Below are 115,343 nucleotides of genomic sequence, written 5' to 3'. Positions count from 1 at the left end.
TGTTTCCGTTGCAGGAAACGATTCTCCATAGAAAGGAGGTGATCCAGCCGCACCTTCCGATACGGCTACCTTGTTACGACTTCACCCCAATCATCTATCCCACCTTCGGCGGCTGGCTCCTTGCGGTTACCCCACCGACTTCGGGTGTTATAAACTCTCGTGGTGTGACGGGCGGTGTGTACAAGACCCGGGAACGTATTCACCGCGGCATGCTGATCCGCGATTACTAGCAATTCCGACTTCATGCAGGCGAGTTGCAGCCTGCAATCCGAACTGAGACCGGCTTTGTTGGGATTGGCTCCATCTCGCGATTTCGCAGCCCGTTGTACCGGCCATTGTAGTACGTGTGTAGCCCAGGTCATAAGGGGCATGATGATTTGACGTCATCCCCACCTTCCTCCGGTTTGTCACCGGCAGTCTATCTAGAGTGCCCATCCGAAATGCTGGCAACTAAATATAAGGGTTGCGCTCGTTGCGGGACTTAACCCAACATCTCACGACACGAGCTGACGACAACCATGCACCACCTGTCTTGAATGTTCCGAAGAAAAGGTACATCTCTGCACCGGTCATTCAGATGTCAAGACCTGGTAAGGTTCTTCGCGTTGCTTCGAATTAAACCACATACTCCACTGCTTGTGCGGGTCCCCGTCAATTCCTTTGAGTTTCAGTCTTGCGACCGTACTCCCCAGGCGGAGTGCTTAATGTGTTAACTTCGGCACCAAGGGTATCGAAACCCCTAACACCTAGCACTCATCGTTTACGGCGTGGACTACCAGGGTATCTAATCCTGTTTGCTCCCCACGCTTTCGCGCCTCAGCGTCAGTTACAGCCCAGAGAGTCGCCTTCGCCACTGGTGTTCCTCCACATATCTACGCATTTCACCGCTACACGTGGAATTCCACTCTCCTCTTCTGCACTCAAGTCACCCAGTTTCCAGTGCGATCCGGGGTTGAGCCCCGGGATTAAACACCAGACTTAAATGACCGCCTGCGCGCGCTTTACGCCCAATAATTCCGGACAACGCTTGCCCCCTACGTATTACCGCGGCTGCTGGCACGTAGTTAGCCGGGGCTTTCTTCTCAGGTACCGTCACCTTGAGAGCAGTTACTCTCCCAAGCGTTCTTCCCTGGCAACAGAGCTTTACGATCCGAAAACCTTCATCACTCACGCGGCATTGCTCCGTCAGGCTTTCGCCCATTGCGGAAGATTCCCTACTGCTGCCTCCCGTAGGAGTCTGGGCCGTGTCTCAGTCCCAGTGTGGCCGATCACCCTCTCAGGTCGGCTACGCATCGTCGCCTTGGTGAGCCGTTACCCCACCAACTAGCTAATGCGCCGCAGGCCCATCCCCAAGTGACAGATTGCTCCGTCTTTCCAGTTTCCTTCAGGCGAAGAAAACAATTATTCGGTATTAGCTACCGTTTCCGGTAGTTGTCCCAAACTTGAGGGCAGGTTGCCTACGTGTTACTCACCCGTCCGCCGCTAACCATCAGAGAAGCAAGCTTCTCATCAAGTCCGCTCGACTTGCATGTATTAGGCATGCCGCCAGCGTTCGTCCTGAGCCAGGATCAAACTCTCCAATAAAGTATTGAAAAGAGCGATAAGCTCATTTTGAATCTGACGAGATTAAAAATCTCATTTGTGCTCCAGTCGATTCAAGCCAAGGCTCGTCTCAACTTTCGCGTTCATTCTGCAAGCAGAATGTTTACTCACTCGTTGTTCAGTTTTCAAAGATCAAACTTGTTTCGTTATTTATTGTGTTTCCCGTGTCAGCCGTGTGTTTCAGCGGCGACTTAAATAATATATCATACGGCTGAATGTAATGCAACAGTTTTTTTCATTTCTTTTCTTTAGTAGTTTTACATTAGCTAAAGTTATCATATCCGTTCCCTATCTTGTCCTATCATATTAGGTCATGCTCATAGGGTACAAATATTTTAACACATTTATGAAAGGGTTTACAATAACTTCTTAATAAAATACTTTCTATCATTTCCTGAGCAACTATATCTCCGTTGTGTGCAACTCAATGTTCACTCAGGTAAGCGGGAAGCCAGCTCTCTATTGCAGAGCTGGCTTCCCGCTTATATAACAGGTACCTCACTTATTCATCAATCGCAATCCTCAGGTTAGTTCTGTATCCATGGATTACGACGCTTTTTATCGGATTTCCGTTGGTTGGAAGTAGCCGCACCCTCTCTGGATGTTTTCCCGGACACGGATACCTTGGATTTATTCTTCAGAGGAGCCTTGCTTGTTCTGCGTTTTCCAGCTGCCGGCTTATTCCCCGCTTGCTTGGACTTCCCTTCCGAGTCTGATCCTACCTCTTCAATTGCTACCTGGCTTAAGTTAGCGTCTTCACGCCCCCCTTTTTTACCACCCTGGCCTTGCCCTTGAGGAGGATACATTTCACCAAATGCTCCAAGCGGGGACGGCGGAACCATGTTCTGAGTAGGGTACGGATTCTGATAAGCGTACTCTATTGGCTGGTTTGGCATTGTTGATGTGGACATTTCAGGCGGCATACCGTACGAAGGACCATACATATTCCAAGCCGGATCCTGATAGCCATGAGAAGGATAAGTATACTGAGGCATATGTGTATGTGAGCCACATCCGCATGGAGGGTACGGAAGCATTGAGTATGGAGATATGAACGGCGGCTGATGATTCATATGACTAGGCGCCACATACGTCGGGAATGGACTATTCACTTCGCTAGCTGGCGCAATCGGAAATGAGTTATTTTGCATGTCTGCGGACAGATTCGGCATAACGTTATTGTGGTTATAACCCTGCTCTGCGCCAGTCCACGGACTGTTAGGCAGATCAGTGCCACTATAAGGACTAACTTCCGAAATCCCTGGAAACGACGCATTGTTACTCGCTCCTGCCGTGTACATGTCTTGCTGAGCACCATACACCTCTTGTACAGGAACCGGGATTTGAACATAAGGGTGCTCGGCTGGCGCATGATGCAACTTATTACCACAACCACAAGGCTTTTTCGTTGCTGGTGCAACCTCAGTTGGAGACTTTGTATTAGGCATTACAGGCAAAGGCATAATTTCAGGCGAAAGATTAGGCATTGTGTATTTCTTGGATTCTGCTACCGGTTTTACATGAACTTCGGGTTTAACCTCTTCTTTTTTGTACGTTTCCTTTTCAGGTTTCACTTCAGGAAGCTCCGGTAACTGCGGCAGTACCTCCAGTTCAGGCTTCACATTCGGCTTCTCCGTATTGGCTGGTGGTGGAGCAGGCACAGGGACTGGAACAGGAACCTCTGCTACCGGAGCAGGAGGAGTTGGCATAACTGGCGCCGGTGGTTCCGGTTCTTTGACTCCCGTGTATTCCTTACCTTCAGGTGACAACTTTTCATGAGCAGCAATGTTGCCGGCACCCGAATTAGATGTGCTGTTTCCTTGTGCGTGCATAGATGGAATATAAACTGTCTCCCCCACCAGCAGAGCGTTCGGATTTTTCAACTGTGGATTGGCATTGATCATATCTTTTAAAGGAACTCCCCAGGCTTGTGCCAACTTCCATAACGAATCTCCTTGCTGCACCTTGTGACTGTGGAGCACACCCTCCGGCTTCGGTGTTACTGGTTCTGCAGGGATTTTGATCTTCATGCCGATATCCAACTTGTCGGGATTTGTGATTTGCGGATTAGCCGCGATCAATTTGTCCAGCGCTACATTGTATTTTTGGGACAGCAGATATAATGTGTCGCCTTTTTTCACCATGTGTATTTTCACAGGGAACTAACCTCCTAGACGTCATACTTGGGCAGTACATTCGCCCATACCGTTACTACATCCTATGCAGAAACCGGGCTAATGACATCAACTAAACAAAAAAAATCCTCCTGTCTCTAAAATCCCCATACACCAGGTATGCAGAATTTTATCGGACAAGGAGGATTCCTGTTCCCTATGTTATGCAATTCTAACTTAAGATTCCCACACTTTATATCCATCTTTGTCAACAATCTGACGGAATGCTTCCAGCAGTCTCAGCGTTACTGGACCTGCTACTCCCGTGCCAATTGTTCTTCCATCCACTTCATATGCAGCGATAACTTCCGCAGCTGTCCCGGTGAAAAAGACTTCGTCTGCGATATACACATCATGCAGGGTGAATGGCACTTCTTTCAACTCAAGCTCCAGTTCGCCACATAGATCGATAATGGCTTGACGTGTAATCCCTTCAAGTGCTCCGAGATAACAAGGCGGCGTATACACTACACCATTTTTGATGATGAAGATGTTATCACTTGAACCCTCAGTTACGTAACCTTGGGAGTTCAGCATAATTGCTTCACCAGCACCTGAATAGTTAGACTGGATTTTAACCAGGATGTTATTCAGATAGTTCAACGATTTAATTTTTGGATTCAATGCGTCCGGAATGTTCCGGCGTTGGGATACGGACACGGCTTTCAATCCAGTAAGATACGCTTCCTCCGGATAGATCGCCAATTGCTCCACGATAATAATTACGGATGCCTTAGGGCAACGTAACGGGTCCAACCCCAGGTTACCAGGGCCACGCGATACAATAAGACGAATATAACCATTACGCATATCATTGCGGCGCACCGTTTCAGCCATGACTTCCAGCATCTCATCAATGGACAGCGGGATGTTCAAACTGATGGATTTCGCCGAATCATACAAACGATCCAAGTGGGCCTTACATCTGAAAATATTTCCGTTATAGATCCGAATACCTTCGAAAATCCCGTCTCCATACAAAAATCCATGATCATATACCGAAACGGTTGCGTTCTCTTTGGTCACATACTGACCATCCAAATAGATCCATTGTTCTGCCACCGATGACTGCACCTCCATAAAATATCCATTAACTGTACTCCGAAACGTTTATTAACCCGTTCATTGTACACCAAAATGACAAGCCCTTACTTGTTCACTCTACCCAGAATTATGACAACCTTCTAACAATCACAACCAGCATAAAGGTCGATTACCTCGAAGGATATGTATAACAAGGATAGCTACCAAGAACGCGCACCTGACAATTCAATGCCTCAATCTCCCCCATGGCTGCGGTGAGCAATACCGAATCCACCGTTTCCACAACGTCAATGTAGAAATAGTAACTGCCCAATTGTTTCTTCGTTGGACGAGATTCAAGTCGGGTCAAATTCAGCTTCCGCCAGGCAAATGCCGACAATACCTGATGCAACGCACCCGGTGCATCTTCTGGCAACGTCACCAGCAAGCTGGTTTTCACATGATCCGGTTCACGTGGAATGTTCACAGGTTCATGGCCGATGAGCACAAAACGGGTATAGTTGTTGTCATGATCTGTAACCCGTTCAGCCATAATGTCCAGACCATGCTTCTGAGCAGCAAGCTTGGTACCGATGGCTACCCAGCCCTTACCCGGATTTTTTTTCACAATTTCTACAGCTTCGGCTGTACTGTTCACACCTTCAAGGTTTGCCCCAGGCGAATGCAGCCGAATAAAATTCTGACACTGCGGAATAGCCACAGGATGAGACATGATCTTGGTAATTTTACTAAAATCATACTCGCCGCTCTCCGTCTTAAATTCCGAGCCATGTCCAATGACATTTTGGATGGATGGGTATACCCACTCCGCTTGCATTGGAATGTCGACTTCATTCACAAGCCAGTCCATATGCAGACTAACGGAACCCTCAATGGTATTTTCAATCGGAATGACACTGTATTGTGTAGTCCCGCTATCCGTTGCTCTAAACACGTCCGAAATCAGCTTGGAATGAAGCAAATCTAATGGTTCTCCGTTGAAAAGGAAATCAATTGCCTCATGAGAGACTGAGCCTTCAGGTAATACTGCAATTCGTTTCATGCATTAACTTCCCCTTTGATTCTGTCCAGAAAAGGACGTTTGTCTTGATCAGGCAGCACGGTTACACCGTCCAAATCCGGATCGAGCCACAGTGCAGAAGCAGATATGCCCTCCCGCTCCATAGTGTCCAGCAAATATTGTTCCAATCCCGCTTTCCGGGTGTCATGACGATCTACCAAAGTCAATACAGTCGGTCCAGCTCCGCTCAGGGCAGCTCCCAACGCTCCATGATCGACAGCATGTTCCAATATCTCAGCCATGCCTGGCACCAATGATGCCCGATATGGTTGGTGAATTCGATCTGACATCGCCTTCTGAATCATATCCAGTCGTCCACTCGCCAAAGCGGCAACGAGCAGTGAGGATCTGCTAATGTTATGCACCACATCAGACATGCCAAATTGCTCTGGAATGATATTCCTTGCTTTTGAAGTAGACAGCTGGAATTCAGGTACAATAACCAAAGCCTGCAGATCCTGGTGTGGTTCAATACGTATATGATCTACCTGTTGACCATTCCATGCAGCCGTAATAATACCGCCATACAGAGATGCTCCCACATTATCAGGATGCTTCTCAAGGGATGTGGCCATATCCAGAAGCTTCGCATCGGATAAAGGAGCACCAATTAATGCATTCGCTGCTGCCAATGCACCAACGATGGCCGATGCACTACTCCCGAGCCCCCGCGTAAGCGGAATATCGGAATACATGGAAATCTCCAATTCAGGTACGGACACACCAGCTTCATCGAATACCATCTGGGCCACTTCGTAAATCAAATTCGATTTGTCTGTAGGCAGGCCTGTCAAATGATTGCCGTGAAGATGAAATGTCGTCTGCTCGGCAGGTTTCATTTCCAACCAGGCGTACAAAGACAATGCCATGCCCAGGGTGTCAAACCCCGGACCGAGATTGGCTGTGCTTGCAGGTATTTTTACGGTTACCTTTTCACGCAAACTCATACAGATTGCTGCTCCAGTTGTGCAATAGCGGCCATTACTGCTTCTTCCGTATCTTCAACAACAAGTGGCTCAGTCGCTACTGTTTTGATCGCAATATTAGGATCTTTCAGGCCATTACCTGTCAGTACACAAACTACAGTCTCTCCGCCTTTAAAGTACCCTTCACTCTTCAGTTTGTATACACCGGCAAGGGAAGCCGCAGAAGCAGGTTCAGCAAAAATTCCTTCACGAGAAGCAAGTGTGCGATACGCTGTCAGGATTTGTTCATCCGTTACATAGTTGATCTGTCCACCAGATTCCTCAGCTGCAGCTACTGCCGTTTTCCAGCTCGCCGGATTACCGATTCGAATTGCTGTTGCTACCGTTTCAGGTTCAAGGATCGGCTCACCTTTGACAATGGCCATCGCACCTTCTGCTTCGAAACCAACCATACGTGGAAGCGTGTTGGATTTACCTGCCTCTTTATATTCCTTGAAACCTTTCCAGTAAGCCGAGATATTTCCCGCATTACCGACTGGAATAGCCAGAACGTCAGGCGCTTCGCCAAGTTGTTCAATTACTTCAAACGCTGCTGTCTTCTGTCCTTCAATCCGGAACGGATTCACAGAGTTTACAAGCGTGATCGGATGTTTGGCTGTGATCTCACGCACAATCTCCAGTGCACGGTCAAAGTTACCATTGATCGCGATCACCTTAGCTCCATAGATCATGGCTTGGGCCAGTTTACCCAGTGCAATGTTGTTATTCGGGATTAGCACGATACAATTGAGGCCACCACGTGCGGCGTAGGCTGCTGCAGCTGCTGACGTATTACCTGTGGATGCACACATGATCGTACGGCTGCCCTCTTCCATAGCTTTGGCAACAGCCATAACCATACCGCGGTCTTTGAAAGATCCCGTAGGGTTCAAACCTTCGTATTTGAAGTAAACATTCAAGCCAAGTTCCTCAGACAGATTCTCTGCATGAATCAACGGTGTATTTCCTTCCTGAAGCGTAAGCAGGGGTGTATTTTCATTAACCGGAAGGTGCTCTCTGTACGTTTGCAAAAGTCCTTGATATCTCATTGTGGGTAAACTCCTTTATGTTTTAATAATCTGAAATGATGACCTGTTGAACCGGATATGATTAACTTGAACGTTATAACTGAAATAATTGAGATGCCGTATGGGATAAGGAGAATTATCCTTCGACCCGGTAAACACTCTTAATGCGGCGAATGACGCTGAGTGATTCAAAATGTTTTAACACTTTATCCATGCTTGCCTTACTTGCATTATGTGTAACGATAATGATCTCAGCATCCGGGTTGTGCTCATTCGGCTGTTGAACAACCGACGCCAGACTGACATCATATTCTGCGAAAATTTGTGTGATTTGTGCCAATACACCGGCTTTGTCGTCTACGTGTAGTAAAATAAAGTTTTTCGACACGATCTGCTCGTCGCTTTGTAGTCGCTTAATTTTATAAGGCACAATTGCTTTGAGACCGTTCACGCCAAGTTTAAGGTTTTTGGTAACCGCCACAATGTCAGCTACAACCGAAGTTGCCGTTGGAAGTTCTCCCGCACCCGCACCGTAGAACATCGTCTCCCCTACAGCTTCACCGTGTACATATACTGCGTTGAACACACCGTTGACTGAAGCAATCGGGTGATTCTGTCTAACCATTGTCGGCTGAACGCTGATCGTGATCTCATCGCCAATACGGTCCGCAATACCAAGTAACTTCATCTCATATCCCAATCTTTTGGCATACATAATGTCTTCACGAGTTACGGAGGATATTCCTTTAACGGTTACATCCTTCAACTCCACATTGGTGCGGAAACCGAGTGTACTCAAGATCGCCATTTTGCGAGCTGCGTCAAGTCCCTCCACATCGGAAGTTGGATCCGATTCGGCGTATCCCAGAGCCTGTGCTTCAGCCAGTACTTCTTCATAGGATGCACCTTCCTGACTCATTTTGGTCAGAATAAAGTTCGTTGTTCCGTTCACAATCCCCATAATGCGGGTAATCCGGTCAGAAGAGAACCCTTCAATCAGCGTACGAATGATCGGAATCCCTCCAGCAACACTCGCCTCATAGAATACGTCACATTGCTTCTCCTGGGCCTTCGCCAAAATCTCTGTACCATGCAGTGCCATGAGATCTTTGTTTGCTGTTACGATATGTTTCCCACGTTCCAACGCTTCAAGAATATACTCCTTCGTCTGATCAATGCCGCCCATGACTTCAACGATGACATCAATATCCGGATGACGAATGACTTCCCAAGGATCTTCCGTAAGCTTGGCACGATCTACAGCAATAACACGTTCTTTCTCTGTATTTTTCACTGCGATCTTCTCGATGACAATCGGCGATCCAACCTGACTGCTCAGATCCTCCTGATTCCCTTCCACAATGCGAACGACTCCCGTTCCGACAGTTCCCAGGCCCAACAATCCGACTTTTACTGGTTTCACTAACGATCTACCCCCTAATGTCTATTCTTGTCCATCAGTCCTGTATGTTAAAGCCTAATTACCCTTGGCCTACAATACGTGTACGTCTTACGCCAGGCATATCTTGCATTCGATCCAGCATTTCACCAATTTCACCGTGAAGATGTGTCGTTTCCACCGAAATGACAACATTGGCTCTTCCTTGAAGCGGGATACTCTGATTAATCGTGAGTACATTAGCTCCATAACCAGCTACATGTCCAAGTACACGTGACAAGATACCCGACTGATGCTCCAGATCAATGGAGATCGTTACAATTCTCTCGCGCTCAAGCTGGTTGATCAGATGGATTCCATCTTTGTACTTGTAAAAGGCACTCCGGCTTAATCCGACCTGTTCAACCGCCTCATGCACTGTTTTAACATCACCAGAAGCCAGTAGTTCTTTTACCTGCATGGTCTTCACCACAGCCTCTGGTAAAATATCTTCCCGTACTAAGTAATAGCGTTCGTTCACAGAACGTCCTCTCCTCAAAGACTCATGTATTCATATAGTGGACATTATATAGGATCTATGGCAAAAGGGCAATACATGACACGCCTATTTTTTGAAATACGTTCCTCACAGTATACAAGTTTATCCCTCTCTCATGTCAGGAAAAAACAAAAAAAACGCAGAGTTGCGGGTCAACTTCCCACTTCTCTGCGTTCCTATATCGATCTGTCTCTCCACGGAAGACGGCTACTTAATAGTAACTGCTGCCTTCCACGAATTCGAATTCAAAGTCTCCAATACGCACGATGGTGCCTTCTACAGCCCCGCGCTTACGCAACTCAGCGTCCACACCCATATAACGAAGTGTACGTGCGAGTTTCAGTATAGCTTCATGCGAGTTCAATTGCATCCGTTTCATCATGCGGTCAATCTTGGCACTTTCGACAACGAACATTTCGTTCTCACGCACAATTTTGAAACCATCATCTTCTTTTTTGTCCAGACTGTATACTTTACGTTCAGATACATCTGCTACCTCTTCAACCACTCGCTCGTCTGGAACCTGATCCAGCAGATCAGCTGCACGATAGAGAAGTTCTTGAATCCCTTTCCGGGTCAAGGATGAAATTGGCATCACTTCAATATCAGGTTGAACCTCACGAACTTGCTGTAAAAATTGCTCCAAGTTCGCTTCAGAGTCTGGCATATCCATCTTGTTAGCTGCTACAATTTGCGTTCTCTCGGCGAGAAGCGGATTGTACAACTTCAATTCGTCATTGATTTTCTGCCAGTCTTCAAAAGGATCGCGTCCTTCCGAACCCGACATATCTACAACGTGAACAATAATGCGAGTACGCTCGACATGACGCAGGAACTCATGTCCCAGTCCGACTCCTTCATGCGCACCTTCAATCAGTCCAGGCAAATCGGCCATGACAAAGCTTCGGCCTTCTCCTACACCGACCACACCCAGATTCGGTGTAATGGTTGTGAAATGGTATGCCCCGATCTTTGGCTTGGCTGACGAAACGACAGAAAGCAATGTGGATTTCCCGACACTCGGGAAACCAACCAGACCAACATCTGCCATAACTTTCAGTTCGAGTACGATGTAACGCTCTTGTCCTTCTTCACCGTTCTCAGCAAGTTCAGGTGCAGGATTGTTCGGTGTAGCAAATCGGATGTTACCCCGTCCGCCCCGACCACCACGAGCAATAACAACCTGTTGACCGTGACGTGTCATATCCGCCAGTACTTCTCCACTGTCTTCATCCAAGATGATAGTTCCTGGTGGAATGCGCACAATCATGTTCTCCGCATTTGCACCATGCTGACTTTTATTACGTCCCTTCTCACCACGTGGGGCCTTGAAGTGGCGCTGGTAACGGAAATCCATCAACGTACGCAAACCTTCATCCACGCGGAAAATGATGTCAGCTCCTCTGCCTCCATCGCCCCCTGCAGGTCCGCCGTTTGGTACATACTTCTCACGACGGAACGAAATAATTCCGTCCCCTCCGTCTCCGGCTTTTACATAAATCTTCGCTTTATCTACAAACATTGGTTAACCCCTTCTTCCTATATTCCACACGGCATTCTGAATTGTATAAACGTGTCCTCAGACGGAAACTGCTCCGTTCTGACTTTTTTTCCTTTGAGTACGGCAGTAAGCTGCCGCAGTGTTTCCGGATCGGGTGTTTGATCCCCATCCAGTCGGACAACCACATCTCCATGATCCTGTCCGAAGTTTAAGGTCAGTTTGCGAACCTCTCCCCAAGAAGACCGGCCGCCGCCATATTGATAGGCCCTGATTGCATCCGCAATCGCCCCGGTAAGTGACTCGCCATCCTCGGGAGAGACCAGAGCACTAAGCTGCAACTCATCTTCTATTTCCACATGCAAGTCCAGCGCAATTCCACTGGCGCGAAAAGACTGAAGATAAAATACGAGGGAAGGAATACCTAATCTGGAGATTCGGCTTTCTTCTGTAACCCGCTCTTTTATTCTTTCCACACATTGCAAGGATTTATCAAGTTTGCCCAGCCGAAGATATCCATATAACACCTGAAGGTCGTTCATCCAGTCGTGTCGATGATGATTTAATGAAGCAATTGCTGTTTTTTCCATGGATTGTATGATGGCTCTACGTTCCGCCTCCGCCTGTTTCTTCATCGCATTCACAGAAATGAGCAATACTGCGACGGACCACAATGCGCACACGACGCTTGAGATCATCGCCGGATACAACATAACGAAAACCAAAGGAATCAGAAGTGAACATGCCGCAATCCACGGCACTCTTTTCCAAGATTTCATGGCTTCTCCCCGTTCTACAAAACTCGGTTGGTCTACACCCACCGTAACCAAGTATAACATGTCTTTTCTGCCAGTTCATTATCGAATAACCGTTGAATACAAAAAACCTTCGGCAAAAATGCCGAAGGCTCCTTAGGCGGAATGCCGATATTACGCTTCTACTGCTGCTGCTACAGGAGCAACATTAACAGGATAGATGCTTACTTTTTTGCGGTCGCGTCCCCAACGTTCGAATTTTACAACGCCGTCGATTTTCGCGAACAAAGTGTCATCTTTACCGATGCCAACGTTAGTTCCTGGGTGAATTTTCGTTCCGCGTTGGCGAACGAGAATGCTACCACCAGTTACAGTTTGACCATCAGCACGTTTAACACCCAGACGTTGAGCATTACTGTCACGTCCGTTCTTCGTGGAACCTACACCTTTTTTCGATGCGAATAACTGAAGATTTAATTTCAACATGATTGGTTGTCCTCCTTCTTTGCTTATTTGAATTGCTGTATTTTAATATACTTCCCGTATGACTCTGCAATATTAGAGAGCATAACCACCATGGATTCGAGTAACAATTGTACCTGGGACCAGGTTTCCCCTCTCTCTAACAAAGGTAAAGAACCGCTTAAAAAGCCATTCTTCATCTTGGCATCCATTTCGACACCGGTCAATGTTTCAATCGAGTTCACCGTACCCACTGTAACAGCGGATACCCCGGCACATACGATGTCTTCTCCCCGCTTGGCAAAATTAGCATGCCCTTCAATGGAAAAACGTTCGATGTTCCCGTCCTCATCACGAAAGATTTGAACGATAATCACTTATCGCACCTTCTTTACGCTTTGATTGTTTCGATAGTTACTTTAGTGTACGGTTGACGGTGACCTTGCTTCACATGGTAGTTCTTTTTAGGTTTGTATTTGTATACGATAACCTTTTGTCCTTTGCCATGTTTCTCCACTTTAGCCGTTACAGTAGCTCCGGAAATCAATGGTGTACCTGCTGTCAAACCTTGATCGTTAGATACAGCCAGGACACGGTCGAACGTTACGCTTTCGCCATCGTTCGCAGTCAATTTCTCGATGAACAGAACATCGCCCTCTTGGACTTTGTACTGTTTGCCGCCTGTTTCAATAATTGCGTACATTTGCCTTGCACCTCCTCATGTCTCAGACTCGCCCGTTCTCAGGTGACAGTGTCCTTGCGGAACTGTTCTTATACCCGGCCAGTGCGGTTACAGCATGTGCAAGACCATTAGGCTAAACACATACTTGAAGATTATATCACGCAATATATCAAAAATCAATGCAAAGGTGAAATATATCTTTTTCCCGTTCCATGGCAGGAAGAACACGGCTCCACATAGGGCAACGTACTTTCTTCCCGCACTTTCTTACGGGTAAGTTCGAGCAAACCCAGCTTGGTCCAACCCATTACAAACGCTTTGGTCCGATCCTTCTTGAGCTCACCCTCCAAGGTTGCCGCGACTTCATGCCGATTCGAAGCTTCCTCCATATCAATGAAGTCGACAATAATCATGCCACCGATATCTCGCAGACGCATCAGACGAGCAATCTCCACTGCTGCCTGTATGTTGGTCTCTGTCACGGTATCTTCCAGACTGTCACCGCCAGCTCCCGTATATTTGCCTGTGTTCACATCCACTACAGTCAGAGCTTCGGTATGATCAATGACAATGTATCCGCCTCCGGGCAACCACACTTTTCGGGCAAAATCCTTATTCAACTGTTCCTGCACACCATAGGCAGCAAAGATGGATTCTGTTCCCCGATACACCTGTACTTTGGGTTGATGACCAGGACTAATCTCTTCAAGCAATGCTTTTACCTCACGGGCTTGTCCTTCACTATCAGTGATGACTTCGTCACTCCCTGGCGTATACACATCTCTGATGATTCGCTGTACCATGCTATGATCCCGATGCAAGAGGCTTGGTGAAGGCAAACTGTCCGCTTTTTCACGAATCAGATACCACTGCGCGCGTAATGTTTCCAAGTCCGACTTAATGGCTTCATGCTGCTCTTCTCCAGATACGGTCCGAATAATAAGTCCTTCTTCATCCCGCCTCAGTTGCTCCCCAAGTGCCTTAAGACGGGAACGATCCCCTTCACGGGCAATTTTCTTGGATACCGCTACATAGTCAGCAACAGGCATGTAGACAAGCCAACGGCCCGGGAGTGAATAATGAGTCGTCACCCGGGCTCCCTTGCCTCCTACCGGTTCTTTCAGAACCTGAACAATGACTTCCTGACCCGGACGAAGCAACTCCGAGATGGAAGGCTTCACCTTGGGCTGCTTCTCCAGATGGGGATGCAACACATCGTCCACATAGAGAAACGCATTTTTTTTCTGACCGATATCCACAAAAGCAGCCTGCATACCTGGTAACACATTCACGACCCGTCCCTTGAAAAAGGAACCCAGCAGTCCACGCTCGCGTGTACGCTCTGCCGTAAATTCCACAGCTTTGCCTTCTTCCAGAAGCGCCATTTGCATGAGGTTATGTTCATTATGTACTATCATTTGTTTCATGGCTTCACCTCTAGAAGACAATTCAATTCATCCACATCCATTTCAATATCTTTTCAATTCTCATTGTACATGTATTAACCCATTTTAGAACAGGTCCACCAGAACTCTACAATTTATCACCATTTTGTTGAAAATAGGAACCGATAATCCGTTGCTCAGGCAAGACGGCCATAATTCGACCCTGTCTGTTCATCACGTATACCATATGGTATCTTTCTCTCTTTAATAGACGCAAAATAGTGTCCAAAGGTTTCGCCGGAAATGAGATTATTGGCTGCGCCAAACTGCCGGTAGCCGCATGACGAGCGAACACACCCTCGCGATTCATGAGAAAACGGATGAAGCGATAGGGCACATTTCGGTAATCCGTTACGTTGGAATAGAACAAAAAAAGGCCGATTAACAGAATGTTGAGCGGTAAGCCGTAGTCCCCAGTAAACCATCGGCTGATAGCATATAAAATAACCCCTACGCTACATAGAATGCTAATTCTGTAAGTCCACATTAATGTTGTATAGTAGGGTGCCCACAGACTGACAAGCGCCTGAACAATTTTACCTCCGTCCAGAGGAAGTACAGGCAGCAGATTAAATAGGGCAATGAGCAGGTTCCCCTGAATGATATAGTTGAGAAAAACCGGCTCGCCCAGATTGCCATACTGCAACAGCAAAACCACACCAACCATCAGCATGTTTTGTAATGGACCTGCCAGAGCAATGATGATTTCCCGGTAGGCCGTGATCGTACCTCCATCTTCGATAACCGCTACTCCTCCAAAAGGAAGCATCTGGATCGACAAGACACGATAGCCCAGAAGGGCAGCAGCCGCAGCATGTCCACATTCATGAATAAATACGATGGCAAACAACGTAATAAGCTCAATAAAATGTCCAGTCAGAAGGGAGGCCATCATGATAATTACAAAAAACGGATGAAACGTAATGCGTACTCCCCATACCCTAATCAAGGGCAACGACTTCCGCCGGGTCTACGTACTCCTCACCCTCTTTGACTGCAAAATAGAGCGTGGCCGGTTGTTCACCACCCGTAGCCTTAAGACTCCCCACTGGATTCCCCGCTTCCACCCAGTCATTCACGTTCACTTCACTTTCGTTCAGCCGACCGTATATTGCCGTGACATTGCCTGTATGCTGGATGACAACTGTGAACCCACTTGCTGCATCGCCGATAACCTCCATGACACGTCCAGCATCAGAACTTGCGACCTGTATAAGTTCTGCACCTGCGGCATCCGGAACGATCTCAATTCCCTTCATGCTCAGCGCGAATGGCTGAACAACTGTGCCTGAGATCGGTTTCCCCAGTAACTGCCTTACTTTCAATCCGTTCACGGCATCCGTCGTATGTCCGAGGACCGGAAGAAACGAAGGTGTTCCTCCAAAGTGCCGTTCATACCAGGCCGCGGCTGAGGCAAAATCCATATCCCGATGGAGTGCATCCGCAATTACTGTTTTGGGTGATGTCGTCCACGATGTATCCAACTGAAATAGCCCCCACACTCCGCCAAATATCAAAGCGCTAATAACCGTCCGTTTGAGAAGTGACTTGAACAGGTTGAATCTCGAATGCCCCCCTGGAACGAAATGACCATTCTCTTTTTTCCATAACCATTCCGGATCTCTTTCCTGTATCCCCTCACTAGGCGCAAATGGTTTCGGGTGTATGATCTCATTCTTGTCCAACAGTGAACCTACTTTTTGCTCCTGTAAGACCTCCACAGTGGCACCATCCATCAGTCGCCGAATGCGTTCTTCTCGTCTCTGCTTAATTCTGAGTTTCGTGTTCATGGAATATCCTCCCGCCGAGGCTTGTTTACTACATCCTATGAAGAGGTGGTTGATAATATGAACAAGCCTGCCAGCAGGTAACAAAAAAAGCCGGGCTATAAGCCACGGCTGTCATGTAATCAGATAATGAATAAGTCCATTTAAATGAATTAACCCATTCCGAAGAACTTTTTGAAACGAGTGAAAGCTCCCTTTTTTTGCTCCAGCTGCATCAATGGAACCGTATCTCCCAAAATGCGTCTTGCAATGTTACGATAGGCAATCGCCGCAAGTGAATCCGGATTCATGACCGTAGGTTCTCCTGAATTGGCAGCTTTGATGACCAGTTCATCATCAGGCACGATGCCAATCAGGTCAATATTAAGTACTTGTAAAATACCATCGATATCTAACATGTCACCCGATTTAACCATATTATTGCGAATTCGATTCACCACCAGCTTTGGTGATTGAATGTGTGAACTCTCCAGCAGGCCGATGACACGATCCGCATCACGCACTGCAGCATTTTCCGGTGTAGTAACCACGATGGCCTGATCTGCTCCTGCTACCGCATTTTTGAAACCCTGCTCTATGCCGGCTGGGCAATCAATAATGACGTACTCAAAATCTTTTTTCAATTCAAGGATAATATCCTTGACCTGTTCTGGCGACACTGAGTTTTTGTCTCTCGTCTGCGCAGCAGGCAACATGTATAATTCTTCGAAACGCTTGTCTTTGACCAAAGCCTGATTCAGACGGCAGCGGCCGTCCGCAACGTCGCACAGATCGTAAATAATACGGTTTTCGAGTCCCATCACGACATCCAAATTACGAAGGCCGATATCGGTATCTACCAGACAAACCTTTTTGCCGAGCAGCGCCAGCGCTGTCCCGATGTTTGCCGAGGTGGTTGTTTTACCCACGCCGCCTTTACCCGAAGTGATCACGATCGCCTCTCCCATGAGCTACACTCCTTTAAACACATTAAAATCTCGGCGTAACCGAACGATATTGCTCATTTTGTCTATCTGCATCTGATTGTCCTGTAAGTAAGCAAATTCCATTCCGGTCTCTCGGCTCTCCCATTCATCGGGAGGACGACTGATGATATCCGCAATCCGTAGCTGCGTCGGTGCAAATACCGAAGCGGCAATGATCGCTTCCTCGTCCCCGCCAATTCCGGCATGAGCCATACCTCTGAGTGAACCCAACACATATATATCTCCGGTACACGTCACTGTGCCCCCCGGATTGATATCCCCAAGAAACAGGAGATTTCCTTCATGATGAAGCACCTGACCTGAACGCACCATACCACACATGGTTACAATCGGCGGCGGTCCTTTAACCTCCGGTTGGAGTGCAGGTGAGTCGATGGATCGAATAAGCAGATTCCCTTTTTGCTTCAATATATCGAGGATTGCTTCTTTCTGGTCCTCTGTCACTTCGCGGGCACCCAACTTGATATCCACATGAACAATCGGTCCGGTCAAAATATTTTGATGGCTGTGTTCCAGCTTATAGCGGAGCTCATAGAGCAATTCCTCGAATTCACATTGATCGTCCAACAGGAAAACCAGGCCGTCTCGGATGCCTTTAATCGTTACGTGATTCGATTTTACCGTCATAAGCCTGTCCCTCCCATCTCATTACATTTCGTGCCCGGGGCCCCAAGTTCCTGCTTTGCGCTCCATAAATGTATTTAGGAAGCTTCCTCTGTCTTGCTCCGTCTCTTGCCGATCCGCTCCAGTTGTTTCCGAAGGGGGACATATATGATCAAGGCAAACACAAAATGAATGAACAAATTAGGAATCATGTATTCAATCAACGCCCAGTCAAAGGTCACGTGGTTAAGTTGGAAGAGCTTGTACAGGAAAAATAGCATGGTGTCATTAAGCAGACTTCCCAAAATGACAACCGATACCATAACCGGCAGTGGTGCACGTGGTGCTTGAAAAATGAGTCCCATCATGTATGCCGATAAACCCATCGAGAATCCATAAGGTCCAATCATCTCGCCATAGAATACGACATCATGCAATAGTCCAAAAAATATACCGAGTACTAGTGCCGTGTGACGATGATGATATACAGCGATAAACAAAATGACGATATAGACCAGATTGGCAGAAATACGCATCTGCCAGCCAGAAGGGATGAGCAGCGGCAAAATTGTGCCTTCCGCAATGAACAAAACGAATAGTAACAGGAACAAAACTTGCTTACGTGTTACCATTATTCTTTTACCTCAGGCGGGATAATGACAATCAGCTCTTTCCAATCAAGGAAACTGGCGTATGGTTTGATAATCGCAGTCCGCGTTAAACCGTACTCCCCAACTTCAACCTTTTCCACTTCACCAATCCGCATATACTTGGGAAAGTTATTGATAATCCCTGAAGAGATGATCTCATCACCCTTTTTGATGTTTGAATCCTCCGAAATTTTGGTCATCTTGAGCATGCCCGTCTTCGGATCGTAGCTCTCAATCATACCAAATACTTTCTCTTTACCTACTGCCGTTGCTGCAATGGCATTGGATGTCGGATCATTGGCATCCATGGACGTTAGCAGATTAACCGTTGATGTATATGAGCTGACATGACTGATCACGCCGACCAGCCCTTCCTGGGAGGTAACGGCCATCCCCGGCTTGATTCCCGCATTTTCACCGATATCAATGTTAATGGTTCTGCTATTCGGATCCGAATTGGCACTGATAACCTGAGCAATTCGTGAACCGTAATTATAGCGATTCTTCTGTTCTTCTGTGAAATTGAGCGCTTTCTGAAGCTGCTCATTCACTTGCTCCATATCATTGTACTTCAGCCGATCCCGGGTATAGTGACCCATCGCGATACGAAGCTCTTCATTCTCTTCATATACCGTACGCATGTTCGCTACATCTTTGAAAAAGCCCGCTACATAGGAAGCGGGCTTGTAAAATACGTATTGTACAAATCCAACTGAATCCTTCAGGAATTTCTCCGGCCAGGATAGAGTGGTTCGCGGACTGAGCGTAAAGCCCATTAACGCGATAAATGTAACAAGGCCCACCAGCAAAACAAAAAGTCTTTTGTTGCCTAGCAGTTTAAACAGTTCGAACACCCTCTAACATCCATATTCTCTTCCGAGCCATGCCCGGCGGGGAGACTGTCAGACCTGTAGTCCCTGCGAGAATATCAGCCGATCCTCCCCTGTTAAGCGGGTAATAGCTCATCCCCGGGGTTAACCGGGTCCTCTATAAAGATATCTTGCCACTTGGTCGCTATGCCAAGTTAGGCAAATACCAATTAACGTTTGGAACGAACGGCCGAACTGCTTCTGCTTTTGAACAAATGAATATTCTCTAGCGCTTTACCTGTTCCGATTGCTACACAATCCAGCGGGTTCTCAGCCACAATGACAGGCATTCCTGTCTCACCAGCGAGAAGCTTGTCCAGGTTGCGAAGCAACGCCCCACCACCTGTAAGAACGATACCCCGATCCATGATATCGGCAGCAAGTTCAGGCGGGCATTTTTCAAGTGTTACTTTTACCGCTTCAACAATTGCATTCACGGTATCAGCCAGCGCTTCACTGATCTCGTCCGAAGTAATCGTAATTGTCTTCGGCAGACCTGTTACAAGGTCACGTCCACGAATTTCCATCGTTTCTACTTGTTCCAATGGCATAGCTGATCCGATGTCCATCTTCAATTGCTCCGATGTACGTTCACCGATCATGAGATTGTATTGGCGTTTGATGTACTGGATAACGGATTCATCCATCTCGTCACCTGCTACACGAACCGAACGGCTCGTAACAATACCACCAAGAGAGATAACAGCCACTTCCGTTGTACCGCCACCAATATCGACAACCATACTACCTGTTGGTTCCCATACAGGCAGATCTGCACCGATTGCAGCTGCAAAAGGCTCTTCAATTGTATAGGCTTCACGTGCTCCAGCCTGTTTGGTTGCATCTTCAACCGCACGTTGTTCTACTGCTGTGATCCCGGATGGTACACATACCATTACGTTTGGATGACGTTGGAACATGGAGCGCTGTTTCTGCGCCTCACGGATGAAATATTTGATCATTGTTGCCGTTGTATCGAAATCGGCAATAACGCCATCTTTCATTGGACGAATGGCACGAATGTTACCAGGTGTACGTCCAATCATTTTTTTGGCGGCTTCACCTACTGCCTCGATGCTATTTGTATCTGTCCGTATAGCGACAACCGAAGGTTCTCGCACCACAATTCCTTTTCCTCGTACATAAACCAACGTATTTGCTGTCCCCAAGTCAATACCCAAATCTTTCGTAAAACCACCAAACATAACATAATCTCCTTTTCTGCCTCATATAGCCGCTCCATTATGATCCAGAGCGTAATAATTTCATTCCCACGCAACACGTGGAGCTAATATTCGCATTTGTTTTTTTGCATTAGTAAAGTGAACCTATCTTTTACGGACAACGCCGTTAACATTCATAGGAAAACATCAACGCCAACCATTATATTATACTAAGCCCTTCTCCTTCAAACTTACGTACGTTCCATCTCCGATAATAATATGATCAAGCACGTCAATGCCAACAATAGCACCTGCTTCAATCAGTCTCTTGGTTATTTGGATATCCTCCGGACTGGGCGTAGGATCACCACTCGGATGGTTGTGTGCGCACACAATCGATGCGCTGCTGCATTTGATGGCAGCCCGGAACACTTCACGTGGATGTACAATCGAAGCGTTAAGGCTGCCCATGGAGAGTGTTTCCTGGGCAATAATATGATTTTTGCTATTCAGAAAAAGACACACAAAATGTTCTTTTTGCAAGTAACGCAATTGTTCGATCAGAATGTCAGCTGCATCACGGGGTGTACGAATTGAAGTCGACTGCGTGAGTCTGCTTTTGGCAATCCGATGACCCAGCTCAATGCCAGCTTTCAATTGCACAGCCTTGGCATTGCCGATTCCTTTCATCGCGGTCAGTTCTTCCAGACTCAAATCCATCAACGAGCGAATGCCACCCGCTTCGGCCAGAATCCGCTGTGCCATATGCACCGCGGATTCCTGTCTTGTGCCTGTTCGAAGTAAAATCGCCAGCAATTCAGCATGGCTTAAGGCGCCCGCCCCGTATTCCATCATGCGTTCTCTCGGGCGTTCTTCCTGGGGGATGTCGCGCATCATGTATTGAGGCGACTCCATATGTTCCCTCTTTTCATTTCACAACATTTGGCTTCATTCATGTTCGTGGCAACACATGTACGCCGAACCCGTCCAACATATCACTTAGCAAGGATAGCGGCAAGCCAACCACATTAAAATAACATCCTTCAATGCGGTCGATCAGTGAAGCACCAATGCCCTGAATGGCATATGATCCTGCCTTATCTGAAGGCTCACCCGTCTGCACATAGGCACGGATGGTCGCATCCGTCAGCTCTTTCATCGTTACATCGGTCTGGCGGTAATGAACTAACGACTGTCCATTGCCCGCATCAATACAAGCGACACCCGTAAACACCCGATGTACGCGGCCCTGCAGCCGGGATAACATACGTTCAGCATCCGCTTCGTCTAAAGGTTTGCCTAGAATCTCACCATCCAGAACAACAACAGTGTCACTACCAACAATAATGGCTTCCTGCTCACGGCCTTCAAGCCCGCGATACACGGCAAGCGCCTTGCGCAAAGCAAGCTCCTGTACCGTCTGTTCAGGTGTCCACTCTGGTGGTGTATCTTCATTGGCATGACTTGGTATTACATCAAACGCTAGGTGGAGTGATGCGATCAGTTCTTTGCGCCGAGGCGATGTGGAGGCCAGAATAATAGGGCGCTGTTGAGTGTTATCCAAAATGAACGGCTCCTTATGCCACGGCAACATCCTGTCCGGATCACGATAATAGATGTCACTGGTTTAATTTTTTTTCGTCATAACTCGTCATTCTCCTACAGTCTGCGATACAGCCACACAGCGGCAATCATACCGATCAGACTCAGAAGGCTCATTTGAAATTGAAGTGAAATATCATAACTGATAATATCCAGATCAGCCTGCGGCGACCAACGTATGGTCGTGGCTTTCGTAAGAAAGGCTACTGCCTTAACAGGCTGCAGTGCCTTGGCGATCCACGCTCCGGCCATCCAGCCGAGCAGCAGAAACAGCAATAACATGCCGAAGTTTTTTTTCATCGGTAATCTTCCCTCGCCATTTTTTGACACCCACATTATTATACGGGGTTTTGTACGTCAATACAAACACAAATCCGGCAAGGGGAACTATTTCCAGTTCCTTGCCGGATAGGTATTTCCAAGCGTTGTTATGGGAAAGAGCATGTTACTGCTTTATCGCTTCGAGCCATTTTTTCTGCTGCAGTACATATTCCATCAGATCGGACTGCACGGACCACATGTGCACATCATCCGGGTTTTTGTTGTACTCCGAGATAGCCGTAATTGCACTGTTCATTGATTTCTCCATTCCGCCAATAATAGGTTGTACATCTGCGGTCAGACCAGGTGTAATACTATTCAATCCCGTCATCCATGACTGATGCTTATTCTGAATCGCGGTCATCGTTTCTGTAGAGACTGCTGCCGGAGCAGACTGTCCCAGCTGTTGAATGGACAAGGTAGATAATTGTTCGACCAGTGCAGAACTGTTTGTGAAGAAAAGCTGCACATCCTCTTGCTTGCCACCGAATATAGCCGGATTGATCTCAGGGTTCACGATCTCCTTGACGTACAGTTCAACTCCTTGGGCTTTTAGCCTGGAGCTAAGTAGCTTGGCCTCTTCACGATCAGCCGAAATGCCTGCATATACTCGATTGCCATCTTCAGGATCAGAACCTGCGGCTATACCTGCCTGAGCCAGCTCAAGCTTGGCCTGCTCAGCTCGTTCAGGAGAACTGAATACACCGTATTGGAGTGCATAATACGTGCTGCCAGTCGTAGCTGTCTGAAGCTGTTGCTCTGTACCAGCAGCCCCCTCCTGACCCGTCACGGTGGAAACCGCCTGATTGACGGGAAGAAGATCACCTGGCTTGGCGGCTCCTTCTTTATTAAAAAATGAGAGAATAACCATACCAAAGAGTGCTCCGGTAACAAGCGCCCCGGTAACAGAACCAATCATTTTCCATCCCCTTGGAGGGCGATTGCGTTTGTACGAATAGTTCTCCGAATCTGCAAGCCAGTCGTGGCCTTGATCATCATGGGTATTGGACAGATCACAACGCTCTTCCTCCGGATTATCGGTGTGATTAACATAACCGTAACCGGAACGGTTCCCAAAATAATGGGCCTCATCCAAGTTCAAGTTCGAATCATGGCTCACCCGCTCGTCAGGTTCAGGTACAGTAGAGCTTGTCAGCACCGTCTCTCCCCAGTCTCCGGGGATATCCTCAGGCGTCCATGATGGGGTTGTATCCATCTGCTTAGGCGTTAGCGGTTGATTATGCGGTAATTCTTCACTTAACGTCACCAATGGACTGGACGCGGATATCCTCTTGTTTTCAGGCTTGTCCGACTCTTGATCCCCGAAGCGAAACGTCATTCTAGCATTGCTCACCCGTACCCTCTCCTTTGTCCCATTTATATCAGCTATATGCAGAGACTGGAGAATACATTCCATATAACGCAAAAAACGCCTGCTTCGTATCGAAGACAGGCGATTTCTCAATTGATTTATTTCAAACCTTTGGCAAGTGTATCGCCGACTTTCCAAATATCACCTGCACCCATCGTAATCACAAGATCTCCTGGCTGCAGACGATGCTGCAGGTCAGCTACAACTTCTTCTTTTGTAGGAAGGTAACGTGCAGAAGCATTACTGTTTTGAACGATCAGTTCAACCAGTTTGGCTGAGGTTACCCCTTCGATCTGCTTTTCGCCCGCAGGAGAATAGATATCCGTAATAAGCACCTCATCCGCTTCCGCGAAAGCACGACTGAACGCATCCAGCAGGAAGAACGTCCGCGTATAACGCTGTGGCTGGAATACCGCAATAATGCGTTTGCCTGTTGCTTTGGCTGCACTAATCGTAGCTTCAATCTCAGTCGGGTGATGAGCATAATCATCAATGATTAGCATATCACGCGCCTCGCCCAATACCTGGAATCTGCGTTTGGCTCCGTGGAACTGGATAATAGCTGCCACAATCTTCTCAAATGGAATGCCTGCTTCCAGACAGGTAATCACCGTAGCCATCGCATTATAAACGTTATGCTTACCCGGCACTGATAACTCAACCGTGCCCATAGCAACACCCTGATGATTCATCGTAAAGGAAATCCGGCGATCACCCAGTACAATATCCGTTGCCGTATAATCCGCAGCACGATCAATACCATAGGTTGTAATACGTGACTTGAGTTCAGGCAAAATCGCTTGAACATTCTCGTCGTCAGAACACACAATCGCTGTTCCTTCCGGACGAATCTGGCTCAGGAACTGCACATAAGCCTTTTTGAGCTCCTCAAAATCACTGTTGTAATTCTCCAGATGATCTGCCTCAATATTGGTTACAATACCGAGCCATGGATGGTACTGCAAAAATGAGCCATCGCTCTCGTCTGCCTCAGCGACTACCCAGTCGCCCTGGCCTGCCTTGGCGTTGGTGCCCACATTCATGATTTCTCCGCCAATGATATATGTCGGGTCCGTATCACATTTATCCATAACAAGTGCAATCATGGATGAGGTGGTTGTTTTACCGTGAGCTCCAGCCACAGCCACACCTTTACGTTCGTTCAACAAACGTGCAAGCATCTGGGAACGATGCAGAATCGGAATGTTCAGCTCTGCAGCTGCTACCCGTTCCACATTATCAGCAGGCGCTGCCGTAGAGTAAACAACCAAGTCTGCTCCAGTGACGTGCTCTGCCGTATGTCCGATATATATTTTCGCTCCCTTGGCTGCCAACTTCTCGGTCAACTCCTGTGAAGCGACATCCGATCCGGTAACGGTGTATCCCATTTCCAACATAACTCTTGCGATGGCACTCATGCCATATCCGCCAATCCCTATAAAATGAACGTGTTCCGATGTATTTAACAAAACTTTCACCAACCTTTTTCAGAATCGGTTTGATGCAAAAGGGCTGCCCGCACATCCGCAATCAGGTACAGTGTGCCGGAGACCACCCCCAGATCTTCCGCTTCCGTCCGTGACTTCAATAGATCAAGTGCCTTTGCCCATTCGGGCTCGACGATGATTTCCAGTTCCTGCTTCGCAATGGCGGGACGTACCCGTTCGACAATCTGCAGCAATTCGGCTGCATCCATTTTGCGTCGGAAATCTGGCTCGGTCAGGATCAGCGTATCCACTAGTGGCAGTATATGCTGCAAATACGCTTCGTGATGCTTATTTGCCAACATACCCATCATCAAAATTAACTTGTTGTGAGGATAGACATCCGTAATGCTCTTGGCCAGTGATTCTGCCCCTTCCGGATTATGTGCTCCATCGAGCACAATTCGGGGTTCATCGACGACTTTTTCGAATCTTCCTGCCCAGAAAGCATTCTCCAGTCCAAGTGCAATATCGTTGTCATCCAGCATAAATGCCATGTATTGTCTAAGCAATTCAAGCACCATAAGTGCGGCCGCTGCATTGTCACATTGATGTGAGCCCTGCATGCGTATGCGAACGTCCAGATCACGAAACGGGCCTGTAAAATGAAAAGATTGTCCGTTCTCATTGCTGTCCAGTCTATGATAAGAGAATTGATCTCCAGCCAAATACACGCTTGATTGAAGCTGCTGTGCTTTCTCCTGAATCACCTTCACAGCTTCGGGTTGAGTCGCGCAAGTCACAACGGGTACTCCCGGCTTGATTATACCTGCTTTTTCCCCAGCAATCTGCTCAATCGTATCTCCAAGCACATCCGTGTGATCCATACCAATGTTGGTGATGACGGACACAACAGGTGCGACAATATTCGTTACGTCCATCCTTCCCCCTAGCCCCGTCTCCCATACCACAACGTCAGGGTAACACTCCTCTGCATAGTACAGAAGCGCCAGAGCCGTGGACACCTCAAACATCGTGGGTGATCCAAGCGGAGTGGAGGCCATTTCCATGACCAGTGGATGTAATCGGTTCGAGAGCTTAAGCAGGATTTCTTCAGGAATATCCTCACCGTTGTATTGAAAACGGTTTGTAAACTTGGTGATATACGGCGACGTAAAGGTACCCACATCATATCCAGCCTGAAGAAGCACTGACGTCAAAAAAGCGCAAGTCGAACCTTTGCCGTTCGTTCCCGCGACATGAATAAATTTGAGACGTTGGTGTGGATTGCCTAACATGGACATCAGACTCTCGATTCGTTCCAATCCAGGTCGGATGCCAAAAGGAATAAGGCCATTGATCCAGTCCACGGCCTCGTTATACGTAAGTAAAGGAGCTGCTGCATCTGTCCCGTCTAATTCCGTCATCTGATTCACCTTCGGTCCCGAGTTTGAGTGAAAAAAGCGGCCGGATGGCATAATGGCTCTCCATCCGACCCAAATATATTAACCTTTAAGTTCCTTGATTCTTGCAATCACTTTATCCCGTTTATCGGAATAATCTGCTTGCTTGGCGCGCTCTTCCTCAATAACTTTGGCAGGAGCTTTGGCTACAAAGCCTTCGTTCGCCAGCTTTTTCTCTACACGGAGAACTTCGCCCTCAAGGTTCTGCAACTCTTTCTCCAAACGAGCCACTTCCTGCTCGATATCAATAAGACCTGCGAGCGGCAAGTATAGTTCTGCCCCCGTAATGATCGCAGTCATCGCCTTATCCGGTGAGCTTAGATCCAGCCCACTATCGAACTCGGACGTATTACAGAAACGTTTGATGTAGTGACTGTTACGCTCAATGATGCTGGACGTCTCAGCACTATTTGCTTTGACCATCAACTCAATCTTTTTGCTCATCGGCACGTTCACTTCTGCACGAATGTTTCGAACTGCTCGAATGGTATCCATGAGCAGGTTCATCTCGGCAACAGCCTCTGGGTTCTCAAGAGCAGGATCATATACCGGCCATGATGCCAGCGTAATGGTCTCACCTTCATGCGGCAGATGCTGCCAGATCTCTTCGGAGATGTATGGCATAAACGGATGAATCAGGCGCATGGTCTGATCCAGCACATAAGCAAGCACGGATTGTGTTTTCTTCTTGGCAACCGGATCTTCCCCATAGAAGGACAGCTTAGCAAACTCGATGTACCAGTCACACAGGTCATCCCAGATAAAGTTATACAACACACGACCCGTTTCCCCAAATTCATACGCTTCGATTAGACGCGTAATATCGCGGGAAGTTTCGTTCAGACGGTGCAAAATCCAATAATCCGCTGTACCAAGCTCTCCACTGATGTCACGTTCCTCATAGGTGAATCCTTCCAGATTCATCAATGCAAAGCGCGAAGCATTCCAGATCTTGTTGGCAAAATTACGAGCCTGCTCTACCCGTTCCCAACGGAAACGGAGATCCTGACCTGGCGTGCTGCTGGTTGAGATCATGTAACGCATTGCATCTGCGCCATATTTCTCAATCACATCCAGCGGATCTACACCGTTGCCCAGTGATTTGGACATTTTGCGTCCATCTGCATCACGAACAAGACCATGCATCAGCACATCCTTGAACGGAATCTCATCCGTGAATTCCAGTGCAGTGAAAATCATACGTGCAACCCAGAAATATATGATGTCATACCCTGTCACAAGTACACTTGTCGGATAATAACGTTTCAGGTCTTCCGTATCTTCCGGCCAGCCTAGTGTGGAGAATGGCCATAAGCCGGAGCTAAACCAAGTATCGAGTACGTCTTCGTCCTGTCTGAGCTTGCGTCCAGCATACTCTGGCAGCGTTGTTGGATCTTCAGCAGATACGATGATTTCACCTGTTTCTTCATCATACCAGGCAGGAATACGATGTCCCCACCACAGTTGACGGGAAATACACCAGTCACGAACGTTTTCGATCCAGTTCAGATAGGTTTTCTCAAAACGATCTGGAACAAAATTAACTCCTTCGCCGCTCTGTTGTTTCTTAATCGCTCTCTCTGCAAGTGGCTTCATCTCAACGAACCACTGTGTAGACAGATACGGCTCAACAACAGCTCCGGTACGCTCACTGTGTCCAACCTGATGCGTGTGATCCTCGATATTGATCAATACGCCCTGCTCTTTCAAGTCAGCAACAATCTGCTTGCGGCAGTCACTGCGATCCAGTCCCTGATACTTGCCAGCCTCAGCATTCATTGTGCCGCTCTCATCCATTACCGTAATTTGAGGCAGATCATGACGAAGACCTACTTCAAAGTCATTTGGATCATGCGCAGGCGTGATTTTAACAGCACCACTTCCGAACTCTTTATCCACATAATCATCAGCGATAATTGGAATTTCGCGTCCAATGATAGGCAGTACAAGTACTTTACCAACCATATCTGCATAACGCTCATCCTTAGGATGAACAGCAACCGCTGTATCACCCAGCATCGTTTCAGGACGCGTTGTTGCCACTGTAACGTAGCCACTTCCGTCTTTGAGCGGGTAACGCAGATGGTACAAGTGACCCTGTACCTCTTTATATTCAACCTCAATGTCGGACAGAGCTGTCCGGTTCACCGGATCCCAGTTGATGATGCGTTTGCCTCGGTAAATAAGGCCTTTTTCATACAGCTGAACAAATACTTTGCGAACGGCTTGGGACAGACCTTCATCCAGCGTAAAACGTTCACGTGAGTAATCAAGCGACAATCCCATTTTGCCCCATTGCTGACGGATGGTAGTGGCATATTGATCTTTCCAGTCCCATACTTTCTCCAGAAATTTCTCACGTCCCAGATCATAACGAGTCAGACCTTCTTCACGCAGCTTCTGCTCCACTTTGGTTTGGGTAGCAATACCTGCATGGTCGGAACCCGGAAGCCACAGTGCGTCATAACCTTGCATCCGTTTGGTGCGGATCAGAATATCCTGCAGTGTAAAATCGAGCGCATGCCCAATGTGCAGCATCCCGGTCACATTTGGGGGTGGAATTACAATTGTATACGGCTCGGCATCTTTACGCTGACCGGCTTTGAAATATCCACGCTCCATCCAGGTGGAGTACCATTTATCCTCTGCCGCCTTAGGATCGTAAGTGGTCGGCATTTCTGTTGCAGCTGATTTTTTTTCCTCAGACATGTGTCATTCCTCCGTTACTTCATCATCTTCGCCAAAAAAAACAAAAAAAACCTTTCATCCATCAAAGGACGAAAGGTTAGCTTTCGCGGTACCACCTTTGTTTCACGCCTACAACAAGATAGACTTCACCCTCTGTACATAACGTGACACTTCAAGCAGATAACGGCTGCTACCGGCCCATCCTACCTCAGAAATAAATGACGATAGATCTCATTCATCTCTTGTATTCAAACAGGCAACTCCCGGGCGACTTCGATCAGTTGGTTCCTGCGGAATCTCACAGCGCTGCAATTCCACTCTCTGAAAGGTCATACTGTCTACTACTCCCGTTCCACGTTGTTCTTCAAAAAACCTACACACATCATACCTTGCTCGTGCGCGATAGTCAACCTGACAACAGCGGATAAAGAGCGCTGGAATGAAGGTTTAGGACGAATCATGCAAAAACCCGCAATCCTCAAGGGGATCACGGGTCGTAACGAAGGCTTTAACTACGGATTAAGGGATGTACAATATCTGACCTTCTTCCACAACCTGCTCAGATAATCGGTTATACAACTGAAGTTCCCTCGTACTCAATTGATATCGATCTGCAATGGCATCCAGTGTATCTTCTCGCTGAACGATGCACAGTTTCACCTTGCGGAATGGGGTCTGGTCCACGATCGTTCCCAGGAACAGGTTCTTCCATTCCACATCATCAGCTGGATACGTTTCTTCCTGTACCACACCCGCAGGAACTTCATCGCCTCGCTCCACTTCAGCATCGCGTGCCGCTCTGCCCGAGGATAACAAGGAAGAGATACCTACGCCCTCTTCTTGCCGTGGTGCGGATTCCTTTTTGCTGCCAAAAGCAACCTTCAGCTCCGGCTTGTCTTCCGTCTCAGCCACAGGTTCAGGAACAAATGCTTCGTTCTGCACGAACTCGTCTACCCCAGTCGCTTCAAAAGACGGTCGGTCTTCCTCAGCATTGTCTGGTTCGGACGAAGCAAATACACCTTGCCAGTTCTCCGCCTGTGATTCGACCGTGACATCGGCAACTGCCTGATTCTCCTGCTGAGGTACAGATCTCGCTGATTCGAAGTGCCATACCTCTGGTGCGTCCGGTACATCCGGTTCTGCCAACTCATTAGATGATTGAGCTGCAGGCTCTGAGACTGCTTGATCTCCACCTCTCGGGTTCGCAGGCAATGCATCCACGGAAGGCTCGGACCAACCCGAAGACTCATCTTCCAGAGGCAGCAATGGTTCCGACTCAGGGTAAGAAGCTAATCGATCTGCGGTCTCAGCCATAAATGACGAGATCGGAGAAGGTTCGCTGTATTGCTCATGAGATGCCAATTCATCTCCATTCGCTGTCAGAGATGCGGGATCTTCGTTTGCATCAGGTTGTCTGTTTTCGTTAGCGTACTCCGCGCTTTGCTCCTCGGATTGAAGTGGCTCGGCCGATGACGAATCCGCATATTCTTGCTGCCATTCTTCGCTATTCCTTAATGTCTCTTCCCTTGTAGACAGGTCAGCGAATTCCGGGGCACCATATGCAAGTTCTGCTGCATTCGCAAGTCTCTCTTCCTCACTCCGCTGGAGCAGGTACTCTTGTGCAAATGTGTTGGGGTCGCTGCCTGTCTGTGCTACTTCATCGGAACGGTTGGATTGCTGAGCATCAGGTGAATGAACAACTGTAAACTCATCTGCTGACCACACTTGTGGCTCTTCAACAGGAAAGCCCTCGATGCCTCGCAACGACAACACGCCTGTAATGTTCAGACTGCGATTGGATAATAGATCCACGTCAAAATTTTCGATCTCGATGGAAATATCCTCAATCGATCTGACCCGATTCAGCGGCACCGTGATCTCCACAGGAATGAAATGTTTGAGCTCCTCTGAAACCTCATTTTCTCCTCTGTACGCACCTGTAAGTAATAGATGTCCTCTTAATGTGGCATGATCATCCTGCCCTATGACTTGAATGCGCGGGTATAGTTCAATCTCCTCCAATTCCTCAATCGCAGGGACTCCCTCAGACAAATGAACGCGCTCATAAATATCGAACCGCAAACCATAAGGTTGATTCAACAAAGGTGGCGTCCTCCTTTCGGCATATGTTCACCATGATCCTTCTCATGGGACTGATCCATGGTCCAAATCCTTCGTTACCCATCTATATGCCTTGAATGAGATGAGCATGCCACCTTTTGAAAAACCTTGTTATATATGTTCAACTCATGGATATTTACACTGTCACTCCAATGACAGAACAACCCTCTGATCACTGTTTTCCCCAGATTTTTTTGATTCCCTTCTTCAAAGGGAAAATCTTGGGATAACTTATGCTTCCGAAGCAGCTTTCTTTCAGAAAGCTTTTAGGCGAACGCTCCGCTTCTTCACGTTATTTCTGTCCTCTCCGTTCTCGTGTAACTAGTCAGTCAAACTTATATAGTGTATTAATAAATTAACTCTCACGCTCTGCCAATTGTGTGAAATCGGACGGCCAATGATCATTCACTTCAATCATCGCTCCAGTTAACGGGTGGCTAAACTTCAGCACCTCTCCATGAAGTGCTTGTCGCCCAATGGCATCCGCTCTACCTCCATACAACGCATCACCAATAAGCGGGTGTCCCGCGTAACTTAGGTGTACACGAATTTGGTGTGTGCGTCCTGTATCCAGCTTTAATCGTACAAGGGTTGCTCGTTCCCATACTTCGGCGATCTCCACATGAGTAACAGCTTCCTGTCCACCTTCGGAGACACGCCTGCGCTGTTTGTGATGTCTGTCCTTGCCAATTGGAGCATCAATTTTGCGGAGTTCAAGGGGGATTTGTCCACCTGCAATAGCTACATAATGGCGGCCAATTTCTTTGCGACGCATCGCTTCATCCAGTTTGGCGAGGGCAAATGCATTTTTGGCATACAGGACAGGTCCGGTTGTATCCTCATCCAGTCGATGAACATGGCGTACGCTCGCCTGTATTCCGTTCATTTCATAATAAGAGGCAACCACATGATCCAGCGTGATGGCCTGATCAGCACGGCTTCCATCCGGATGCAGTTTCATGCCTGCCGGTTTGTGCATAACCAGACAGAAATCATCCTCATACAACACATCCACATCAGCCCAGCGTGGCTCCACATCGATTGGCTGGGACGCAAAAAGGGCCAGCCGAAGCCGGTCCCCTGCAAGTTGTATTCCTCGGTTTGCTTTCAGCTGACGGAGCAGTTTCTCCGGAAACTGAAGTTCAGACAATAGCCATTGCTCTGCAGCCATAGGTTTGTCCGAACTGCTTGTTACGGCTTTCCCTGGCATCAGCTCAAGCCATTCCCCGCGGCGTTTCCAACTTTTGATGGTCATAACGATTGAAGAGCTTTACGATTCGCCTCAATCGTATCGTCAATATCCTGCTCCGTGTGCACACCAGAGACAAACATGCCTTCGTATTGCGAAGGTGCAACACTCACACCTTGATCAATCATGGCCGCAAAATAACGACGGAATTGATCCAGATTGCTTTCTTTGGCAATATCATAATTGGTTACGGGAACGGCACTAAAGAATGGACAAACCATGGAACCCACACGGTTAATGGTTATTGCAATACCCGTCTCAGCTGCATTTTTCTCGAATCCGGCTTGCAGACGTGCAGACAATGTCTCCAGACGGTCATAGACCTCTGGTGTTAACAATTTGAGCGTCGTATATCCTGCTGCCATAGCCAGCGGGTTCCCGCTAAGTGTACCCGCCTGATAGATCGGTCCTGTTGGAGCAATCTGTTCCATCAGATCACGACGACCGCCATAAGCACCAACCGGGAGTCCGCCACCGATCACTTTACCCAGACAAGTCAGGTCAGGTGTAACCCCATACCGTCCCTGAGCACAGTTCAACCCTACGCGGAAACCGGTCATGACTTCGTCAAAAATAAGCAGGCTGCCATATTGGGTCGTCAAACTGCGCAGGCCTTCAAGGAAACCGGAAGCCGGAGGTACAACCCCCATGTTACCTGCCACTGGTTCCACAATAACAGCGGCCAGCTCTTCACCATAACGTTCAAAAGCAAGCTTCACGGACTCCAGATCGTTATAAGGTACCGTAATTGTATTCACAGCTACACCTTCAGGTACACCTGGACTATCCGGTAGACCCAGTGTTGCAACACCTGAACCCGCCTTGATCAGCAAGCTGTCGGCATGTCCATGATATGATCCTTCAAACTTCAGAATTTTACTGCGTCCGGTTACCCCGCGTGCCAGTCGAATGGCACTCATGGTTGCTTCCGTACCGGAATTAACCATCCGCACGATATCGATAGAAGGTACACGCTCACAGACCAGTTTTGCCATCTCGGTCTCCAGCAAGGTAGGTGCACCAAAGCTTGTTCCTTTAAGGGCTGTCTCACGCAAAGCCTCAACAACGTCAGGGTGTGCATGTCCCATGATGAGTGGGCCCCACGATCCCACATAGTCAATAAAAACATTGCCATCAATATCGTAGATTTTGGATCCTTCGCCGCGCTCAGCATAGATCGGAGTAAGTCCCACCGATTTGAATGCGCGCACAGGGCTGTTCACCCCCCCGGGTATGTACTGCTTCGCTTCCTCAAACGCGCTGCGTGAGCGCTCATCATTGCGACGATTACCTTGTTGTGCAGTCATGAATATCCTCCTTCATGTAATTTATTTTATTTCTCAGCCAGCCAGCGTGAAGCGTCTTTTCCGTAGTAGGTAATGATCATATCTGCACCTGCGCGTTTCATGCTGAGCAGGATTTCCATGGCGACTTTTTTCTCATCGATCCAGCCTTGAATCGCCGCTGCTTTAACCATGGCATACTCGCCACTTACATTATAGGCAACAAGCGGAAGATCAAATTGATCCTTGATGGTGCGCATAACATCCAGATAGGAAAGGGATGGTTTTACCATCAACATGTCCGCTCCTTCCAGCACATCCGTTTCGGCTTCCCGCAAAGCTTCACGTGCATTGGCCGGGTCCATCTGATACGACTTGCGGTCTCCGAATTGGGGTGTGGAATCCGCAGCTTCACGGAATGGACCATAGAATGCCGACGCGTATTTTACAGAGTAGGACATGATCGGAATATGACTGAATCCATTCTCGTCCAGCCCGGCACGGATCGCTTGTACAAATCCATCCATCATGTTGGATGGTGCAATAATGTCCGCTCCTGCTTTGGCTTGGGACACTGCCGTTTGCACGAGCAGATCAAGGGATTCGTCATTTAACACATCTCCGCAGATGTGACCGTCAATCTCCACGGTGTGTACCATACCGCAGTGACCATGATCCGTGAATTCGCATAGACAAGTATCTGCAACAACCAGCAGTTCTGGGTACCAGGATTTGATCAATCTTGTCGCTTCCTGCACAATGCCATCTTCAGCAAAGCCAGATGAACCAACACTATCCTTAGTCTCCGGAATACCAAACAATAACACCGCTGGAATTCCCAGCTCAGCAATTTCTGTTACTTCTTCCTGAAGACGATCCAGCGAGAAGCGGAATACCCCAGGCATGGATTTGATTTCGGATTTTACATTTTCTCCATACGTTACATAGATCGGTTGAATAAAGTCGTCCACGGTTAAATGGGTTTCTCTAACCATATTGCGAATACCTGTGGATTGGCGTAAACGGCGATGCCGTACAATTGGAAAACTCATACGTGTAAAACCTCCTTGAAAGTTAAATAGAGCAAAAAGGGAAGCGCGCTGGTATCCTATCGAATTCAGCACGCTTCATATATTGACATGATTACATGTGTATTAATTTCGAAGAGCGCCTTCTTTGGTGCCTGTCCGTTTCCAGTCGCATAGCACGGTGATCAAGCTATCCATCGTTGCTTCCTCTGCCATCAGTGTAACCTTTAGTCCAGCGGCTTCTGCCGTCTTTGCTGTAACAGGTCCGATACACGCAACCTCCACATCTTTCAATAAAGGCAGAGGATCTTGCAACCCCATACGTTTCAACATACTCATGAAGTTGGTAACCGTCGATGAACTTGTAAAGGTCACCGCATGAATTCCACCTTCTTCGAGTAGCTTAAGCAGTTCATCATCATCCTCACCAGCGAGGATCGTATCGTAGGTGATGGCTTCGGTGACCTGAAGTCCTCGTTCTCTCAACTGATCACGTAACCATGTACGTGCCAGATCCCCGTGCGGAAGCAGTACTTTCTGACCTTCCTTCAATTCACTTTCAAAAGCCTCAAGCATGCCTTCGGCCTGGAAAGGACCTTTGACAACCTCTGCAACGATGCCATGTTTGCGCAAAGCATCTGCTGTGGAAGGTCCTACGGCAGCAATTCTCGCTTGATGAATCGAGCGAATATCCTTGCCTTCCTGTTCCAGATGGCGGAAGAAAAACTCCACGCCGTTCACACTTGTGAAAAACACCCAGTCATAGGTATTTAAAGCACTGAAGGCGTCTTTGACACTTTGCTGCGCAGATTCAGTAGACGGCATGACCGTCTCAATGACCGGAAACTCATACGGTTCCCCGCCGAGTTCCTCAATGCGATTCACCAGTTCACTCGCCTGACTGCGAGCACGGGTCACCAGAATTCGTTTGCCAAACAGTGGCAGCGCTTCTGCCCATTTCAATTGTTCCCGTTGATTTACGACATCCCCCACCACAATAACAGCTGGTGGTTGGAAATTGGCCGCAATCACTTTCGCTTCTATATCTTCAAGGGTACCTGTAAGGGTATCCTGTTCCGCTCGTGTTCCCCAACGAATCAGAGCTACCGGTGTTTGCGCTGGACGACCATGACGAATCAATTGTTCGCTGATATATCCAATTTTGGCAACCCCCATCATAAATACCAGTGTACCCGTTGCATTCGTCACTTTATCCCAATGGATACTGCGATCAAGCTTGTCCGGACTCTCGTGCCCCGTAATAATAGAGATGGAAGATGCATAGTCACGGTGAGTCACAGGAATTCCGGCATACGCAGGTACACTTATCGCAGCGGTTACCCCAGGCACAATCTCAAACGGAATCCCGTTTTTGTACAGCAAACCTGCCTCTTCGCCCACGCGTCCAAAGATCGTTGGATCGCCACCCTTAAGCCGAACCACAACCTTGCCTTCAAGAGCCAGATCAACCAACAGTTGATTGATCTCTTCCTGTTTCATCGTATGCCGATCCGGGCGCTTGCCCACGTAAATCTTGACTGCGCCGGATTTCATTTGTTTCAACAATCTCGGACTTGCCAAACGATCATAGACTACAGCATCGGCTTTACCGATGGATTCCCACCCTTTTACCGTAATCAGCTTTGCATCCCCAGGACCTGCTCCTACCAAAAAGACCTTTCCCACCATGTCTTCATCCCCTAACTTCTGCCAGTATCTGCTCTGCTCCCCGTTCAATCAATCTCCAAGCCACTTCTTCACCCAGACGAACCGGGTCTTTGCCGATCAGAGCTTCCTTAAGAATCAGTCCACCATCCGGCGTGCCGACCATACCTGTTAATTGTAACGTGTTTTCACCATTCAGGGAATCCGCATCTTCCTGAGGCAGCCATACCGCATGAGCACCAATTGGAACCTGACAGCCCCCATTCAATACACTGAGAAAACGGCGTTCCGCCTGTACAGGAAATGCTGTCTCCGGATCGTTATACAGCTGCAGCAAGTGCAACAGTTCCTCATCGTCTTCACGACATTCGATACCAAGCGCGCCTTGACCCACTGCCGGAAGGCAAGCTGTTTCCGTCAGGTACTCTGTGATCCGGTCTTCCCAGCCCATACGGTACAATCCTGCAGCTGCCAGAATAATCGCATCGAATCCTTCGGTCTCCAGTTTCCGCAGACGGGAATCAATATTGCCGCGAATCGATTCCAATTGCAAATCCGGACGATAGGCCTTTAGTTGACTCGACCGGCGCAGACTGCTTGTTCCGACTCTAGCTCCTTCTGGCAGTTGATCCAGAGTAAGTCCACCATTGGAGATCAGCGCATCCCGTGGATCTGCACGACGGGGAATAGCACCATTGATTAATCCTTCGGGTAACTCGGAGGGCATATCTTTCATGCTATGCACAGCCATATCAATCGTACGATCAAGCATCGCCTGTTCAATCTCTTTGACAAACAAACCTTTGCCTCCGACTTTTGACAACGTTACATCCAGAATGAGATCTCCCTTGGTAACAATCTTATGTACTTCAAAGTCAAAAGCTAATCCTTCCCGCTCACAAATATCACGTAAATCCTGAATGACATGGCCTGTTTGGGTTAGCGCAAGCGCGCTCTGTCTACTTCCAACTTTAATTGTACGCATATCTACACTTCCTCCTGATTACGGGATATCCAGTCCCCGATTTCTTCTTCGGTCCACCACCGAAAATGGCCTGTACGAATATCTTCTAATATGTGCATTTCAGTTAATTGCCGAAGCAACGCACTTCTGAGACTTGAAGATGATACGCGTGACTTCACCTCGGTCCTCATCTGGTGCAAAAACTCAAGGTACGTCTCATACTCATCACCGAATTGTCGTTCGAGAGTGGCACGTATCTCCGCAGCTGCTGCCGGTCCCGCTCCTGCTGTGGATATCGCTATGCTTAATCTCCCACGCCTTACCACGCTTGGCGTAATAAAGCTGCTGTGCTCCGAAGACATTGCGTTATTCACCAATATGCCCGCAGCCTCAGCATCCCGAACCACAGTTGAATTGACCTCTGAATGGTCAGTCGCTGCATATACGAGAAAGGCCCCCCGCAAATCTCCATTGCGGTAGGACCGGTCTATCCATTGAATTCGGAATTCATGATGCAGTTGTTTTAATACGGGGGTAAGCTCCGGACTAATGACCGTAATCTGTGCCTCGGCATGCAGTAATCCCTTAATTTTACGTTCGGCAACACGTCCACCACCAACCACGCAGCACTTCTTGCCTGAAGTATTCACAAATATCGGCGTGTAACGGTCCATCCCCTTCACTCTCCCGTCCAACGATGAAACGCTGAATACGCATTGGATAAAAAACTTATAATGACAAATCCGTACCCAATCAGTGTCCATCTTGCCATGATAATTGTAGAGAACTGTTTCCTTCTCTTAGATACGAAGTACCCCACATAGATGGCTATAGCAAGACCTGTCGCAATAACTTTGAGATCCAAGAGTAGAATCCAGCGTCTTTCCGCCACAATGGATAATACGGCAAGCATCACAGAAACGCCAAGGAGCGGTGTACCTATGAAATTAGCACCATCCATGTATTTGCCGATCACTTCCAGGCTTGGCAGCCGTCGCATCGTATCATTCCACTTTTTTTTCTTCAACTTACGGTGCAGGAACAGATATAACATGGCAAATACCGTAGCAACGGTTAACGCCGCAAAACCAAGATTCGCCAAGGTAATATGCATAATGAGTAATCCATGTACCGTTTGCCAGTTATGCAGTGATATCTCTCCGGCCGTAAACCACAGTCGGTTTAATACCGTAACGGAAAAACCTACAACATTCAGCAACAAAATCACAAATTCGGAACGCTGGATGCGAGTCATGACAAGAGACATCAGCACAATACTGAATGAAAATATAAACAAAAAATCAAAGGTGGTATAGATGGGGAAATGGCCTTCAGTCCACATCCGCAATATGACATGTGTTACCTGCAATCCCCAAACAACGACAAGAAACCCTGTGCCTGTCCGCTTCGCCCCCGCATTGCGTCGAATGCAGTCCGAGAAATAGAACAGTAGGCTCAGGGCATACATATAGATTAGAGCTTCATAGACTTGTTCAGCAAGGGTCAAGCTGCCCACCCGCCTTATACGCCTGCCGGAGCATAAGCCGGCACGGGGTCTTGCCGGTTTTCGTTAAGGTGAGCGGCTGGTTTCGCCAGAGCTGTGGCATCACTCTGACTCACTTTTTCAGCGGCCACCTCTACTGCATCTTCCAGAGCGAAAATCTGAGTAAACATGCGCAGAGCTTCATCACCTTGCTTCGTGCCTGCCATTTCCTTAATCCGATTAATCGGATCTGTCGTCATTTGGTTCACAATACTCTTGGTCAAACGACGAATGACTTTACGTTGATGTTCATCGAGCTCAGGCAGTTTATTAAACAGGCTATCCATCGTTTCTTCATGAATGGAGACACCTTTTTCCTGCAAAGCGCGAATAACGGGACGAACACCCAACGTTTTGAGCCAATGGTAATAATCCTCCATCTCAAGCTCAATCATTCTCTCAATCTTGGCAGCTTCCACCTTACGCATCTCCAGGTTGCTCTCCACAATTCCTTCCAGATCATCAATGTCATAGAGAAATACGTTGGATAATTCACCAATCGCCGGATCAATATCCCGTGGAACCGCAATATCAATCAGGAACAATGGACGAGATTGACGACGCTTCATGCTCTCCCGTACCACTGCTGCATCCATGACATAACGTTCAGCTCCAGTGGAACTAATCACAATATCAACTTCATTAAGTCGATCTAATGCCTGTTCCATGGTACAAGGTGTGCCCCGGAACTTGGCTGCCAATTCTTCAGCTCTTGCGAGCGTACGATTCGCCACGATAACCTCGGATGCCCCGTTGGCGTAGAGATGTTTCACGGTAAGTTCACTCATCTTGCCGGCACCCAAAATGAGCACCTTCTTGTCTGTGAACATGCCAAAAATCCTCTTACCGAGTTCAACAGCAGCATAACTGACAGATACGGCGCTTTCCCCAATGGAAGTCTCCGAATGTGCCCGTTTGCCCAATGTAACTGCCTGCTTAAATAACTTATTAAACCATGTACCTGTTGATTTCTCTTCCTGCGCTTTAAGAAAAGCCTGTTTCACCTGTCCAAGAATCTGAGTCTCACCAATGACCATGGAATCTAGTCCGCAGATGACGCGGAACAAATGGCGCATGGCTTGATCATCTTCATATATATATAAGTGTTGCGTAAATTCTTCCCGTGGTACATTAAACCATTGTTCCATGAATGTTCGAATAAAATAACCACACATGTGAAGACGGTCCACCACAACATACAACTCGGTACGGTTACATGTGGCTACGATTACACCTTCCAATACACTCTTGGTCAGCTTGAGCTGCTGCAGCGCTTCAGACAAGTCCTTTTCTGCAAATGTGAATCGTTCCCTAACCTCTACAGGCGCCGTGCGATAATTCAAACCAACGACAACGATGTGCATTGCAAGTTCACCTGCCTAATAAATTTCCAATCAAAGTGCTTACTGCATATGTCTATCCATTTATGATTGACATGGTTAATTATATCACACATCATAGCCGTGACCGGGTCATTTTTATGAAATGTTTATGAAATCACCATGTTCATCATCATATGCACTGTCATTTATTGTAGTGTCTCACCAAAGTTCACCGTTATGCGTTAAAAAGTGTCGATTATGAATTTTCATAACGATACGCATATTAAAACAAATAGCCATGGAATTATTCCATGACTATTAGAGTTTGGGAGGTTATGTGTCCATCCCGATATGTGAACATTGTATATGCAATATACTTTTATTTAAACCCGTTCAGTCTGGTTGTTCATGTCTGGTGTTTCAACTTGCAATTCGCCCAATCCACGTACCAACTTCTTTGCATACGTTTTTTCAGGCTTTAATACGGATACCAGGTAGTCAATAGCAAGCTGTGGATCTACAGTCTCCCCACAAGTGTAACAATCAATCGCAGCAAAACCTCTCTCAGGATACGTATGAATGGAGAGATGGCTCTCAGACAATAGTACAAGTACGGTCGCTCCCTGTGGATCAAACTGCTTGGACTGCACGGACATCACTGTCGCGCCACATGCCTCCGCTGCTTCAACCATTTGGGATTCCAGATACTCTGCATTGTTCAGTAGATTAAAGTCGACACCCCATGTATCAACAGCAACGTGTCTTCCGAAAGTTGAATATTCCATCCTTCGGTTCCCCCTTCCTAGGAATAAAATGTTTGAAAAATTTCATCCGCTAGGACCTACGTCATTCACTTCCCGAGGGAAAAATCTCTCGCAACATATAATGTCCTGAGTGAATCCTGGTTCCTATATTGTTTTCAACGAGATTAAAAATAACATTGAATCAGAGTGAAATCAACCCTTTTCCAGAAGATTGTAAAATAAATATTTTCAATTCGGAATATTCCATCTCACATTAAAAAATCCCCTGAAACCTCCACATTGGCGAGTGCCACTGCCCGGAAGATACAAGGGAATTCATTACATTCATATACGTTTATAAACATACAATTTTAAGTTAATAGGCTTCAAGCTCAAACAACCGTTTTTGATGTCGAGCAAGGGTCTCATCAATCTGATGGAGCTGATCAGCAGTCGCATCTTTTCTAGTGTCCAGCAGTGAATCGATCTCGGCATACACACGGTTGATTTCGCGTTCTACATCTCTGGCCTGGAATAGATGTTGCAATTCAAGCAACGTATTTTTGTATTCATAGATCACTCGGGTGTTCTCCCCGGTTTTCTCCACAATTTTACGGACAGTGCCTTGAGCATAAACATACGTCATGGTGAACCCTTTATAGATCCGATGAACGACCCCGTCACCTTTGAAAGTCACAAAGAGCTTCCGCACAACGTTGGTCAAATGCAGATTCACCAGGCGGCAAGATAACTCACAGATATAAAACCCTTCTATGCGGTCAAAAGGGAAATGCACTTCTTCTCCACTTACATCCCCCAGCACAACCTCCTGACAACCATTGTCCAACACCTTAACCCGATGATGAAGCCTGCCGTCTTCTGTCATGCGCAAAAACTGATGCATCTGGGGTTCTGACAATTTCATAGTGGCCTTAACATACTCTGTGGCTAACCGCTGAGCCATACAAATCCCTCAATTCTTTCCCGATTGTTTTGTCTTCCTGCACATGTAGCAGTCATCTCAAAATTCTTCAGGCCGGCAAGGCCGGTATTTTTGGTACTGTTGGCAATATGCACCTATGCTCATTATACACTACCCTAACGCTATTTTTCTCCAGACCCAGATGATGAATTCTCACGAAATCCCATAAAAAACCGGATTAATCTGGATCTCATCAAAGATTCACTTAGCATGCTCACTTTCCTGCACTAAAACGGTATACTATCTCGGTTATCCGTTAATTTCGTTGGTTTCTTCCTCATCAGAAGCACCCTCTGCTTCCAGCACTGGTGCATACTTATCTATGCGGGCATGGCGGGTAATGATGTCCCATAACTCTTCTTTCCCCAATCCCTCTTCGGATGAAAACGGCACAAACAAATCCCCTGAACGAAGACCCAGTGATTCTTTAATGACTTTGATATGTTTGGCTCTGCGTGTTTTTGGAATCTTGTCCATCTTGGTTGCAACGACAACCAAAGGCAATCCGTTATGACGAAGCCATTCATTCATCATCTTGTCATCCTTGGATGGCTCATGTCTCATATCCACCATCTGCATAACCAGTTTCAACTCTTCGCGTCCGAGCAAGTATTTCTCCATCATTTTGCCCCAGGCAAAGCGTTGCTCCTTGGAAACTTTAGCGTAGCCATATCCCGGGAAATCGACGAAGTAGAGATCCTGATTAATTTTATAATAGTTAAGTTGCTGTGTCTTACCCGGTGTTGAGCTCGTCCGAGCCAGATTTTTACGATTGATCAAACGGTTGATCAGGGAAGATTTTCCCACATTGGAGCGTCCCGCCAAAGCAATCTCTGGCAGACCGTCCTCGGGGTATTGTTCAGGCCGAACGGCACTGATAATAAATTCAGATTGATTTACTTTCATATTGTATCTTTCCTCTCTTGAACGCCTGTGCTATGCATCACCTGTTGAAGGTATTATGCCATGGATTGTTCTATCATACCAAAAAAACCGTTCCAGCGGACGCCGAAGCCTCCGCAGAACGGTCTACTCTTCATACGAACCTTTCGGATACGTGGATTACAGGTGAATTCCTGCCTGCTCAACAAGTGCATGCTGCAATACCTGATCCATATGGGCTACAGGGACAAACTCCACATCTTCCTTGATGCTGTCTGGAATGTCACGCAGGTCCCGTTCGTTATCCTTAGGCAATAATATTTTTTTATAGCCGGCACGATGGGCTGCCAGTGATTTCTCTTTCAGACCACCAATCGGAAGCACACGTCCACGCAGTGTTATTTCACCAGTCATCGCGATATCCTTGGACACATGTTTGTTCGTCAAGGCTGAGATTAACGCTGTTGCCATCGTAATCCCGGCAGATGGACCATCCTTCGGAATTGCTCCTTCCGGAACGTGGATATGAATATCGTTCTTCTCATGGAAGTCAGGCGATATCCCAAGCTGTGTAGCTTTGGAACGGGTGTAACTGAATGCGGCTTGTGCCGATTCCTTCATGACATCCCCCAGTTTACCTGTGAGAGTCAATTTACCTGTTCCAGGCACAACTGTCACTTCAATGACAAGGGTATCTCCACCCACTTCAGTCCACGCCAGACCCGTTACAGTACCAATCTGATCTTCCAGTTCGGCCATACCATAACGGAACTTGCCAGGTCCAAGGTAGTCTTTGATCTCATCTGATGAGATGTTAATCTGACCTTCCACACCAGATACGATATTTTTGGCAGCTTTCCGGCACAACGAAGCCATCTGCTGTTCCAGATTACGCACACCGGACTCCCGTGTATATTCACGAATTACACGCAACAACGCGTCATCCGGAATTTCCAATTGCTCTTCTTCCAGACCATGGTCCTGCTTCTGTTTGGGCAACAAATAGTTTTTCGCAATTTGCAGCTTCTCCAGCTCCGTGTAACCAGGGATGTTGAGCATTTCCATCCGATCCAGCAATGGACGCGGAATATTGTGCACCGTGTTGGCAGTTGTTATAAACATAACGTTGGATAAGTCAAACGGCAATTCTACAAAGTGATCACTAAACGTATTATTCTGTTCCGGATCAAGGACTTCAAGTAACGCTGCAGAAGGATCTCCGCGGAAGTCTGAAGCCATCTTATCAATCTCGTCCAGCAGGAATACCGGATTCAGTGAACCTGCCGTTTTCATCCCCTGGATGATACGCCCAGGCATGGCGCCTACATAAGTGCGTCGGTGACCACGAATCTCAGCTTCATCACGTACGCCGCCAAGAGATATTCTTACAAACTCCCGACCCAGTGATCTGGCGATCGAACGGGCAAGTGATGTCTTACCGACCCCTGGAGGTCCAACCAGACAGAGAATTGGCCCTTTGAGCTTCTTGACGAGCTTCTGGACAGCCAGATATTCAAGCACACGCTCTTTGGGTTTTTCCAATCCGTAATGATCTGCATTGAGCACATCTTCGGCTTTTTGAATATCCAGATCATCCGCTGTCATCTGACTCCAAGGAAGGCCAAGCAGCCAATCCACGTAGTTGCGAATGACTCCGCCCTCGGCTGAACTCGCAGGCATTTTCTCCAGTCGATCAATTTCTTTCTCGACCTTTTCTTTCACCTTGTCCGGCAAGCCGAGTTCTTCCATCTGAGTGCGAAGTTCCTCGACCTCACCCGCACGGCCTTCTTTTTCACCCAGTTCTTTCTGGATCGCTTTCATTTGCTCGCGCAAATAATATTCCTTCTGCGTTTTCTCCATCTGTTTCTTCACACGTTGGCTGATCTTGCGTTCAAGCTCCAGCACTTCGCGCTCATTATTCAGGATATCCAGCAATTTCTCCAGACGTTCCCGAACGTCGATGGTCTCCAGAATTTCCTGTTTATCCTTGATCTTCAAGGACAGGTGACTCGTGATGACATCGGCCAGACGCCCTGGTTCTTCGATGTCAGACACCGCTGCGAGTGTCTCTGGTGTCACTTTTTTGGACAGATTAATATAATTCTCGAACTGGTTCAGAACGGTACGCATCAAGGCATCCGTCTCCGGATGGGTGTTCTCCTCTTCAGGCAGCTCTTTAGCCAGTACTTCATAATATTCCTCGTTGTCCGTATATTCAATAATTTCAGCCCGTTCCAAGCCTTCCACGAGTACACGAATCGTACCGTTCGGAAGCTTCAGCATCTGTCTGACCTTGGCCACGGTTCCGATTCTGAAAATGTCCTCTTGTGTTGGTTCTTCAATATTTACTTCGGCTTGGGAACATAGGAGAATCAGATGTTCTTCTACCATCGCTTTTTCTAAAGCCTTGACCGATTTCTCCCGGCCCACATCGAGATGCAGTACCATACTCGGGTAGACGAGAAGTCCTCTTAAAGGCAGTAAAGGAAAACGACGACCTTTCGCTTTGCTCGGTCCCATCGCTTTCGCACCTCCAATGGCTCTCAGGTTGTAGTCATTCATTATTCTATCAAATGTTCACATAAAAAACCAATGAAGGGAAGCGCTTAGCAGCTTCCCGAATCTGTAACCTGTCCTGGACGAGGCACGTCCGCACGCAAATAGGAAGCGGATGCCGGTGGGAAAATCTCCGGTGCAGGTGCAACTGTCTCCTCTGCAAGCTTCGTTTGTTCCATCTGTTGTGATTCCGGAACCCAGGCGAACACTTCACGGAATACGTCCTGTACCGTATCTACCGGGATAACACGCAAGCCATCCAGATTCTCGAAAATGGACTGCCAGTTCTCCGCGGGAATAATAACGGTCTTCGCTCCTGCCTGAAAGGCAGCCTCCACCTTGGCCAGTACGCCACCAATAGGCTTAACCCGACCATGAATACTGATCTCGCCAGTCATCGCTGTCTCATGATCCACAGGGCGTCCCTGAATGGCTGATGTAATGGCAGTCGCCATCGCAATCCCGGCGGATGGACCATCAATAGGCGTCCCACCTGGGAAATTCACGTGTAAATCGTAATCATTCGGACGAATACCCATGGCTTTTAATACGGTTAACACATTTTCAACCGAGCCTTTGGCCATACTTTTTCGCCGGAGTGTACGCGAACCGCCTCCAATCTCTTCTTCATCCACAACGCCTGTAATGTTGATTCGGCCTTGATCTTTAAGAGCCGGAACAGCAGACACTTCGATCTCCAAAATGGTTCCCATATTCGGTCCGTATACCGCCAAGCCGTTAACAAACCCCACCTGCGGCTGTGTAGGGACCTTCCGATCAGGGCGTGGCTGAATCTGACTGCTACCCGCCACCCACTCCACATCAGACGCCTGAAGCGTCTCACGCTTCTCTGTCAGCGCAAGTCCAGCAGCCAGCTGGATGATATTGACCGCTTCACGTCCATTGGTTGCATATCGCTTGACCACATCAACGGCATCCGGACATGGACTAAACCCTATTTTCTGAACAGCATCCTCTGCAATTCGCCCAATCTCCTCAGGCAACAAAGGACGGAAATAAACTTCCATGCAGCGGGAACGCAAAGCAGGTGGCAATTCATGCGGCGAACGTGTCGTTGCTCCAACAAGGCGGAAATCGGCCGGCAGGCCATTTTGAAAAATATCGTGGATATAAGCAGGAGTATGCGTGTCTTCCGAGTTATAGTACGCACTCTCCAAAAACACCTTGCGATCCTCCAACACTTTCAACAGCTTATTCATCTGTATCGAATGTAATTCACCAATTTCATCTATAAAAAGCATTCCCCCATGCGCTTTCGTCACAGCGCCCGGTTTTGGTTGGGGAATACCAGCAACGCCCATAGCTCCTGCTCCCTGATATATCGGATCATGAACCGAACCAATTAAGGGGTCCGCAATACCGCGCTCATCAAAACGGGCTGTTGTTGCATCCAGCTCCGTGAATTTGGCGTCTGGCTTGAATGGAGAAGATGGATTCTTCTTGGCCTCTTCCAACACGACCCTTGCGGCAGCTGTCTTCCCGACTCCGGGAGGGCCATAAATGATAACATGTTGCGGATTCGCACTGCATAATGCAGCTTTAAGGGCACGTAGCCCGTCTTTTTGCCCAACAATATCGTTAATGGTAGCTGGACGCGTCTTCTCCGACAGCGGCTTGGTGAGTGAGATCGAACGCAGCTTGCGCAGCTTCTCCAGTTCCTTGCGAGATTCACGCTCAACGGCACTGCGGTTTGTTTTCTGACCACGCAGCAGGTTCCAGAAATACAAACCAATCACCACTCCAAAAAATAACTGAATCAACATGATGACCATACCAAATTCCATGTCTTCACATCCTCCTATTTTGTCGCTATTCTCATATGAGATCATGCTAATACTTGGTAGTATAGCCTTTTCAACGCGACGTAAACGGGCGATGCGGAATTTGTATGCGAGAAAATAAAAAGCCCGCCATCGCTGGCGAGCTTTTGCTGTAACAAGATATGAATCAATCAGTGCGAACGACCAGGAATAACACCTGTCTCTTCGTAGGCTTCGACGATTTTGTCGATCTCTTTTTTTAATTCCTCAACCATGATTTCTTCAGGCACTTTACGGATCATCTTACCGTGACGGAACAAGAGACCTTCTCCACGAGCACCGGCAATCCCGATATCCGCTTCTTTAGCCTCACCTGGACCATTAACCGCACAACCCAACACCGATACTTTAATCGGCACCTTCAGTTTGGAGATATACTCTTCCACTTCGTTGGCAATGGAGAACAGGTCGATATCCAAACGTCCACACGTTGGGCAGGAGATCAATGTGGCTGCATTTGTAATGAGTCCAAATGTTTTGAGCAGATCACGAGCAACCTTGATTTCTTCTACCGGGTCCGCACTCAGTGAGATCCGCATCGTTGAACCAATACCCATCGACAACAAGGCTCCCATACCTGCGGAGCTTTTGATCGTACCCGAGAACAGTGTACCCGCTTCGGTAATTCCGAGATGCAACGGATACGGAATGATTTGAGCTGCTTTGGTATACGCCTCAATCGCCATCGGCACATCCGATGCTTTGAGAGATACGATGATATCATGGAAATCAAGCTCTTCCAAAATACCAATGTGATACAATGCACTTTCTACCATAGCATCTGCCGTAGGATATCCATACTTCTCAAGGAGATGGTTTTCCAGAGACCCCGCATTTACTCCAATCCGAATCGGAATGCCGCGGTCTTTACAAGCCTTAACCACTTCTTCCACTTTTGCACGTTTACCGATGTTACCTGGATTAATCCGAACTTTATCGATGCCGTTCTCAATCGCAAGTAAAGCCAGCTTATAGTTGAAATGAATGTCCGCTACGAGCGGTATATGAATGCGTTTTTTAATTTCCTTGATGGCTGCGGCAGCTTCCTCATTATTCACCGTTACACGTACCACTTGACAGCCCGCTTCTTCCAGTCGCAGAATCTCTGCAACCGTTGCTTCAACGTCTGCCGTTTTGGTTGTACACATACTTTGGATAATGACTTCGTTACTGCCACCGATCGTTACGTTTCCCACTTTCACGGGACGTGTATCCTGTCTTAAATACATGAGTGATTTCTCTCCCCACAACGTCAAAGCTCCACCCTGACAGAGACATGAATTCGCCTTCTGCCAAAGTGGAGAACTGACAAGTCTATATTTCAGAGTTCAACGGGATTCAGGCCTTTTATTAGGCGCTCTCTTCCTGCTTATCGTCCTTTGATTGGCTTAGTTCAGGCACGACTCTTTTCTCAACAACTTCTTCGGTAATGACACAGTTCGTAACATCTTCACGTGAAGGCACTTCATACATGATTTCCAGCATGATACCTTCAATGATGGCACGTAATCCACGTGCACCTGTGTTACGTTTAATTGCTTCTTTTGCAATCGCGAGCAATGCAGCTGGTTCAAAGACCAGATTCACATTGTCCAGCTCAAGCAGTTTTTGGTACTGTTTGGTAAGCGCGTTTTTTGGTTCGGAAAGAATCCGTACCAGCGTATCTTCATCCAACGGCTCCAAAGTGGAAATGACTGGTAGACGGCCTACAAACTCCGGAATCAAACCAAATTTCAGCAAATCTTCCGGCAATACCATACCCAGGTATTCACCTGGTTTCAGATCTTTTTGCTCAGAAACGGTATTAAAGCCAATGACTTTTTTACCGATCCGGCGTTTGATCATTTGCTCCAGACCATCAAAGGCACCGCCGCAAATGAACAGGATGTTTGTTGTATCGATCTGAATGAATTCTTGATGAGGGTGTTTACGACCACCTTGTGGTGGTACAGAAGCCACAGTTCCTTCAAGAATTTTCAAGAGAGCCTGTTGCACACCTTCGCCCGATACATCACGAGTAATGGATGGGTTTTCGGATTTACGCGCTACTTTATCAATCTCATCGATATAAATAATGCCACGCTCTGCTTTTTCCACATCATAATCAGCAGCTTGAATCAGTTTGAGCAGGATGTTCTCTACATCCTCACCTACATAACCCGCTTCTGTTAATGACGTAGCATCCGCAATAGCAAAAGGAACATTCAAAATTTTCGCCATCGTTTGCGCAAGCAACGTTTTACCAGAACCTGTTGGTCCTAACAGCAAAATGTTACTCTTTGACAATTCAACGTCTTCAATTTTGCTTTGTGTGTTGATCCGTTTGTAGTGATTATACACGGCAACAGACAATGATTTTTTCGCTTGTTCCTGTCCAATAACATATTGATCCAGAATATTACGAATTTCTTTTGGTTTCGGAATATCTTTCAGGTCTACTTCTTCATCATGACCAAGTTCTTCCTCAACGATTTCGGTGCAAAGTTCGATACATTCATCACAAATGTACACGCCTGGTCCAGCGACCAACTTGCGTACCTGCTCCTGAGATTTACCGCAAAAAGAGCATTTCAATTGCCCTTTCTCATCGTTAAATTTAAACATGAAACCACCCCTTTAGGAATTGATCGGTCTACTGAGCACCTGGTCAATAATGCCGTACGTCTTAGCTTCTTCAGCGCTCATGAAGAAGTCACGGTCTGTATCCCGCTCAATTTTCTCAAGAGGCTGACCCGTACGATCGACGTATATTTGATTCAGTTTCTGACGTGTTTTAATAATCCATTCTGCGTGTATCTTAATATCCGCAGCCTGTCCTTGAATGCCGCCAAGCGGCTGATGAATCATTACTTCGCTGTTTGTCAGCGCATATCTTTTGCCAGGTGCACCGGCTGTCAGCAATAACGAGCCCATGCTTGCTGCCATCCCTACGCAAATGGTAGATACATCCGGCTTGATAAATTGCATCGTATCGTATATACCCATCCCTGCGGTGACAGAACCACCAGGTGAGTTAATGTACAAGCTGATATCCTTCTCAGGATCGTCGGCTGCCAAAAACAAAAGCTGTGCTATGACAAGATTGGCTACATCGTCATCAATCGCACTGGTTAGAAAGATAATGCGATCTTTCAGCAAACGTGAATATATATCGTAAGACCGCTCGCCTCGATTGGTTTGTTCTATAACCATTGGCACCAGACTCATGAGACCAACCTCTTTTCTACATGTAATTAGACAAAGGCCACCTGTAAAGCAAACCCAAATTCATTCTAACACTTTCCTGTGACAATGTCATTTTTCACAAGAGGGGTCAGACATCCGTTTGTTTACTTTTTTAGCCTGATCATATTTAACCATGTTTTCTATGTATGTGCAAATTGAAGCCATCCTATGCCGTCTTACCGTTTTTTATTTGCATGAAGTACATAGGTATGTAAAAAGTGTACACGGATCAATAAAATTAGTATTCATCCATATAATTACTTCATTTTCTATAAAATGGATGTCATAATTTAAAAATAAGGCACGCAATAATTCACGTGCCTTATCGTTTATTCAACTGACAAGTTGATAACAGCTTGTCTTATTTTTCGTCAGCTTCTGCAACAACTTCTTCAGCTGGAGCTTCAACTGGTTCAACAACTGTGCTGTTCTCAACAAGAACGTCAATCGTTTTACGCAGTTTTACTTCATCGCGAAGGCTGTCCAGGGAACCATTACCTTCGAGGATGCCACGGATCTCATCAGCAGGACGCTTGTAAGATTCAGCCATTTTCTCGAGTTCTTGATTCACTTCTTCGTCAGATACTTCAATGTTTTCCGCTTTACCTACAGCTTCAAGCACCAGGTTGTTGCGAACACGTTTGGAAGCATCTTCTTGCATTTGTCCTCTCAGGTCAGCTTGAGTCTGGCCAGAGAAGCTCAGGAACATTTCAAGGTTCATACCTTGGTTACGCAGACGGTTGTCGAAATCACGCATCATGTTTTGTACTTCGCTCTCAACCATTGCAGCAGGAATGTCCACTTCAGCGTTCTCAGCCACTTTTTCTACAACTGCATTTTCTTGTGCAGCTTTGGCTTCGTCAGCTTTACGGGATTCCAATTGTGTTTTCAGGTCAGCTTTGTACTCTTCCAATGTGTCGAATTCGCTAACATCTTTAGCAAACTCATCATCCAATGCAGGAAGTTGTTTGCGTTTGATTTCGTGAATTTTCACTTTGAATACCGCTTGTTTGCCAGCAAGTTCTGCTGCATGGTAGCTCTCTGGGAAAGTCACTTCTACGTCTTTGAAGTCGCCTGTGGAAAGACCCACAACTTGCTCTTCAAATCCAGGGATGAATGTATTGGAACCCAGTTCCAGGGAATAACGCTCAGCTTGTCCACCTTCGAAAGGTACACCATCAACCGAACCGTCGAAGTCGATTACTGCAACGTCGCCGTTAGCAGCGGAACCTTCGTCAATTACAACGAGTTCAGCGTGACGTTGTTGAAGACGCTCAAGTTCTTCAGCCACTTCTGCGTCAGTTACTTCACCTTTTGCTACAGCAACTTCGATTCCTTTGTACTCACCCAGAGTAACTTCAGGTTTCACAGTTACTTTAGCTTTGAACTTGAATGTTTGTCCTTTAGCGAATTGTTCAACATCTACGTCAGGACGATCAACCGGGAAAATATCCGTTTGGTCGATTGCTTCTGTATAAGCTTCAGGAAGCAAAATGTCGATTGCTTCTTGATAAAGGCTCTCTACACCAAAACGTGCTTCGAAGATGGAACGTGGTACTTTACCTTTACGGAATCCAGGTACGTTTGCTTGTTTAACCACTTTATTAAAAGCTTTGTCGAGTGCTGCAGTTACACGATCTGCATCCACTTCAACCTCAAGAACCCCAAGGTTCTTCTCTATCTTTTCCCAAGTTGCTTTCATTGTATACTTTCCCCTCCAAAATTCACATGTTCACGTAGACAATCACGTACAAAATAACCATTTTAGTATAAACAAGATTAGATTCTTTTTCAAGGGGAATCCCTTGATACAGTTTAAGGAAAACGTTTCCGGCCTCGATTAACCATCCAAACCGGCAGATACAAATTGTTTCATGGAACGATAAGCCTGTTCCAGTCGAAAGCGCATCGCGCCTGTCACAGCATACATTGAGCGGGTATTTTCCTCATCATGCGAACCACCCAGACTGTCTGCAACGGTCATATGTAGAGCTGCTGCCCATATATCTGTCATGGAATCATTTTCTTCCAGCATCGATACATAATCACGGGTTCCATACACCGCCATGACATATTGTATCCACAGTTCCTGGGCAAAGTAAAAGAGCGTAGGTTCATGAACCTCCGTCTGATCTGCCACTCGTTCCAGAATCTGAACGATTTGGAGCGGGAATTCCTCTGGTCTAAGAGGCACGGTGTCGATCTCGACTTCAACCTGCTCTTCGCCTCTCGTAAACAGGATCATACCTTGAACACCTCGTCGACGCAAGGTTTGCAGCACCCGAAATTGAAGCAGAGGGTGAAGCGACTTATGTTTTAACCAACTGGTAAGTGCCTCGTCAATCTTCGGCAGATCAAGATAGGCCAGCTGCTCCAAAGCCAGCATCGTCTGTTCAGACAGCGGCTCTTCCATGACTGTGCGAAGCATCTTATCAGCATAGCCATCATCCTGTTCAAGCTTCATTCGGGCATGCTGCCGTGCCATGTCTTCCTCACTAATCTCTTCTTCTTGTTCTTCAAGAACGACAGGCGAGGTTTCTTCATATTGAGGAAACGCAGCCTGAAGCCATTCGAGCAGAGCCCGCCATTCATCATAATGGCGCTCTTCCTGTCCCTGACATTGCAGCAAAAAGTGAAGCAATTTCATCGCTTCACCATACCGTTCATTTTCAAGCATAACTGTCAATTGAATCTGGTAATAGTCCAGCGTCTTAGGAAACAGCACAATATTGTTGTTATGCTCGGTTTCCGGGGTCGTGGATTCCTTAATGGGAGCACCTCCTCTATATCCTGAATCTCCAGTTGGAATCAACCTAAATAGATGTATATATTAAAACGATTGTTGATCTATTTTTGAGTTCTCCTGATATTCTAACATAACCTTAAATATAATGAAAAAAACGTTACTGCCGCCAAATATCATATACGAAAAACAGTTTAAAATAAAATGCTTGATATTCCTGTATGCATATGATAAAATCAATTTTGCTTGAAAAAATTCATGTCTCAGTAGCTCAGCTGGATAGAGCAACGCCCTTCTAAGGCGTCGGTCGGGGGTTCGAATCCCTCCTGGGACGTATTAAAAAGAAGCTTCCTTCGGGAAGCTTTTTTTGCGTTCAGGGGATGAGAACCCCATCGGTTCGTCGGAGCATTCACGTCGTTAGCACTACTTCGCAGTCTCGACTGCAAGGAGAGTATCCCTCCTAAGACGTATTAAAAGAAACTTCCTTTGGAAGTTTTTTTGCGTTCTGGGGATGAGAACCCCAACGGTTCGTCGGAGCATCCACTTCGTTACATGCTCTATGTCGCTGCATTGGAGCGTCCGCATTTGCTCACTCTATAAGCAACACGTTGAAGAATCGATGTTCTAACGAACGCGGGACACTTTATTTGCTCCAAGTTCAGCATCACTGAATTCTAACGAATCTTAGAGAGCTTATCTCACCAATTCTGGGGGATTAACTCACTTATTTACACTTCATAGCCAGATTAACGTCGCTGAGGTTCGTTAGAATCTGAAAATAGCGATTTTACCCATTATAAGACCTCGTGGATTCGTTAGAATTCACCGGCTAGTCGAGGCACCCACGGTCCATTGGGTGTTTTTTCATTTCATTGCTCAATATTGACATAGAATGTTATGCTTACGGAGTGGATTATGTAACAATCCATACATATCAACTTCTTAGGAAACAGGAGATTTTATCAATGTCATCTTCAATACAGCAACACTCATCTATCCATACCGAGGAAGAATATTCTTCGACATCCAAAAGATTCGGCCTGTTGTTAGCAGGCATTATCGTCATCGCCGCTACCATGAGATCACCGATTACAGCAACCGGACCTGTAGTGGAGATGATCCGCTCAGATACAGGTATCGGCCATACGATGGTCGGGCTTCTGACCTCACTACCTTTGCTCGCCTTTGCAGCAGTCTCCCCCTTTGCACCACGTCTTGCCAAACGTTTAGGACTCGAATCTGCTCTGCTATTGGCTGTTATGATCGTAACCATTGGGGTGGCCTTACGCTTGTTGCCTTCCGTTCTCTCCTTATATGCAGGAACCGCAATTTTGGGGTGCGGCATTGCATTAAGCAACGTGCTTTTGCCAAGTTTGATCAAACGTGATTTTCCATTGCGGGTAGGTATCGTCACCGGATTATACTCTGTATCCATGAACATATTTGGCGCCATCGCCTCAGGTGTGAGTGTGCCCGTAGCAGGAGCCACATCTATGGGTTGGCGTGCTTCGTTAGGCATGTGGGCCTTATTGTCCATACTGGCGCTTCTCTTGTGGCTCCCCCAGATCGCCGCAGGACGTCAGCGAATGTTATATGTGACCTCCCAGAGCGAAGGAGCACCCGTGCGTCTAAGAACCTCTGCACTAGCTTGGTTCATTACTTTATTTATGGGTCTGCAATCTCTAATATTCTATACGACGATTACCTGGCTTCCCGAGATTCTGGCCGATCAAGGATTCAGCCCCACCTCGGCAGGGTGGATGCTCTCCCTGATGCAGATGGTTAGTGTACCAGCTACCTTTATCGTTCCGATCCTCGCCGGCCGAACGCGAGATCAGCGTGTTCTAACCGCGATAACATGCTCTTCTTTAATTGTCGGGTATGCTTTATTGTTAAGTGGCATCGCTTCGCTCGTTACCATCGGCGTCACGTTGGCAGGAATAGGTGCTGGAGCTTCGTTTGGACTGGTAACGATGTTCTTCGTCCTTCGTACAAAAGATCCCAGACAAGCTGCCAGCCTGTCCGGTATGGCCCAGTCCTTTGGATATATGCTCGCGGCAGTGGGACCTCTACTGTTCGGTATGCTTCATGACTGGACAAAAGGATGGACCCTTCCGTTGCTAATCCAGGTCATTCTGGCCATTGCTTTACTAATCGCAGGTATTCAAGCCAGTAAAAATCGAATGATCGGTTAGTCATACAGTTAATTTATATACAAACAAAACGGCCTCCATCCTGCAAATCAGGATGGAGGCCGTTTATGCATAGAACAATTCCTTCATTAATTCATTCAGCTTAAATGAAGATGAATTTACTTCACTTTTACCTTAATTGTGTCTGTGCTGGTAACTCCAGCTGCGTTAATTAATTCTGCCCGGTACGTATAAGTGCCCGAAGCTTTCCCTGACACTTTAGTCACAGCACTTTGCGCAAGCGGTGATACCGCACGGAGTTCTTGCGTGTCGATCAACGTATCATTTTCATAGAGACGATACTCTGTAGCGTTGGTTCCCCACCACAGATTCATGGTTACCTTATAATTTCCATCGCCATCCCAGTTATCCTGAGAGAGAACCGCTTTGCCTGGCGCTGCGTTGGTAATACGAACGGTCAACGTCTGACTCCGCGTTGTTCCCTTGTCGTTGGTTAGCTCGGCCACGTACGTATATGTGCCATTGGCTTTGCCCGTGATCTTCGTCTGAGCAAACTGCGCCCAAGGCGCGTTGTAAGTCAATTTCTGCGTATCAACCAAAACCCCGTCCTCATATAACTTGTAGCTAGTTCCGTTCTCGCCCCACCACAGGTTCATTGTAACGATATACGAGCCCTCTGGCAGGCCGTTGCCTACCCAGTTATTATGAGACAATACAGGCGTACCTGGGGCCTTGATTGCCGGAGTTTCAGGTTCGGTCTCCACGGCTTCCAATTTCAGTGCCGTATTGGCTGTGCCCGAAAGCCCCTGCTGGTCTTTTACTGTAAGTTCAACAGCATAATCGCCTGCTTCAATTCCCTCCAAAGGAAGGCTGAAGGTACCATCAGCTTGTACTTCAAATACTCCTTCTTTATAAACCGAACCATCCTCTTTTTTCACAACATACGTTGCTTCCAGGGAACCTGCCGGATCAAACGTGATGTCCCATCCGCTTGCAAGCGCAGGAGCAACACGGAAGTACAAGTCTTCCACGCTACCATTAAGGACAGCTGACTCATCCTCTTTGAACTCCAATGTTGCTGGTGCAGTTACAGCCGGAGCTGTCTTTTTCACCAAAAATGGCGAAGTGTCTTCCTTATAGGTTTTGCCGTCCGTACCAATGGTAGTGATATCAACGGTGTATAAACCATCCGGAATCTCAGTCACTTCATCGGTTGTGTAATCTGCATATGAGCCGTCCCAAGCAAGGTTGTATCTTGCATTGGCATTGAAGTTAAAATAGTTACCGAAAATGGAGCCGATATAACCATCTTGATAATATCCACCTTCCGGATTAAGACCATCATAAATCTCAATCAGGGCAAATGTCATCGGATTATAGAATTCCATTGCTACATTAAGCGTATCCAACGTACCATCAGCCTTCAATGGATAGTGGAAAGGATTTTTTTCAGTTCCTTTTACGGTTTCAATATATTTAACTCCAGTCAACGTAACGTTGAAATGAGCAACATATGGCACCGAAAAGGTATTGGTTCCGTTCGACAACTCGATGTATCCTTGTGCTTCTGTAGTCGCAGTAACCCCTCGTGGTACGGTGATTGTTACTGCAAGTTCTTCCTCACCATTCAGTGTGAAGGAACTCTTGTCTACCGCAACAGATACACCAGCAACATTACGAGTTGGATTCACATTTACGGTGTAATCCCCGCCACTACCATTCAGCGCTTCAACTTTAATCGTTTTGGTAATCGTCTTTTCATCTGTGCTCAGGAAATTACCGTAGTTGATGCTTCCAGTAATATTTTCTTTTTCAACAACAGAGCCACTTTCTGTGTATTGAGTTACATCAAGCACTTTGACAAAAGCAGCAGGATCGATGGTGTTTACAGCCTGAATGCGGCCAGCACCTTGATCAAATACATCAAACTTGGTTGTATCCAGCACCTTACTATTGTTCATGAGCGCAACTTTGATATCAAATGGCGTCCAGTCCGGATGTTTCTCAATCAACAGCGCAATCAGACCTGCTACATGAGGTGTAGCCATACTTGTACCTGATTTACGATCATAAGCTTGTGCGTAATCTGCATCTGGCTCATCCTTGCCGTAGGCAGGAATCGTAGAAAGAATGCTTGTACCTGGTGCAACAATATCCGGTTTGATATCCAGTGTTACTTTTGCAGGTCCACGTGAACTCGATGAATTCATTTCATCGCCCGGAGTTTGGGAACGTTCAAAGTCACTAAAGCTCACTTCAACGGTTTGGCCTGCGTCCAGCTCAGCCTTGATCACATCTCCATCTTCCTTGGACATGCTCAGTGTTGGAATGAGTTCAAAGTTATCGCCCAGACTTACACCGATTGGACCCGGAATGTTGTTATATACAATAACAGCCACGGCTCCGGCCGCTTTAGCATTGGCGATTTTCTCTACAAATGCGATTTCACCACGCTGTATTAATGCCACTTTACCTGTAAAATCCTTACCTTCAAAGTCAGTTGGCTTACCCAGTACTGCAAATTCAAGCTCATATTTCCCTGTCAAAACAGTTTCAGGATCTGCTGACAGACTCCATCCCATCAGATCCAGACGGTAAACCGACTCTGTAATAGCCAGTGGAGCTTCAGTCGGAGCAATTACAGACTCTTCTTCCACTGGAGCAGCTTCAGGAGAAGCTTCCACCGGTGCAGAAGGTGATGCAGATGGAGTATTTTCTTCCGTTGTAGCTTCTTCTACATTCGGAACTTCAGCTTCGTTAGAAACTGCGTCCTCCACAGCCGCTGCACTTTCCTCATCAGCAGTTGCGGGTACACCTTGCTCTGAACCTTCAGGCTCTTCTGTTCCAGGTGCCGTCCCCAGTTCAGGAGATTGTTCAACCTCTGGCACCGGTTGTTGTTCAGGTTGTGTCTCTTCGCCTTCCTCACCAATCCAGAAGTGAGTATCGGCTGTAATCAGCTGGCTAGGTCCTGTAGAGTTACCTACCGTAATAGCCATTGCAGACGCACCCGGAGAACCGAGTGTATAACGGTTGGGTCCACTGTTACCACTTGCTACAACTGCTGTCACACCAGACAACATCGCATTGTTCAGGGCAACTGAAGTAATATAACTCGGGTCGTTGGCGGCGTTACCCAACGAGAGATTAATTACATCCATGCCATCTTGAACAGAACGATCAATTCCGCCGAGTACCCATGAGGTTTGACCACTACCATACGGTCCAAGTACACGGTAAGCATAGATATCTGCTTCAGGAGCAACACCAACAATACCGTAGTCCCCTGCTTCGCGAGCAGCAACGGTACCTGCTACGTGCGTACCGTGGGAGGTGTAATAGGCGCTTCCAGTAGCATTGAACTCAGGTTCACCCGAAGCTTTCCATTCCTGATATGTTGCTTCATACGGATCATTGTCGTTTCCAACAAAGTCCCATCCGCCTTTGTAAGCTTCCTGCAAATTAGGATGTTCATAGTCAATCCCTGTATCGATGACACCCACTTTGATGCCATTTCCTTTGTAACCCAGATCCCATACTTCAGGTGCACCAATAAAAGGCGCTGTGTCTTTCATGTACGGGTTCACTTCATCTGTCTCAGGCGCTATTGTAACTTCAAGGTCAGGATATACGCTGACCACGCCAGGTATTTGAAGCAATTGTCCCACTTGGTTTCCTTTAAGCTCAATCGCTACACCATTCAGGGCATATGCATATTCTTCCAATACTTCATGTTTGATTTTCTTCTGAGTGAGGCTATGTACAAATGACTGTTGTTGTTGCTCAACTTGAGTCACAGCCTTTGTTTCCATAGAGGAGGTAAAAGATTTTCCGGAGAGGGTTGATTCACCTTGCGCTACTGCAACAGGTTTATTGGAAAGCTCAACGATTACTCGGGTGTTCTCTCCACCCAGGCCTTCCAAGCTTTTATCCAAAAATGGATCTGCGGCAAGTTTTGCTTCCCGTCCTGCAAGAATCTCTCTCCATTGTTTGGCTTCGGCTGTACTGGGTAAATTCTCAAGCTGAATACCTGAATCTGCGGGAGCGGCTCCAGCCGCGGGGAGAATAATGGAAAAGACCATCAGAACACTTAATAACGTGGATATCAATCGTTTACTCAAGGCTTTGCCCCTCCTTTTAAATGTGAATACGTCACCAAATGATGGGTTCCTGCTGTTTGTGCGTACTGCAATACGCACTCAATTTCACCACCTATCTGCAAGAAGATTGACCCTTGGTAAATTATTCTATCAAAATACCACATTTTCCTTCTAAATACTTACAAATATGATATAGAAATTACTTATATGGGTCTTGAGTATGATAAAAATATCCATTTGTAATTATTTGTCGTTTGAATATTTTATTTTTAAAATATTGCATCAAAAAAAGACCAATCCGAAAGAGATTCCTGGTGTATAGGGGAAACATGGTTAGTATACAAAGAATCACGATAATTCGTTTAACATCGATAAAAATTGCTACATATCACAAAATTCTAGTTATTCTGGCTTCACGGCTTCAATACGCAGGCGCTTATAATCAGCATACAGAGCATCATCTTTCCAAAGGTGAGGCATCACGATCTGACTGGTTTCATGGCATATTTGTTGTATCTCTACATGACTGAGACCCTCAAAATAGTCCCCTCCAAAATGAGTCAACCAGCCTACTATACCCTGCTCACCATCTGCCAGTCTGGTAGGACGGTCGTAGTGATAGGCCTGTCGCACCACAAATCCACTTTGCTCTAAAATATGGCTATATTCTCCGATCGAAGGAAAGTACCACGGATTGCTTTCCGATGCACGAATGCCCGTGTTTCGCTCCATAACCTCCTCTAATGCATTCACAATGGTCTGCACGTTCCCTTTACCACCAAATTCTGCTACAAAACGCCCTCCAGGCTTCAAAGATTTCCATATACTATCCACCACTAATCGCGGGCTTCGCATCCAGTGCAGGGCTGCATTGGAGAAAACGGCATCATACAGTCTATTCGTCTCAAACTGATGACCATCTCCTTCCACGAATTCAATATCGGGGAACTTCTCCCTCGCACGGCGAATCATGTCCGTGGATGCATCCATGCCAATAACTTCAGCTTCGGTCAGAGAAATTTCATACGTCAAATCCCCCGTCCCGCAACCCAGATCAAGAATGTATTCCCCTTTTTGGGGTTGAAGCCAAGAGATCAGTTTTTTTCCATATCCGGACACAAAAGCCAGTTTGTTGTCATACTCATCTGCTTGCCATTGATTTAATGATTTCATGAATACCACCGTCGCTTTCGTTATTGATATCCTCATTGTGGCATAGAATTATTTATTCTTTAAATATATAAATTCTATATTGTTAATAGGTATTACCAATAAAACAATTTTACCTTGAACGCAAAAAAGCTCCCCGAAGGAAGCTTCTTTTTTTTTACGTCCCAGGAGGGATACTCTCCTTACAGTCGAGACTGCGAAGTAGCGCTAACGAAGCGGATGCTCCGACGAACCATTGGGGTTCTCTTCCCATGAACGCAAGAAAAGCTTCCCGAGGGGAAGCTTCTCTTTCTTTACGTCCCAGGAGGGATACTCTCCTTACAGTCGAGACTGCGATGTAGCGCTGACGAAGCAGATGCTCCGACGAACCATTGGGGTTCTCTTCCCCTGAACGAAAAAAAGAAGCTCCCCGAAGGAAGCTTCTTGTTCTTTACGTCCCAGGAGGGATTCGAACCCCCGACCGACGCCTTAGAAGGGCGTTGCTCTATCCAGCTGAGCTACTGAGACAAATATGTATAATAAATTTTTCGGCGCGGTTCTTATTATACTCTGATTTCTATATTTTTCAATAGTTTTATAAAAAAATTAATAATTATACTTGAATGCGGGTTCAAAAATGTACTTTTCAGTGTTTTTCTCATACTCCAATCCCTTTGAGAATATGATAGCTTGAACCAGGTTATATTGAGGAGATTGGGACTTTTAGAGTAAGATGAACATCAGACATTTTCAATGTCAGAATTGATGGGTAATCTTTTGCATACATACATTTCAATGATCCATTGAAGGAGAGAATCGTCATGAGACAACTTTTATCAGCCCTATCCTACTTTAGTATTTTCTTTGCTCCGTTCCTGTTTCCGATCATTATATGGATTGTTGCCAAGGATGATTACATTGAGGGACATGCGAAACGCGCCTTATTCTCACATGTATTCCCGTTTCTCGCTGCCATTCCGCTATTTTATTTCTTCGTGACTGCGCATAGTCTGGGTTCCGCTGTCGGGTTTGTCATTCTATTCTTTGTAATCTACGGATTAAGCTTTGTGTACAATGTGGTTAAAGGGATTCAAGTCCTACGCGAGTATGCTTGATCACATCTCCACCTGATCTGACCATCGCATAACAAACCCCGCCGTTCAACAACGGCGGGGTTTCTCATTACAGATGCAGCTACAGATGCAGTCCCAGCAACCACCCACAGCAACAGGTCACTATCTACGTATAGCTCAACCTTGAGCTTCTATCCCGCAAACACCACATCTGTTGCTGTGGCATTCCCTCTTAAGCCTGCCCAACCAGATACCGCTGAAGTGTTGGACCAAGCAAACCAAAGGCAAACAACTCACTTTGAAACCGAGCCTTATCTTCTTCGGCAGTAATGCCTTCGCTGTTCTCAAATGCGGTATCTGTCGCCTCTTCAAACGCGGTATGCATATTATTGTTATACCAGTCGATCGCCGAATCGGAGTGATTGCGTACAATTCGAACAACTTCCAGCGAATTTCCGGGCTGTGTTGAGGCCACGTATACAAGCAACGACGGATCTCCGGCATTTCCAGGCTGCACTTCAACCTCTGCACAAGACAATCCATCTACCTCGGTTAATCTGCGTATTTTGGCATCTTGAATGGCATACATTCGTCATCGCGCTCCTTTTCCTTTGTGCTTATCATGTACTTTGTTCAATCTGGTATCGTGTCTCTGGTGTGCCCAATCGGTAAATCTCCCGATATACCTGTTGTAATACCGTTTCATACGCTCGGTTTACGGACTCCTCCGGTGTATCTGGCCATGGGAATACCATGCCAGGAAAGGCCTCTTCCTCCTTTTCCTGCATGAGGCTCAGCAGTCCCAGTAATTGCTCCGCTTCCTGCGGCGTTGCCTGAATGATCCATTCATACGATGTTACCGACGGATCCGGAATAACGGAGCGGCCCATGACAGACACATAATACTTCATACTGTCCATTGCATGTTCTCTCCTTCACAGGCATGTTGAGGCCGTTGTCCCTAGAACTAGTTTCCGAAGAGGACAGACATTTTATGCCTGCTTTCGGCATATATTTGTTACGACCTCTGACGAAAAAGACAACATTTGCAGGTTGCCAGTAATTAAGCAGCCATACGGATGAATGACTCGACCAAGAAAGGATGAACAAACCATGTGCGGTATTACCGGCTTCATACAGTGGAATCGGGATTTGACCCAGGAATCAGAGCTGCTGGTCCGTATGACGGATAGCTTGTCGAACCGGGGGCCCGACGCTTCAGGTACATGGATCTCCAATCCTTGTGCCTTTGGACATCGGCGTCTTAGTGTAATGGACCCCGAGAACGGCGCACAACCCATGCATGCGTTACAGGGAGATACCTCCTATACCGTCGTGTATAACGGAGAACTATACAATGCACCCGAGTTGAAAAAGGAATTGCTCCAGCGGGGGCATCAGTTCCGCACGCAATGTGATACGGAAGTGTTGCTCGCCTCTTATATTGAGTGGGGACCGGCATGTGTTGACCGGTTTAACGGTATTTTTGCTTTTGCCATATGGGATGGGGGACGCGAACAGGTTTTTATCGCACGAGATCGCCTCGGCGTGAAACCTCTGTTCTACAGTAATGCCAAAGACACACTCGTATTTGGCTCAGAGCCCAAAGCTCTGCTTATTCATCCAGATGTGGAAGCCGCTGTTGGCCCGGAAGGATTGGCCGAAGTGTTTATCGTAGGGCCTGCACGGACACCAGGACACGGCGTATACTCTTCACTAAGCGAACTCAAGCCTGCGCACGCGCTGATCTACAACCGAAACGGGATCCGAACCTATGCCTACTGGAAACTGGAAAGCCAGAATCACGAACATAACCTGGAAGAGACGGCAGCCGAGGTACGATCTCTCCTGCAAGATACACTGGAGCGCCAGTTGGCTTCGGATGTTCCGGTATGCTCTCTTTTATCAGGAGGACTGGACTCCAGTGCCTTGTCTGCATTAGCCGTGGATTATTACAACCGCACCGGGCAAGGCCAAGTCAGCACGTATTCTGTCGATTATGTGGATAACGCCAAGCATTTCCAGGCGCATTCCTTTCAGCCGGGTGCAGATGGTCCCTGGATTAAGCGAATGGTGGATGAACTCAAGACCGACCATCACTGGATTGAGATTGAGAACGGAGAACTGGTTCATGCACTGACACAGGCCATGCTAGTCAGGGACCTGCCAGGTATGGCAGATGTAGACTCTTCGCTCTATTTGTTCTGTAAAGAAATCAAAAAAGGAGCCACAGTTGCCATTTCAGGCGAAGCAGCGGATGAAGTGTTTGGCGGTTACCCCTGGTTCCATCGCGAAGATATGCTGAACTCCGGTACGTTTCCGTGGTCTGTAGCACCTGATATGCGAGCAGCGCTATTATCCCCGGATATTCGGGAATGGATTCGGCCACTCGACTATTTGGCAGACCGCTATTCAGATGCAGTGGCTGAAGTCCCTTTGTTAGATGGGGAAACAGGTAAAGCTGCACAAATGCGGGTGATGTCATACCTGAACATTACACGTTTCATGCCTACACTTCTGGATCGCAAAGACCGGATGAGCATGGGGGCAGGACTGGAAGTGCGGGTACCTTACTGTGACCATCGTCTGATCCAGTATGTGTTTAACATCCCTTGGGAAATGAAAATAACGGGTGGACGTGAAAAAGGTATTCTGCGGAAAGCACTCGAAGGTGTCCTGCCTGACGATGTGTTATATCGCAAAAAGAGTCCATACCCGAAAACACATAATCCGCAATATCTGGCCGCAGTCAAACAACAGGTACTTGATATCCTGGATGATCCCACTTCGCCGATTTTGCCTTTGATCGACAAAGCTCAAATCCGCAATCTCGCGTCTTCACCAGATGCAGCTTCCAACCTCCCCTGGTTCGGGCAGCTTATGTCGGGTCCTCAGCTATTTGCTTATCTGACTCAGATCAACACCTGGTTGCGAACATATAAAGTCGCTATTCGTTAGAATGACCCCCTGATCGCTACTTCATCAAAAAAAGGGTGCCAGGAGAACAGCATAACTGTTGTTCTCCTGGGCACCCACTTGTTTTACATACACGATACGATTATTCATAAATATTGAACTTCACCCAGAAGTATATCCATGATTACACTTTGAATCGACTAACGGACTCCTGTAACTCTTCCGCCATAGAGGAAAGGTCATTAGCCGCCGATGCGATCTCCTGCATGGCAGACAGTTGTTCCTCGGACGTTGCACTAACTTCCTCTGTTCCGGCAGCCGCATTCTCTGTTACTTCCATGATGGTCTTCATGGACACATTGATCTGCTCCACACCCGCCGCCATTTGTTCAATGGATGCAGATACCTCCTGAGTCTGACCTGCGACATTGCCGACAGCTTCACGAATCTCCTCAAAAGTACCTCCTGCTTTACGGACAAGTTCTATGCCTTCCTGAACCTCAGCGTTTACTTCTCCCATGGATTGTGATGCATTATTCATCCCATTGCGTATAGCAGCTACGAGTACACTGATCTGTTCCGCTGATTTCGCAGATTGATCAGACAGCTTGCGCACCTCGGTAGCAACCACCTCGAATCCACGACCATGCTCACCTGCTCTTGCAGCTTCGATAGCCGCATTAAGAGACAGCAGATTCGTTTGTGCCGATATTTCGGAGATACTTTCAACCATAGATCCAATCTCATCTGAATGATTACCTAGTTCTTCAATAACCGTAGCGAGTACACGTACAGTCTGATGAATCGAGTTCATCTGCCCAACAGCCGATTGAACCGTATCATTACCAGATATGGTTTTCGCTGACGCATTCGTTGCTTCATCCGACATATTTTGCGTATTCACTGTCATCTGCTGAAAGCCTGTGGACAATTCATTAATCGTATGAAACCCGTCTCCAACCATACTCACCTGCGTATCCATACCCGTAGCAATCTCTTCCATCGTTGTAGCTACCTGTTCGGTCGCTGTCGCCGTTTGCTCTGTACTTGCCGTTAACTCCTCAGAAGAGGCAGCTACCCGATCTGCATTATGACCCACCTGATGGATTAAATGGCGCAAGTTCTCCATCATCTTGTTGAAGGATTCCGCCAGTTCTCCGATCTCATCCCGATTACGAACAACAATCGCCTCACCCGTCAGGTCTCCATCAGCAATTCGGCTTGCAGCCCTTGCCACATGTGCAACCGGTTTGGATATGATTCTCCCCATGATCAATGCAATTACCACGCCTAAAAAGATCGAGATGATACCAATGATCATGATTAAACGAAGTACTTTTTGAATGAGTTGATTAGCATTTACAATGCCAGTGTCCAATGAATTTTGCTGATGTTGTTCCATGGCAGTTACCGTTTCTTCAAATCCGGATATAATCGTTGGACCTGTATCTAACAGCATCCTTGTGATCTCGCTAGTGCTGCCTTGTTTTTTCAATTCAATGACACTCTGTCCAAAAGCATAATATTCCTCCGCACTGCGGTCTGAACGATCCAGAAAATCAATCATCGTTGGGGTTTGAATCCCTGATCTTAATTCTTCGCTTGTTTTACGATAATCTTCATAAAAAGACTTGAATTGTTGCTCGCTTTGATCATTCTCTTCCGTCACAAAATTCCGTAAAGCAACCTGCTGGGATTTCACATCGATGATCATGTTTTTAATAGTGAGCAGTTTGGCGGTACGCTCCCGGATTAAATCCGTAAACGTTTTCTCAACCGAGATAAACTGAGTATATGAGATGACTACAACGGCTATCAATAAAAGAAGTACAGAACCAAAACCTAAAAGCAATTTCCTACTAATGGATACTCTTTTCATTTCATTTCCCCCATACGTTTCAATGTATTTCAATCATGAATTATGTAGTCAATCTGAACGCTAAAATTCTCCCTCCTTTTAATTCAAATAAAAATGGATAAATATGAGACTACTTAAAACAGGTTAGTATATTGCGCAATTAAATTTAGGTCTATAGTATCTACCCATACTATAATTTAGGTTTTTATACACGCATAATCGACAATATACTACATCTCTTTTATCCTAAATTACACATTTTGAATCGTTAGACCAAAATAAAAAAAAAGACTTTACCCAGCAGTACTTACTGGTGTAAAGTCTTTATCAATTTCAGCGCATTTCAATTCAAAGTTAACGATTGATCAATACCGGATTACGTTCCAGCAGCCCGCTACCAAAGGTTTCCCTGAACGGGGAATCCTCCATATGGATATAACCGATGTAACAGCCACATTTTTTCATGCGACAAGGCCGATCCTCAGCCAAAGCCTGCAAACCATCGCGATACAGATGTCCAATGATTCGACGATCCTTGTAACACCTCTTCACATGCCCGGACCCCTGTACATAAAATACTTCCGAACCGGCAGCACATCGTTTGCCCAAGCTCTCATAATCCTGCAGATTACCTTCAAAAAGCGGATCAAGCCCACGTAAAAACTGAATCTCTTCCGGCGCGTAATACTTGGGTCGATCTTTGAAGGCATTTACCCACATATACACATCATCCGGCAAAGCCTGTCTCATGGACTCAATTGCGGGGAAAGCACTACGGAGTCCGACCGTACCGACACTAAAAGCAAGTCCCATCTGACGCAAGGTCAGACATTGTTTTACAAAAGAAGCCTCTTTTGTCTCACGAGGATGATACGTCGCCCAAAAGGCTGCTGTGTTCGCATCCAGTTCCCTCGCCCAATCCAGCTTGACGGACAGGTTGGTTTGAATTGCAACTTTATCCACATGTGGCATATGTGACAGCTCAACCATCGCTTCCCGGTACCAACGACGCACCAAAGCTTCACCATAGGGATTGAAGAAAATCGAAAATTGATGCCCGGCACTCTCCTGCTCCCTCACCCAATTCACAAATTGACGCAATTGTTGTTCATCCACTTCCAACGTCTCTTTGGAATCCACCGTTTTGCTAAAAGGGCAGTATGGACAGTCGTAATTACAGGAAGACAACTTCCCCCGATAATACAAAGTCGCTCTCATGAGAAAACAAACCCTTCCATCTGTTCACGAATTTCGGCAGATATAAGCCAATCTCCAATCGCATCGGAGTAACCCAGTCCTTCTTCTGTCAGACGCAGCACCTGCTTGCCCTCATCGTTCTCCAACTCCGCCATGCCCTCTGTCAACAGTTCAGCCAACCAGACATAGTCGGACATCACATCGGTACCAAAGCGCTGTTGGTAGTCAGACAACGTCAATCCCTCCCGATGCAGCAAGGCTTTCAGAATAAAGCGACGTCTCTGTTCCTCACGGCTTAACACGATGCCATAATCCGCCACATCGTAGCGCTCAGTTGCCACATAATCGGCAATGATGCTTTGTGTGGCCTTGTAACTCACGCCATACTTGGAAGCATAATGTACTTCACTCGTATAAGAGCGTGCACCACATCCCAGACCAACCATGCCCTCCTCCTGACAGCTATAAGGCAGAAGCACTTTGGAGGACGACTGTTCTTTGGCAAATCTGCGCATCGAATATTGCACATAACCTTTACTTTTTAAAGTCTCACGTGCAGCTTTATACAGTTCCATCCGGATGTCAGGTCCCTGACGGCGAATATCATCTGGCTTCACGATTGTATTTTCCCGTGTATACAAGGGATAGATAAAGATTTCGCCCGGTTCATAGGCCAGAACTCTTTCCAATGAATAGATCCACGATTCCACCGTTTGACCCGGCAAACCATAGATCAGATCCAGATTTAACAATGGGAAATCATACCGAGTAAGCTTCTCAAGCGCTCGTTCAACTTCCTGCGGTTTTTGTGGACGATAGATGGCAGATGCTTCAGCTTCAATAAAACTCTGGATGCCCATGCTAATACGATCCACACTTCGTTCCTTCATAATGGCCAGCTTGGCTTCCGTAACGGTATCCGGCGACGTTTCCACCGAAATCGATGCTTGCGCAGGGTCCAGCCCCATCACATGTTCGGCAATATCAAACAGACGATTCAACTGAACCTCATTCAATAATGTAGGCGTTCCTCCACCAATCGCAAACCGCGAATACGGTCTCCGAGATGTAATGGGTGCCCACTGCTTCGCCTGACGCTCCAGTGCATCTACATAGCGTTCATGCGTATCATCCCGTCGATCCGGCAGGGTGAACAGATTACAGAATCCGCAACGAGCAGCGCAAAAGGGAATGTGCATATATAAAAAATACGTATCGGTGTTTTCTCGTTCCCACAGTGGCCCCAACGGCAGTGGTGGGTCAAGCTCCCGATATGCGGTCTTGTGCGGGTACGAGTATAAGTAAGAACGATAAGGGAATGCCAATACTTCACCGAGACCTGTAGCTATATTGGATCCGGACTGTGTGGAATGGCCTGCTGTTGTATGTTGTAAATGTTTGTCCATCGGTTTCCTCCTGTCTCCGGTTGTTGTCATCATAAGAGTAATCCATTCTATACTATAAATTCACGGTAAGGCACCGTCCAGACGACATCATGTGCAAGCCGGTGCCCTTGATATCCGTCTTCACCGTAAGCTGTACCATGATCGGAAAAAGCTAAACAAAAGGCAGGCCGGGCGCGTTGCCTCATCGCCTCGAACAATGGCCCAAGAGCCTCATCTACATATCGGAGTGCAGCTCGCTGGGTCTCCACCGAGTCCTCCTTGGCACCTTCTACAAAGTAACGATTGGGGCCATGAACGGCAGACACGTTCAAAAACATAAATATCTTTTCATCCGGCGGTGTCTGTTCAAGCAACTTTAATGCATGCTGTACCTGATGTTCTGTCGATTTGGGGTTGGTTACCCCAAAGTTCATTCGCCAATAGCTCTGTTGGAAATAACCAGGCAATACTTTTGCAAGCGGGTTTTTTTTCGTAAAAAAGATGACGCCGCCAATACAGATGGTGCGGTAACCTTCAGCTGCGAACCCGGATACGATATCTGGTGTATCAAACAACCATGTGTGCGGATGTGTCTTGAGCCCAGTATTCCGGGAGTGAAAGAGCCGTACATGAGATGCCTTATCCGTATTAGCAGGAGTGGGCATAAAACCACCAAAAAAAGCGTGGTGTGCCGCATATGTAAAACTTCCCGGGGTATGACGTTTCTCCCACGGACCCGAACCACACAGATTAGGACAATTCGCCTCTTCCAGCTTGGCTACGTCATATCGTAACGTATCCAGCGTAATCATTAACAGATCATGGGAGCCCACGATGGTGTTCATATCAGGCATGTTGAATAGGCTCCTTTCGTAAAAGCTCCATTTCCCACTCATAGGTTCCGAGCCCATGATGCTCAACCCTGTATAACAGATCTCCAAATGGATTCACATCCAGTACATAAGCACGCGGACTCGGACCACTCGTAAGCATCACATCAATCCCGGCTGACCACGAGTTAGGGAATGCAGACATAGCTGCTTGCGCTGTCTTCCGAACCAGTGACATCCGCTGTTCATCCAGACCTGCTTCAGCAGGCAACATACGCTCATTGCGCAGATGCAGATTGGTTATAGGGGTACGACTAAGTCGCATAATCGCGTGGCCTGCCTGTCCACCCGCAACCAATTGGCGAATATCGTAGGCCCGCTGATCCAGTGTGGCTTTGGGCATCCATCGTTCAATCTGTGCACCTTCTGCACATAACCAGTTCATCAATGTAGCAATCTCTTCACTGCGGGTATATTTGCGTAGACGTCCTTCATTGAAGAAAATCGTCTTGCCCTGTCTCTGTTCCATACCTACTGTCGTTACCGCAATCTCAGCACTTCTACGCGGGTTGATCTGATAAGCGACAACACCCGAAGCACCCGAGCCACAGGCAAGCTTAACAAACACACGATGCATCCCTGCAGACTCCATAGTTGTGCGCAAGACATCGTAACTAAGGATCGGCTGTGAAGATTGTAATGTTCGAGGAACTTGAACCCCATACAGAGAAAGGTGCTGCTGACATTTCCTTTTGTCGAACATCAATTCAATATCGGCAGGATCATTCATGAAGCGCACACCAGGCCATGTCTCACGAGCTTCACGGCCTATGCGTTCCAGACAGGATTTCCAGCCGCGGAACCATTGGGCGGGAGCGTAGATTCTCCCCCATTCCTGTTCCAGCATTAGAGCCTGCTCTGCAGTGAACACTTCAGCTTCAGCAATTCCATCCAACAAAGGTGACTTGTCTTTCATTGCCCCAAGATGCAGCAACTCACGCTCTACTTCCCATACCTCTCCGGGCGCATCAATCCGTATAAGCGGTGCAGGCAGCTCCGAATGTATGACATCTATAATCGTCCCGCCCTGTCTCCAGGTGTGGAGTAATTCCTCATAAGGTAGTACAACCGCAGGTTGCAGACCCACTCTATGTCTGGCCTCTTGCAACCCCTGAGTTCGCCGATTATTCGGATTACCGATTAACAACATTGGCTCATTACTTTCATTAAATGCATGATTCATATGGCTCTTTATCGTTGTTGTGCTTGCCTCAATGTCCAGCATTCCTTATTCCGTCAATAACGGGAAACGCCAGTCGTCTTCGTCACTCTGCTGCTGATCGCTGACATCCACCGAAATCCCTGACTGTTTCCATCGAGTGATCATCTTGTCAGTCATGTAATGGTAACTCAGATTGAGATGTTTCAGTTTTTGGATTTTGTCACTTTTCATAAGAGCCTCAGCTCCCTCGTCAGTCAACGTTCCTTCGGATAGATCCAGTGCTTGCAGCTGATCCAAAATCGGCGCGTCAGCTGCCGCTTTGGCAATCTCATCCTGAATTTCACTGTTTTTCAGCCCCAGGTATTCCAGTTTCGAAAACAGTCCTTTTTCCAACAAGGGCAATACATCCTCAAGCGAGCCGTTGAACCCATAATCATCCACACCCAGATACAATTCAAGCTTCCGCAATTCCGGCAGTTCTGCACGAGTTATAGAGGCTAACACACTTTTAGGCAGACCACCACAGATAATGACCAACTCTTCGAGGTTCGCATGTCGCAATGGTTCCAATTCCAGTCCACTGCTACCTTTGATCACGAATGCTTTTAATTGGGGAAAGGCTTGTAGCAGAGGTGCAAGATTGGTCTGAATAATCCATGATACTTCGCATTCCTCAGAGTCCATATCTCCTATAAATAGTCTCTTTAATGCCGGGAAGCTTGGAGCCAGCTCAATCAACGTACCCATGAACTCATCAGGCGAATTTTCATAAGCTTGTCCCCAATCTCCGATGACCAGACTTTCCAATGAGCTGGCCTCCGGTTTAGCCGCCAGTTCCTTTATTAATTTTTCCATACGAATGCCGTCCTCATAATCATCGTAAGACACAACAAGCTTCACTTCTTGCATGAGTAGATCCCTCCGTTTAAGGTTCATATGTGATTCGTTAGTTTGAATGTTAACCCATACCACACAAGGCTTGCAACTTCTTCCAACTCCAGTCCCAATGAGATTCCCAATCGTGCAATGTAAACCATTTCTCATGTAGGTACAAGAACATACGTTCTGATATATAGTCGCAGAGATAGCTATCTTCAATTAGGTATATGGATGGATCTCCCCAAACCTCACTCAAACACTTCATTTCATAGAAAAAAGCGTTAATGGCGGGTGAACCATTCCATCGGAATGCTTCTGTCCTTCCATTAACGCTTTGATGTTCACATATCATGAAGTTAAATCAAGATGTTTCGTTTAGTCTCAGCCTTCAAGTCTGGATACGAGTGCTCTCAGCGCATGACCACGATGGCTAATCGCCTGCTTTTGCTCGAGCGTCAGCTCCGCCATCGTCATCTCGTATTCAGGTACATAGAAGAGTGGATCATATCCAAAACCGCCAGCACCTGCAGCTTGAGCCGTAATCCAGCCTTCCGCAGTGCCCTCCGATTCATACTTATCACCTGTTGTCGGATCGTACAGTACCAGCGCACAGACGAAACGAGCTGGACTCAGTAGCGGTTGCTCGGTGTCCTCACCGGATTTTAACGATTCCAGCGTCTCCAGCAACTTCGCATTGTTCTGTGCATCCGTTGCTCCTTCGCCCGCATATCTCGCTGAATATACTCCTGGCTCCCCGTCCAACAGATCTACGCAAAGTCCTGAATCGTCTGCCAGAACGGGCAAACCAAGCGCATCACCAACCGCCTTGGCTTTCTTCCAGGCATTCTCCGCAAACGTTACGCCATCTTCCACCACATCCGGCAGCTCCGGATAGTCAAACATACTCTTAACCTCTTTGCCAAGTGGTGCGAAAGCATGAGCGAATTCACGGACTTTACCCGCATTGCGGGTTGCAACAATGAGGATTGGGCTGTCCAAACTCATCTTAAGCTTCCCCTAATCCACGCGCGCCGATCTTGAGCGCAATCGGTCCAAGCACTTCTTTTTGACGCTCGATCATTTCCAGAATTCCCTGTTCGCCCAGTTCCAACATGGCGTTCAGCTCACGGCGATCAAATGGTGCTTCCTCACCTGTTCCCTGAAGCTCGACGTATTTACCGCCACCTGTCATCACCAGGTTCATATCCACCTTGGCTTTGGAATCTTCATCATAGTTCAGATCCAGTACAGGCTGTTCACCCACAACACCCACACTTACTGCGGCAATGAAATCCGTAATCGGGAACACTTGCAGTTTGTGCTGTTGGGAAATCTTGTTCACAGCAAGCGCCAGCGCTACAAACGCACCGGTAATGGACGTTGTGCGTGTGCCTCCGTCGGCTTGAATAACATCACAGTCCAAGGTAATCGTACGCTCACCAAGAGCCTGCAGATTAACTACCGAGCGCAGTGCCCGACCAATCAGACGCTGAATTTCCATGGTGCGTCCAGTTAATTTGCCGCGATTGGCTTCACGTTGGTTCCGAGTATGTGTTGCACGTGGCAACATGGAATATTCAGCTGTTACCCAGCCTTTCCCCTGCCCTTTCATAAAGGGAGGAACACGTTCCTCCACTGTAGCTGTACAGATCACCTTTGTATCTCCAACTTCAATCAGTACAGAGCCCTCGGCGTATTTATTCGTGTTCACTGTTAAATTCAGCGGGCGCAGCTGTTCGCTGGTTCGTCCGTTTGATCTCATATTTTCTGCCTCCTACGACTTAAGCATTCTGTAATGTTGAGCTTGTTCACACTTTTACTAATCCCTTATATTTTACCAAAGAGTTCGGTTAAAAGCATCCTTAAGCATTCCTTGCTCATTAAATCGGAATTTCGTTGATATATTCAGGCTTGGAAACTGGCGCACTGTAATCCCGGTTATCGTCACCCATGACCGTTTTTTGGCCGTTCCATTCGATCTGCACTTTGGCATCCTTGCTGACTGTATTCTCCGCAGTGGTTAACACGACAGACTGTAACAGCTCGCTTGGCACGATATCCCCTTCGGCAAACATATCATCTTTCAAGGCAACCGTGACCGTGCCATCCTCTGCCGTTTTCACCGATTGCAGCTCCGTTCCGCCTGTCATAACCTCTTCCAGTTCGCCGCCTTTGTCAGGTCCCTTGATCAGTTCGTTCAATGCTGCCTGCACCCGATCTTCACCAGGTGTAACGAGACGTGTAACTGGAACATAATATTGGATGCCTGCTGGTGAAGCTGCTGAGAAATAGACCGTGACCGGGCTGCTGTTCGCCACAAACGCATCACCCAGATCCAGATTGATTCCCACAGCCCGATTCAGCGGTTCAGGCAACGGCGTGCTGTTCACCGGCATTTGTGTTAACTTTTTACCATCCACCCAGATCTGTACATTCTCCACATCAGGCGTTCCCGTCAATGTCCACGTGACAGCTTCTAGCATTTTCCGTTCTTCCTTCGCATCATACTTGGCAAAATTACCCGAGAACTCCACGACCGCCAGCTTGTCATCCGCGTGAATCGTTACATTCTGCACAACTGTTCCCTGCGGGAGAACGCCCTGGAATCCTTCAGGCAGCATACCCGCATAGGCCCCGCCTGTGACAAGTGTATCCAGTGCTGTCTTTGGACTGCTGGCATCTGTTCCAGAAGGAAGTGTCAGGGATACCGGAGCGAGCAGCCCCTGCTGGTCTTGCAAATATACCGTCGTTAATGGGAGCGTTGCGAGTGCACCATTTCCTTCGGCTGCCTGAATCATGGCTGCTTCCTGGATGGGCGGTGGTGGATCAACAGCTTCGGAAGACTGTGCTCCAAACATGCCACAACCTGACAACACCATAGGAATACTCAGCAGCGCAGCTGCCGATACCGTACGCAAAGATTGGATCTTTCTCATGATCACGTTCCCCCTCATCATTTTTACAGTTTGTACTACCATGTATACGAGCCTTTGTCCAAAAAATAACTAAAAGATAATCGCTTTGCTGAAAACTTATATATGATCTTAAAGAAACGTAAAACAGGTTAATAACGTATTAGGAAGCAAGAGTAGGGACATTGCTAACTTCAGAGGAGGAATCGCCCATGGAACATCCTGAGCAAGAAAAAATCCCTTACAGCCTGAATAGCCGCAAGGTGGCGGAGGCAACAAGGGAATGGCTGCATAAGCGTGGCGTCACGATCCCTGAGATCGCAGAACTGGTTATGTTATTGCAGAAAAAATATTATCCAGGTCTTACGATGGAAGAATGTATCGAAAATGTGGAGATGGTTCTCCGTAAACGTGAGGTACAGAACGCTGTTTTGACCGGGATTCAGCTCGATATTCTGGCAGAACAGGGGCAGCTCATATCTCCTTTACAGGAGATGATTGAGAACGATGAAGGACTGTACGGCGTGGATGAGATTTTGGCATTCTCCATCGTCAATGTATATGGCAGCATTGGATTTACGAATTATGGTTATGTGGACAAGCTGAAACCAGGGGTGCTTGAACGACTGAATGACAAGAGCCTGGGGCCTGTCCATACGTTCTTCGATGATATTGTCGGTGCGATTGCATCGGCAGCGAGCAGTCGGATCGCCCATCGCAAACAATCCGAGCTTGAAGAAGCACTGGGAGAAAAACCTGTCAGTGATGACGCTGTATAATGCGTAACTCGTTTCATATCTGAAGTCATGTGGAACATTGGACATGTGTATGGATGCTTCGTGAAATAACTGTTTAATAAAATAACTGTTCATGGAAAAAGCGGCCTGATGGCCGCTTCTTTTGCATGTGTAACGGTACATATTGGATAATCCACATGTTATTATTTCAGATGTTTAGGTCGTACCGTTGCCACCAAACCAAAACCTTCAACCCAATTCTGCTCGGAAGGTGAACCAGATGTTGCCCGTTTCGGTCCAATCGTAATTTCCGGGCCTTTGCGTTCTCTCAACATGCCACGCAACACCGTGATACCGAGAATACTGAGTCCGGTAAATACATACATCATCCGCATGATGATATTGCCAGAATCCGTTCCGGTAACCATGCCGTGAACCAGCAAACCAATGAACACCGGATAGGACAAGAGGTGAAACATGAACCACCATTTACGGCCCAGCTTGTTCCGCAGATCACTGGATAACAGGACAATCACTAAACCGTAGAAGGCTAACGTTCCCAGACCACTGCCAATCGGATGCACGGAAGCTGTAAAAGGAATCAGAAGTTCTCCCCAGGTAAATGGGCTGTAATGATCAATATATAACGTTAATGCGTGCACGAGTCCAAGTCCGAAGGCGAGCCAGGTCGTTCGAGTATGCCATTTGAACATGGCTGCTTTTGGTTTGCCTTTGGCCATAGGCATCCCTTGCGCAATGCCCAGAAACACTCCGGCAAAGAGCAGCACATAAGCAGCAATTCCACTAATTCGAATGATATTCCACGTCGGCAGGTAATCTACAATCCATTGTGCCATAACCGGCTCCCCCATATCTGTTAGACTTGTCCTCGTTTATATTAGACTGAAGCGATGATCCGGATCAAACCCGGGCCAGTGCTCAGCAAGCGTATCCGTATTCCCTCTAAAATAAGTAATTCCATCCCGTGTCATCCACAGGACGTCATGCCGATCGTAATGTCGGTTTAACCAGCCCACCGCTTCAGCACTTCCCAAAATGCAGACCGTCTTGGCAATGATCTCGCATTGCGAAGCATGCTGTCCCAGAACGGTACACTGTAACACATCCGTATCCGCCGGTTCCATCGTCCGAGGGTCAATAAGATGGTGCGCAAGACTTCCATCCGTATTCTGCCATTGTCTGCGGGAAATACCCGAAGTGGCAACAGCTCCTCGCTGTAAACGGATCACTCCCGACACAGCACCCTGATTCTGCAAAGGATCTGCTACTTCCAAGGTCCACTGGGAATGGTCTGGTGAACCCCATACTTGAATATCTCCACCAGCGTTAATCAACCCCGCCGGAATATGCAACGTTCGCTGTAACCAGTCTGCGATGCGCTCCACTGCCCAGCCCTTAACAATGCCTCCCAGGTCCAACTCAGCTCCGGGGTCCAGATGAACCATTCGGCTACCTTCCCGCTGAATCCAACTCGGACGGCTGTGGTCATATCGATCTTCCATCCAGCCTGATGATTCAGGTGTTCTCGTTCGCAATATGCGTTCAAGCAATGGACGTTGCGGTTGTCGTTGCTGCACCTTATCGAAACTTAGATCATATCCCGAAGCCTGAAGAGCCTGGGAGATACCCGGTTGAAAAATCCCTTCGGTCAGTCCAATATATCCATAGGCCAGACTCAAAACTTCATCCATCGCAGCGGAGATGGGCATCCATCCGGTTGAAGCATTCAGACGATTTAGTTCACTGTCTGCCACAAATCGGCTGAAGCGCTGCTCCTGCGTCTCAAACCAATTCTTCACCAAAGTTGCTGCATGTTCAGCTTCTTCCCGCCCAGCGGACAGTTGCACTTCAACATCCGTGTTCATCGCACGGAATTGAAACCGGAGCGGACGAGCAACTTGCTCTGTGCGGCTCATGATGCACCTGTGCGTGACTGATAGTTGCCACTGCTGTATCCGGAGTCTGTACCCTGGTTATTTTGTCCGATACGCTGAGAATCTGAATAATCCCCCCTGTTACTTGTGCTCTGATCTGGCCGAGCTGCTTGTGTGCTATCAGATGTTCCATTATATTGACTATCATTATTGTCATTGTCCTGCGTGTTCCAGTTGTTGCTGTCCGTTGTACTGTTGATCCATTCATCCATCACATCATCATGCGTATCCACCTGGCTTGAAGCAGTAACACTTGTATCTGTGCCATTCGCTGCTGCATAGGCCACATCAAAGGCATCCGAAGTTCTTACATATTGAAAGAGTGCAGCCACAGTCAACGTTGCTGCCGCTGAAGCTTGCCATTTTCTCCATTGATTCCGTTTTCTTCTGGTCATCGCTCTTCCCTGCTTTCTTTAGGGTGTGTCTCAAAACGCTCCCTAGCGAAGTTCATAGTTGTATGATAGGCGCGCTGGCTTAAAAATAGATGAATGAACCGTTAAGAGAGGCTAAAAAGGCCCAGAACAGGTGAATTTCCTGTCCCGAGCCTCTATACAAGATCACATTATCATTTCATATCGATATCATCATTCCGTTTAGATTTGAAAATAGAACGTGCCATCCGGTTGCTGCTCTTGCTTCACTACTTCGCGTCGAAGTAACTCCTGCAAATGGGCCAACGTCTCACTCATGGCAAATCGCAGTTGATGGGTACCCAGCCGATTGCCAAACATGTGCACACAGATGTCATAAGCATTCGCCGGTGACTCCTGAATTCCCTCCGTCATCTTCTGAAGACGTTCCTCGTGATGAGCCAGCAATTGAACTGTCCGTTCATTGAACTGGGCAAAAGGATTCCGATGTCCCGGATACGCCTGCTTGACATTCAAAGCACCGAGACGTTGCAATCCTTCCATATAAGACAATAATGGCTGAGGGTCACTGCCAGGTTGCAGACTGATATTCGGTGAAATCTGTGGCAAAACTGCATCTCCGCACAGAATCTCCATGGACTCCGGCGCATAAAAGGATAAATGGCCTGGGGCATGTCCACCCGTCTCCACAGCAATCCAACGTTTCCCGCCCATATCGAGCCACTCGCCATCTTCAACAGGTGTGATATTCGGAAGTGGCGTAATCTGCGAAGTAAATACCTGCATATGTTCATGTATCTGCTCAGTCTTGTCTTCTGGCATACCATGACAACCATAATAATCAGGTAATATTGTATTAATACGTGAATCAGATCCCCACATATAATCAGCCTCTTGACGGGAGCGTGTGGACATTCGAACGGGTGCGCCCGTCATCTGTTGCATCCAACCCGACAACCCAAGATGATCGGGGTGATGGTGGGTCAGTACAATTTGACGAATATCGCTAAAGGTCAGGCCGAGATCTGCCAGCGCTTCAACCCACTCCTGTTCTGTTTCCGAATTACGCGGTCCCGGATCTATAATCGTTATCGTTCCATCCGGTTCTGATAACACATAACTGTTCACCCATCGCAAGGGAAACGACATGCTGATCTTGACCCGGTGTATGCCCTCTGTCATGGACATCTCTTCTGTGCGCTTCATGTTATCCCCCTTCCAGACTGTCTCTGTTCACTCCACAGGACGACGACCCACAAAAATCATGCGTGGAGAAGTCTGCTCGTCATATTTCTCTTCGTCATAGCCGCCATGTACCTGATCTACCCGGAGTCCGGCGGCACTTAACATCTGACTCAGTTGATCCTGTGTGTACAACTTCACACGCTCCTGATATACCCGCGGTTCATGTCCGGATGTGGTATCCGTAATGCGAATTTCCTTTTGCACAAACCCTTCCTCAATCTTGCGATACTCCTCAATTCGCTGCCCCTCATCCTCTCGGACGGAGTGCGGTACCAGATGACGAGTCACATAAGCCGTATTCATAAAATCAATTATAAAGCTGCCACCCGGGCGAAGCATCCGATGAACGGCACGTAATACTTTTAGTTGTTCTCCGTCCTCTAAAAAATAACCAAACGATGTGAACAGATTGACTACAGCGTCGAAGCCACCTTTCAGCGGGAGTTCACGCATGTCTGCGTGACACCAAGATACTCGGTGTTCAGTGTCCATTAGGCGTGCTTCACGTAAAAGCACATCGGACAGATCAACTCCGGTCACTCGCAATCCTGCGTCAGCAAGTGCCATGGAGTGCCGTCCCATACCGCAGCATAGATCCAATACTTCAGCATTAGGCTCAAGCTTTAACCAATTGATCATTTTATGTACTTCCTGATAGGCACCCTGCACATCCCGGTGCTTGTATACGAGAAGATAATCTTCTCCAAAACTCTTTTCATACCATTCCGTCATCCATTCTCGCCCTCCACTTGGTCACTGGCTCTATCTATAGTCACTGTTGTACAAGCCTGATCATTTCCCCTAGCTTTAATGTATTGTAACGTCTTTATTCTGCAAACTCAAAAAATTCCAGTAAGTTTCCAACATTGAAGAGCCAAAATGCAAACGATATAATGTTAGACATACGCCAGTAAATCGGTTAATTATAAGAAGTTGTTCAAAAAGCAACAGGAGGTGTTCTTATGATTCGCATCGGACTTACCGGATGGGGGGATCAGGAAGATCTCTATCCAAACCGTACCAAAGCCAAAGACAAGCTCGGTCTATACGGACAATACTTCTCCACCGTGGAGGTGGATAGTTCCTTCTACGCCGTTCAGCCGCGGGATCGAATGGCACGATGGGCTGCCGAGACGCCCGAATCCTTTGCTTTTATCATCAAAGCCTATCAGGGAATGACCGGACATCTACGGGGCAAGCCCTACTTCACCAGCACGTCAGAGATGTATAAGGCTTTTCGGGAATCACTGGAACCGGTCATTGAAGCCGGCAAGATGCAAGCAGCCTTGTTTCAATATCCACCTTGGTTTGAGTGCAATAAAGACAACGTGAAAGAGCTTCGTGAAGTGAAACTTCGAATGGAGGGTATTCCGTGTGCCCTCGAATTCCGTCATCGTAGCTGGTATGAAGGTGACATGCGCGAGCGGACGCTTTCGTTCCTGAAAGAGCAAGGGTGGATTCACAGCGTCTGTGACGAACCTCAGGCGGGTCCAGGCTCCATTCCCATCGTTCCACAGGCCACGGATTCGGAGATGACGCTGGTGCGCATGCATGGACGCAACGTTTCCGGCTGGCATCAGAATGGTGCGCCCAATTGGCGCGAGACCCGTTACCTGTACCGTTACAACAAGGAAGAATTGTTGGAATGGAAAGGATATCTGGAGCAATTGCAGGAGCAGAGCAAGGATGTCTATGTTATTTTTAATAACAACTCCGGAGGCGATGCAGCGGCGAATGCCCAGATGATGATGGACCTGCTGGACCTGCCAGTGAAGCCTTTTCCTGACCGTACTGAACCGGAGAAGGAAGAAGGACCGGAGCAACTAGAGCTATTTTAATGCGTGCAAAAAACGGAGTTATTCATATTATTGGGTGAAGGTAAGTGTATTTATATATTGCTATTATGCAGATCAGATTCGGGATTGGAAACAAACTAAAAGCGGCAAGCCTGAGGGCATTGCCGCTTTCTTTAGCTGGTAATCTACCTATAGAAGGCTATCCACATACATCCGTTCCGTTGCGTCAAACATCAGCGCTGCGCGGCTGTAACCGAAGAATTGATAGACACCTTGCGTAGCTTCTGGTTCATTTTATGAGCCTCAATGCCAGCCAAGAGCACAATGCCGATCCCATGGGTATCGTTTAGATTCCATCCCAGATCATCGCGATAATACAAGGAGGTAAACGAGTACCCCGAACCCCGGCATACCCCGTATATATTGCCTTTATAGTCAATCGACAAACGCGTCATACCTTCCCATCCTTTACGTACGGCCTCCAGATAAGGCTCAGGCTGTTCCAGCCAGCCCTCCCGAATACCACGGGCATAGGCGTAGATGAACATCGATGTACAGGAGGTCTCTTCATACGAATCCGGGCGGTTCAGCACCTGATGCCAAAGCCCATTTTCCCCTTGCAACGCTAAATAACCTTCACTTAAATCACGATAGAACTGTAATAGTTCCGACCGTTTCACATGATCATGTGGCAGGATGGATAACAATTCGGTTAATGAAAAGAGCACCCAGCCGTTACCCCGTCCCCACGGAATACCTGTCGCCCGACCTCGTACAAAATCATACACATGGGACATGATCTGTTGTTCAGGAAGATAGAGATACTTACGGAACATCAGGAACTGATTGACCGCATCATCCCAATACGCCCTATCTCCTGTCAACTGACCATAACGCATCAGAAAAGGTGTACTCATGTACAAGTCATCACACCACATCGTCTCCTGACGCATCTCTCCACTGCCGCGAACCCGGTAAAAGGCACCTTCCTCCAGACGCTCCTGCTCATCCGTAATGTATCCCGCAATCCGATCCGCGGTATCTCTTCCCCCACGAATATCGCCAAACTCCATCGCAGCAAGCAGCGTAGACCCAAACGAACCGCAATCATCCAGACTATCTATGGCAGACAGCTGATTATTGATCCCTGCCGCACCGTACCCTTCCCGATCCCACAGACCATAGCGGTCAAATGAAGTGCTCAGTTCAATATGTTTCCGCACATACTGAATGTAATCATCCCGTCCCAATTCCTGTCCCGTCTGGAGAAGTCCAAGCAGGGTAACGCCAAGCGGATAATTCCACTTTCCGTAATGTGTATTTTCCAGGTAAGGACGAACATGCGTATCAGGAAGATCTACCCGCCAATACACACCTTGTGCGCCATCATCAAAAACGGTATCGGTTCGCACGATGTCGGCGTGGGATGGTTCAGCATTGGGAGCAAACACACCTGTGTACAGCCAGGGGTCAGAACACCCCGCAACCGGATGAGGTGATTTCAGTCTCCAGCCTGTGGAACCCGAACGCTCGGCATCTTCCAACGTGAATCCCCATGATCCACCAAGTGCCTGGATTTCCCCTTTCGCGACCAGATATGAAGAACCATAACGGCGAGGAAGTTCAACGCGGAAGTTACCGCTGCTTCCAGCAGAGTATACTTCCGTACCATCCACATACAAGGTCAAAGCTCCATCATGACGGCCTTTTAAGATAATTGGCGTTGATCCTGGCAAGGTTACATCCAGTTTGGACCATGCGTAGGCAACAGCCGGTTGTTCCGTGCCGAAGATGCGGGCAAAAGAACCCACGCTCTGCTCCTCATCTGTCCACGCCTTGCGTGGATACCAGGTAAGGCCCGTCTCTTCTTCCGTCATGCCGTCACGAGGAAGAGATAATACAGGTTCGTCAACGGGTTCCGAATATAACCAGCCCTCCTGTCCCTGACGATCTGCCCCAGGAGTGAGGAAGTGGAGCGGGAAATTTTTGAATGAAGCTGTTCCGTAGATACCGCCGAATCCCACTTCTGTTTTTACAAAACACAGCAATACATCATTCCAGCCATAGTTAACGGAAATCGGAATCTGGGTTCTTCGCTCGGGAAATAACTCCTGCAACAACTCGGACTTGAATACCTCTTCACCATTCACATAGATCGTCACCGGACTATAACAGTTCAGGCCCGTATTTAACGTTGCATTCTGCTCGCTCCATAACTTGCCCCATACATACACGTACTGCCCTGCACGCACCTCTGCGCATTTCTCATGCAGATTCAGGTCGTAGCGATAGTCCCCTAACCTGCGGAAACCTCCCTGATGATAGGCTCTGAACAAAAATGAATGTTTCGGATGATCACCAATATAACGCTGAGCCACCGTAGTCAATATATCCGGAATTGAATCGTACACCTTGCCTGCAATCGCCTCGTTCTCATGAAAATAACGAATGATCGTCAGCTCCCTTCCTTATACCTTGATTCGTTCGCTTAGCCGCAATGTCTCTCCGCCCTGCACTTCAACAACCTGCTGATCCGCTGTGAACCAAACCGGGATGGCAGACGGATTATGGATGATGGATCGATCGGCCGAATACTCCAGTCGTTGTACGGCTTTCCAATAGGCGATCACTTCGATGTTCGTCGCGTACCAGATGTCGTTCCTGCCGCCAATCTGCTCACCGAACTGTTCGATGATCTCCCAGTTGTCGTTGTCATTGAACTCATAGCTGTGACCCCAGACGTAGAGTAATAGTGGCGTACCTGTTTTGGAATGTTGGATAAAACGTTCGGCATGCGCCGCCAAATCATGGTTATGATGGCAGGTCGGATGCCATTCAAGGGGTCGGTCTGGCAACGTGTATCTGCCATGTGATTCAACGGTACGAGCATAATCGATGCCAAGCCACTCCAGCTTTGTACTTAACGCACGGTCGTACCCTCCGTTGGGATAAGCCATGCCTCGTACCGGATAACCGACGAGCTGCTCCAATGCTTTTCGGTCTTCGATAATCTCTTCGGTCAATAGTTCATTCGGAACATAAGGCAGCGTAGGGTGAGTAACCGTGTGAACGGCTACTTCATGCCCCGTATACAGTTCAGCGACTTCCCCAGCCTCAATGCGGCCTGGATTACCCAAGGTACCCGAGTTCAGATTAAAGGTTCCCCGCAGACCATACCGATTACAGATCTCCACCAGTCTGCGATCATGCACCACTCCATCGTCATAACTGAGCGTTAACGCTTTCATCAGGCCGCCTGGATAGCGGTCAAACTGAATCCGATGTCCCATCCCTTACTTCCACTCCTTTATCCCAATTCTTCAACAGGTACATGACCTGCCTCCTGTAATCGATGATGTTCCGAATCAAAATACGTACCTTCCAGCAGGCCAATCAATGTGTTGGTTATCCGCACTTCAATGTCGTTATCCCCTGGACGAAGCCAGGAGGCTTCTCCCTTCCAGCGATACGGAGACCAGCATCGCACACCAAGACTATGTCCGTTCACCCTCACTTCCGTCACATCCTGCACCCGCCAATCGCTAAATTCCAGTTCAAACGTGGTCATATCTTCCCCTGGCTCATCCAGCCAGAACGTGCGTTTATAACTCATTTCCCCGGCAAAATGGGGATACAGCGGCTGCGGTTCAGGTCCGATGCGAAGGGCCGTATCCGACTCCCGTACAAGCGAAGCCATGCCTTCATGATGGAACTCCACGCCGAATCTACCTTGTAGATACAAGGGATCAACGATACCATCCTCATCTTTCGTTACCTGCACAATCGCCGTCATTTCGTTGAGACCGCTGTGCAGCAGCGCCGTAATATCACAAGCGATGTTATTGTGGTCGGTTATTTCGATTGGATCGAATTGTTCCTTTTCAAGCAGATGCCCATTAATCTCCATCGACCAATTGCCCGAAATCGCCGCTCTGTCCATGAATAACAGGCATGCAGGCAATGCCGTTCTTAGCTCAAATGTGGTCGTATATCGGCACTCGATCGGGTAAGCAACGGATGCCTTTTTCGGTGTGCCAAATACCTGATTAAACTGGACTGGCAGATGCTGCTGCTCCGATAATTCTGCCGCCTGATCAATAAACGGTTTCACAGTTACATGCTGACTCTCCAGAATCACACCATTAGCATTGGAAGCCTGAAGATGGAATTGTCCCATTCGCAAAATGTTAGATTGCACCGTTTCGAGTCGCCATGGCCCTTCCGAAGGAACTCTGATCTTACAGGCTTGATTTGCTCCTACCGAAACATCCGCTCCGAACGTCGATCCTGTTTTGTCTGCAACATCCACCTTCGTTGTTAATTCCTCTTCCTTCACAGGTTGTAAAGTAAGGCGTACAGCATGCGCTTCATAAGGCGCCAGCGTTAGTGAAATACAACATTCCCCGCCACTGCTCGTATACGGCAGTGCCTGAAGCTGTCCTGTCTCCAGATCGAGTCGTTCTGCCACGAGACAAGTGTTCTCTGCCAGCTCCGTTCCATCCCACAGCTGTCTGGCGACCAGCTTCAATTGACCCTTCAGGTCCTGACCCTCCTGATTGGTCAAAAAAACCATGTGCTCTCCAGCCGACAATTGACGGGTATGCATCAGCAGAGATGCACTTTCCTCCTCCATGATCCAACAGATGGGTTCGGGCAATACCTGATCGAGCAGGAGAGAGATCAGCTCCAGTGAAAAGTCATCTCCTTGGCCCGTTCCTGCGGGTAGAAAATAGGCATTCCCCTCACCCTGATGCCACATGGTTTCACGGTTATCGTGATCCGTTGTCACGTTACGGCCCCAGTACACCTCTTGCGGCTGCTCGCCTGCGCCAAAGAACTCGGCAGCTTCATATCCCTCTGGACTTCCCGGCTGAATCGCAATATGTGGAGGCATCCCAACAGAGATGACAGTTCCTCCCTGCCGAACGAATCGCTTCACCTGTTCCCAGGCCGCGGCCTCCAGATTCAGCATCGGTGGCAGAATCAGTACGTCATAACGGGCAACGCCGATCCGAATGATGCCATCCGTTAAGTCAGCTTCAGCCAACAATTCGGGATCAAGGTGATCATAGTCACGTCTGTTTTCGAGCAGATGGGTAGTAATCCGCATCCAGTCCTTCGTCAGGCGCTCCAGTTGCGCCCGTTCTAATTCGTCCTCGCCGCTATACTCAAATCCATGCAGCGGATTCCCCATCAGACTCCAGAATGTCGTCGTTGGGTCAAGCACGGCAATACGAATATCTGCTGCTCCGGTGCTCATGAGATAGCTCAAACGTCCGGTATAATCCCCCAACTGCCGGAAATGCTTCCAGTAGGGATTCTGTAAAAATTGAGATGGCGGTGCATCATGCTTTGCCAGCCCACCAATCGTATAGAAAAAGGCGTGAAAGTTATAAAAATTGGTACCCATGGCGGCCATGCGATCAATCATCCACTTGGCATCCTGTAGCGTCATCGACCAGCCTACACTGTGAAAACATTCAATCAGATTGCGGCTTCGGCCCAATTGCCGGGCAAGCGAACTGACCATCTTAGGATTGTCACGCATCTTTTGGCCGTATCGTTCCAGAATCCACGATAAGGATCGTCCGATTTTCTCATGTGCCGAATCACCACCTGGCATATGGCTGAATAACTGGGTGGTCATCCGTACACCAGGTACCTCAGCTGCGTACTGGATTCCTGCTTCCTCACACCAGTCATGCACCTGTTTGTGATAGGACTCCCGGAGAAGCAGATGCAGTGACTGGTAATAGTCATACCGAATCCGATGCGCGTCCGGAACATCGCCATATATCAGGGCCGGTAGCGAATCGATCAGACTGTAACCACAACGCTCGCTGAAATAACGGGGAAGCTGTTGGGACCAGGGGATACGGCCCAGCGGTGCAATCTCATCCGAGAACATACCTTTGATCACGCTTTCAAATTGATCTCCAACCGCTGACTTATAACGCTCATGTGTCAGTTCAATAAAACGACTCATCGCTTCCTTGTGGCAAGGATCAACAAAGTTGCCGTAATATTTGAAATCATCGATCTCTTTTTCCTGAAATATAATCAACTCCCAATCACCCGGGGGAACATCCCACAACAAGCGGAACGCTGTTCGGTAGGTGAAGAACCGCTTGCGGTTATACGATGTGAGTCCGGTCTCCTGATACACCTGATCGGTCTGGATATTGCCGATTTTGCTGCGCAAGTCAATGGATTCATGCCACAACCGTTTGCCCTGGTCATCTTTGGGAATCGCCTTGGCAACCAAGACTCGTCCCCATGGCAACTCCAGATCCACAGCTTCTCCGCCCTGAACCACCAACTGATGATGCACCAGCTGACGCTGCTTCGCTTCAGGGAAATCAAGGGTCACTTCCCCACCAGCCATGCCGCTTGGATATGGATATTCGTCATATAACCATACCTGCATGCCGTGAGCAGCCGCCGCTTCCACTGCAATCCGCACCTTATCAAACCACGCTTCCGACAGATAGGGAATTTGCAGTCCCTGACGTGGACAGATGAAGAATCCACCTACACCTTGCGCCGCCATCTCAGCCACTTGCCGCTTAACCTGTTCTTCTTCCATATCCCCGTTCCAGAACCAAAAGGGATGGACCCGGTACTGCGCCTCAGGATTGTCAAATGCATCCCCGTTCCACATATTGCCTTCCTCCCTGCCTGTTCAAGAGTGGTCGTCCAGCTTTACCAATAACGTTCATTTCAGTTCAAATAGGTTTGTTTTGTTTTGATTATACATCAAAAACCATATTCAGGAAGTCATATTTTCCAGAAAGTTGGATGGAATTTGGTTCGCGCATCTAGTCATTACAGCGATAAGAAAAAGCCCGGCTGTTTCCGCTACACTGAAAGCACGGCTGCCGGGCTCTGGCTTATACGACTACTTCAATGCAGCGTACAGTTCATTAACTTCTTTGACATAATCGTCTCCGCCGTTGTTCTTCCACAGAGCAACAGCATCTTCGAACCCTTTCTCATCAATCTGGCCTACGATATATTTGATCCGTGCATCGTTGATGATATTGTCCAGCTGTGGTCCTTTCTGAGCGTAAACATCAGAGATCAGCGGTTCGCCAGGATTGGCGATGACAATCTCTTCGTTGGCTTTCTGCACCTGTGCAACCTTTTCACGGACAGGTGTCTGTTGTACACGAAGCGTTCTGTCTTCTGGCACAAACATCAAAATCTGATTTAAACCCTGCAGGTCGCGCAGCGCCAGCTTGTCAGTGCTCGGTATGATGTAGTCTTCTTTTTTCTCGTATTGCTTGCCTTCCAGTCCGTTGTACAACAATGCCTGCAATTCCGGTTCATTCAGCTGATCCAGAAAGCTCAGTACCTTCTTCAGGTCTTCTTCCGTTTTGACACTGCTTTTGGAGATGGCAATCAAGCCGGAGTAGCCAGACGTTGGCATATCACGCAGTCCCTTTGGACCTTCCATCGCTTGCAACACATCTACGCGTCCTGTCGCATTCGGGTCTTTATCGAGTATTTTCTGATCCATGCGCTGGGCATTATCTGCTACATCCACCATGACACCGGCTTGCCCATTCACAAATGGATCAGGCAGTTTCGTTGCATCCATCACCGCAAAATCCTTGTTGACCAGACCCTCGCTATAGATTTGCCGGAAAAATTTCAGGGCTTCCATGTATTCTGGTGTCTCATGCGCCGGGATCAGACCTCCACTGCCATCATCTCCCCATTTGTTGGGCGCACCAAACCATACCTGCATGTTATCCCACGGGCCCGTGAATTTGCTGGCAACCAGACCGTACGTATCATCCTTGCCGTTACCGTCCGGATCATCCTTCGTGAACGCTTTCAACACATTGTAAAATTCATCAATCGTCTTTGGCTCTTCCAGCCCCAGATTCTCAAGCCAATCTTTGCGGATTGTGACCCCATTACGTCCCAGGGCGCGCGCCCGGTAGATGCCATAGGTTTTGCCATCGATTGACGCATTGTTGGTGATGATTTCATTCATTTGACTCAGATTCGGATAATCTTTCAGATAAGGACCCAACTCCCAGAAAGCCCCGGTTCGGGCCGCATTGATAAAACTTGGAGACTTCCCTAAGACCACCATAATCTGAGGAAGCTTTCCCGAGGCCAGTGTGATGTTGAATTTGTCTTCGTACGAGCTGCTCGGCACCCACTGCAAGTTCACATCCACCTTGGTCAATTCCTCAAGCTTCTGGATGACCGGGCTGTTCTCCGGCGGATTCTCCGCTTCGAAGTTCGGAAGCATAATGGTAATTTCGTCGGTTCCACCCGCAGCGGTTCCTGAACCTGCTTTGTCCGTGGAGCATGCTCCCAGAACTGTACTCAATACCAGTGACGCAGAGAGTAACAGTGCACCTTTTTTGAATCCCGTTTTTTGTCCCATACGTTCTCCCCCTTGGCTTTAACCTTTGATTGAACCTAACATGACACCTTTGGCAAAATGCTTCTGCAAAAACGGATACACCAGCAAAATCGGAATGGTACCTACAACGATCACCGCCATTTTAATCGACTGCTCTGGTGGCTGTACAAAATTGGGGTCCATGTTAGCCATATCTCCGACACTGGCTTGCGAGAGTAACACAATCTGTCTCAGCATGACTTGTAGCGGCCATTTGTCACTGTCGGAAATGTACAGAAGTGCCGAGAAAAAGTTGTTCCAGTGTCCTACGGCGTAGAACAAGGCAAACGTGGCAATGACCGGTTTGGATAAAGGCAGAACAATTCGCCACAGCACGCCTAGATCCGAACAGCCGTCGATGCGGGCCGCTTCCTCCAGCCCGGGCGGCATTTGCTGAAAAAAGTTTTTGACAACGATTAAGTTAAAAGCGCTGATCGCGCCAGGAAGCATAAGAGCCCAGTAAGAATCGAGCAGTCCCAGTCCACGAATGACGAGATACGTTGGAATCATGCCACCACCAAATAACATCGAGAAAATCACCATGTTCATCATGACGTTACGGCCCCAGAAGTCACTTCTGGATAGTGGATAGGCCATCGTTAATGTGAAGAACAGATTGACCAGTGTACCTGCCACCGTGATGAAAATGGAAACACCAATACTGCGAAAGATCGTGGACGAGGAGAAGATATACTCATACGCGCTGAAGGAAAACACCTTCGGAATGAGGAAAAAACTGCGTTCGGTGATCTCGGCTTCCGTTGCGAAAGAATTCCCTATAATATACAGGAACGGAAGGACGGTTAATATGCCCAGAATCCCCAGCATGACGTAATTGAAGATATCAAATACCTTGCCGGCAGGGCTGTTGTATAGACGGCTGTTCATGGGCTCTCCTCCTTAATAAATTCCGGGATGGCCGAATTTTTTCGCAAGTTTATTACTGCCAAGCACCAGGATAATCCCCACCACAGACTTGAATAGTCCAACAGCGGTACTGTAACTGAACGCACCTTGCGTAATCCCCACCGTATACACATACGTATCAAATACATCTGCCACATCGCGGTTGAGGGAGTTGGTCATCAGATAGATCTGCTCAAATCCGGTATCGAGGAAGTTCCCCAGTCTGAGAATGAGCAAAATGACTATGGTCGTACGAATGGCTGGAAGTGTGATATGCCACATCCGCCGTAACCGTCCTGCACCATCGACAATGGAGGCTTCATATTGTTCCGTATCGACACCTGCAAGGGCAGCAAGGAAAATGATCGTGCCCCATCCCATCTCCTTCCACATCATCTGCACAATAATGAGCGGACGGAACGAACCTGGACTGGAGAGTACATCAATGGGCTTGCCTGTAATCCAGGCGATCAGGTCGTATAACACCCCGCCTTGGGGGGTCAGGAACACATACGTGATACTGGCGATAATCACCATGGATACAAAATGGGGTACATAAACCAGCGTTTGAATCGTTCTTTTGAAGAAAGCGACTCGAATTTCATTTAATAACAATGCGATAATGATCGGTGCCGGGAAAAAGAAGATAAGATCATACAGGGCAAGGACCAATGTATTGCGTAATAGTCGGAAGAAGTCCGGGTTGGAGAAAAAGTTCGTAAAGTTCTCTAACCCCACCCAGTTACTCTCCCGGATGCCCAGGAAAGGCTGGTAGTCCTGAAAGGCAATGACGATCCCCCACATGGGCAAGTATTTAAAGATGACAAAGTACAAAAAGCCGGGAAGCACAAGCACATATAACCATTTGTTTCGTTTGATCTGCCTTTTCCAATTAGACTCTCGTCTCATGGGCCTTGTGGCCCTATCCGCTTGGGTGGTTGCAGTGCCGTTGGTATTCCAGTCCGTCTTCCCGTTCATCATGTCTCCCCTTTCTCAACGATGTAAGCGTTATCAAATAACCTAAGACTCAGACTATACAGCCGATCTTTTTCCGGCAACCTTCATTTTTTGCATTGCTCCGGCTCATTGGCCGAAAAGCCCGCTATAACGCCATTCCCAGAAGAAATTGAACATAACGTAGCAGGTAGAATTGCACATTTTTGCGGGTTTATCCTTCTTTGTATCACGGTAAAAAAAAGAAAAAACCGACATCCGTTAAAGCTGAATGCCGGTCTGAAATGACAAAGATATAAAAGGTTATTGTCCAAACCATTGATCGCGATACTGACTCGGGGTAACTCCCTCCTGTTTCTTGAAGATCCGATTAAAATAACTGTGCTGATATCCCACAGCCGCCGCAACATCATTAATTTTCATCGTTGTCTCACGTAACAATTGCTTCGCCGCATCCATTCTCACACGTGTCAGATAATCAATAAAATTAATGCCTGAAACCTGTTTGAAAGCCTTACTCAGTGCATAGGGTGTCATCTGCTCCTCGTCAGCACAGTTTTCCAGCGAAATGTCGCTGCGGTAATGCGTATCGATGTACAACATCGTTCGTTCCACCACCAGTTTCAGCGGTTCCTGCGATCGTACCCCAACCTCTTGTATATACGGTATGAATACCTCATTCATCATCCATTGTCTCATCTGTACAGGTTCACGAATACCGGATAGTTGCTCATACATGTTGTAACCACCAAACAGCTTATAAGGTGTGACACCCGTTTGCAGCATCATGTGCTGAATACTGCCGAGCAATTGAAGCATCATCTGTTGCACCTGAAATTCGGTACTGCCCGTCCGCGTAATCTCACTCATGAATTGTTCCAGCACACGTTCTGCTTCGGCTTGTTTGCCCAGCCTTACCGCCTGTAACAACTCCCGTTCCAGCCCAAGTGGATAGGAAGCTGCTTCATTTCTGCGGAAACACGCCTCATCCTCCAGATCGAGAATCTGACTACCTTCCTCCACACTGCGGTAAGCCACGGCCTGTTCCATCTCGACAAATCGTCCGGGCAGTTCCTGTAGTGAAGCTGCTGGGCGACTGACCATCAAGGTCACCTTCATTTTGAGCGTACGTCCAATGACCTCCACCAGTTCCTGTCCCCATAACAGCGCTTGTGATTTCACAGGTTCGTCCTGGGGAGCGATCACAAGCATGGCGGAAGACAAGTCATGAAAGTTCATGACACTGATCTGCCTGAAATAATTTTTCGCCACTTCCTGAGTGATATTCACTGCTGCAAAGGTGACTAATCCCGTGTCCTGGCTCCCAAATCTGCCTTGCAGTTGCTCGTACCCCGTAAAATACATCTGCACCAGCAAATACTGCTGGCCCTCCAGCTCAAATCCAAGATGACGCATGCGCTGCTGGAGATCCTGCTCGTTATAGGCATATAGATGCCCCTGTACAAGTTGTAGGACAAAGCTGTCGCGCAGATGGGGAAGCTGCTCCTGCAACTGGCGATGTGCCGTAACACTGCGGGAGGTCAGTTCGTTCCACTGTTGCTCCAGCAGCTCAAACTCATCCAGCTTGGCATCCGTTGGTGTTGTTTCGTTTCTGCCAGGCGTAAGCAGATGCAGCATCCGCGCTACAGGCGAATAGATGCGGCGTGAAGCAAACCAGGATAACAATAATCCCAGGATGAGACTGCCTATACTGGCAATGACGATGATTTTGGACACCAGTTTAACTGGCGAAGTGACTGATGTCAAAGGTGCTGCGGAGACGTAAGTCCAGTCTGAATCGATCCGACTCAATGAACCGTATGAGACAGAATAGGTCTGATCCTCATATCGGAACAGGAATGAGCGGCTGCCCGCATGCAGGGCTACTTCTTCTTTTAGCTGCTGCTCAAAAGCAGAAGTCTCTCCCGCCGTTCCCGGATTTCCGGTAACCAGTGTGTTACCTTCCTGATCCATGAGGAACGTTAAACCTTCGTCATAAGGAGTAAGCGTTTTCAATAAACTGGCAACTTTCTCGTTATCCAGCGTGATGATCAGTGCACCAAACGGATTAATGCTCTCGCCTGGTATCTTATGTACTAGAACAAGTGCATTGCCTGCATCCGTATGCAGTGGACTATCGTTGGTCGATGTTGCGGTATCACTGTTGATGCTGGAAACCCAGTCTGTCCAGTACACGTGGTTCCCCATGGAAAGGTATCGATCATAGGCTTGTACTTTGGCTTCATCGTTCAATTCGGTATAATCCCGATTAAACAAGATTGGCTTTGGTTCCTGCAAATACAGCTGTGCTGACTTGATCAGTGGATGGGAACCTTGTAATACGTATAAGGTAGTCACAATCTCCTGCGTTTCATTGAAATAATATACAAAATCCAGCGTTCGCAAAGCATTGCCAAACCTCGGTTCAAAAGCCCAATGGGATAAGTTCATCTCCAGATAAGCCAGCTGGTCATCCACATTGCGTGCCCGGTTCTCGATCTGGTTCTGATGCATCTGATTGAACTCGGTTTCCATCCGGCCAACAACCTGTTGATACATGACGATACCTGTGATTAGTCCGGGAATGCTGGCAATGAGTAAAATAAGCATCAGGCTGTTTCGATAAAATCGTCCTTTATGCCTTCCAGCCTTCAGATCGGATAATCGCTTGAATCTGCCAAATATTCGATCGCTCCTAGTCGGTTCCATCGCTGCTCACCTGCCTGCTTGCATCGGGTCTGACTGTCATGGAAACTTCCTCAACTCCCCTGAGAATATATGGATGAAATCCTTTTCTTGTATTATACGCACAATCCTCAGGTGAATGAAACGATCTGTAACCGATCATTTTTTTAACCAATGTTTTATTAACATGACAAAATGGATTACAATGAGATAAAGCAAACATGAAGGAGGCCTTTTTAATGAAAGAACAGACTTATTTTGAACAAAATAGAGAAAAACACCTGGCAGAACTGAATGAATGGTTGTCCATTCCAAGTATTTCCGCCATTTCCGAGCATAAAGAGGATGTTAATCGTGCAGCACAATGGGCAGCAGATGCGCTCACACGTGCAGGCATGGAAAACGTAGAGGTCATTCAAACGGCTGGACATCCGATTGTTTATGCAGATCACCTGCATGCACCCGGCAAACCGACAGCGCTGATCTATGGACACTATGATGTACAACCAGTTGATCCGCTTAACCTGTGGGAGACACCTCCTTTTGAACCTACCGTTCGTGATGGGAAGCTGTTCGCCCGTGGTGCGACGGATGACAAAGGACAGATTTTCCTACATATCAAGGCAGTAGAAGCCATTCTCGCCGAAAACAAAGAACTTCCGGTTAACATCAAGTTCTGCATCGAAGGCGAAGAGGAAATCTCCAGCCCGAACTTGCCCATCTATCTGAATGAACATACAGACAAGCTGCGTGCAGACATGGTACTGATCTCGGATACGTCCCTGCTTGAAAAAGGTAAACCGGCGATCTCCACTGGCCTGCGCGGCCTCTGCTCGCTTCACGTAGATCTGAACACAGCCAATACCGACTTGCACTCCGGTTCATTTGGTGGTGGTGTACCTAACGCACTGCACGCACTCGTATCCCTGCTCGCTTCGTTGCATGATGAGCAAGGCCGTGTGAGTGTAGATGGTTTCTACGACGGCGTTCTGCCACTATCTCCTGAGATGAGAGAAGAATTTGTGAAACAGGGCTTCAATGAAGAACAACTTCGTCAAGACCTCGGATTGGAGCAATTGTACGGCGAAGAAGGTTACTCGTTCGTGGAACGTGTTGGCGCTCGTCCAACATTGGAACTGAACGGCGTATGGGGTGGTTTCCAGGGCGAAGGCAGCAAAACGGTTATTCCGAAGGAAGCTCATGCCAAAATCACCTGCCGCCTCGTTGCGGATCAAGATCCACAACATGTATTGGATCGTATTGAAGCACATCTGCGCGCTAACGTTCAACCGGGTGCAACATTGCATGTGAAACAGATTGAAAAAGCTTTTGCTTTCAACACCGATCCTTCCAATCCAATTCTGCAAAAAGCGGCAGATGCGTATGAGCACGTGTATGGCGTTCGTGCCCTCTTTACCAAAGATGGCGGCTCCATTCCGATTGTTGAGAAACTCTCACGTGTACTCGAAATCCCTGCTGTTATGATGGGCTTTGGCTTGCCGGATGAGAACTTGCATGCTCCGAACGAGCACTTCAACCTGGAGAACTTTGATAAAGGGTTGTTGACGATTGTTCAGTTTTTGAAGAGTTTGTAATAGTTAAAAAATACTCTTACACGGAGGTCACTACGCGGGGAGAATAAGCTTCCGATCGCTGTTATCCCCCGATTTCTTTGATCCCCTTTTCTAAAGGGAGAAATTCGGGTGATAAAGGCGAACGCTCCGCTTCTTCAGCTTTTTTCTCCCCTCTCCGTTAACGTGTAAATTATTTATTCAACTTCATAAAGAATAGGGGCAGATAGATATTACAAAAACGGTGGCCTACAGGTCATCGTTTTTGTTTGAATCGATTTCGTCCCCTTCACTACGTTGCAGCTTCTCGCATGACTGATTTTAGGATTGAGCCTAACTATTGAATGGTTAGTATAATGGGGAGAACAAAAGGACGGCCTTCGGGTCGTCTTTTTTGTTATTTATTTTATTTCTTTGTTTCTTTTTTCTTTGTTTTTTGTTTCTTTGGTTCTTTGGTTTTTTGGTTCTTTGGTTTTTTGGTTCTTTGGTTCTTTGGTGAAATTGTAGTTTTTTTCATGGCTGCTTTTTATGAATGGAGACGATGCAGACTTACTTTTAAATGGATTAGTGTATTAGAGATAAAAACATGGTGACCTTATTAGGCCGTTTCTTTGGATTTTGTCTTGATCGTTACGTTGTAGCTTTAGCGCGGCTGCTTCGAAGGATTGGGTCTCACTTTGATGGGTTAGTGTGATAGATTACCTTAACGATGGGCTGCTGAACACTTTTTAGATTTTTTCGTTTTTTTCGTTTTTTTCTCAATAACTTCGTTATCGTTGTTCCTATGACTGATTTTATAGACGAGGTCTCTCTTTTAATGGTTTAGTGTATTGGAGATAACTTACGAGACCTTATCGGCGGTTTTTTTAGATTAATTACGTCTCCTCACTAGGTTTCAGGCTTTTACCATGGTTGCTCTTTATTGTGACTGGTTTTAGACGACGGCTAACTTTTAAGGGATTGTGATAGAGACAATACAAGTGGCCTTTAGGAGTTTATTTGAAGCGATTGATATTCAATATTTAGGATGCACCCTTATGGAGTATGATGTGGATCGGGTAACGGATATTGTTGATGGCTACAGAGGTATTTGTGGATGGAGGATCTTGCAGGATTCCTGCGTTTTGATCTGCTTATGTTAAGCGACTTCGGCGCGGGGCTTTTGCCATGAGTGTTTACCTGCTGTTGTGCCCCCGCAAGCTAATCCAAAATGATGAGGTGAATGTTGTGTCTGCTTCTCACCTAACCAAACATGCGTTGGCTCACTCGCTTAAATCACTGATGGAGCATACTCCACTGAACAAGATTACGGTCAAACATCTGGTTGACCATTGCGGCGTGAACCGGCAAACCTTTTATTATCATTTTCAGGATATTTACGCGCTGCTTGGGTGGATCTATCAGACTGAAGCGGTGGAGGGCCTTACGGAGTACCGAAGCTACAGTACATGGACGGACGGATTCCATAAAATCTTTTGTTACATCGAGAACAACAAAACGTTCTGCTGCAACACACTCGACTCGCTCGGGCGTACCCACTTGGACACATACCTCTATGAAGTAACCCATGATCTGATCATGGGTGTTATTGATGAACTCGCCTGCGGGATTAAGGTCCGCAGTGAGGACAAAGAGTTCGTCGCCAACTTCTATACCTTGGCCTTCACGGGGCTGATCATCCAATGGATGAGGGGCGACATGCGAGAACCTCCCAAACATATTATCGAGAAGCTCAGTGAGCTGATCGAAGGCAGTGTCCTGAGGGCACTGCACAGGTATGAGAATAAGCTGCCATCCACTTAAGGATGCGCGGCTTTTTTTCATATGTGATCTAAGCCTAGGTTTTAGACACTTTTCCAAAAGTGACCAAAAATTAGACACTCCCGTTCTTTTGATCATACCTTACGGGACCTGCAAAGTTTACATTAGGGATGTGATTACAGAACCTTTTGGAGGCGAATGATCGTGAAGAAAGATTACGGTAATAAACAGGTCTATTTTGTAGGGGGCGGCATTGCATCTTTGGCGGGTGCAGCTTATCTGGTCAGAGATTGTGGCTTTCCTGGAGAACACATTCACATTATCGAAGAAATGCCAATTCTCGGTGGCAGCAATGACGGTGCTGGTAATCCCGATCAAGGTTATATCATCCGCGGCGGGCGAATGCTCAATGACGAGGCCTATGAGAATCTGTGGGAGCTGCTGGCTTCCATCCCTTCCATCGACCGTCCGGGCATATCTGTCCGACAGGAAATTACCGAATTTGACGATGCCAATCCCACACATTCCAATGCACGGCTCATCAACCGTGACGGGAAGGTTGAAGATGTGCTCTCGATGGGCTTTGATATGGCGGACCGTCTGGCGATGGGTAAACTGATTATTACTCCTGAAGACACGCTGGGTAAACTGCGCATCAACGACTGGTTTGGTCCTCATTTTTTCAAAACAAACTTCTGGTATATGTGGGCGACCACCTTTGCATTCCAACCTTGGCATAGCGCCGTGGAATTCAAAAGATACATGCTTCGCTTTTTTCACGAATTCCCGAGAATTCAGACGCTGGAAGGTGTTACCCGCACACCGTTCAACCAGTATGACTCGATCATCCTGCCACTGCATAAATATTTGGAACCGTTTGGCGTAGATTTCACGCTGAAATGCACGGTTACTGATCTGGATTTCAAAGACGGCGACGGCATTACGGTAAGTCGGATGCATGTGCGACGCAACGGTGCCGAGGAGATTATCGACATCAATGAAGGCGATCTGGTCATTGTCACAAACGGTTCGATGACCGAAGGGGCCGATATCGGCTCCATGACCTCCGCACCGAAACTGAACGGCAAGGGCAGCTCATGGAAGCTGTGGGAGAACATTGCCGCAAAGAAACCGATGCTGGGCAACCCTTCTTCTTTTAATGATCATGTGGATGAGTCCAAATGGGAATCGTTTACGGTCACCTTCCAGGATTCGGTCTTCTTTGATCTGATGGAGAAATTCACACGCAACCGGGCAGGTACCGGCGCTCTGGTTACTTTCAAGGATTCCAGCTGGTTCATGTCTGTTGTTCTAGCCTTTCAACCGCACTTCCGCGGTCAGCCGGAGCATGTAAAAGTATTCTGGGGATACGGATTATATCCGGATAACGTGGGCGATTACGTGAAGAAAAGAATGTGCGACTGTACCGGGGAAGAGATTATGCAGGAGTTGATTGGACATCTTCATTTCCAGGAACATCAAGAGGAGATCATGGCGACCGCCAACTGCATTCCATGCATGATGCCTTACATTACAGCCCAATTCATGCCTAGACTGAACAGCGACAGACCAAAGGTTGTGCCTGAAGGCTCCACCAACCTGGCCTTTATCAGCCAATTCTGCGAGATTCCCGATGACGTGGTATTCACCGAAGAATATTCAGTCCGGGCAGCACGGATCGCCGTCTACACCTTGCTTGGAGAGAACCGTCCAATTGAGCCGATCAACAAGTATCAGTATGATGTTCGGACGCTGTTCAGCAGTTTTGTGACTTCGTTTAGATAATTGCTTATATAGAGAATGTGTGTTGTTGAATTGTATAAAGCAAATAGAGAGAGTTCCGTCAGCTATGACAGGACTCTCTCTTTCGTTTACTCGTTTACTATCTAAGCCCGACACATAACCTTACTCGAGATTGCCAACTGTCGTCTAAAGAACCTGACAAGCCTTATTACTTGAAATATCGCAGGTTTGAAAATCTAACGAATCGTAGACATCTTATTTACGCTGCAGACATGTTTAAGTACCGAAATATCGCTAAATTGCATTAAATAGCGTGTCTGAGATTCGTTACATTTTCTATCACTGCCAAATCATTGGAATAAGGCTTCACAGATTCGTTAGCGCTACGTGGCCTACGGAGAAAACTACTTATGAGAATGGAATCGTAGTGAAATGTTATTGTCGAATCCTAGTCTATTCTTCCTTGAAACTTAACTTATTACTCTTCCATGTTACTCACGTATACTCTTGTGGTTGTTCATGGTGTTACTCTTCATTTTTGCGTTGTTACTCATCGCTTATGAGAGCCACATATTATACTCTACTCTTCCTACTCACGCCGCTTATTACAGCCTACATATCACACTTCACTTATGTGCGGAATGTTGTGAACTTCAGCATGTGCACAAGCTTGGATAAATGTGCGATCTCCTGCTGGACTCCAGAGGTGTCCGTACCTATCATTGCCTGGTTTGCCCGCAGCGTTCTGCGTGTGTTCAGCATACCTTCGATCAGTTTCATGACCGTGTTGCGTCCACGATGATCGACAATCATATACTTTTTGCGTGCATCCAGCTCTACCCATACGATGTTGCTGAATGATGTAAACAGATGCCTGCGGTACAGCTCCATATCGGTCTCATTGTAATGCTCGCCATAAAAGGCATAATATCCGTGTATGTGCAACTTCTCCGCCAACACTGTGATGAACGGATCATGTTCGAGCATAGCGTTACGTTCCATGTTTCACGCCTCCGTTATGCGTGATCCGCAGATCCCGTCTTTTTGAGATCTATTTTAACATATTGCGCAAGGTGTTGCCTCTCCACAAATACTCCACGCTACAACTTACTCGCCAATCCGTCTGCCCTTCACCCATACACCCTCAATATCCAGCTCCGCATTCAGCAAAACAATATCTGCCTGCTTACCTTGAGCCAAGGAACCTGTCCGGTGTTCAATGCCGAGCAGGCGTGCCGGAGTCAGACTTGCTGCACGTGATGCAGCGTTCAGACTCAGACCCACTTCCTGAACCAGATAACAGAAACCGCGAATCATCGTCAGTGTACTTCCCGCCAATGCGCCGCCTTCCTTCAGTCTGGCTTCGCCATGCTTCACGATTACGGGCAGGTCACCGATCTTGTATTCCCCATCATCCAGTCCCGCAGCAGACATGGCATCTGTAATCAACACGAGTTGATCGTTATGTTGCTTCAATTGAGCGAGGATTGATATCGCCGCAGGGTGCACATGAATGCCGTCAGCAATCACCTCAGCACTGATACGTGGATCACTCAGCACGGCTCCGGCAGCTCCCGGTAGCCGGTGATGTAGCGGTGTCATGGCATTAAACGTATGTACCGCATGATGAAGTCCTGCTTCCACTGCCCGCTCCACCTCTTCATAGGTCGCATCCGTGTGGCCGAGTGCCGCTGTAATCCGCTGTTCTCGCAGCCACGTGATGACTTCCAGTGCGCCTTCACGTTCCGGTGCCAACGTAACTTGACGGATAAGGCCGGGATATTGCTTCTCCCATGCTTCAAGCCAGGATACATCAGGCAGCATGATATGTTCCGGATTTTGCGCACCAGGCCATTTCGGACTGAAGAACGGACCTTCCAGGTGCACACCCTCAAGTTGTGCATATGGCATTTCACTCGAACGGTAGCGTTCCACTTCAGCAAGTACGCTATCCAGTCGCTCTTTTGGAGCCGTCATGGAAGTCGCAAGCATCGCTGTTGTGCCCTGCGTACTATGGAAAGAAGTGATCTTGTCCAACACCTCAGGGCTTGCGTCCATAAAGTCTTCTCCATTCCCACCATGCACATGGATATCAATGAATCCAGGCACAATGAGGCCGCGTTCCGGTACAGACAGCGGCAAAGCCTCTCGCCGAATCTGTTCAGGAAGACCTTCCGGTATCCCAACATAAAGGATTTCCCCATCCCTCCAGGCTATTACACCGTCTTCCAACATTTCATCTGCAAGGAGCAACTTGCCCCGAAGAAGAGAAATATTTTCATCACGCTGTCTCCCAGGTTCATGGCTATTCGCTCCGGTCATCTCACCAGCCTCCCTGCCGCACGGTCCAGCAATACCACCACATTTGGATGACATTGCAAAAGCGATGCAGGACAGGCCGTTGTGATTGGGCCCATGAACGCTTCGCGAATAATCTCGGCTTTTTCCTCGCCACGGGCAATGAGCAGAATTTGTTTGGCTTTCAAAATGGTACCGACACCCATCGTAATCGCTTGAGCCGGAACTTCATCAATGCTGTCAAAGAAACGTGCGTTTGCCTTTCGCGTCTCGTCTTTCAGATCCACGACATGTGTTCGTCCTGTAAGTTCAGTTCCCGGTTCATTGAAGCCAATATGACCATTATGTCCAATGCCAAGCAGTTGCAGATCTACAGGTCCACGATCGTCCAGCCGTTGTTCATAGGAATTACATTCCTGTTCCAGATCGGCAGCCTGACCATCAGGCACTTGCGTTCTAGCAATATCTATATCGATATGTTTGAATAATTGTTCGTTCATGAAACTGCGGTAACTCTCGTGATGTTCTGTTGGAAGTCCAACATACTCATCGAGATTAAAAGAAGAAGCCTGTGAGAAGCTGACAAGCCCCTTCTGGTACAACGTGATAAGCTGTTTATATATGCCCACAGGAGAACTTCCTGTCGCAAGCCCCAATACAGCCCGTGGTTTGGTCTGCAACAAGCTGGCAATGAGGCCAGCACCCGTGGCGTTTAAATCTTCTTCATTTTCAAAAATTCGTATATTCATCTTCATCTGTCAGGCACCTCCGTTGTGTTGGAATCGATAAGACTGCACGTTGTGATAGGATTGTTCCAGTCTGGGGATAAAACGGTCGAAGTCGGCACTTACCATGCCTGTGAACAAAATATCGACCACATGCAGCAGTGCAATACGTGAAGCCATATCTCCGCGCCTCATGCCTTCTTCCAAGGAAGAGGTGAACAGTGGGATATCCGATACCGTTGCGAGTGTGTTACTTCCGTAGGAGGTCAGTGAGATCGTAGAAGCTCCGGCCTCTTTGGCACAATGCAGGGCATCGATGGTCTCTGGTGTTTCGCCTGAATAGGATACGGCCATCGCCACATCTCCCTCGGCGAGCGAAGATGCGGATGTAATCTGCATATGTGAGTCGGAAAAAGCTGTACAGCTCTTGCCAATCCGCACCAGTTTCTGATAGAAATCCTGTGTAACAATCGATGAGGTAGCTACACCGTACAGATCGATGCGGCGAGCCTGACACAATAATTGCACTGCCTGCTCCAATCTGCCCAAATCCAGCAAGCGGGTGGTATCTGCAATCGACGCGAGGTGGTTGGCTTCGATAGCTTCAACAATTTTGGATAGGGAATTGCCCGCTACAATATCCTGATACGCCGTTTCATCAGATGCGTGGGACAATTCTGCGGCAAGTTTCATTTTGAAATCGGGAAAACCTTTGAAATGAAACGACTTGCAAAAGCGGGTCACCGTCGCCGCACTTGTGCCACTCTGCTCTGCCAGATGACTAATCGTCCAACCTGGAATATCCGAGGGAGATTGCATAATGACTTCGGCAATACGTCGCTCCTGAGACGGAAGGTTATTCAGTTCTTGCTGCAACGCACGTAATATGGCTGCCATGAGGTCCTCACTTTATGAAAATTATTTTTATTTATTTCTAATAAATTAAGAAAATCATTTTTATAACTTCATTTTAATCAAGACGATCCTGCAAATCAAGAGGAATTTCACATGAGTTTTGCATTCATGCTGAACGTGTGGGTAGACCCTCGTCTCCTTGCTCCAAATAGTGGATATCCTTTATATTGAGAATCGAGAGGGGTGCAATTCTAATGAATCGAAGACAACGGGAAAAGCTCATTCCTTCCATCTGGATTATGGCTTCCAAACAAACAGAAGGACACGCCTATTATGCCCTCTATGCTATCGACTGGAAACGCGGAGGTCGGTTGAGTTGGGAAGGTTGGAATCAGCTCGAAGACTTGCTACAATTTCATATTCCGATCAAACGAAAAGCCGGAGGAAGGAAATCCGCTTCCCAACCTGCCGCAAAAATTGCGAAAATAGCGCTCCATCTTCATCTGAACGAAGCACAATTTGAGGAATTGGAGCAGCTCTTTTATCAGCCATTTTCGAAGAAAAAATGGAGGATTTTCCTTCAAATGAATAGGAATCAATAAGTGTATGGATTCGTTTGTTTCATTTTTTCACGCAAAAACAAAAAAGCCTCTTCCTTCTTTAGTTTAGTTAAAGAATAGGAAAGACTTTCGCGGTACTAAGATTCAATTCGTTCTAATTAATGTCATCATATCGTTTTAAGAATTTGCTGGCTAAGCCGGGTACAGTCATTTGATGGACCGATTGATTTTCAATTTCCTCCGCCAGATCATCATCTGTGAGAGAAACGAAAAACGTAATGTCTGCTTTGGTTTGTCCATATCGGGCGAAAACGTCATCTGCTGTCTCATTCACAACTTTGACGATGATTCGAATGATCTCATCCTTATACTTCTGGACATCTTCTGTTGCATACAACAATCGACTGATGTGGTTAAAGTGCGTATCCTCGCCATATTGATATTCGGAGCAGCCCCATCTGTAATAGATTTCGTCCTCCTCGCTGTCGCACAACCCCTGTTCCTTCATATTGGTAATATGCCTAGCCAGGGATTCCTCTGTATTTACCGCCATGAACAGCGTTACCCAATCACTGTCTGTTCCAAAGGCACAAGCATATACTTTCTCGTGCTCTACCTTAGCCAGCGTTTGTTCCAGATCAGGAAGAAACCCCGCTCGAAATTGATTTTCAAATTCACTTAAAAAGTGGTCCACACAGCTCATCCTTTCATTTTCAATGCAGTTTAAGATTCAAATGTTTTTCAAACCATTGATTCGGGCCGAAACGGTTAACGAGATATTCATATCCCCGCCCTGTTGCTATGTAGGTCTCTCGATAACTACAAGGTACCACATAATCGCAATTAACGTGCTTACTTCCTACACCCTTAAACGACTATGCTATAATAAAAATACGACTAACCAAGTGAGGTGACACCGATGAAATGGGGAGAGATTATTGAATTACACCCAGATCGTTTTGTGCTTGTGGAAGCAATCAAGGCAAGCTCCAGCAACCGTGTCCGTCAACTAGAGGATATAGCTGTTATTCAAAACTATGATAATCCTCAAGAAGCCTGGAGCGGTTACAAAGAACTGCACAAGCTCCATCCGACACGCGAGTTATATGTCTTTCATACGAGCAGAAGCGATGTTGAGGTTGTAGAGGAATTTTTCTCAGGAACCTCATGCAAAGTCGACTTTGAATTAATGGATGTTCAATTTTCAACATAAGCCATGTAATGATAACCTTTGGATGGTTGCGTTGCGTGGCTTATTTTTATACACCATGGATGGGTGACTTAATCCCTGAACAGCGGATCATCTGATGTAATAAACTATAAATCAGTAGCAAAAAAGCCTTGCCCCATTCTTCATGACAAAGAATAGAGAAAGGCTTTCATGCTGCTACTTAATCCTAACTGTAATTCGCAACTAAATCTTCAGTTCTCCAAGCTTAATCAGCTCGACAACTGCCTGCGAACGACCCTTAACATTGAGTTTCTGCATCACATTCGAAATATGGTTACGCACCGTTTTCTCGCTGATGAATAACTGCCCTGCGATGTCACGCGTTGTTTTGTCTTGAACCAGTAATTCGAATACTTCGCGTTCACGGTGGGTCAACAAAAATTTGCTTTTATGATCGATACCCTTCAATGTTCACCCCTCCTTGCTCGGGTTGTGTTGGTGTAACAAGGTTAAGGGGATACAGTCAACTCATCTTATGTCAGGTCAAGGGCGTTGGTTCAGTTTTATAAGAAAAATGGGCAGTAATTTGCATACATCGCTCTAAAATAGTTGGTGCATAGTTCAAAAAATTATGTATTAATCAGTTATTGTTCTTCCAAGCCCTTTCGGTATAACTCCAACGCTTAAAAAACTCTTTCTCATCAATTATTGAATGATAAACAGGTTCAAGAAAAGAAACAAGAGCATCCATCACATCCTGAAATGCAAGTTGTTCTTCAACCCCTAAACGACGCAGAAAAGCCTGCCACTGTTTTGTCCGACCTTCATTTTCAGCAAATTCTTCATGAAACAGAGGATGCTCTTTTTCAAATATTGTGCCCCGTTGTTGAAAGGTTTCGGACACTGCCTCGTGAAGGATTCGACCATCAAAGTTGTTCGTTGTTAACAGCGTATAAATATCATAAAAATCCTTCATCCGACTATTCATCACAGATAATGTGATCATGGCTTCAAATTTTTCTGAAATGACGGATTCCCTCGAGTAGGCTTGAACTTGTGGTGCTGTCATATCCAGTAGAACAGGATATTCAATAAGCTGGGGCTTCGGGACCACCACATCACCAAATCCGATATCAAACTGCAAACTTTTTCTCATCCGCCCTAAAAGAGCAGTTACTTTAATTCTTACTCCCTCATAATCAGCATCTTCTTTAATTCTCTCCGTTGTCAGTTCATCCAACTGAAATGCAATACCATCCGTAGGAACCGCTATTGAGCAAATGGATACAAACGACTCTCTTAATAAATCCAGTTCATTAGCAATCTGTCTGGCGAGAAAATCAACGTCTTTGGTTGGACGTGCCTTGAATTGAGTTTGTGAGAACAAAAACAACCCGCCCTTTAAAATGAATTTATCCCTGTACTCAGAAATGGATAAACGATATAAGAAACGCTCCTGAAAATAAAGCAACAGCAAGGTATCAAATGCTTTTCCTGATTTTTTAGCTATATTTTTCAAACGTTCAGAAACAGAGGCGGGAATATTTTTAATTTCACTCATTAGATCAGCACCTCCAGATACTTTTGCAAAACCGTTCGAATTCGTAGCTTATCAGCATAGGAGACAAGCCTTGTTATATTCTTGTGGGGGGATTGAAGGTAATTCCTCAGCCCTTCCTTCATCAAGTCAATTCCAATCTTCTCACGATACCTCACCATATCACAAATTGTTTTCTCACGATCATAAATTTTAACTGCCGAGCCATCAATATAGACTTCATCAATTCCAATTTTGTATTGAGCATCTGCCAAATAGATTACTTTAATAGGAGGATAGTCTGGAAGCTTTGGCTTTTTACCGCCACGATGAATAGCAATCTGATATTCCCATGGATTGTAAGTTGTCAGTTCATAGAAGGAGAGCGCAGAGAGAAGACATATAACTCCTTTGGGAACAAGTTTGGATACCTCAACCATTTCATGGGGCGGTTCATTAAATTGACCAGACTGTCGGTAAATCCCCTGTTTTACCCGTTCAATTTCACCAGCGGACTCCAGTTTTTTTATGTAGTAAGGGGATACGCCCGCTTCTATGAAATCTTTTGTTCGAGCAAAACCATGCTGTTCTTCAAATACTCGCATTGCAGCAACTACAATTTTCTCGTTCATACACTCACCACCATTCACATTTGCGCGTGCATTTCTTGCCTTATCTGGATCTGTTCAGAATTTTCTTTCCAAGTTCATTCTAATCCATAACTATTCCACACCCTAATTTCAATCCCCTTTATTATTCACTAAAAACTCTGCACTTAGACGTAAGAGCAGAACATAATTCTTTTAGGAGCGCAAGAATATTAGATGGTACTTCATTTCGTTAGTCTATTTAGTCTATATGGAAGACAAATATTCTGAATTTATTGAAGAAACATTCAAAGTGTATCCTGTTGAGATCATGTAAAACAAACATGCCCCTGCAGCGGATGTTACCATCTGCGCAAAGGCACACTTGTTCATGTCTTAAAAAACTACCGATCCATTCGGTTCATGACACCACCGTTGTGATTACGGTTCATCAGGCCATCGTCAAGGATGCCATCACGGTGATTGGTATCCGTACCGTTCGTTGGGAAAATGCGCTCCACCATCGATTGGAACGTATCGATCATGCCACTAACGGGCTTACCGTTACGAATATCTGTGGCATAGTTCTCGACATGCTCCACAAAATCCGGATTGGCTGATACATATACATTCTCGATGTTTGGTGCAAACTGCTTGATTTTGGCTGAAATCTTGCCTTTAATCTCAGCTGATGTGTTATCATCCGTGCTATCTACACGTTGTCCTTCACTTTTCATACCATAATGCCCATCGTCCGTCCCACGTGCTTTGCCGCTGTTTGTCAGACCACGCATCATACCAATTGTTCCTGTGCCCATCGTGCCATAAATGCCACGGTCATTACCCATATGGCTGCGATCCGTTGCTGAATTTGTGTTCAGTCCTGGAGCAATTCCGCTAGTGCTGTACGGAGACATTGTTCCCGTACCGCCATTCACACGCATACCACCCATATCGTGATTCATGTTGCCCCCACGCATGGTATCACTGGCATGATTACGCATTGTTCCATTCAGCATGCTCGTACGACCATTGGACTTGCTCTCCAACTTGCCTGCATGACCATCTGCCAAACGAACCGCCACATAAGCATTACGATCCGTTAACATGACACGGGCGGATTTAACTTCCTTCATCTCCGTGATGCGTTTTGCCAGCTCTTCACTGGATTTCAGGTCAGTCACATTATGCATGCGATAACTTTTCGCACGGATGCCATCCATGCCATTTGTTTCCACACCATAACGGTTAATGCCGTTGGCTTGCTGACGAACACTTTGTGTATGCATATTGTTGGTATCCCGATTCGTGCCACAACCTGTCAAACCGGCCATTACAAAGATCGCAGTAGATAATGATAACGTAATAGCTGTTGCCTTTTTGACTGCTGGCATGTACTCATCCTCCAATGTCTGTTGGTTTTGGTCACAAAGATAGGATGCGCTTCTGTACGTACCGATATGCTGAAAGGATATGGTACCTTACCCTGTAGATTCAGGTCTTCTGGTTTGGGTCTTCTGGTTTGAGTCTTTGCTTATTGGCCTTTAGGTTTGATCTGTGGACAGTGAGTTTCTTCGCTATATAAAATAAAAAAACAGTGCTGCTTGTTCGCAGCACTGCCTCGAAATAATATTGCATCTTAACTCAATAATATCACTTATCTTCCGCCCCGCTCATTTCCCGTCTGTTGATGAGGATGTCGTTGCGTCATTTGCAGAACTCGATGACTCTTCCGACGAAGTTGTGGATGCTTTAATTGTATCCGGGAATTTCTCGGCTTCCGTTAGACTTGTCGCATCCATGCCATATGCCCATTGACCATCTGGCGTAATGACCCAGATCTGATCCGGGTCGGATGGCACTGTAAGTCCCCGATACACGTCTCTAACTTGTTGCCCATCAACCGTCTGTTCAACAGACAGAGTGAATCGTGGAACAGTACCTTTCAGCTCGGACGCTTTGCGCACATCATCTGCTGTCGACAGGTTTTTGATTTTGCCGATAAGAGATACGGCATCTGTGGCTTCAATCGTTTTTCCATTCAGTGTCCAAGTCTGCTCTGCCGCATCGTTCTCCGATGTCGATGTTAACATCCAGGTAGCTGCTTCACCTTCCCACTCCAGAGACTCAACATTCGTCTCATCCATGTTGAAAGGTGTCGTGTCCAATAAATCACGACGAGACAAAGCTATATTGGTAATCGTCTCTGTCTGTACGGCAACTACGGGACCCTCATCTACGCGTACATACCGTGCATCATCTGCTGGAAGCTGTCCGCCAATAGCCAGTTTGATCTCCCGATTATCTTTGAGTTTGATATCCATACGTGTAGCATCTGTACCTAATCCGTACTTATCCGGATCCGTCGGCGATTCTTCCACCACCAGTTCCTGATTTGCACCACTCAGAGCATCCAGCCAGCTGCTTACACTGTAACCGTTCAGAGGATAGGCTTTTGGCTCAACCATCTGCCATACGCCATTTTCAAGCGACAAAGTCGAAGATCCTGCTGCACCGGATGTCTCCTCCGTAGTGTCATGTATTGTGATAGATTGAATATCCCCGGATTGAATACCGAGCAATTTGGCTTGTACCGCTTCTTCTTCTCGAAAATAATTTTGACTGGCCGCGTACACCCAGCCCACAATCAGTACGATGACTACCAGAATCGTTGGGACCCATTTTCTCATACCCGTCTACGCCTCCACCATAAGAGTACACCGATGATAACAAAGATAAGTGGGAACGCTACAATAGCCACGAAGAAAATCGTTCTAGCTTGCTCGCCATTCAGGTATGCCGTCTCATACCCGGCTTGTACCCGTGGGCGAATCGTCAATCCATTTTCTTTCTCACTCAAATAGTTTACCGTATTCAAAATAAAGTCCCGATTGCCGCCATTCGCAATTTCCGAATCCTGCATGAAAATGGACGACCCCAGAATAACCGCCTTCGGTTTACCATCCGTTGTATCGGCTGCATACCCTAATTCAACGGGTCCCTGAATGTCCTCTTCGGCATCATTGGTTGTTTCATTCTGCAATAAGCCGCCGATATTTGTCTCCCCATAACTGTCATTCGAAGAATGAATTAACGGTGAAAGGGTATATTTATCCTGTTCTTTGCTGGTCAACGCAATCGACAGCGACAACATCGGATACAATTGGCTTGCAGCAAGTTTGTCCGTGATTGCATGTGTACCATACTCCGGCACCACCCAGAGTGGCCCCATCGTACTGGCTTGCTGGTTATCTACCATGACCGCATGCTCGTCAACGACGCCATAGTCAGCCATCAGGGCATCGATGTTTTTCCAACTGGATTTCATATCTTCTACAAATCCGAGGGATAATAACAGCTTGCCTCCATTACTCAGATAGGTGCGAATGGCCTTCATTTCTGCATCACTGAGATCACGTTGTGGACCTATAATGGCAAGCACATCTGCATCTTCCGGAACCTTCCCGGCCTGATTCAACTGCAACTCTTCCGTCTGCACATTATTTTGTTCCAAGGAGGATTTCAGCGTAGTCATCTGAGCGAGACTCAGCTCTTCATGTCCGGTCAAAAAGACCATTTTATGCATCTCGGTGGATGACATATTCATGAGCGCCTGTGTCAGCTTTTCTTCACCTGTGAATTGATATGATCCGTCACTGCCGTCACCTGTCGCGGTGAACAAACTGGCGATATCAATCACTTTGTGTTGATCGCCCTGCTCCAGCACAATGGAGCTGCCTGTTATGCCGTATTTGGATGCAAGCGCAGGTTCCTGCGTCAGATTATACTGTTTTAGCTTCAACTTGCTATTACGTTTCGTGTATTCCTCGACCATATCCGTGACCTCACGGTTCAGGACGGTGTTGTTGGCATTTTCGACGGTTAACACCAGAATGTTGACGTCATCCTTCACGTCTTTGATCGCAGTTAGAGACTGGTCAGACAACGTGTATTGTTTGTTCGAGGTCAGATCCAGCTGGAAGCCGCCAAGTGAATTCAGGAACAGTGTTAGCAAAATAAAGATGCCAATCACCGCTACGGACAGCACGGTACTGTTGGTATGACTTAACCATTTTTTCATCTTCTCACCTCCACCGCTTCCGTTCCACAATTTGAATGCTTAACAGCAGAAACACACCTGAAAGTGTGACATAGTACAATATATCCGGTCCACTAAGTACACCTTTCATGAAGCTGTCGAACCGGTTGGTCAGTGCAAATGGGTCCAGCCACTGTTGCAAAGCAGATCCCGTATTTCCTGCGAATGAATCAAGCATCCACAAAACGAGCAAAATAATAAAACCCGCCACCGCAGACACCATCTGATGCTGAGATAATGTAGAAGCGAACAATCCAATCGCCATCATGCTTCCGCCCAGGAAAAATAACCCCAGCGCAGACATCCATACTGTCGTCATATCCAATGTCCCATAGAACGACATGATGAATGGATACACCAGACTACACAGGATGAGAACGACCAGAATGGCCAGAGAGGCAAGATATTTGCCAAAAATAATTTCTGTTACACGTGCCGGAGAAGTCAGCAATAACTCATCCGTTCCCTGTCTGAATTCCTCTGCAACCAGTCGCATCGTTAACAATGGCACGACAAACAGCAGCATGGACAACGTATCCCCCAACACGAGACGATAATCGACAATACTCGGCTGGTAATATACAAAGCTTGAATAGAACAGCAGACTGGTCATCAGTACATATACGGCAAAAGCAAAATAGGACGTTGGTGACAGAAAATAAGCTTGTAGCTCTTTATTGCATACCGCCATCATTCGTCTCATTTGGAATCCTCCCCTTTGTGAGCTTGGGGCGAAGTATCGGCTGCTGTACTCACTGATGTTTCTGATGTACTCGAGGAGTCGAGGTCCGCAGTTACGTTCTGATCCATCTCTGCCCCAGCAACCTTATCCACATCTGGCGAATTCGTATCTGTATCTGTTGTCTCGGTTGTGGTCAGCTTTAGGAAAATCTGCTCCAGGCTTAGGTTCTCCTTCTTCATCTCCAGTATCGGTAATCCTGCACCAGACAAAAGGTAGAACAGCTCCTCCCGGAAATCTTCCGAGTTTTCTCCAGTAAGCAGCATTTTAACCGTATTCGCTGAATCTGAATTAAGTGAACTATCTTTGGTGGGATTCGCATCCGATGCTTGTATGACTTCACTCCGCACCTTCTCCCATGGGGTCAGCACATTATGTAATTGCTCCGCAGTGGCCTTCACTTCAATCGACACCTTGAACTGATCCCCCATTGCTGATCCGAAATGCTGAGGTGAACCATCCAGCACGAGCTGTCCCTGATTGATGATCAACATTCGATTACAGAGCGTGCTCACTTCAGGCAAAATATGCGTACTGAGCAGCACCGTATGGTTCTCTCCCAGTTCCCGAATCAGATCTCTGATCTCGATAATCTGATTTGGATCAAGGCCCGATGTTGGCTCATCCAGAACCAGCAGATCCGGTTTATGAATAATGGCTCCTGCCAGCCCAAGGCGTTGTTTGTATCCTTTGGATAACCCACGTACCATTTGCCTTTCCCGACCCTGAAGTCCCAATCTACTAACCATCTCACTGACACGCAGCTTAACCTCACGTGCCGGGACATCTCGCAAATTGGCTACGAATTTAAGATAGGACTGCACCGTCATATCCGGATACAGTGGCGGAGTTTCAGGCAGATACCCAATCTTGGAACGAACACGCTGACCCTGCTCATGCACCGATACCCCATCCACCATAATGGTACCCGCGGTTGGATGCAGATAGCCCGTAATCATACGCATCGTTGTTGTTTTTCCGGCACCATTTGGCCCGAGAAAGCCAACAATCTCACCACGTTCCATGGTGAAATCCAGTTGATGTACGCCGCGTTGCCCTTCGTAAACTTTGCTGACCTGTTTCACTTCGAGCACATCATTCATCCTTTCCCGTTAAAATACCCGTGCACCATCGTTCAGGTTAGATGATAGACACGGGAAGTTCCTTGTATCTTACGTGAGCTATCCTAGCCTCAGCTTAATGACACTTAAAAGGCAGCTTAAAAATATTTGTCCAAAATGTGAACATTCTGACCAACACCCACACCCTGCGCTTAAAGCCAACGTAACATAGAGTACAGGAGAATGTGCTCCTGACCAAAAGTCAGAGGGTGAATCGTGTGAAAGTATTATTCACGTTTTATGTTCCAAGCGGTGGCGTGGATACGTTAAATCGACTGCGCACCGCTGTTCTGAAACGCCACGGCATTGAAGCGCACCTATTATATCTCAACACAGGCTCGGGATTGCAGAACAACAGTGATACGCCCATTTTCACCGCGTCCAGTGACGAGGATATTCATCATATCATTCATACTCATCATTATGATGCCATCATTGCCACTTCAGACATCGCTATGCCCGGCCGCTTGAGAGGACTTGGTTATACCGGACGAATTATTTTTGAAGCACAGGGACTCGGAACACGCGATCAAGCTCTGGAAACGATACAGATGGGTGTCCCTTACCTTCAAGCCCATTGCGATGCTGCCGTTATACCTCCCACAGACCATCTGCTGGATATGTTCATTCATATCTGTCCTTGGCTTCATCGGTTTGTTATTCCGAATATGCTGGATACGAACACCTTCGCACCCATTTTGGTGGATACCCCACCCTATCCGGTGCTGGCTTGGGTAGGACGACTTGAACACAACAAAAACTGGCGTGAATATTTAATCATCTCAAGTGAAATCGTCAAAAAAAATCCAAAAGCCAGACTATGGTTATTCCACGATCCAACTTTGGCTAATCCAGAAGATGAGGTCATGTTCCGGCACATGCTGGTAGAATACGGACTTGAGGATCGGATTGGCATCTTCATCAATGTTCCACATTCTCAGATGCCTGCATACTATTCCATGATTGCCGAATCAGGGGGGATCATGTTATCCACTTCATTGCTTGAAGGATTCGGCTATGCCGTCGCTGAAGCCATCAGTTGTGGCTGCCCGGTGCTCAGCACGGATTCGGATGGTGTACGTTCATTTATCACACATAATAAGACTGGTAAGTTTTATCCGATTGGAAATGTAAAGGCAGCTGTAGCCGAAGCAAGGGAGCTCATGGATAACAAGAAACTGCGTGACTATATTCGCATTCAGGGCAGACAGCATATGAGCTTGTCTTTTTCACCCGATCGATATGCCATTTCTTTCCGTGAAATGATGACAGCACTGCGAATTTTCCATTGAATATAGCAAAAAGGCAGTTCAGCAAAATTTTCTCTGAACTGCCTTAGTATGGTTTTTAAGAAATCTTAGTGTCCCATCATCATCGCGGGATCAGGCTTGTCGCCATTTTGAAGTTCTTCTTCCGGCATCGGTTTAGGTTTGCGCAGAATCAGACTGAGCAAACATCCGAACAATGCAATACAAGCGGCCAGGAAGAACGTATCATTGAAACCAGCCACCAAACCATGAACGATAGCGGTCGGCTCCGTACTCGTTGTATTGTCTGCGATTCTTGAAGTAAGGAAGCCTGTAAGCCCTGCAACCGCAAAGGACACGACCACTTGCTGTGCAGCGGCCGTGAGCGGTGTCACCCGTCCAACCAACTTGCGCGGTGCAGCATTTAATACATGCGTATTGAGTGGCATCATGGACAGGCCCATACCCAGACCCATCATGACCAGAGCCGTTATTATCAGGCCAAGACCTGTCTCCGCAGTGATGGAGGACAGAATAAACAATGCTCCCGAGATAATACCCAGACCCACAAAGGCCAAAGGTCTAGCACCTATTTTATCAAACAATCGACCACCAAGCGGCATACCCACTCCAGAAGCCAATGCCTGTGGCAGCAGAATCAATCCAGTTTCCAGTGCAGTGTACCCTTTGATCTGTTGCAAGTAGAGCGGGATCAGGATCATCGCACCGAACAGTGCCACTTGTGAGACCCATGCGAGAATAATTCCCCGTGAGAAATCAGATGATTTGAATACCCGGAGTTCAAGCAATGGATTTTGATGACGAAGCTCCACAATAATGAACAAAATGAGCGCTACACC

Annotated in this window: 96 protein-coding genes, 2 tRNA genes, 1 rRNA gene and 2 other annotated features (1 of these 101 cut by a window edge); of the genes, 12 read left to right on the top strand and 87 right to left on the bottom strand. The window is 47.2% G+C overall.

Annotated elements, in window-relative coordinates:
- Positions 1-31 precede the first annotated feature (31 nt).
- The 47 genes from NSQ38_RS11855 to NSQ38_RS11625 all read right to left on the bottom strand — a co-directional run bounded on the left by NSQ38_RS11855 (position 32) and on the right by NSQ38_RS11625 (position 53,661).
- Positions 32-1,584: ribosomal RNA gene (locus tag NSQ38_RS11855) — 16S ribosomal RNA — on the bottom strand.
- A 545-nt stretch (positions 1,585-2,129) separates the two neighbouring features.
- Positions 2,130-3,758: a LysM domain-containing protein gene (locus tag NSQ38_RS11850; RefSeq protein ID WP_339789366.1), complete on the bottom strand. Its 1,629-nt coding sequence runs from the start codon at positions 3,756-3,758 to the stop codon at positions 2,130-2,132.
- A 195-nt stretch (positions 3,759-3,953) separates the two neighbouring features.
- Complete coding sequence (ilvE, locus tag NSQ38_RS11845; RefSeq protein ID WP_017692630.1) at positions 3,954-4,838, bottom strand: branched-chain-amino-acid transaminase; 885 nt, start codon at positions 4,836-4,838, stop codon at positions 3,954-3,956.
- A 151-nt stretch (positions 4,839-4,989) separates the two neighbouring features.
- Positions 4,990-5,862, bottom strand: coding sequence for a prephenate dehydratase (gene pheA / locus NSQ38_RS11840; protein WP_339310536.1), 873 nt, complete (start codon positions 5,860-5,862; stop codon positions 4,990-4,992).
- Positions 5,859-6,827: a homoserine kinase gene (gene thrB / locus NSQ38_RS11835; RefSeq protein WP_339789363.1), complete on the bottom strand. Its 969-nt coding sequence runs from the start codon at positions 6,825-6,827 to the stop codon at positions 5,859-5,861. Before thrB ends, pheA begins: the two co-directional genes overlap by 4 nt.
- Positions 6,824-7,894 carry a threonine synthase gene (gene thrC / locus NSQ38_RS11830; RefSeq protein WP_036605915.1) on the bottom strand — a complete coding sequence of 357 codons (1,071 nt, stop codon included), beginning with the start codon at positions 7,892-7,894 and terminating at the stop codon, positions 6,824-6,826. The genes thrB and thrC overlap by 4 nt, the downstream gene beginning before the upstream one ends.
- Positions 7,895-8,009: 115 nt before the next feature.
- A complete protein-coding gene (locus NSQ38_RS11825) occupies positions 8,010-9,296 on the bottom strand; it encodes a homoserine dehydrogenase (protein WP_017692626.1) in 1,287 nt (428 codons plus the stop codon).
- Positions 9,297-9,354: 58 nt separating this feature from the next.
- The gene (locus NSQ38_RS11820) at positions 9,355-9,792 is read right to left on the bottom strand and encodes an ACT domain-containing protein (protein ID WP_017692625.1); all 438 of its coding nucleotides are present in this window, start codon (positions 9,790-9,792) and stop codon (positions 9,355-9,357) included.
- Positions 9,793-10,021: 229 nt separating this feature from the next.
- Positions 10,022-11,332 (bottom strand): GTPase ObgE, encoded by a 1,311-nt coding sequence (gene obgE, locus NSQ38_RS11815; RefSeq protein WP_076216952.1) that lies wholly within the window; start codon positions 11,330-11,332, stop codon positions 10,022-10,024.
- 17 nt (positions 11,333-11,349) lie between these two features.
- Complete coding sequence (locus NSQ38_RS11810) at positions 11,350-12,147, bottom strand: Spo0B domain-containing protein (RefSeq protein WP_235193928.1); 798 nt, start codon at positions 12,145-12,147, stop codon at positions 11,350-11,352.
- A 90-nt stretch (positions 12,148-12,237) separates the two neighbouring features.
- The gene (gene rpmA / locus NSQ38_RS11805) at positions 12,238-12,549 is read right to left on the bottom strand and encodes a 50S ribosomal protein L27 (protein WP_017692622.1); all 312 of its coding nucleotides are present in this window, start codon (positions 12,547-12,549) and stop codon (positions 12,238-12,240) included.
- A 23-nt stretch (positions 12,550-12,572) separates the two neighbouring features.
- The gene (locus tag NSQ38_RS11800; protein ID WP_036605912.1) at positions 12,573-12,902 is read right to left on the bottom strand and encodes a ribosomal-processing cysteine protease Prp; all 330 of its coding nucleotides are present in this window, start codon (positions 12,900-12,902) and stop codon (positions 12,573-12,575) included.
- A gap of 14 nt (positions 12,903-12,916) precedes the next feature.
- Complete coding sequence (gene rplU, locus NSQ38_RS11795) at positions 12,917-13,228, bottom strand: 50S ribosomal protein L21 (protein ID WP_017692620.1); 312 nt, start codon at positions 13,226-13,228, stop codon at positions 12,917-12,919.
- Between the two features lie 14 nt (positions 13,229-13,242).
- Positions 13,243-13,327 (bottom strand) — a sequence feature (ribosomal protein L21 leader region).
- A 56-nt stretch (positions 13,328-13,383) separates the two neighbouring features.
- Positions 13,384-14,634: an Rne/Rng family ribonuclease gene (locus tag NSQ38_RS11790; protein ID WP_339789360.1), complete on the bottom strand. Its 1,251-nt coding sequence runs from the start codon at positions 14,632-14,634 to the stop codon at positions 13,384-13,386.
- A 106-nt stretch (positions 14,635-14,740) separates the two neighbouring features.
- The gene (locus NSQ38_RS11785; RefSeq protein ID WP_339789357.1) at positions 14,741-15,601 is read right to left on the bottom strand and encodes a M50 family metallopeptidase; all 861 of its coding nucleotides are present in this window, start codon (positions 15,599-15,601) and stop codon (positions 14,741-14,743) included.
- Entirely contained in the window at positions 15,594-16,442 is an 849-nt protein-coding gene (locus NSQ38_RS11780; protein ID WP_339789354.1) for a M23 family metallopeptidase, read from the bottom strand. Before NSQ38_RS11780 ends, NSQ38_RS11785 begins: the two co-directional genes overlap by 8 nt.
- A gap of 149 nt (positions 16,443-16,591) precedes the next feature.
- Complete coding sequence (gene minD / locus NSQ38_RS11775; protein WP_053783092.1) at positions 16,592-17,386, bottom strand: septum site-determining protein MinD; 795 nt, start codon at positions 17,384-17,386, stop codon at positions 16,592-16,594.
- 3 nt (positions 17,387-17,389) lie between these two features.
- A complete protein-coding gene (minC, locus tag NSQ38_RS11770; RefSeq protein WP_017692615.1) occupies positions 17,390-18,052 on the bottom strand; it encodes a septum site-determining protein MinC in 663 nt (220 codons plus the stop codon).
- A 74-nt stretch (positions 18,053-18,126) separates the two neighbouring features.
- Positions 18,127-18,660 carry a rod shape-determining protein MreD gene (mreD, locus tag NSQ38_RS11765; RefSeq protein ID WP_036605906.1) on the bottom strand — a complete coding sequence of 178 codons (534 nt, stop codon included), beginning with the start codon at positions 18,658-18,660 and terminating at the stop codon, positions 18,127-18,129.
- Positions 18,660-19,532, bottom strand: a complete 873-nt coding sequence (mreC, locus tag NSQ38_RS11760) for a rod shape-determining protein MreC (RefSeq protein ID WP_047841182.1) — start codon at positions 19,530-19,532, stop codon at positions 18,660-18,662. Before mreC ends, mreD begins: the two co-directional genes overlap by 1 nt.
- 185 nt (positions 19,533-19,717) lie before the next feature.
- On the bottom strand, positions 19,718-20,752 hold the full coding sequence (locus NSQ38_RS11755) for a rod shape-determining protein (RefSeq protein WP_017692612.1): 1,035 nt from the start codon (positions 20,750-20,752) through the stop codon (positions 19,718-19,720).
- Between the two features lie 183 nt (positions 20,753-20,935).
- Entirely contained in the window at positions 20,936-21,625 is a 690-nt protein-coding gene (gene radC / locus NSQ38_RS11750) for a DNA repair protein RadC (protein WP_076216949.1), read from the bottom strand.
- A gap of 37 nt (positions 21,626-21,662) precedes the next feature.
- The gene (locus NSQ38_RS11745; RefSeq protein ID WP_339789351.1) at positions 21,663-22,304 is read right to left on the bottom strand and encodes a Maf family protein; all 642 of its coding nucleotides are present in this window, start codon (positions 22,302-22,304) and stop codon (positions 21,663-21,665) included.
- A 65-nt stretch (positions 22,305-22,369) separates the two neighbouring features.
- Complete coding sequence (locus NSQ38_RS11740) at positions 22,370-22,612, bottom strand: DUF4321 domain-containing protein (RefSeq protein WP_047841183.1); 243 nt, start codon at positions 22,610-22,612, stop codon at positions 22,370-22,372.
- 145 nt (positions 22,613-22,757) lie between these two features.
- Positions 22,758-23,987: an SPOR domain-containing protein gene (locus NSQ38_RS11735; protein WP_339789348.1), complete on the bottom strand. Its 1,230-nt coding sequence runs from the start codon at positions 23,985-23,987 to the stop codon at positions 22,758-22,760.
- Positions 23,988-24,103: 116 nt separating this feature from the next.
- A complete protein-coding gene (gene murC, locus NSQ38_RS11730; RefSeq protein WP_339790499.1) occupies positions 24,104-25,423 on the bottom strand; it encodes a UDP-N-acetylmuramate--L-alanine ligase in 1,320 nt (439 codons plus the stop codon).
- Positions 25,424-25,479: 56 nt separating this feature from the next.
- Positions 25,480-26,856, bottom strand: coding sequence for a folylpolyglutamate synthase/dihydrofolate synthase family protein (locus tag NSQ38_RS11725; protein ID WP_124117791.1), 1,377 nt, complete (start codon positions 26,854-26,856; stop codon positions 25,480-25,482).
- A gap of 78 nt (positions 26,857-26,934) precedes the next feature.
- Complete coding sequence (locus NSQ38_RS11720; protein ID WP_338588364.1) at positions 26,935-29,601, bottom strand: valine--tRNA ligase; 2,667 nt, start codon at positions 29,599-29,601, stop codon at positions 26,935-26,937.
- 61 nt (positions 29,602-29,662) lie between these two features.
- Positions 29,663-29,944, bottom strand: a binding site (T-box leader).
- A 155-nt stretch (positions 29,945-30,099) separates the two neighbouring features.
- Positions 30,100-31,683, bottom strand: coding sequence for a LysM peptidoglycan-binding domain-containing protein (locus NSQ38_RS11715; RefSeq protein WP_339789345.1), 1,584 nt, complete (start codon positions 31,681-31,683; stop codon positions 30,100-30,102).
- Between the two features lie 373 nt (positions 31,684-32,056).
- Positions 32,057-32,956 (bottom strand): RluA family pseudouridine synthase, encoded by a 900-nt coding sequence (locus NSQ38_RS11710; RefSeq protein ID WP_339789342.1) that lies wholly within the window; start codon positions 32,954-32,956, stop codon positions 32,057-32,059.
- Positions 32,953-34,257: a glutamate-1-semialdehyde 2,1-aminomutase gene (gene hemL, locus NSQ38_RS11705; protein WP_047841187.1), complete on the bottom strand. Its 1,305-nt coding sequence runs from the start codon at positions 34,255-34,257 to the stop codon at positions 32,953-32,955. Before hemL ends, NSQ38_RS11710 begins: the two co-directional genes overlap by 4 nt.
- A 26-nt stretch (positions 34,258-34,283) precedes the next feature.
- Complete coding sequence (hemB, locus tag NSQ38_RS11700) at positions 34,284-35,285, bottom strand: porphobilinogen synthase (protein ID WP_017692601.1); 1,002 nt, start codon at positions 35,283-35,285, stop codon at positions 34,284-34,286.
- 102 nt (positions 35,286-35,387) lie between these two features.
- Entirely contained in the window at positions 35,388-36,950 is a 1,563-nt protein-coding gene (gene cobA / locus NSQ38_RS11695) for a uroporphyrinogen-III C-methyltransferase (protein WP_339789339.1), read from the bottom strand.
- A 4-nt stretch (positions 36,951-36,954) separates the two neighbouring features.
- Positions 36,955-37,911 carry a hydroxymethylbilane synthase gene (hemC, locus tag NSQ38_RS11690; RefSeq protein WP_091037577.1) on the bottom strand — a complete coding sequence of 319 codons (957 nt, stop codon included), beginning with the start codon at positions 37,909-37,911 and terminating at the stop codon, positions 36,955-36,957.
- A gap of 2 nt (positions 37,912-37,913) precedes the next feature.
- Positions 37,914-38,564 carry a bifunctional precorrin-2 dehydrogenase/sirohydrochlorin ferrochelatase gene (locus NSQ38_RS11685; protein WP_339789337.1) on the bottom strand — a complete coding sequence of 217 codons (651 nt, stop codon included), beginning with the start codon at positions 38,562-38,564 and terminating at the stop codon, positions 37,914-37,916.
- A 5-nt stretch (positions 38,565-38,569) separates the two neighbouring features.
- The gene (gene ccsA / locus NSQ38_RS11680) at positions 38,570-39,358 is read right to left on the bottom strand and encodes a cytochrome c biogenesis protein CcsA (RefSeq protein ID WP_338595030.1); all 789 of its coding nucleotides are present in this window, start codon (positions 39,356-39,358) and stop codon (positions 38,570-38,572) included.
- A 53-nt stretch (positions 39,359-39,411) separates the two neighbouring features.
- Complete coding sequence (gene hemA, locus NSQ38_RS11675) at positions 39,412-40,797, bottom strand: glutamyl-tRNA reductase (protein ID WP_133387117.1); 1,386 nt, start codon at positions 40,795-40,797, stop codon at positions 39,412-39,414.
- A 341-nt stretch (positions 40,798-41,138) separates the two neighbouring features.
- Positions 41,139-41,540, bottom strand: a complete 402-nt coding sequence (speD, locus tag NSQ38_RS11670; protein ID WP_338588370.1) for an adenosylmethionine decarboxylase — start codon at positions 41,538-41,540, stop codon at positions 41,139-41,141.
- A 334-nt stretch (positions 41,541-41,874) separates the two neighbouring features.
- Positions 41,875-42,462 carry a hypothetical protein gene (locus NSQ38_RS11665; RefSeq protein ID WP_036605891.1) on the bottom strand — a complete coding sequence of 196 codons (588 nt, stop codon included), beginning with the start codon at positions 42,460-42,462 and terminating at the stop codon, positions 41,875-41,877.
- A gap of 267 nt (positions 42,463-42,729) precedes the next feature.
- Positions 42,730-43,386 carry a ribosome biogenesis GTP-binding protein YihA/YsxC gene (gene yihA, locus NSQ38_RS11660; protein ID WP_124117707.1) on the bottom strand — a complete coding sequence of 219 codons (657 nt, stop codon included), beginning with the start codon at positions 43,384-43,386 and terminating at the stop codon, positions 42,730-42,732.
- A 156-nt stretch (positions 43,387-43,542) separates the two neighbouring features.
- Positions 43,543-45,882, bottom strand: coding sequence for an endopeptidase La (gene lon / locus NSQ38_RS11655; protein WP_338588371.1), 2,340 nt, complete (start codon positions 45,880-45,882; stop codon positions 43,543-43,545).
- A gap of 86 nt (positions 45,883-45,968) precedes the next feature.
- The gene (lonB, locus tag NSQ38_RS11650; RefSeq protein WP_133387115.1) at positions 45,969-47,723 is read right to left on the bottom strand and encodes an ATP-dependent protease LonB; all 1,755 of its coding nucleotides are present in this window, start codon (positions 47,721-47,723) and stop codon (positions 45,969-45,971) included.
- A 167-nt stretch (positions 47,724-47,890) separates the two neighbouring features.
- Positions 47,891-48,988, bottom strand: a complete 1,098-nt coding sequence (gene ispG, locus NSQ38_RS11645; RefSeq protein ID WP_076216934.1) for a flavodoxin-dependent (E)-4-hydroxy-3-methylbut-2-enyl-diphosphate synthase — start codon at positions 48,986-48,988, stop codon at positions 47,891-47,893.
- Between the two features lie 121 nt (positions 48,989-49,109).
- On the bottom strand, positions 49,110-50,363 hold the full coding sequence (clpX, locus tag NSQ38_RS11640) for an ATP-dependent protease ATP-binding subunit ClpX (protein WP_036605887.1): 1,254 nt from the start codon (positions 50,361-50,363) through the stop codon (positions 49,110-49,112).
- Positions 50,364-50,375: 12 nt separating this feature from the next.
- On the bottom strand, positions 50,376-50,966 hold the full coding sequence (gene clpP, locus NSQ38_RS11635) for an ATP-dependent Clp endopeptidase proteolytic subunit ClpP (RefSeq protein ID WP_036605886.1): 591 nt from the start codon (positions 50,964-50,966) through the stop codon (positions 50,376-50,378).
- 379 nt (positions 50,967-51,345) lie between these two features.
- On the bottom strand, positions 51,346-52,686 hold the full coding sequence (tig, locus tag NSQ38_RS11630; RefSeq protein WP_091037594.1) for a trigger factor: 1,341 nt from the start codon (positions 52,684-52,686) through the stop codon (positions 51,346-51,348).
- A 138-nt stretch (positions 52,687-52,824) separates the two neighbouring features.
- Positions 52,825-53,661, bottom strand: coding sequence for a hypothetical protein (locus NSQ38_RS11625; RefSeq protein WP_339790497.1), 837 nt, complete (start codon positions 53,659-53,661; stop codon positions 52,825-52,827).
- Between the two features lie 326 nt (positions 53,662-53,987).
- Between NSQ38_RS11625 and NSQ38_RS11620 the strand changes: the two genes are divergently transcribed.
- Together NSQ38_RS11620 and NSQ38_RS11615 are read left to right on the top strand one after the other, a co-directional pair.
- A tRNA-Arg gene (locus NSQ38_RS11620) sits at positions 53,988-54,061 on the top strand.
- Positions 54,062-54,692: 631 nt separating this feature from the next.
- Positions 54,693-55,922 (top strand): MFS transporter, encoded by a 1,230-nt coding sequence (locus tag NSQ38_RS11615; RefSeq protein ID WP_338588373.1) that lies wholly within the window; start codon positions 54,693-54,695, stop codon positions 55,920-55,922.
- A gap of 116 nt (positions 55,923-56,038) precedes the next feature.
- Here the strand turns inward: NSQ38_RS11615 and NSQ38_RS11610 are convergent, their stop codons facing one another.
- The 3 genes from NSQ38_RS11610 to NSQ38_RS11600 all read right to left on the bottom strand — a co-directional run bounded on the left by NSQ38_RS11610 (position 56,039) and on the right by NSQ38_RS11600 (position 61,654).
- A complete protein-coding gene (locus tag NSQ38_RS11610; protein ID WP_339789334.1) occupies positions 56,039-59,998 on the bottom strand; it encodes a S8 family serine peptidase in 3,960 nt (1,319 codons plus the stop codon).
- Positions 59,999-60,379: 381 nt separating this feature from the next.
- Complete coding sequence (locus tag NSQ38_RS11605; RefSeq protein WP_339789332.1) at positions 60,380-61,150, bottom strand: class I SAM-dependent methyltransferase; 771 nt, start codon at positions 61,148-61,150, stop codon at positions 60,380-60,382.
- Between the two features lie 430 nt (positions 61,151-61,580).
- Positions 61,581-61,654: transfer RNA gene (locus NSQ38_RS11600), tRNA-Arg, on the bottom strand.
- Positions 61,655-61,947: 293 nt separating this feature from the next.
- Between NSQ38_RS11600 and NSQ38_RS11595 the strand changes: the two genes are divergently transcribed.
- Positions 61,948-62,241: a DUF4870 domain-containing protein gene (locus tag NSQ38_RS11595; protein ID WP_017692583.1), complete on the top strand. Its 294-nt coding sequence runs from the start codon at positions 61,948-61,950 to the stop codon at positions 62,239-62,241.
- Positions 62,242-62,431: 190 nt separating this feature from the next.
- On the opposite strand, the gene NSQ38_RS11590 is transcribed toward NSQ38_RS11595, so the two are convergent.
- Together NSQ38_RS11590 and NSQ38_RS11585 are read right to left on the bottom strand one after the other, a co-directional pair.
- Entirely contained in the window at positions 62,432-62,788 is a 357-nt protein-coding gene (locus tag NSQ38_RS11590; protein ID WP_338588376.1) for a hypothetical protein, read from the bottom strand.
- Between the two features lie 31 nt (positions 62,789-62,819).
- Positions 62,820-63,119 carry a hypothetical protein gene (locus tag NSQ38_RS11585; protein ID WP_017692581.1) on the bottom strand — a complete coding sequence of 100 codons (300 nt, stop codon included), beginning with the start codon at positions 63,117-63,119 and terminating at the stop codon, positions 62,820-62,822.
- A 193-nt stretch (positions 63,120-63,312) separates the two neighbouring features.
- On the opposite strand from NSQ38_RS11585, the gene asnB reads away from it, so the two are divergent.
- The gene (gene asnB, locus NSQ38_RS11580; RefSeq protein ID WP_338588377.1) at positions 63,313-65,157 is read left to right on the top strand and encodes an asparagine synthase (glutamine-hydrolyzing); all 1,845 of its coding nucleotides are present in this window, start codon (positions 63,313-63,315) and stop codon (positions 65,155-65,157) included.
- A 142-nt stretch (positions 65,158-65,299) separates the two neighbouring features.
- On the opposite strand, the gene NSQ38_RS11575 is transcribed toward asnB, so the two are convergent.
- The 9 genes from NSQ38_RS11575 to NSQ38_RS11535 all read right to left on the bottom strand — a co-directional run bounded on the left by NSQ38_RS11575 (position 65,300) and on the right by NSQ38_RS11535 (position 75,422).
- Positions 65,300-66,994, bottom strand: a complete 1,695-nt coding sequence (locus NSQ38_RS11575; protein ID WP_339789330.1) for a methyl-accepting chemotaxis protein — start codon at positions 66,992-66,994, stop codon at positions 65,300-65,302.
- 333 nt (positions 66,995-67,327) lie between these two features.
- On the bottom strand, positions 67,328-68,191 hold the full coding sequence (locus NSQ38_RS11570) for an STM4011 family radical SAM protein (RefSeq protein WP_338588379.1): 864 nt from the start codon (positions 68,189-68,191) through the stop codon (positions 67,328-67,330).
- Positions 68,188-69,576: an STM4012 family radical SAM protein gene (locus tag NSQ38_RS11565; RefSeq protein ID WP_339789328.1), complete on the bottom strand. Its 1,389-nt coding sequence runs from the start codon at positions 69,574-69,576 to the stop codon at positions 68,188-68,190. Before NSQ38_RS11565 ends, NSQ38_RS11570 begins: the two co-directional genes overlap by 4 nt.
- 47 nt (positions 69,577-69,623) lie before the next feature.
- Positions 69,624-70,409 carry an STM4013/SEN3800 family hydrolase gene (locus NSQ38_RS11560; protein WP_339789326.1) on the bottom strand — a complete coding sequence of 262 codons (786 nt, stop codon included), beginning with the start codon at positions 70,407-70,409 and terminating at the stop codon, positions 69,624-69,626.
- Positions 70,402-71,670, bottom strand: coding sequence for an STM4014 family protein (locus NSQ38_RS11555; RefSeq protein ID WP_339789324.1), 1,269 nt, complete (start codon positions 71,668-71,670; stop codon positions 70,402-70,404). The genes NSQ38_RS11560 and NSQ38_RS11555 overlap by 8 nt, the downstream gene beginning before the upstream one ends.
- Before the next feature lie 3 nt (positions 71,671-71,673).
- Positions 71,674-72,516 (bottom strand): STM4015 family protein, encoded by an 843-nt coding sequence (locus NSQ38_RS11550; protein WP_339789323.1) that lies wholly within the window; start codon positions 72,514-72,516, stop codon positions 71,674-71,676.
- A 351-nt stretch (positions 72,517-72,867) separates the two neighbouring features.
- Complete coding sequence (locus tag NSQ38_RS11545) at positions 72,868-73,491, bottom strand: XTP/dITP diphosphatase (protein WP_017692573.1); 624 nt, start codon at positions 73,489-73,491, stop codon at positions 72,868-72,870.
- A gap of 1 nt (position 73,492) precedes the next feature.
- Entirely contained in the window at positions 73,493-74,248 is a 756-nt protein-coding gene (rph, locus tag NSQ38_RS11540; protein WP_017692572.1) for a ribonuclease PH, read from the bottom strand.
- A gap of 118 nt (positions 74,249-74,366) precedes the next feature.
- Positions 74,367-75,422, bottom strand: coding sequence for a GerMN domain-containing protein (locus tag NSQ38_RS11535; protein WP_339789321.1), 1,056 nt, complete (start codon positions 75,420-75,422; stop codon positions 74,367-74,369).
- Positions 75,423-75,610: 188 nt separating this feature from the next.
- On the opposite strand from NSQ38_RS11535, the gene NSQ38_RS11530 reads away from it, so the two are divergent.
- Complete coding sequence (locus NSQ38_RS11530) at positions 75,611-76,177, top strand: phosphatidylglycerophosphatase A (protein ID WP_091037633.1); 567 nt, start codon at positions 75,611-75,613, stop codon at positions 76,175-76,177.
- Positions 76,178-76,338: 161 nt separating this feature from the next.
- Here the strand turns inward: NSQ38_RS11530 and NSQ38_RS11525 are convergent, their stop codons facing one another.
- The 5 genes from NSQ38_RS11525 to NSQ38_RS11505 all read right to left on the bottom strand — a co-directional run bounded on the left by NSQ38_RS11525 (position 76,339) and on the right by NSQ38_RS11505 (position 80,438).
- On the bottom strand, positions 76,339-76,992 hold the full coding sequence (locus tag NSQ38_RS11525) for a ferric reductase-like transmembrane domain-containing protein (RefSeq protein WP_339789319.1): 654 nt from the start codon (positions 76,990-76,992) through the stop codon (positions 76,339-76,341).
- Between the two features lie 36 nt (positions 76,993-77,028).
- Positions 77,029-78,072: an FAD:protein FMN transferase gene (locus tag NSQ38_RS11520; RefSeq protein WP_133387107.1), complete on the bottom strand. Its 1,044-nt coding sequence runs from the start codon at positions 78,070-78,072 to the stop codon at positions 77,029-77,031.
- The gene (locus tag NSQ38_RS11515) at positions 78,069-78,485 is read right to left on the bottom strand and encodes a hypothetical protein (RefSeq protein WP_339789317.1); all 417 of its coding nucleotides are present in this window, start codon (positions 78,483-78,485) and stop codon (positions 78,069-78,071) included. The genes NSQ38_RS11520 and NSQ38_RS11515 overlap by 4 nt, the downstream gene beginning before the upstream one ends.
- A 198-nt stretch (positions 78,486-78,683) precedes the next feature.
- Positions 78,684-79,667: an MBL fold metallo-hydrolase gene (locus NSQ38_RS11510; RefSeq protein ID WP_339789316.1), complete on the bottom strand. Its 984-nt coding sequence runs from the start codon at positions 79,665-79,667 to the stop codon at positions 78,684-78,686.
- 27 nt (positions 79,668-79,694) lie between these two features.
- Positions 79,695-80,438 (bottom strand): methyltransferase domain-containing protein, encoded by a 744-nt coding sequence (locus NSQ38_RS11505; protein WP_339789313.1) that lies wholly within the window; start codon positions 80,436-80,438, stop codon positions 79,695-79,697.
- A gap of 230 nt (positions 80,439-80,668) precedes the next feature.
- Between NSQ38_RS11505 and NSQ38_RS11500 the strand changes: the two genes are divergently transcribed.
- On the top strand, positions 80,669-81,544 hold the full coding sequence (locus tag NSQ38_RS11500) for a DUF72 domain-containing protein (RefSeq protein WP_339789310.1): 876 nt from the start codon (positions 80,669-80,671) through the stop codon (positions 81,542-81,544).
- Between the two features lie 191 nt (positions 81,545-81,735).
- Here NSQ38_RS11500 and NSQ38_RS11495 read toward each other — a convergent pair whose 3' ends face one another.
- The 7 genes from NSQ38_RS11495 to NSQ38_RS11465 all read right to left on the bottom strand — a co-directional run bounded on the left by NSQ38_RS11495 (position 81,736) and on the right by NSQ38_RS11465 (position 94,493).
- A complete protein-coding gene (locus NSQ38_RS11495) occupies positions 81,736-83,913 on the bottom strand; it encodes a glycoside hydrolase family 88 protein (RefSeq protein ID WP_339789308.1) in 2,178 nt (725 codons plus the stop codon).
- A gap of 57 nt (positions 83,914-83,970) precedes the next feature.
- The gene (locus tag NSQ38_RS11490) at positions 83,971-84,792 is read right to left on the bottom strand and encodes a polysaccharide deacetylase family protein (protein WP_339789306.1); all 822 of its coding nucleotides are present in this window, start codon (positions 84,790-84,792) and stop codon (positions 83,971-83,973) included.
- A 17-nt stretch (positions 84,793-84,809) separates the two neighbouring features.
- Positions 84,810-88,163: a glycosyl hydrolase gene (locus tag NSQ38_RS11485; protein WP_339789303.1), complete on the bottom strand. Its 3,354-nt coding sequence runs from the start codon at positions 88,161-88,163 to the stop codon at positions 84,810-84,812.
- A 237-nt stretch (positions 88,164-88,400) separates the two neighbouring features.
- Positions 88,401-89,906 carry an extracellular solute-binding protein gene (locus NSQ38_RS11480; RefSeq protein WP_339789301.1) on the bottom strand — a complete coding sequence of 502 codons (1,506 nt, stop codon included), beginning with the start codon at positions 89,904-89,906 and terminating at the stop codon, positions 88,401-88,403.
- Between the two features lie 18 nt (positions 89,907-89,924).
- Positions 89,925-90,812: a carbohydrate ABC transporter permease gene (locus NSQ38_RS11475; protein ID WP_017692544.1), complete on the bottom strand. Its 888-nt coding sequence runs from the start codon at positions 90,810-90,812 to the stop codon at positions 89,925-89,927.
- A 12-nt stretch (positions 90,813-90,824) separates the two neighbouring features.
- Entirely contained in the window at positions 90,825-91,739 is a 915-nt protein-coding gene (locus tag NSQ38_RS11470; RefSeq protein WP_339790495.1) for a sugar ABC transporter permease, read from the bottom strand.
- Positions 91,740-92,087: 348 nt separating this feature from the next.
- A complete protein-coding gene (locus NSQ38_RS11465) occupies positions 92,088-94,493 on the bottom strand; it encodes an AraC family transcriptional regulator (protein WP_339789299.1) in 2,406 nt (801 codons plus the stop codon).
- Positions 94,494-94,708: 215 nt separating this feature from the next.
- Here NSQ38_RS11465 and NSQ38_RS11460 point away from each other — a divergent pair, with 215 nt between their 5' ends.
- The 3 genes from NSQ38_RS11460 (at position 94,709) to NSQ38_RS11450 (ending at position 99,586) form a co-directional block, all read left to right on the top strand.
- On the top strand, positions 94,709-96,064 hold the full coding sequence (locus NSQ38_RS11460) for a dipeptidase (protein WP_339789297.1): 1,356 nt from the start codon (positions 94,709-94,711) through the stop codon (positions 96,062-96,064).
- A 1,143-nt stretch (positions 96,065-97,207) separates the two neighbouring features.
- Positions 97,208-97,843 (top strand): TetR/AcrR family transcriptional regulator C-terminal domain-containing protein, encoded by a 636-nt coding sequence (locus NSQ38_RS11455; RefSeq protein ID WP_339789294.1) that lies wholly within the window; start codon positions 97,208-97,210, stop codon positions 97,841-97,843.
- A gap of 156 nt (positions 97,844-97,999) precedes the next feature.
- Positions 98,000-99,586: an oleate hydratase gene (locus tag NSQ38_RS11450; protein ID WP_339789292.1), complete on the top strand. Its 1,587-nt coding sequence runs from the start codon at positions 98,000-98,002 to the stop codon at positions 99,584-99,586.
- 588 nt (positions 99,587-100,174) lie between these two features.
- Here the strand turns inward: NSQ38_RS11450 and NSQ38_RS11445 are convergent.
- The 4 genes from NSQ38_RS11445 to NSQ38_RS11430 all read right to left on the bottom strand — a co-directional run bounded on the left by NSQ38_RS11445 (position 100,175) and on the right by NSQ38_RS11430 (position 103,464).
- Complete coding sequence (locus tag NSQ38_RS11445) at positions 100,175-100,546, bottom strand: hypothetical protein (protein WP_339789290.1); 372 nt, start codon at positions 100,544-100,546, stop codon at positions 100,175-100,177.
- Between the two features lie 105 nt (positions 100,547-100,651).
- Positions 100,652-101,866: an N-acetylglucosamine-6-phosphate deacetylase gene (gene nagA / locus NSQ38_RS11440; protein WP_339789287.1), complete on the bottom strand. Its 1,215-nt coding sequence runs from the start codon at positions 101,864-101,866 to the stop codon at positions 100,652-100,654.
- Complete coding sequence (gene nagB / locus NSQ38_RS11435; protein WP_339790493.1) at positions 101,863-102,591, bottom strand: glucosamine-6-phosphate deaminase; 729 nt, start codon at positions 102,589-102,591, stop codon at positions 101,863-101,865. The genes nagA and nagB overlap by 4 nt, the downstream gene beginning before the upstream one ends.
- A 9-nt stretch (positions 102,592-102,600) precedes the next feature.
- Positions 102,601-103,464, bottom strand: a complete 864-nt coding sequence (locus NSQ38_RS11430; RefSeq protein WP_339789283.1) for a MurR/RpiR family transcriptional regulator — start codon at positions 103,462-103,464, stop codon at positions 102,601-102,603.
- 212 nt (positions 103,465-103,676) lie between these two features.
- Here NSQ38_RS11430 and NSQ38_RS11425 point away from each other — a divergent pair, with 212 nt between their 5' ends.
- A complete protein-coding gene (locus NSQ38_RS11425; protein ID WP_339789281.1) occupies positions 103,677-104,024 on the top strand; it encodes a hypothetical protein in 348 nt (115 codons plus the stop codon).
- Between the two features lie 112 nt (positions 104,025-104,136).
- Here the strand turns inward: NSQ38_RS11425 and NSQ38_RS11420 are convergent, their stop codons facing one another.
- A complete protein-coding gene (locus tag NSQ38_RS11420; RefSeq protein WP_339789279.1) occupies positions 104,137-104,685 on the bottom strand; it encodes a DUF4303 domain-containing protein in 549 nt (182 codons plus the stop codon).
- Positions 104,686-104,901: 216 nt separating this feature from the next.
- Between NSQ38_RS11420 and NSQ38_RS11415 the strand changes: the two genes are divergently transcribed.
- A complete protein-coding gene (locus NSQ38_RS11415) occupies positions 104,902-105,195 on the top strand; it encodes a hypothetical protein (RefSeq protein ID WP_339789278.1) in 294 nt (97 codons plus the stop codon).
- A gap of 201 nt (positions 105,196-105,396) precedes the next feature.
- Here the strand turns inward: NSQ38_RS11415 and NSQ38_RS11410 are convergent, their stop codons facing one another.
- The 8 genes from NSQ38_RS11410 to NSQ38_RS11375 form a co-directional block, all read right to left on the bottom strand.
- Positions 105,397-105,621: a helix-turn-helix transcriptional regulator gene (locus tag NSQ38_RS11410; RefSeq protein WP_017692532.1), complete on the bottom strand. Its 225-nt coding sequence runs from the start codon at positions 105,619-105,621 to the stop codon at positions 105,397-105,399.
- Positions 105,622-105,793: 172 nt separating this feature from the next.
- Positions 105,794-106,714, bottom strand: coding sequence for a nucleotidyl transferase AbiEii/AbiGii toxin family protein (locus NSQ38_RS11405; RefSeq protein WP_100529708.1), 921 nt, complete (start codon positions 106,712-106,714; stop codon positions 105,794-105,796).
- Positions 106,714-107,322 carry a type IV toxin-antitoxin system AbiEi family antitoxin domain-containing protein gene (locus NSQ38_RS11400; protein ID WP_076211329.1) on the bottom strand — a complete coding sequence of 203 codons (609 nt, stop codon included), beginning with the start codon at positions 107,320-107,322 and terminating at the stop codon, positions 106,714-106,716. The genes NSQ38_RS11405 and NSQ38_RS11400 overlap by 1 nt, the downstream gene beginning before the upstream one ends.
- 359 nt (positions 107,323-107,681) lie before the next feature.
- Positions 107,682-108,671, bottom strand: coding sequence for a YhcN/YlaJ family sporulation lipoprotein (locus tag NSQ38_RS11395; RefSeq protein WP_339789275.1), 990 nt, complete (start codon positions 108,669-108,671; stop codon positions 107,682-107,684).
- Between the two features lie 279 nt (positions 108,672-108,950).
- Positions 108,951-109,967, bottom strand: coding sequence for a DUF4340 domain-containing protein (locus tag NSQ38_RS11390; protein WP_339789272.1), 1,017 nt, complete (start codon positions 109,965-109,967; stop codon positions 108,951-108,953).
- A complete protein-coding gene (locus NSQ38_RS11385; RefSeq protein WP_339789270.1) occupies positions 109,964-111,358 on the bottom strand; it encodes a GldG family protein in 1,395 nt (464 codons plus the stop codon). Before NSQ38_RS11385 ends, NSQ38_RS11390 begins: the two co-directional genes overlap by 4 nt.
- Before the next feature lie 4 nt (positions 111,359-111,362).
- The gene (locus NSQ38_RS11380) at positions 111,363-112,079 is read right to left on the bottom strand and encodes an ABC transporter permease subunit (protein WP_017692528.1); all 717 of its coding nucleotides are present in this window, start codon (positions 112,077-112,079) and stop codon (positions 111,363-111,365) included.
- A complete protein-coding gene (locus NSQ38_RS11375) occupies positions 112,076-113,209 on the bottom strand; it encodes an ATP-binding cassette domain-containing protein (RefSeq protein ID WP_339790491.1) in 1,134 nt (377 codons plus the stop codon). Before NSQ38_RS11375 ends, NSQ38_RS11380 begins: the two co-directional genes overlap by 4 nt.
- A gap of 245 nt (positions 113,210-113,454) precedes the next feature.
- On the opposite strand from NSQ38_RS11375, the gene NSQ38_RS11370 reads away from it, so the two are divergent.
- A complete protein-coding gene (locus tag NSQ38_RS11370) occupies positions 113,455-114,528 on the top strand; it encodes a glycosyltransferase family 4 protein (RefSeq protein ID WP_339789267.1) in 1,074 nt (357 codons plus the stop codon).
- A gap of 65 nt (positions 114,529-114,593) precedes the next feature.
- On the opposite strand, the gene NSQ38_RS11365 is transcribed toward NSQ38_RS11370, so the two are convergent.
- Positions 114,594-115,343, bottom strand: the 3' portion of a protein-coding gene (locus NSQ38_RS11365; RefSeq protein ID WP_339789265.1) for a DHA2 family efflux MFS transporter permease subunit. 780 nt of this gene lie beyond the right edge of the window; only the last 750 of its 1,530 coding nucleotides appear in the window; its start codon lies off the right edge, out of view — the gene reads right to left on this strand; the stop codon is at positions 114,594-114,596.

The organism is Paenibacillus sp. FSL R7-0313 (assembly GCF_037969885.1).
Classification (GTDB): domain Bacteria; phylum Bacillota; class Bacilli; order Paenibacillales; family Paenibacillaceae; genus Paenibacillus.
Note: the sequence above shows the minus strand (reverse complement) of the source record. Positions and strands in the feature narration are given on the sequence as shown.

What these genes read in the sequence shown, in the direction of transcription:
- pheA (WP_339310536.1), bottom strand. Translation starts at nt 5,862, where the DNA reads ATGAAACGAATTGCAGTATTACCTGAAGGCTCAGTCTCTCATGAGGCA.
- thrB (WP_339789363.1), bottom strand. Translation starts at nt 6,827, where the DNA reads ATGAGTTTGCGTGAAAAGGTAACCGTAAAAATACCTGCAAGCACAGCC.
- thrC (WP_036605915.1), bottom strand. Translation starts at nt 7,894, where the DNA reads ATGAGATATCAAGGACTTTTGCAAACGTACAGAGAGCACCTTCCGGTT.
- obgE (WP_076216952.1), bottom strand. Translation starts at nt 11,332, where the DNA reads ATGTTTGTAGATAAAGCGAAGATTTATGTAAAAGCCGGAGACGGAGGG.
- NSQ38_RS11810 (WP_235193928.1), bottom strand. Translation starts at nt 12,147, where the DNA reads ATGTTATACTTGGTTACGGTGGGTGTAGACCAACCGAGTTTTGTAGAA.
- rpmA (WP_017692622.1), bottom strand. Translation starts at nt 12,549, where the DNA reads ATGTTGAAATTAAATCTTCAGTTATTCGCATCGAAAAAAGGTGTAGGT.
- rplU (WP_017692620.1), bottom strand. Translation starts at nt 13,228, where the DNA reads ATGTACGCAATTATTGAAACAGGCGGCAAACAGTACAAAGTCCAAGAG.
- NSQ38_RS11790 (WP_339789360.1), bottom strand. Translation starts at nt 14,634, where the DNA reads ATGAAACAAATGATAGTACATAATGAACATAACCTCATGCAAATGGCG.
- NSQ38_RS11780 (WP_339789354.1), bottom strand. Translation starts at nt 16,442, where the DNA reads ATGAACACGAAACTCAGAATTAAGCAGAGACGAGAAGAACGCATTCGG.
- minD (WP_053783092.1), bottom strand. Translation starts at nt 17,386, where the DNA reads ATGGGAGAGGCGATCGTGATCACTTCGGGTAAAGGCGGCGTGGGTAAA.
- minC (WP_017692615.1), bottom strand. Translation starts at nt 18,052, where the DNA reads ATGACGGTAAAATCGAATCACGTAACGATTAAAGGCATCCGAGACGGC.
- mreD (WP_036605906.1), bottom strand. Translation starts at nt 18,660, where the DNA reads ATGGTAACACGTAAGCAAGTTTTGTTCCTGTTACTATTCGTTTTGTTC.
- NSQ38_RS11755 (WP_017692612.1), bottom strand. Translation starts at nt 20,752, where the DNA reads ATGTTTGGTGGTTTTACGAAAGATTTGGGTATTGACTTGGGGACAGCA.
- radC (WP_076216949.1), bottom strand. Translation starts at nt 21,625, where the DNA reads ATGGAGTCGCCTCAATACATGATGCGCGACATCCCCCAGGAAGAACGC.
- NSQ38_RS11745 (WP_339789351.1), bottom strand. Translation starts at nt 22,304, where the DNA reads ATGTTGCCGTGGCATAAGGAGCCGTTCATTTTGGATAACACTCAACAG.
- NSQ38_RS11740 (WP_047841183.1), bottom strand. Translation starts at nt 22,612, where the DNA reads ATGAAAAAAAACTTCGGCATGTTATTGCTGTTTCTGCTGCTCGGCTGG.
- murC (WP_339790499.1), bottom strand. Translation starts at nt 25,423, where the DNA reads ATGAGTGCCATCGCAAGAGTTATGTTGGAAATGGGATACACCGTTACC.
- NSQ38_RS11725 (WP_124117791.1), bottom strand. Translation starts at nt 26,856, where the DNA reads ATGACGGAATTAGACGGGACAGATGCAGCAGCTCCTTTACTTACGTAT.
- NSQ38_RS11720 (WP_338588364.1), bottom strand. Translation starts at nt 29,601, where the DNA reads ATGTCTGAGGAAAAAAAATCAGCTGCAACAGAAATGCCGACCACTTAC.
- NSQ38_RS11710 (WP_339789342.1), bottom strand. Translation starts at nt 32,956, where the DNA reads ATGACCATCAAAAGTTGGAAACGCCGCGGGGAATGGCTTGAGCTGATG.
- hemL (WP_047841187.1), bottom strand. Translation starts at nt 34,257, where the DNA reads ATGACTGCACAACAAGGTAATCGTCGCAATGATGAGCGCTCACGCAGC.
- hemB (WP_017692601.1), bottom strand. Translation starts at nt 35,285, where the DNA reads ATGAGTTTTCCAATTGTACGGCATCGCCGTTTACGCCAATCCACAGGT.
- cobA (WP_339789339.1), bottom strand. Translation starts at nt 36,950, where the DNA reads ATGGTGGGAAAGGTCTTTTTGGTAGGAGCAGGTCCTGGGGATGCAAAG.
- hemC (WP_091037577.1), bottom strand. Translation starts at nt 37,911, where the DNA reads ATGCGTACAATTAAAGTTGGAAGTAGACAGAGCGCGCTTGCGCTAACC.
- NSQ38_RS11685 (WP_339789337.1), bottom strand. Translation starts at nt 38,564, where the DNA reads ATGGACCGTTACACGCCGATATTTGTGAATACTTCAGGCAAGAAGTGC.
- ccsA (WP_338595030.1), bottom strand. Translation starts at nt 39,358, where the DNA reads ATGTATGCCCTGAGCCTACTGTTCTATTTCTCGGACTGCATTCGACGC.
- hemA (WP_133387117.1), bottom strand. Translation starts at nt 40,797, where the DNA reads ATGCACATCGTTGTCGTTGGTTTGAATTATCGCACGGCGCCTGTAGAG.
- speD (WP_338588370.1), bottom strand. Translation starts at nt 41,540, where the DNA reads ATGGAATATTCAACTTTCGGAAGACACGTTGCTGTTGATACATGGGGT.
- NSQ38_RS11665 (WP_036605891.1), bottom strand. Translation starts at nt 42,462, where the DNA reads ATGGCTCAGCGGTTAGCCACAGAGTATGTTAAGGCCACTATGAAATTG.
- yihA (WP_124117707.1), bottom strand. Translation starts at nt 43,386, where the DNA reads ATGAAAGTAAATCAATCTGAATTTATTATCAGTGCCGTTCGGCCTGAA.
- lon (WP_338588371.1), bottom strand. Translation starts at nt 45,882, where the DNA reads ATGGGACCGAGCAAAGCGAAAGGTCGTCGTTTTCCTTTACTGCCTTTA.
- lonB (WP_133387115.1), bottom strand. Translation starts at nt 47,723, where the DNA reads ATGGAATTTGGTATGGTCATCATGTTGATTCAGTTATTTTTTGGAGTG.
- ispG (WP_076216934.1), bottom strand. Translation starts at nt 48,988, where the DNA reads ATGTATTTAAGACAGGATACACGTCCCGTGAAAGTGGGAAACGTAACG.
- clpX (WP_036605887.1), bottom strand. Translation starts at nt 50,363, where the DNA reads ATGTTTAAATTTAACGATGAGAAAGGGCAATTGAAATGCTCTTTTTGC.
- clpP (WP_036605886.1), bottom strand. Translation starts at nt 50,966, where the DNA reads ATGAGTCTGGTGCCAATGGTTATAGAACAAACCAATCGAGGCGAGCGG.
- tig (WP_091037594.1), bottom strand. Translation starts at nt 52,686, where the DNA reads ATGAAAGCAACTTGGGAAAAGATAGAGAAGAACCTTGGGGTTCTTGAG.
- NSQ38_RS11625 (WP_339790497.1), bottom strand. Translation starts at nt 53,661, where the DNA reads ATGCTTGAAAATGAACGGTATGGTGAAGCGATGAAATTGCTTCACTTT.
- NSQ38_RS11615 (WP_338588373.1), top strand. Translation starts at nt 54,693, where the DNA reads ATGTCATCTTCAATACAGCAACACTCATCTATCCATACCGAGGAAGAA.
- NSQ38_RS11605 (WP_339789332.1), bottom strand. Translation starts at nt 61,150, where the DNA reads ATGAAATCATTAAATCAATGGCAAGCAGATGAGTATGACAACAAACTG.
- NSQ38_RS11595 (WP_017692583.1), top strand. Translation starts at nt 61,948, where the DNA reads ATGAGACAACTTTTATCAGCCCTATCCTACTTTAGTATTTTCTTTGCT.
- NSQ38_RS11590 (WP_338588376.1), bottom strand. Translation starts at nt 62,788, where the DNA reads ATGTATGCCATTCAAGATGCCAAAATACGCAGATTAACCGAGGTAGAT.
- NSQ38_RS11585 (WP_017692581.1), bottom strand. Translation starts at nt 63,119, where the DNA reads ATGGACAGTATGAAGTATTATGTGTCTGTCATGGGCCGCTCCGTTATT.
- asnB (WP_338588377.1), top strand. Translation starts at nt 63,313, where the DNA reads ATGTGCGGTATTACCGGCTTCATACAGTGGAATCGGGATTTGACCCAG.
- NSQ38_RS11575 (WP_339789330.1), bottom strand. Translation starts at nt 66,994, where the DNA reads ATGAAAAGAGTATCCATTAGTAGGAAATTGCTTTTAGGTTTTGGTTCT.
- NSQ38_RS11570 (WP_338588379.1), bottom strand. Translation starts at nt 68,191, where the DNA reads ATGAGAGCGACTTTGTATTATCGGGGGAAGTTGTCTTCCTGTAATTAC.
- NSQ38_RS11565 (WP_339789328.1), bottom strand. Translation starts at nt 69,576, where the DNA reads ATGGACAAACATTTACAACATACAACAGCAGGCCATTCCACACAGTCC.
- NSQ38_RS11560 (WP_339789326.1), bottom strand. Translation starts at nt 70,409, where the DNA reads ATGCCTGATATGAACACCATCGTGGGCTCCCATGATCTGTTAATGATT.
- NSQ38_RS11555 (WP_339789324.1), bottom strand. Translation starts at nt 71,670, where the DNA reads ATGCTGGACATTGAGGCAAGCACAACAACGATAAAGAGCCATATGAAT.
- NSQ38_RS11550 (WP_339789323.1), bottom strand. Translation starts at nt 72,516, where the DNA reads ATGCAAGAAGTGAAGCTTGTTGTGTCTTACGATGATTATGAGGACGGC.
- NSQ38_RS11545 (WP_017692573.1), bottom strand. Translation starts at nt 73,491, where the DNA reads ATGAGTTTGGACAGCCCAATCCTCATTGTTGCAACCCGCAATGCGGGT.
- rph (WP_017692572.1), bottom strand. Translation starts at nt 74,248, where the DNA reads ATGAGATCAAACGGACGAACCAGCGAACAGCTGCGCCCGCTGAATTTA.
- NSQ38_RS11535 (WP_339789321.1), bottom strand. Translation starts at nt 75,422, where the DNA reads ATGAGAAAGATCCAATCTTTGCGTACGGTATCGGCAGCTGCGCTGCTG.
- NSQ38_RS11530 (WP_091037633.1), top strand. Translation starts at nt 75,611, where the DNA reads ATGGAACATCCTGAGCAAGAAAAAATCCCTTACAGCCTGAATAGCCGC.
- NSQ38_RS11525 (WP_339789319.1), bottom strand. Translation starts at nt 76,992, where the DNA reads ATGGCACAATGGATTGTAGATTACCTGCCGACGTGGAATATCATTCGA.
- NSQ38_RS11520 (WP_133387107.1), bottom strand. Translation starts at nt 78,072, where the DNA reads ATGAGCCGCACAGAGCAAGTTGCTCGTCCGCTCCGGTTTCAATTCCGT.
- NSQ38_RS11515 (WP_339789317.1), bottom strand. Translation starts at nt 78,485, where the DNA reads ATGACCAGAAGAAAACGGAATCAATGGAGAAAATGGCAAGCTTCAGCG.
- NSQ38_RS11510 (WP_339789316.1), bottom strand. Translation starts at nt 79,667, where the DNA reads ATGAAGCGCACAGAAGAGATGTCCATGACAGAGGGCATACACCGGGTC.
- NSQ38_RS11505 (WP_339789313.1), bottom strand. Translation starts at nt 80,438, where the DNA reads ATGACGGAATGGTATGAAAAGAGTTTTGGAGAAGATTATCTTCTCGTA.
- NSQ38_RS11500 (WP_339789310.1), top strand. Translation starts at nt 80,669, where the DNA reads ATGATTCGCATCGGACTTACCGGATGGGGGGATCAGGAAGATCTCTAT.
- NSQ38_RS11490 (WP_339789306.1), bottom strand. Translation starts at nt 84,792, where the DNA reads ATGGGACATCGGATTCAGTTTGACCGCTATCCAGGCGGCCTGATGAAA.
- NSQ38_RS11485 (WP_339789303.1), bottom strand. Translation starts at nt 88,163, where the DNA reads ATGTGGAACGGGGATGCATTTGACAATCCTGAGGCGCAGTACCGGGTC.
- NSQ38_RS11480 (WP_339789301.1), bottom strand. Translation starts at nt 89,906, where the DNA reads ATGGGACAAAAAACGGGATTCAAAAAAGGTGCACTGTTACTCTCTGCG.
- NSQ38_RS11475 (WP_017692544.1), bottom strand. Translation starts at nt 90,812, where the DNA reads ATGAACAGCCGTCTATACAACAGCCCTGCCGGCAAGGTATTTGATATC.
- NSQ38_RS11470 (WP_339790495.1), bottom strand. Translation starts at nt 91,739, where the DNA reads ATGAGACGAGAGTCTAATTGGAAAAGGCAGATCAAACGAAACAAATGG.
- NSQ38_RS11465 (WP_339789299.1), bottom strand. Translation starts at nt 94,493, where the DNA reads ATGGAACCGACTAGGAGCGATCGAATATTTGGCAGATTCAAGCGATTA.
- NSQ38_RS11460 (WP_339789297.1), top strand. Translation starts at nt 94,709, where the DNA reads ATGAAAGAACAGACTTATTTTGAACAAAATAGAGAAAAACACCTGGCA.
- NSQ38_RS11455 (WP_339789294.1), top strand. Translation starts at nt 97,208, where the DNA reads ATGAGTGTTTACCTGCTGTTGTGCCCCCGCAAGCTAATCCAAAATGAT.
- NSQ38_RS11450 (WP_339789292.1), top strand. Translation starts at nt 98,000, where the DNA reads ATGATCGTGAAGAAAGATTACGGTAATAAACAGGTCTATTTTGTAGGG.
- NSQ38_RS11445 (WP_339789290.1), bottom strand. Translation starts at nt 100,546, where the DNA reads ATGGAACGTAACGCTATGCTCGAACATGATCCGTTCATCACAGTGTTG.
- nagA (WP_339789287.1), bottom strand. Translation starts at nt 101,866, where the DNA reads ATGACCGGAGCGAATAGCCATGAACCTGGGAGACAGCGTGATGAAAAT.
- nagB (WP_339790493.1), bottom strand. Translation starts at nt 102,591, where the DNA reads ATGAATATACGAATTTTTGAAAATGAAGAAGATTTAAACGCCACGGGT.
- NSQ38_RS11430 (WP_339789283.1), bottom strand. Translation starts at nt 103,464, where the DNA reads ATGGCAGCCATATTACGTGCGTTGCAGCAAGAACTGAATAACCTTCCG.
- NSQ38_RS11425 (WP_339789281.1), top strand. Translation starts at nt 103,677, where the DNA reads ATGAATCGAAGACAACGGGAAAAGCTCATTCCTTCCATCTGGATTATG.
- NSQ38_RS11420 (WP_339789279.1), bottom strand. Translation starts at nt 104,685, where the DNA reads ATGAGCTGTGTGGACCACTTTTTAAGTGAATTTGAAAATCAATTTCGA.
- NSQ38_RS11415 (WP_339789278.1), top strand. Translation starts at nt 104,902, where the DNA reads ATGAAATGGGGAGAGATTATTGAATTACACCCAGATCGTTTTGTGCTT.
- NSQ38_RS11405 (WP_100529708.1), bottom strand. Translation starts at nt 106,714, where the DNA reads ATGAGTGAAATTAAAAATATTCCCGCCTCTGTTTCTGAACGTTTGAAA.
- NSQ38_RS11400 (WP_076211329.1), bottom strand. Translation starts at nt 107,322, where the DNA reads ATGAACGAGAAAATTGTAGTTGCTGCAATGCGAGTATTTGAAGAACAG.
- NSQ38_RS11395 (WP_339789275.1), bottom strand. Translation starts at nt 108,671, where the DNA reads ATGCCAGCAGTCAAAAAGGCAACAGCTATTACGTTATCATTATCTACT.
- NSQ38_RS11390 (WP_339789272.1), bottom strand. Translation starts at nt 109,967, where the DNA reads ATGAGAAAATGGGTCCCAACGATTCTGGTAGTCATCGTACTGATTGTG.
- NSQ38_RS11385 (WP_339789270.1), bottom strand. Translation starts at nt 111,358, where the DNA reads ATGAAAAAATGGTTAAGTCATACCAACAGTACCGTGCTGTCCGTAGCG.
- NSQ38_RS11380 (WP_017692528.1), bottom strand. Translation starts at nt 112,079, where the DNA reads ATGAGACGAATGATGGCGGTATGCAATAAAGAGCTACAAGCTTATTTT.